Annotated in this window: 122 protein-coding genes, 3 tRNA genes and 1 pseudogene (1 of these 126 running past the window's edge); 105 read left to right on the top strand and 21 right to left on the bottom strand. The window is 37.5% G+C overall.

The genetic code is table 11. The annotated features are described in order from the left end of the window. Positions 1-135: 135 nt before the first annotated feature. Positions 136-480 (bottom strand): helix-turn-helix domain-containing protein, encoded by a 345-nt coding sequence (locus KE503_RS01210; protein WP_212384318.1) that lies wholly within the window; start codon positions 478-480, stop codon positions 136-138. A 168-nt stretch (positions 481-648) separates the two neighbouring features. Between KE503_RS01210 and KE503_RS01215 the strand changes: the two genes are divergently transcribed. From KE503_RS01215 to KE503_RS01275, 13 genes and pseudogenes are all read left to right on the top strand, one after another. Continuing rightward, the gene (locus KE503_RS01215) at positions 649-1,215 is read left to right on the top strand and encodes a DUF5688 family protein (protein WP_212384319.1); all 567 of its coding nucleotides are present in this window, start codon (positions 649-651) and stop codon (positions 1,213-1,215) included. 62 nt (positions 1,216-1,277) lie between these two features. Further along, on the top strand, positions 1,278-1,874 hold the full coding sequence (locus tag KE503_RS01220; RefSeq protein WP_117944141.1) for a LemA family protein: 597 nt from the start codon (positions 1,278-1,280) through the stop codon (positions 1,872-1,874). 24 nt (positions 1,875-1,898) lie between these two features. Further along, the gene (locus KE503_RS01225; protein WP_249182925.1) at positions 1,899-3,827 is read left to right on the top strand and encodes a DUF2207 domain-containing protein; all 1,929 of its coding nucleotides are present in this window, start codon (positions 1,899-1,901) and stop codon (positions 3,825-3,827) included. Between the two features lie 307 nt (positions 3,828-4,134). Beyond that, positions 4,135-6,795, top strand: a complete 2,661-nt coding sequence (locus KE503_RS01230; protein WP_212384320.1) for a calcium-translocating P-type ATPase, PMCA-type — start codon at positions 4,135-4,137, stop codon at positions 6,793-6,795. Positions 6,796-6,830: 35 nt separating this feature from the next. Beyond that, positions 6,831-6,947, top strand: a complete 117-nt coding sequence (locus KE503_RS14800; RefSeq protein WP_022374899.1) for a glycerate kinase — start codon at positions 6,831-6,833, stop codon at positions 6,945-6,947. Next, positions 6,902-7,735 (top strand): annotated as a pseudogene (locus KE503_RS01240) (glycerate kinase family protein); the annotation flags it as partial. The gene KE503_RS14800 and the pseudogene KE503_RS01240, both read left to right, overlap by 46 nt. A 246-nt stretch (positions 7,736-7,981) precedes the next feature. Further along, positions 7,982-9,199 carry an ATP-binding protein gene (locus KE503_RS01245; RefSeq protein WP_055196316.1) on the top strand — a complete coding sequence of 406 codons (1,218 nt, stop codon included), beginning with the start codon at positions 7,982-7,984 and terminating at the stop codon, positions 9,197-9,199. A 213-nt stretch (positions 9,200-9,412) separates the two neighbouring features. Beyond that, a complete protein-coding gene (locus KE503_RS01250) occupies positions 9,413-10,720 on the top strand; it encodes an ATP-binding protein (RefSeq protein ID WP_055196315.1) in 1,308 nt (435 codons plus the stop codon). A 192-nt stretch (positions 10,721-10,912) separates the two neighbouring features. Beyond that, positions 10,913-11,773 carry a class I SAM-dependent methyltransferase gene (locus KE503_RS01255; protein WP_055196314.1) on the top strand — a complete coding sequence of 287 codons (861 nt, stop codon included), beginning with the start codon at positions 10,913-10,915 and terminating at the stop codon, positions 11,771-11,773. Between the two features lie 161 nt (positions 11,774-11,934). After that, positions 11,935-12,948 carry a rod shape-determining protein gene (locus KE503_RS01260; RefSeq protein WP_055196313.1) on the top strand — a complete coding sequence of 338 codons (1,014 nt, stop codon included), beginning with the start codon at positions 11,935-11,937 and terminating at the stop codon, positions 12,946-12,948. A gap of 79 nt (positions 12,949-13,027) precedes the next feature. Next, the gene (recD2, locus tag KE503_RS01265) at positions 13,028-15,289 is read left to right on the top strand and encodes an SF1B family DNA helicase RecD2 (protein WP_117945218.1); all 2,262 of its coding nucleotides are present in this window, start codon (positions 13,028-13,030) and stop codon (positions 15,287-15,289) included. Between the two features lie 114 nt (positions 15,290-15,403). Beyond that, positions 15,404-15,937, top strand: coding sequence for a helix-turn-helix domain-containing protein (locus tag KE503_RS01270; protein ID WP_212384321.1), 534 nt, complete (start codon positions 15,404-15,406; stop codon positions 15,935-15,937). A gap of 97 nt (positions 15,938-16,034) precedes the next feature. Beyond that, entirely contained in the window at positions 16,035-17,015 is a 981-nt protein-coding gene (locus tag KE503_RS01275; RefSeq protein WP_117945216.1) for a ribokinase, read from the top strand. 47 nt (positions 17,016-17,062) lie between these two features. Here KE503_RS01275 and KE503_RS01280 read toward each other — a convergent pair whose 3' ends face one another. Further along, complete coding sequence (locus KE503_RS01280; protein ID WP_008393929.1) at positions 17,063-17,233, bottom strand: DUF362 domain-containing protein; 171 nt, start codon at positions 17,231-17,233, stop codon at positions 17,063-17,065. A gap of 267 nt (positions 17,234-17,500) precedes the next feature. Here KE503_RS01280 and KE503_RS01285 point away from each other — a divergent pair, with 267 nt between their 5' ends. The 10 genes from KE503_RS01285 to KE503_RS01330 all read left to right on the top strand — a co-directional run bounded on the left by KE503_RS01285 (position 17,501) and on the right by KE503_RS01330 (position 27,195). Continuing rightward, positions 17,501-17,707, top strand: a complete 207-nt coding sequence (locus KE503_RS01285; protein ID WP_055196309.1) for a DUF1858 domain-containing protein — start codon at positions 17,501-17,503, stop codon at positions 17,705-17,707. A gap of 423 nt (positions 17,708-18,130) precedes the next feature. Next, positions 18,131-18,619, top strand: a complete 489-nt coding sequence (locus KE503_RS01290; protein WP_081019868.1) for a PTS sugar transporter subunit IIA — start codon at positions 18,131-18,133, stop codon at positions 18,617-18,619. A 48-nt stretch (positions 18,620-18,667) separates the two neighbouring features. Further along, positions 18,668-18,946 (top strand): PTS sugar transporter subunit IIB, encoded by a 279-nt coding sequence (locus tag KE503_RS01295; RefSeq protein WP_009264585.1) that lies wholly within the window; start codon positions 18,668-18,670, stop codon positions 18,944-18,946. Positions 18,947-18,996: 50 nt separating this feature from the next. Then, positions 18,997-20,373, top strand: coding sequence for a PTS galactitol transporter subunit IIC (locus KE503_RS01300; protein ID WP_117945215.1), 1,377 nt, complete (start codon positions 18,997-18,999; stop codon positions 20,371-20,373). A gap of 57 nt (positions 20,374-20,430) precedes the next feature. Next, positions 20,431-21,429 carry a dihydroxyacetone kinase subunit DhaK gene (locus KE503_RS01305; protein WP_055073130.1) on the top strand — a complete coding sequence of 333 codons (999 nt, stop codon included), beginning with the start codon at positions 20,431-20,433 and terminating at the stop codon, positions 21,427-21,429. Between the two features lie 39 nt (positions 21,430-21,468). Next, positions 21,469-23,544, top strand: coding sequence for a BglG family transcription antiterminator (locus KE503_RS01310; RefSeq protein WP_055196307.1), 2,076 nt, complete (start codon positions 21,469-21,471; stop codon positions 23,542-23,544). 2 nt (positions 23,545-23,546) lie between these two features. Beyond that, entirely contained in the window at positions 23,547-24,215 is a 669-nt protein-coding gene (locus KE503_RS01315) for a class II aldolase/adducin family protein (RefSeq protein WP_055196306.1), read from the top strand. 29 nt (positions 24,216-24,244) lie between these two features. Continuing rightward, on the top strand, positions 24,245-25,255 hold the full coding sequence (locus tag KE503_RS01320; protein ID WP_055196305.1) for a dihydroxyacetone kinase subunit DhaK: 1,011 nt from the start codon (positions 24,245-24,247) through the stop codon (positions 25,253-25,255). Positions 25,256-25,268: 13 nt separating this feature from the next. Beyond that, entirely contained in the window at positions 25,269-25,889 is a 621-nt protein-coding gene (locus tag KE503_RS01325; protein ID WP_055196304.1) for a DAK2 domain-containing protein, read from the top strand. 124 nt (positions 25,890-26,013) lie between these two features. Then, positions 26,014-27,195 carry an iron-containing alcohol dehydrogenase gene (locus KE503_RS01330; RefSeq protein ID WP_212384322.1) on the top strand — a complete coding sequence of 394 codons (1,182 nt, stop codon included), beginning with the start codon at positions 26,014-26,016 and terminating at the stop codon, positions 27,193-27,195. Positions 27,196-27,326: 131 nt separating this feature from the next. Here KE503_RS01330 and KE503_RS01335 read toward each other — a convergent pair whose 3' ends face one another. Continuing rightward, on the bottom strand, positions 27,327-28,043 hold the full coding sequence (locus tag KE503_RS01335) for an adaptor protein MecA (RefSeq protein ID WP_242852077.1): 717 nt from the start codon (positions 28,041-28,043) through the stop codon (positions 27,327-27,329). 287 nt (positions 28,044-28,330) lie between these two features. Between KE503_RS01335 and KE503_RS01340 the strand changes: the two genes are divergently transcribed. After that, positions 28,331-28,525 (top strand): hypothetical protein, encoded by a 195-nt coding sequence (locus KE503_RS01340; protein ID WP_212384323.1) that lies wholly within the window; start codon positions 28,331-28,333, stop codon positions 28,523-28,525. 95 nt (positions 28,526-28,620) lie between these two features. On the opposite strand, the gene KE503_RS01345 is transcribed toward KE503_RS01340, so the two are convergent. Continuing rightward, positions 28,621-29,304, bottom strand: a complete 684-nt coding sequence (locus KE503_RS01345) for an N-acetylmuramoyl-L-alanine amidase (RefSeq protein ID WP_212384324.1) — start codon at positions 29,302-29,304, stop codon at positions 28,621-28,623. A gap of 144 nt (positions 29,305-29,448) precedes the next feature. Between KE503_RS01345 and KE503_RS01350 the strand changes: the two genes are divergently transcribed. The 10 genes from KE503_RS01350 (at position 29,449) to atpC (KE503_RS01395) (ending at position 38,005) form a co-directional block, all read left to right on the top strand. Continuing rightward, a complete protein-coding gene (locus tag KE503_RS01350) occupies positions 29,449-30,501 on the top strand; it encodes an L-threonylcarbamoyladenylate synthase (protein WP_212384325.1) in 1,053 nt (350 codons plus the stop codon). A gap of 14 nt (positions 30,502-30,515) precedes the next feature. Then, positions 30,516-31,400 (top strand): ribose 5-phosphate isomerase B, encoded by an 885-nt coding sequence (gene rpiB / locus KE503_RS14670; RefSeq protein ID WP_276571700.1) that lies wholly within the window; start codon positions 30,516-30,518, stop codon positions 31,398-31,400. Positions 31,401-31,822: 422 nt separating this feature from the next. Continuing rightward, positions 31,823-32,506 (top strand): F0F1 ATP synthase subunit A, encoded by a 684-nt coding sequence (locus tag KE503_RS01360; protein ID WP_212384326.1) that lies wholly within the window; start codon positions 31,823-31,825, stop codon positions 32,504-32,506. Between the two features lie 62 nt (positions 32,507-32,568). Then, positions 32,569-32,787, top strand: a complete 219-nt coding sequence (gene atpE / locus KE503_RS01365) for an ATP synthase F0 subunit C (protein WP_008393988.1) — start codon at positions 32,569-32,571, stop codon at positions 32,785-32,787. Positions 32,788-32,805: 18 nt separating this feature from the next. Then, positions 32,806-33,288, top strand: coding sequence for a F0F1 ATP synthase subunit B (gene atpF / locus KE503_RS01370; RefSeq protein WP_117945208.1), 483 nt, complete (start codon positions 32,806-32,808; stop codon positions 33,286-33,288). 3 nt (positions 33,289-33,291) lie between these two features. After that, entirely contained in the window at positions 33,292-33,795 is a 504-nt protein-coding gene (gene atpH / locus KE503_RS01375; RefSeq protein WP_249182926.1) for an ATP synthase F1 subunit delta, read from the top strand. A 7-nt stretch (positions 33,796-33,802) separates the two neighbouring features. After that, positions 33,803-35,302 (top strand): F0F1 ATP synthase subunit alpha, encoded by a 1,500-nt coding sequence (atpA, locus tag KE503_RS01380; RefSeq protein ID WP_008393991.1) that lies wholly within the window; start codon positions 33,803-33,805, stop codon positions 35,300-35,302. 9 nt (positions 35,303-35,311) lie between these two features. Beyond that, positions 35,312-36,181 (top strand): ATP synthase F1 subunit gamma, encoded by an 870-nt coding sequence (gene atpG, locus KE503_RS01385; RefSeq protein ID WP_212384327.1) that lies wholly within the window; start codon positions 35,312-35,314, stop codon positions 36,179-36,181. Positions 36,182-36,202: 21 nt separating this feature from the next. Beyond that, the gene (atpD, locus tag KE503_RS01390; protein ID WP_055196294.1) at positions 36,203-37,591 is read left to right on the top strand and encodes a F0F1 ATP synthase subunit beta; all 1,389 of its coding nucleotides are present in this window, start codon (positions 36,203-36,205) and stop codon (positions 37,589-37,591) included. Beyond that, positions 37,592-38,005: an ATP synthase F1 subunit epsilon gene (gene atpC / locus KE503_RS01395; RefSeq protein ID WP_022374466.1), complete on the top strand. Its 414-nt coding sequence runs from the start codon at positions 37,592-37,594 to the stop codon at positions 38,003-38,005. A gap of 341 nt (positions 38,006-38,346) precedes the next feature. Here the strand turns inward: atpC (KE503_RS01395) and KE503_RS01400 are convergent, their stop codons facing one another. Continuing rightward, the gene (locus KE503_RS01400) at positions 38,347-39,150 is read right to left on the bottom strand and encodes an MBL fold metallo-hydrolase (protein WP_022374467.1); all 804 of its coding nucleotides are present in this window, start codon (positions 39,148-39,150) and stop codon (positions 38,347-38,349) included. A gap of 108 nt (positions 39,151-39,258) precedes the next feature. Here KE503_RS01400 and KE503_RS01405 point away from each other — a divergent pair, with 108 nt between their 5' ends. After that, the gene (locus tag KE503_RS01405) at positions 39,259-39,753 is read left to right on the top strand and encodes an iron-containing alcohol dehydrogenase (RefSeq protein WP_212384328.1); all 495 of its coding nucleotides are present in this window, start codon (positions 39,259-39,261) and stop codon (positions 39,751-39,753) included. A gap of 339 nt (positions 39,754-40,092) precedes the next feature. On the opposite strand, the gene KE503_RS01410 is transcribed toward KE503_RS01405, so the two are convergent. Continuing rightward, a complete protein-coding gene (locus tag KE503_RS01410; protein ID WP_055196292.1) occupies positions 40,093-41,271 on the bottom strand; it encodes a PucR family transcriptional regulator ligand-binding domain-containing protein in 1,179 nt (392 codons plus the stop codon). Between the two features lie 294 nt (positions 41,272-41,565). On the opposite strand from KE503_RS01410, the gene KE503_RS01415 reads away from it, so the two are divergent. The 11 genes from KE503_RS01415 to atpC (KE503_RS01465) all read left to right on the top strand — a co-directional run bounded on the left by KE503_RS01415 (position 41,566) and on the right by atpC (KE503_RS01465) (position 50,186). Continuing rightward, on the top strand, positions 41,566-42,924 hold the full coding sequence (locus KE503_RS01415) for an aspartate aminotransferase family protein (RefSeq protein ID WP_212384329.1): 1,359 nt from the start codon (positions 41,566-41,568) through the stop codon (positions 42,922-42,924). Between the two features lie 212 nt (positions 42,925-43,136). Further along, on the top strand, positions 43,137-43,373 hold the full coding sequence (locus KE503_RS01420) for an AtpZ/AtpI family protein (protein WP_022374471.1): 237 nt from the start codon (positions 43,137-43,139) through the stop codon (positions 43,371-43,373). Then, positions 43,363-43,767, top strand: coding sequence for an ATP synthase subunit I (locus KE503_RS01425; protein WP_022374472.1), 405 nt, complete (start codon positions 43,363-43,365; stop codon positions 43,765-43,767). The genes KE503_RS01420 and KE503_RS01425 overlap by 11 nt, the downstream gene beginning before the upstream one ends. A 34-nt stretch (positions 43,768-43,801) precedes the next feature. Next, entirely contained in the window at positions 43,802-44,533 is a 732-nt protein-coding gene (atpB, locus tag KE503_RS01430; protein ID WP_055196289.1) for a F0F1 ATP synthase subunit A, read from the top strand. 59 nt (positions 44,534-44,592) lie between these two features. Next, entirely contained in the window at positions 44,593-44,856 is a 264-nt protein-coding gene (atpE, locus tag KE503_RS01435) for an ATP synthase F0 subunit C (protein WP_055196288.1), read from the top strand. 27 nt (positions 44,857-44,883) lie between these two features. After that, the gene (gene atpF / locus KE503_RS01440; RefSeq protein WP_081019862.1) at positions 44,884-45,405 is read left to right on the top strand and encodes a F0F1 ATP synthase subunit B; all 522 of its coding nucleotides are present in this window, start codon (positions 44,884-44,886) and stop codon (positions 45,403-45,405) included. Then, positions 45,390-45,935: an ATP synthase F1 subunit delta gene (atpH, locus tag KE503_RS01445; protein ID WP_055196287.1), complete on the top strand. Its 546-nt coding sequence runs from the start codon at positions 45,390-45,392 to the stop codon at positions 45,933-45,935. The genes atpF (KE503_RS01440) and atpH (KE503_RS01445) overlap by 16 nt, the downstream gene beginning before the upstream one ends. A gap of 21 nt (positions 45,936-45,956) precedes the next feature. Continuing rightward, entirely contained in the window at positions 45,957-47,465 is a 1,509-nt protein-coding gene (gene atpA, locus KE503_RS01450) for a F0F1 ATP synthase subunit alpha (RefSeq protein WP_055196286.1), read from the top strand. Between the two features lie 11 nt (positions 47,466-47,476). Next, positions 47,477-48,337, top strand: a complete 861-nt coding sequence (atpG, locus tag KE503_RS01455) for an ATP synthase F1 subunit gamma (RefSeq protein WP_055196285.1) — start codon at positions 47,477-47,479, stop codon at positions 48,335-48,337. 32 nt (positions 48,338-48,369) lie between these two features. Continuing rightward, positions 48,370-49,773, top strand: coding sequence for a F0F1 ATP synthase subunit beta (gene atpD / locus KE503_RS01460; protein WP_055196284.1), 1,404 nt, complete (start codon positions 48,370-48,372; stop codon positions 49,771-49,773). Between the two features lie 8 nt (positions 49,774-49,781). Continuing rightward, positions 49,782-50,186, top strand: a complete 405-nt coding sequence (atpC, locus tag KE503_RS01465; protein ID WP_212384330.1) for an ATP synthase F1 subunit epsilon — start codon at positions 49,782-49,784, stop codon at positions 50,184-50,186. Between the two features lie 498 nt (positions 50,187-50,684). On the opposite strand, the gene KE503_RS15035 is transcribed toward atpC (KE503_RS01465), so the two are convergent. After that, positions 50,685-50,852, bottom strand: coding sequence for an IS66 family transposase (locus KE503_RS15035; protein WP_212384331.1), 168 nt, complete (start codon positions 50,850-50,852; stop codon positions 50,685-50,687). 254 nt (positions 50,853-51,106) lie between these two features. Between KE503_RS15035 and KE503_RS01475 the strand changes: the two genes are divergently transcribed. Continuing rightward, positions 51,107-52,780, top strand: coding sequence for an AAA family ATPase (locus KE503_RS01475; protein ID WP_212384332.1), 1,674 nt, complete (start codon positions 51,107-51,109; stop codon positions 52,778-52,780). A 56-nt stretch (positions 52,781-52,836) separates the two neighbouring features. Here the strand turns inward: KE503_RS01475 and KE503_RS01480 are convergent, their stop codons facing one another. After that, positions 52,837-53,337 carry a CarD family transcriptional regulator gene (locus KE503_RS01480; protein ID WP_212384333.1) on the bottom strand — a complete coding sequence of 167 codons (501 nt, stop codon included), beginning with the start codon at positions 53,335-53,337 and terminating at the stop codon, positions 52,837-52,839. A 559-nt stretch (positions 53,338-53,896) separates the two neighbouring features. Continuing rightward, complete coding sequence (locus KE503_RS01485; protein ID WP_081019860.1) at positions 53,897-54,346, bottom strand: CYTH domain-containing protein; 450 nt, start codon at positions 54,344-54,346, stop codon at positions 53,897-53,899. A gap of 120 nt (positions 54,347-54,466) precedes the next feature. On the opposite strand from KE503_RS01485, the gene trmB reads away from it, so the two are divergent. The 3 genes from trmB to KE503_RS01500 all read left to right on the top strand — a co-directional run bounded on the left by trmB (position 54,467) and on the right by KE503_RS01500 (position 57,403). Beyond that, the gene (gene trmB / locus KE503_RS01490; RefSeq protein WP_055196280.1) at positions 54,467-55,111 is read left to right on the top strand and encodes a tRNA (guanosine(46)-N7)-methyltransferase TrmB; all 645 of its coding nucleotides are present in this window, start codon (positions 54,467-54,469) and stop codon (positions 55,109-55,111) included. A 182-nt stretch (positions 55,112-55,293) separates the two neighbouring features. Further along, on the top strand, positions 55,294-55,611 hold the full coding sequence (gene trxA / locus KE503_RS01495) for a thioredoxin (RefSeq protein WP_055196456.1): 318 nt from the start codon (positions 55,294-55,296) through the stop codon (positions 55,609-55,611). Positions 55,612-55,615: 4 nt separating this feature from the next. Next, entirely contained in the window at positions 55,616-57,403 is a 1,788-nt protein-coding gene (locus tag KE503_RS01500) for an ABC-F family ATP-binding cassette domain-containing protein (protein ID WP_212384334.1), read from the top strand. A gap of 52 nt (positions 57,404-57,455) precedes the next feature. On the opposite strand, the gene KE503_RS01505 is transcribed toward KE503_RS01500, so the two are convergent. Together KE503_RS01505 and KE503_RS01510 are read right to left on the bottom strand one after the other, a co-directional pair. Beyond that, on the bottom strand, positions 57,456-58,628 hold the full coding sequence (locus KE503_RS01505; protein WP_212384335.1) for an AI-2E family transporter: 1,173 nt from the start codon (positions 58,626-58,628) through the stop codon (positions 57,456-57,458). Between the two features lie 169 nt (positions 58,629-58,797). Then, positions 58,798-58,870: transfer RNA gene (locus KE503_RS01510), tRNA-Lys, on the bottom strand. 197 nt (positions 58,871-59,067) lie between these two features. On the opposite strand from KE503_RS01510, the gene KE503_RS01515 reads away from it, so the two are divergent. From KE503_RS01515 to KE503_RS01580, 14 genes are all read left to right on the top strand, one after another. Then, a complete protein-coding gene (locus tag KE503_RS01515; protein ID WP_055196278.1) occupies positions 59,068-59,865 on the top strand; it encodes a carbon-nitrogen hydrolase family protein in 798 nt (265 codons plus the stop codon). Beyond that, positions 59,855-61,801, top strand: a complete 1,947-nt coding sequence (locus KE503_RS01520) for a penicillin-binding transpeptidase domain-containing protein (RefSeq protein ID WP_212384336.1) — start codon at positions 59,855-59,857, stop codon at positions 61,799-61,801. Before KE503_RS01515 ends, KE503_RS01520 begins: the two co-directional genes overlap by 11 nt. 152 nt (positions 61,802-61,953) lie before the next feature. Then, positions 61,954-62,379 (top strand): hypothetical protein, encoded by a 426-nt coding sequence (locus tag KE503_RS01525; RefSeq protein ID WP_212384337.1) that lies wholly within the window; start codon positions 61,954-61,956, stop codon positions 62,377-62,379. A gap of 1 nt (position 62,380) precedes the next feature. After that, a complete protein-coding gene (locus KE503_RS01530) occupies positions 62,381-63,226 on the top strand; it encodes a DUF5685 family protein (RefSeq protein ID WP_022374936.1) in 846 nt (281 codons plus the stop codon). Next, positions 63,219-63,986, top strand: coding sequence for a J domain-containing protein (locus KE503_RS01535; RefSeq protein ID WP_212384338.1), 768 nt, complete (start codon positions 63,219-63,221; stop codon positions 63,984-63,986). Before KE503_RS01530 ends, KE503_RS01535 begins: the two co-directional genes overlap by 8 nt. A gap of 49 nt (positions 63,987-64,035) precedes the next feature. Next, a complete protein-coding gene (gene dnaK, locus KE503_RS01540) occupies positions 64,036-65,769 on the top strand; it encodes a molecular chaperone DnaK (RefSeq protein ID WP_022374934.1) in 1,734 nt (577 codons plus the stop codon). A gap of 165 nt (positions 65,770-65,934) precedes the next feature. Further along, positions 65,935-66,546, top strand: coding sequence for a DUF3793 family protein (locus KE503_RS01545; RefSeq protein ID WP_212384339.1), 612 nt, complete (start codon positions 65,935-65,937; stop codon positions 66,544-66,546). Positions 66,547-66,600: 54 nt separating this feature from the next. After that, on the top strand, positions 66,601-67,032 hold the full coding sequence (locus KE503_RS01550) for a flavodoxin (RefSeq protein ID WP_212384340.1): 432 nt from the start codon (positions 66,601-66,603) through the stop codon (positions 67,030-67,032). Positions 67,033-67,133: 101 nt separating this feature from the next. Continuing rightward, entirely contained in the window at positions 67,134-67,421 is a 288-nt protein-coding gene (locus KE503_RS01555; protein WP_015530679.1) for a DUF2325 domain-containing protein, read from the top strand. A 131-nt stretch (positions 67,422-67,552) separates the two neighbouring features. Further along, a complete protein-coding gene (locus KE503_RS01560) occupies positions 67,553-67,762 on the top strand; it encodes a FeoA family protein (RefSeq protein WP_008394054.1) in 210 nt (69 codons plus the stop codon). A gap of 111 nt (positions 67,763-67,873) precedes the next feature. Further along, the gene (locus tag KE503_RS01565; protein WP_212384341.1) at positions 67,874-68,098 is read left to right on the top strand and encodes a FeoA family protein; all 225 of its coding nucleotides are present in this window, start codon (positions 67,874-67,876) and stop codon (positions 68,096-68,098) included. A gap of 101 nt (positions 68,099-68,199) precedes the next feature. Beyond that, on the top strand, positions 68,200-70,386 hold the full coding sequence (gene feoB, locus KE503_RS01570; protein WP_212384342.1) for a ferrous iron transport protein B: 2,187 nt from the start codon (positions 68,200-68,202) through the stop codon (positions 70,384-70,386). Positions 70,387-70,485: 99 nt separating this feature from the next. Further along, positions 70,486-70,659, top strand: coding sequence for a FeoB-associated Cys-rich membrane protein (locus KE503_RS01575; protein ID WP_008394058.1), 174 nt, complete (start codon positions 70,486-70,488; stop codon positions 70,657-70,659). A gap of 143 nt (positions 70,660-70,802) precedes the next feature. Next, a complete protein-coding gene (locus KE503_RS01580; protein ID WP_055196271.1) occupies positions 70,803-71,165 on the top strand; it encodes a heavy-metal-associated domain-containing protein in 363 nt (120 codons plus the stop codon). 57 nt (positions 71,166-71,222) lie between these two features. On the opposite strand, the gene KE503_RS01585 is transcribed toward KE503_RS01580, so the two are convergent. After that, entirely contained in the window at positions 71,223-71,621 is a 399-nt protein-coding gene (locus KE503_RS01585) for a metal-dependent transcriptional regulator (protein WP_212384343.1), read from the bottom strand. Between the two features lie 322 nt (positions 71,622-71,943). On the opposite strand from KE503_RS01585, the gene KE503_RS01590 reads away from it, so the two are divergent. The 3 genes from KE503_RS01590 to KE503_RS01600 all read left to right on the top strand — a co-directional run bounded on the left by KE503_RS01590 (position 71,944) and on the right by KE503_RS01600 (position 73,806). After that, positions 71,944-72,192, top strand: a complete 249-nt coding sequence (locus KE503_RS01590) for a transcriptional repressor (RefSeq protein WP_022374383.1) — start codon at positions 71,944-71,946, stop codon at positions 72,190-72,192. A 114-nt stretch (positions 72,193-72,306) separates the two neighbouring features. Further along, complete coding sequence (srtB, locus tag KE503_RS01595; protein ID WP_212384344.1) at positions 72,307-73,011, top strand: class B sortase; 705 nt, start codon at positions 72,307-72,309, stop codon at positions 73,009-73,011. 30 nt (positions 73,012-73,041) lie between these two features. After that, a complete protein-coding gene (locus KE503_RS01600; protein ID WP_022374381.1) occupies positions 73,042-73,806 on the top strand; it encodes a glycoside hydrolase family 25 protein in 765 nt (254 codons plus the stop codon). A gap of 36 nt (positions 73,807-73,842) precedes the next feature. Here the strand turns inward: KE503_RS01600 and KE503_RS01605 are convergent, their stop codons facing one another. Both KE503_RS01605 and KE503_RS01610 read right to left on the bottom strand, forming a co-directional pair. After that, complete coding sequence (locus KE503_RS01605) at positions 73,843-74,763, bottom strand: CPBP family intramembrane glutamic endopeptidase (RefSeq protein ID WP_070097199.1); 921 nt, start codon at positions 74,761-74,763, stop codon at positions 73,843-73,845. A gap of 12 nt (positions 74,764-74,775) precedes the next feature. Continuing rightward, positions 74,776-75,612, bottom strand: coding sequence for a CvfB family protein (locus tag KE503_RS01610; protein ID WP_212384345.1), 837 nt, complete (start codon positions 75,610-75,612; stop codon positions 74,776-74,778). 238 nt (positions 75,613-75,850) lie between these two features. On the opposite strand from KE503_RS01610, the gene KE503_RS01615 reads away from it, so the two are divergent. The 13 genes from KE503_RS01615 (at position 75,851) to KE503_RS01675 (ending at position 88,230) form a co-directional block, all read left to right on the top strand. After that, positions 75,851-76,126: an HU family DNA-binding protein gene (locus KE503_RS01615; RefSeq protein ID WP_055196268.1), complete on the top strand. Its 276-nt coding sequence runs from the start codon at positions 75,851-75,853 to the stop codon at positions 76,124-76,126. A 91-nt stretch (positions 76,127-76,217) separates the two neighbouring features. Beyond that, positions 76,218-76,457 (top strand): RNA-binding S4 domain-containing protein, encoded by a 240-nt coding sequence (locus KE503_RS01620; protein ID WP_022374590.1) that lies wholly within the window; start codon positions 76,218-76,220, stop codon positions 76,455-76,457. Positions 76,458-76,516: 59 nt separating this feature from the next. Beyond that, positions 76,517-76,804 (top strand): sporulation protein YabP, encoded by a 288-nt coding sequence (gene yabP / locus KE503_RS01625; RefSeq protein WP_022374591.1) that lies wholly within the window; start codon positions 76,517-76,519, stop codon positions 76,802-76,804. Next, positions 76,804-77,280 (top strand): spore cortex biosynthesis protein YabQ, encoded by a 477-nt coding sequence (gene yabQ, locus KE503_RS01630; protein ID WP_022374592.1) that lies wholly within the window; start codon positions 76,804-76,806, stop codon positions 77,278-77,280. Before yabP ends, yabQ begins: the two co-directional genes overlap by 1 nt. 1 nt (position 77,281) lies before the next feature. Next, the gene (locus KE503_RS01635; RefSeq protein ID WP_022374593.1) at positions 77,282-77,551 is read left to right on the top strand and encodes a septum formation initiator family protein; all 270 of its coding nucleotides are present in this window, start codon (positions 77,282-77,284) and stop codon (positions 77,549-77,551) included. Between the two features lie 247 nt (positions 77,552-77,798). Next, positions 77,799-78,758, top strand: a complete 960-nt coding sequence (locus KE503_RS01640) for a leucine-rich repeat protein (RefSeq protein WP_249182927.1) — start codon at positions 77,799-77,801, stop codon at positions 78,756-78,758. Positions 78,759-78,798: 40 nt separating this feature from the next. Further along, a complete protein-coding gene (locus KE503_RS01645; RefSeq protein ID WP_212384346.1) occupies positions 78,799-80,118 on the top strand; it encodes a vWA domain-containing protein in 1,320 nt (439 codons plus the stop codon). Next, positions 80,108-81,595 (top strand): ATP-binding protein, encoded by a 1,488-nt coding sequence (locus tag KE503_RS01650; RefSeq protein WP_022374596.1) that lies wholly within the window; start codon positions 80,108-80,110, stop codon positions 81,593-81,595. The genes KE503_RS01645 and KE503_RS01650 overlap by 11 nt, the downstream gene beginning before the upstream one ends. Before the next feature lie 557 nt (positions 81,596-82,152). Beyond that, positions 82,153-83,706, top strand: a complete 1,554-nt coding sequence (locus tag KE503_RS01655) for an L-lactate permease (protein WP_022374597.1) — start codon at positions 82,153-82,155, stop codon at positions 83,704-83,706. Between the two features lie 60 nt (positions 83,707-83,766). Beyond that, a complete protein-coding gene (locus tag KE503_RS01660) occupies positions 83,767-85,194 on the top strand; it encodes an FAD-binding oxidoreductase (protein WP_022374598.1) in 1,428 nt (475 codons plus the stop codon). Positions 85,195-85,273: 79 nt separating this feature from the next. Then, positions 85,274-86,410, top strand: coding sequence for an acyl-CoA dehydrogenase family protein (locus tag KE503_RS01665; RefSeq protein WP_055196264.1), 1,137 nt, complete (start codon positions 85,274-85,276; stop codon positions 86,408-86,410). 20 nt (positions 86,411-86,430) lie between these two features. Further along, positions 86,431-87,234, top strand: coding sequence for an electron transfer flavoprotein subunit beta/FixA family protein (locus KE503_RS01670; protein ID WP_022375192.1), 804 nt, complete (start codon positions 86,431-86,433; stop codon positions 87,232-87,234). Positions 87,235-87,252: 18 nt separating this feature from the next. Beyond that, on the top strand, positions 87,253-88,230 hold the full coding sequence (locus KE503_RS01675) for an electron transfer flavoprotein subunit alpha/FixB family protein (RefSeq protein ID WP_022375191.1): 978 nt from the start codon (positions 87,253-87,255) through the stop codon (positions 88,228-88,230). Positions 88,231-88,376: 146 nt separating this feature from the next. Here the strand turns inward: KE503_RS01675 and KE503_RS01680 are convergent, their stop codons facing one another. Both KE503_RS01680 and KE503_RS01685 read right to left on the bottom strand, forming a co-directional pair. Further along, entirely contained in the window at positions 88,377-88,943 is a 567-nt protein-coding gene (locus tag KE503_RS01680; RefSeq protein ID WP_022375190.1) for a flavodoxin family protein, read from the bottom strand. A 166-nt stretch (positions 88,944-89,109) separates the two neighbouring features. Then, positions 89,110-89,316, bottom strand: a complete 207-nt coding sequence (locus tag KE503_RS01685) for a DUF378 domain-containing protein (RefSeq protein ID WP_022375189.1) — start codon at positions 89,314-89,316, stop codon at positions 89,110-89,112. Between the two features lie 243 nt (positions 89,317-89,559). Between KE503_RS01685 and KE503_RS01690 the strand changes: the two genes are divergently transcribed. The 22 genes from KE503_RS01690 to KE503_RS01795 all read left to right on the top strand — a co-directional run bounded on the left by KE503_RS01690 (position 89,560) and on the right by KE503_RS01795 (position 109,832). Next, entirely contained in the window at positions 89,560-90,327 is a 768-nt protein-coding gene (locus tag KE503_RS01690) for a DeoR/GlpR family DNA-binding transcription regulator (protein ID WP_022375188.1), read from the top strand. Between the two features lie 22 nt (positions 90,328-90,349). Then, entirely contained in the window at positions 90,350-92,704 is a 2,355-nt protein-coding gene (locus tag KE503_RS01695) for a glycyl radical protein (protein WP_022375187.1), read from the top strand. Beyond that, entirely contained in the window at positions 92,691-93,623 is a 933-nt protein-coding gene (locus KE503_RS01700) for a glycyl-radical enzyme activating protein (protein ID WP_117944242.1), read from the top strand. The genes KE503_RS01695 and KE503_RS01700 overlap by 14 nt, the downstream gene beginning before the upstream one ends. A gap of 88 nt (positions 93,624-93,711) precedes the next feature. Beyond that, a complete protein-coding gene (locus KE503_RS01705; RefSeq protein ID WP_022375185.1) occupies positions 93,712-94,212 on the top strand; it encodes an HAD domain-containing protein in 501 nt (166 codons plus the stop codon). 29 nt (positions 94,213-94,241) lie between these two features. Next, positions 94,242-94,724 (top strand): HD domain-containing protein, encoded by a 483-nt coding sequence (locus tag KE503_RS01710; protein ID WP_022375184.1) that lies wholly within the window; start codon positions 94,242-94,244, stop codon positions 94,722-94,724. A 72-nt stretch (positions 94,725-94,796) separates the two neighbouring features. Next, positions 94,797-94,869, top strand: a tRNA-Phe gene (locus KE503_RS01715). Between the two features lie 6 nt (positions 94,870-94,875). Further along, positions 94,876-94,946, top strand: a tRNA-Gly gene (locus KE503_RS01720). Positions 94,947-95,098: 152 nt separating this feature from the next. Beyond that, complete coding sequence (locus KE503_RS01725) at positions 95,099-96,253, top strand: NAD(P)-dependent malic enzyme (protein ID WP_022375183.1); 1,155 nt, start codon at positions 95,099-95,101, stop codon at positions 96,251-96,253. A gap of 100 nt (positions 96,254-96,353) precedes the next feature. Next, positions 96,354-97,787, top strand: a complete 1,434-nt coding sequence (gene malQ, locus KE503_RS01730) for a 4-alpha-glucanotransferase (protein ID WP_212384347.1) — start codon at positions 96,354-96,356, stop codon at positions 97,785-97,787. A gap of 200 nt (positions 97,788-97,987) precedes the next feature. After that, positions 97,988-98,995: an ABC transporter substrate-binding protein gene (locus KE503_RS01735; protein WP_117944234.1), complete on the top strand. Its 1,008-nt coding sequence runs from the start codon at positions 97,988-97,990 to the stop codon at positions 98,993-98,995. A 97-nt stretch (positions 98,996-99,092) separates the two neighbouring features. After that, positions 99,093-99,986, top strand: a complete 894-nt coding sequence (locus KE503_RS01740; protein WP_117944233.1) for an ABC transporter permease — start codon at positions 99,093-99,095, stop codon at positions 99,984-99,986. 16 nt (positions 99,987-100,002) lie between these two features. Next, a complete protein-coding gene (locus tag KE503_RS01745; RefSeq protein ID WP_008394120.1) occupies positions 100,003-100,797 on the top strand; it encodes an ABC transporter ATP-binding protein in 795 nt (264 codons plus the stop codon). Positions 100,798-101,327: 530 nt separating this feature from the next. Then, on the top strand, positions 101,328-102,176 hold the full coding sequence (locus KE503_RS01750; RefSeq protein ID WP_117944231.1) for a Rossmann-like and DUF2520 domain-containing protein: 849 nt from the start codon (positions 101,328-101,330) through the stop codon (positions 102,174-102,176). Further along, a complete protein-coding gene (panB, locus tag KE503_RS01755) occupies positions 102,173-103,000 on the top strand; it encodes a 3-methyl-2-oxobutanoate hydroxymethyltransferase (RefSeq protein WP_055196254.1) in 828 nt (275 codons plus the stop codon). The genes KE503_RS01750 and panB overlap by 4 nt, the downstream gene beginning before the upstream one ends. Positions 103,001-103,073: 73 nt before the next feature. After that, the gene (gene panC / locus KE503_RS01760; protein ID WP_022374225.1) at positions 103,074-103,916 is read left to right on the top strand and encodes a pantoate--beta-alanine ligase; all 843 of its coding nucleotides are present in this window, start codon (positions 103,074-103,076) and stop codon (positions 103,914-103,916) included. Positions 103,917-103,936: 20 nt separating this feature from the next. After that, positions 103,937-104,326, top strand: a complete 390-nt coding sequence (panD, locus tag KE503_RS01765; protein ID WP_044921912.1) for an aspartate 1-decarboxylase — start codon at positions 103,937-103,939, stop codon at positions 104,324-104,326. A 13-nt stretch (positions 104,327-104,339) separates the two neighbouring features. Then, positions 104,340-105,530 (top strand): bifunctional phosphopantothenoylcysteine decarboxylase/phosphopantothenate--cysteine ligase CoaBC, encoded by a 1,191-nt coding sequence (gene coaBC, locus KE503_RS01770; protein ID WP_055196253.1) that lies wholly within the window; start codon positions 104,340-104,342, stop codon positions 105,528-105,530. Positions 105,531-105,646: 116 nt separating this feature from the next. Further along, complete coding sequence (locus KE503_RS01775; protein ID WP_022374689.1) at positions 105,647-107,134, top strand: sensor histidine kinase; 1,488 nt, start codon at positions 105,647-105,649, stop codon at positions 107,132-107,134. Position 107,135: 1 nt separating this feature from the next. Continuing rightward, a complete protein-coding gene (locus KE503_RS01780; RefSeq protein WP_022374690.1) occupies positions 107,136-107,825 on the top strand; it encodes a response regulator transcription factor in 690 nt (229 codons plus the stop codon). Positions 107,826-107,834: 9 nt separating this feature from the next. Next, entirely contained in the window at positions 107,835-108,545 is a 711-nt protein-coding gene (locus KE503_RS01785; RefSeq protein ID WP_022374691.1) for an RluA family pseudouridine synthase, read from the top strand. An 18-nt stretch (positions 108,546-108,563) separates the two neighbouring features. After that, on the top strand, positions 108,564-109,337 hold the full coding sequence (gene hisA / locus KE503_RS01790; RefSeq protein ID WP_022374692.1) for a phosphoribosylformimino-5-aminoimidazole carboxamide ribotide isomerase: 774 nt from the start codon (positions 108,564-108,566) through the stop codon (positions 109,335-109,337). 18 nt (positions 109,338-109,355) lie between these two features. Continuing rightward, on the top strand, positions 109,356-109,832 hold the full coding sequence (locus tag KE503_RS01795; protein WP_022374693.1) for a hypothetical protein: 477 nt from the start codon (positions 109,356-109,358) through the stop codon (positions 109,830-109,832). A 103-nt stretch (positions 109,833-109,935) separates the two neighbouring features. On the opposite strand, the gene KE503_RS01800 is transcribed toward KE503_RS01795, so the two are convergent. The 4 genes from KE503_RS01800 to KE503_RS01815 all read right to left on the bottom strand — a co-directional run bounded on the left by KE503_RS01800 (position 109,936) and on the right by KE503_RS01815 (position 113,051). Then, entirely contained in the window at positions 109,936-110,397 is a 462-nt protein-coding gene (locus KE503_RS01800) for a hypothetical protein (RefSeq protein WP_022374694.1), read from the bottom strand. Between the two features lie 60 nt (positions 110,398-110,457). After that, positions 110,458-111,192, bottom strand: a complete 735-nt coding sequence (locus KE503_RS01805; protein ID WP_022374695.1) for a lysophospholipid acyltransferase family protein — start codon at positions 111,190-111,192, stop codon at positions 110,458-110,460. A 46-nt stretch (positions 111,193-111,238) separates the two neighbouring features. Further along, complete coding sequence (locus tag KE503_RS01810) at positions 111,239-112,693, bottom strand: nicotinate phosphoribosyltransferase (RefSeq protein ID WP_022374696.1); 1,455 nt, start codon at positions 112,691-112,693, stop codon at positions 111,239-111,241. A 100-nt stretch (positions 112,694-112,793) separates the two neighbouring features. After that, positions 112,794-113,051, bottom strand: coding sequence for an HPr family phosphocarrier protein (locus tag KE503_RS01815; RefSeq protein ID WP_022374697.1), 258 nt, complete (start codon positions 113,049-113,051; stop codon positions 112,794-112,796). 98 nt (positions 113,052-113,149) lie between these two features. Between KE503_RS01815 and KE503_RS01820 the strand changes: the two genes are divergently transcribed. From KE503_RS01820 to KE503_RS01830, 3 genes are all read left to right on the top strand, one after another. Further along, positions 113,150-114,067: a SpoIID/LytB domain-containing protein gene (locus KE503_RS01820; RefSeq protein WP_055196453.1), complete on the top strand. Its 918-nt coding sequence runs from the start codon at positions 113,150-113,152 to the stop codon at positions 114,065-114,067. Positions 114,068-114,107: 40 nt separating this feature from the next. Further along, entirely contained in the window at positions 114,108-114,809 is a 702-nt protein-coding gene (locus tag KE503_RS01825) for a M23 family metallopeptidase (RefSeq protein WP_249182928.1), read from the top strand. A 147-nt stretch (positions 114,810-114,956) separates the two neighbouring features. Continuing rightward, entirely contained in the window at positions 114,957-115,247 is a 291-nt protein-coding gene (locus tag KE503_RS01830) for a GIY-YIG nuclease family protein (RefSeq protein ID WP_022374700.1), read from the top strand. Here KE503_RS01830 and trhA read toward each other — a convergent pair. Continuing rightward, a protein-coding gene (gene trhA / locus KE503_RS01835) for a PAQR family membrane homeostasis protein TrhA (protein ID WP_022374701.1) crosses the window boundary here: on the bottom strand, positions 115,215-115,343 show its 3' end. 516 nt of this gene lie beyond the right edge of the window; only the last 129 of its 645 coding nucleotides appear in the window; the start codon falls outside the window, past its right edge; it ends in the stop codon at positions 115,215-115,217. The genes KE503_RS01830 and trhA overlap by 33 nt on opposite strands.

The following is a 115,343-nucleotide window of genomic DNA, read 5'->3' on the forward strand; positions in this document are numbered from 1 at the left end:
CATAGGGCTTAATAAGTAAATGACGGTACAGTTGGCGAACCAAATTCGATGAGTCTTTAGACTTAGCGTCGGTAATAAGCCCTTATAGGGCTAGTACAAACCACCGGCTAAGCCGGTGGTTTTGATTGTATAAACTTAATTCTTTATATAAGGAACCATCACTTCCAGAATCTCCAATACATGATCTCTCTGTGACGGATTCAATTCAGCAGCAATTTCCATTAATTGATTATGAGATGAAGGAGTATCGACATCCAGCAGTTGCAGCTCATCTCCAAATAAAAGATAATCAGCAGAAACATCTAAGGCACATGTTAAAGATGCAAAACTATGAATAGACATAGCCTTTCGTCCAGCTTCAATTTCATAAATATAATGCTGGCTGACACCTGCTTTTTCGGCTAACATTTCCTGTGTAAGATCCTGCCCTTTGCGTATGAGTTTGATACGTTTTCCTAATTCTTTTAAGTCGATTTTCATAAAATACCTCCATAAAAAAATACTATTACCGAGAGCTATGAAAAACCACTATCCCACAGTGACAGTCCCACTCTAAAATATTGCTGATAGCAATAGTAAGTGTTATGATAGGTAGGAAAACAGAATAATTAAGCAGGAAAACAGGAGAACAACGAGAAAGAGGAAGGAATGCAAACACAGACAGGAAGAATTATTTATTACCTGACAGATTTTAAGTCAAGGCAGGATCAATTAAAAGACAGACCATATATGATATTTGAAGATATGGCGGTAGTATTTGGAATGTTAGATACAGATCGATACACAGTGCATCCAATTGATGCAAGACAGGCAGCAGATCATGGATGGACTACAGATCAGTTATGGAAAATGGCAAAAAAGAATACGCCAAGATTACTTCCAGAAAGAATTGAGCCAGCAGATAAAAAGATCATTGGTCATACAGATGATGAACCGGTATTTCTTCTGTCAAATGATGTACGAAGATATGGTTCGGGTGTGATCTGTTATGAGAACTTATTATACAATTTTGCCTGCAAATATCACGATAACCTTTATTTACTTCCAACAAGCATTCATGAATGTATTATCTTGCTGGATCAGGGAAGTCTAAGCTGTGAAAATCTGCTGGATATTATCGAAGAGTCAAATAAAATGTTGAAAACAGATGAGATATTATCCGATAATATTTATTATTATGATAGGCTGCAAAGAGAATTTTTTGGATTGTTTTAGTTAGAAAAATTAGATTATTTCAGATGGGAATTTCATTGTTGCAGTTTAGCATAGAATAACGTATGATAGAGAAAACAAGCCAAGATAAGAAAGGGGCGAGCTATATGATACCAATGATCGTAATCGGAGTGATCGTGCTTATCATAGTGATATGGCTGATCAGTTCATACAATGGATTTGTAACATTAAGAAATAAGACAGAAGAAGCATTTTCAGCAATGGACGTTTCATTAAAGAAACGTTATGACCTGATCCCAAACTATGTGGAGACAGTCAAAGGTTATGCAAAACACGAATCAGAGACATTAGAGAGAGTCGTTGCAGCGAGAAATCATGCAATGACAGCAACAAGCGTGGATGATAAGATCAAGCAGGAGAATGTGTTATCAGGAGCACTGAGATCCTTATTTGCAGTATCTGAAAGTTATCCGGAATTAAAGGCAAATGAGAACTTTAATAAACTGCAAGATCAGCTTCAGAGACTAGAAGAAGAAATCGCAGGCTCCAGAAGATATTATAACGGGGTTGTAAACCGCTACAATACAAAGACAGAATTATTCCCTGGCAATATCATAGCAGGAATCTTTGGATTTAAGAGAAAACCATTATTTGAGGTTTCTAATGAATCAGAACGTGAGAATGTACAGGTAAAATTCTAATGATCGAACAGGGGGAAAAGCACTATGAAAAAGTGGATTACCTGTATCATAATGGCAGTCATGATGGCTGCCATGATTTTTATGGGGACAGGAAATAATGTGTTTGCAGATGATGAAGTTACATATGATTCGAATATGCAGACAAAGAAATTTGATGTTAATGTCAAGGTTGGGAAAGACGGAAGTTATACAGTAACGGAGAATATCAAAGTAAAATTTGTTAATCCAAGACATGGAATTTACCGCTATATTCCATACAAAGGGAATGTGGTAACGATCGACAAGAATGGAGGTCAGAAAAAACTACTTTATTATGCAGATTTTGATCTGTTAAAAAATGACAGCAATACAGATTTACAAGAAGATTCTGATGGTAACAGTGAGGTATTGCAGTTTGGTTCCGAGGATTATACGGTAAACGAAGGAAATTATAAATTCACGTATCAGCTGACACCACAATATCAGGGAGATACATTTGATTATTTGTATTACAATATTTTTCCAACTCTCTGGAGAAATAACATACCAAAAGGAAGTACATTTACGATTCATTTTCCAAAGAAAACAGATCTTAAAAGTGTGAATTTTTTCTATGGGCGTTATGGTGAATCAAAGAATGCAAAGGATGTGCTGACTTTAAAATATGATGAGAAAAATGCGCAGATCACAGGAACATTGAAGAAGTCTTTACCATTTAAAAATGGATTGACATGTTACAGTGATCTAGGAGATGGGTATTTTACAGAAAGAAATGAAATCGGAGCGGGTGGATTTATTTTTGTGGTCACGATTGGAATTCTTCTGATCATAGCTGTGCTATTTGCCAGGTTTGGACGCGATGAAAAGATCATCCCATCTATCCAATATCAGCCACCAGAAGGAATGGACAGTGCGGTTGTTGGATATGTAATAGATGGATCTGTAGATGACAAAGACGTTATTTCATTGATCCTTTACTGGGCAGATAAGGGATATCTGAAGATGAAAGAAAAAGGCAAAGAAGATATGGAGTTTATCAAACTTAAAGATATTCCTGAATCAGAGCCAAGATACCAGCAAACGATGTTTAAAGAGTTATTTAAGAAGAAAGATCAAGTGAACGCTTCTTCACTGCAATATAAATTTGCAGATACAGTTGCTATTGTAAAAGATGATATTAAGTATGAGTATAGGAAAAAGATTTATACAACATCATCAAAATCTGCAAGAATTATATCATTTGTACTAATGCAGCTTCCAATCTGTTTATTTGCATTTGTTATGATGCTGTACAGTCCAGATGGAATCTTAAATCTTATCCTTCCATTGATGGCATGGATTTTATACTTTATCGGAATGTTCCTTGTATGTCACAGTGTAGATAAATGGTATGCTATTTCAAAAGGAGCAAGAACTGGCCTGCCGATTGCGTCTGCATTACTTTCTATTTTAGGATTTATTTTCTATGGATTGTATTATTATGTGAAGATACAGAGAGGTGAATTATTTGATTTCTTTGGTGTGTATCTTGTCATTGTTGTGGTATCATTTATCGGAGTGATTTTAACGGCATTTATGAAGAAGAGAACCCATCAGTGTGTGGAATGGATGGGGTATTTAGCAGGACTTCGTGATTTCATTGAGACAGCAGAGTTAGATCGAATGAAAGTACTGGCAAAAGACCAACCAGGTATGTTTTATCATATTCTACCTTATTCTATGGTATTTGGATTATTTGATCTATATGCAAAGAAACTGGATGCATTAAAACTCCCTGCACCAGATTGGTATGTCTATGGTGGCAGTGATCCTTACTTCCATTATTACATGATGGGACATTATATGGATCATGTGGTGTCCGAGAATCTGACGATCGTGGAACCATCCAAAGACAGCGGAGGCTCTGGTGGATTTTCTGGTGGCGGAGGATTCTCCGGAGGCGGATTCGGAGGCGGCGGAGGCGGCAGCTGGTGACTGATTGTTGATAGTTATTTTGTAACATAAATATAATTGTGGATAATTTTCTCTTTATACAAGTTTATAATTTCTTTAGAATTGTTTAGATTTAGAATATTGAATGAAGTGGAGATTTTGGTATACTTAAGACATAGTTTTTCATATATATTTTAATCCTCTCTTTTCATTATAGTGGGCTGCATGGTTGCAGCCCACTTTTTTATGCTAAAATATTACAAAGGTGTTTTGTTTTAACTGTTTTCTGTTATACTAAAGAAAATCAGAAATAAATTTTACTAGTTATTTGGTTAGGAGGTAGTTATTTATGAACATAAAAGGTCTTACAGATAAAGAAGTAAAGGAATCTAGAGCCAAATATGGCTCCAATGAGATTCCGGACTCTGAGCCGACAACATTTTGGCAGGAGTTTAAGGAGACGTTTCAGGATCCGATGATCCGGGTGCTGCTTGTGATCGCGGGTCTGATGATCGTAATGTTTTTCTTCGGGTATGCAGAGATTTATGAGCCAACAGGTACGATCGTAGCGGTTTTGATCGTGGCGTTTGTTACGGCGAAGACTGGGGTTGCCAGTGATACGAAGTATCGAGAATTGAAGGAAAGTGCGAAGAAAGATCAGTGTAAGGTCCACAGAAATGGTGTCGTGGCAGTCATTGATGTCGATGATGTGGTTGTCGGTGATCAGGTGCTATTGCAGTCGGGGGATAAGATTCCTGCGGATGGTATTTTGCATGAAGGAAGTTTAAGAGTGAATAATTCTGCTTTAAATGGAGAAGCAGAGGAGTGTGAGAAGAAGGCAGCCGGAGAGAATATTTATCTAGCGGAGGAGATTACGGGAGATACATTTGTAGATTCGTATTCTTTGTTCCGTGGGGCTGTGATCTTTGATGGGGAAGGTGTGATGGATGTCCAGAGAGTTGGACTCCATACAATGATGGGAAAGATGGCTGAGGAGATGCAGGAAGAAGAACCAGATTCTCCATTGAAGGTCAAACTTTCTAAGCTTGCTGATCAGATTTCTAAGTTTGGATATATTGGTGCGATCGTGATCGCAGCGTTATATTTTGGATATTTTATTTTAATGGCTGGTGGTATTCAGGCATATTTTGCTATGGGTGTTGCGAAGGTTGTTGAGGATTTGATCAATGCAGTTTCACTGGCGGTTGTAATTATCGTCTGTGCGGTTCCAGAGGGGCTTCCTTTGATGATCTCGCTTGTTTTGATGCAGAATACGAGTAAGATGTTAGATCATAATGTATTGGTCCGTAAAGCGGAAGGAATTGAGACTGCAGGTTCCCTGAATATCTTATTTAGTGATAAGACAGGAACGATCACAAAAGGGGAGTTGGAAGTTGTTGACTTTTTTACAGCAGATGGAACTTCCATTCCTCCAAAAGAATTAAAACAGCATGGAAAAGTAAAGGGATTATTAGATCTTGCGATCGGGAAAAACACGCAGGCGATGTTTGATGTATACCATAAAGTTATTGGTGGGAATGCGACGGATCAGGCGTTATTAAAATTTATTGGAGAAGAGACATTTTATATGTTAGATGAGAACAAAGAATGTAAAGTTACAACACATCAGGGATTTAACTCATCCAATAAATTCAGTCAGGCAAGAATTGAAGTGTTAGGAAAAACATTTTATAAAGGTGCGCCAGAACGTTTACTTACAAAGGCAGTAAAATATATAAACGCAGATGGGGAGATCAAAGAGATCGATCATAAGGCATTAAATGCGAAAATCGATGCATTGGCAGCAAAAGCAATGCGTGTTCTTGCATTTGGCTATTCAGAGAAAGAACTTGTAAAGAATCAGATCAATGATGATCTTGTACTCATAGGGTTAGTTGCGATCAGGGATGATGTCCGACCATCCGCAAAAGATGCGATCAGAGAAGTTCAGGAAGCTGGAATTCAAGTTGTAATGATCACAGGTGACCGCTTGGAGACGGCAGTAGCGATCGCAAAGGATGCAGGATTATTAAAGAATGAATCAGACAGAGCATTATCTTCTGCACAGTTAAATCAGATGAGTGATGATGAAGTCAAAGCGATCCTTCCAGAGATCCGTGTTATTGCAAGGGCATTGCCGACAGATAAGTCAAGAATGGTACGTCTGTGCCAGGAAATGAATCTTGTCGTAGGTATGACAGGTGATGGTGTCAATGACTCTCCAGCATTGAAACGAGCAGATGTCGGATTTGCGATGGGAAGTGGAACGGAAGCTGCGAAAGAAGCTGGTAAGATCGTCATTTTGGATGATAATTTCTCATCGATCAAAGATGCCATCTGGTATGGAAGAACGATCTATCATAATATCTTGAAGTTCTGTAGATTTCAGCTAGTGATCAACGTGGCAGCCGTTGTTGTCAGCGCGGTTGCACCATTTTTTGGTGTGGAAGAACCATTGAAGGTTACACATTTACTATTTGTAAATCTAGTCATGGATGGTCTTGGAGCTATGATGCTTGGAAATGAACCAGCACTTCATAAATATATGAAAGAGGCACCAAGAAAACGTGATGAGAGTATTATCAGTAAAGATATGGCAATACAGATCGGATGGTCAGGAGTATGGTTGGTTATTTTAAGTTTTCTATTCTTAAAACTTCCAGTGATCAGTCATATATTTGACAATGAAGCCGAACATTTGACAGCGTATTTTGTATTATTTATCTTTAGTGCATTATTTAATGGATTCAATGTTAGAGATGACAGGTTTGGAATCTTTAAACGATTAAATGAAAATCCAGATTTCTTAAAGGTATTCTTTATCATCATGTTAGTACAGATCATTATCGTAAATGCAGCACTGATTCCGTTTCCACTATTTACATGGATCGGAAATATGTTTAGCTGCATTCCATTTGGGGCAAAAGGCTGGATTGTCACAGTCTTGTTGTCAATGACGATGATTCCTGTGGATTGTCTGAGAAAATTAGTATTCAAATGTGGAAAATAAGTTGATAAGATACAAAAGAAAGCGGAGGTTTTCGGATGAAAGTAGTAATTGCGATTGATTCATTGAAGGGAAGTCTGACATCAATCCAAGCAGCACATGCAATTGAAAAAGGAATCCATTATACACAACAACTTATGGAGTTGGACAGATGATCACTGATGCGATTCATAAAGGCTGCAGACGTTTCATCATGGGAATTGGTGGAAGTGCAACGAATGATGGTGGGGCTGGAATGTTACAGGCGTTGGGATACGATTTTCTCGACAAAGATGGAAATCAGATCAAACACGGAGCAATCGGATTAAAAGATTTAGCAAAGATCAAAGATGACCATGTAATCTCAGAATTAAAAGACTGTGAATTTCATATTGCCTGCGATGTGACAAATCCATTATGTGGAGAAGAAGGCTGCAGTGCGATCTTTGGTCCACAAAAAGGTGCCACGAAGCAGATGGTAAAAGACATGGATCAGTGGTTAGCAGATTATGCAAAGATTGCAAAACAAAGCTTTACAAAAGCAGATGCTAATAAACCAGGAACAGGAGCAGCAGGTGGTTTAGGATTTGCATTTTTAACGTTTACAAATGCAACCCTAAAGTCAGGTGTTGACTTGATCTTACATGAAACAAAACTAGAAGAAGAGATCAAAGATGCGGACATCGTGATCACAGGAGAAGGATGCTTAGATGCTCAGACAGCGATGGGAAAAGCACCGATCGGAGTAGCAAAACTTGCGAAGAAATATGGAAAATTAGTATTAGGATTCTCAGGAGCAGTGACCAAAGGTGCAGCTGCATGCAACGAAGCAGGAATTGATGCATATTTTCCAATTGTAAGATCAGCTGTATCATTGGAAGATGCAATGAAGAAGAAAAATGCCAATGAGAATCTGATGGATACAGTAGAGCAGGTGTTTCGAATGGTAAAAGTATTAAAATAAGAATATTGTAAGTAAAAATAGTGAGACAAGAACAAATAGAAATTCCGGTCTCACTATTTTTGTATGAATTTATTGTCTTTTACAAAAAATATATTATAAAAAGTTTGTTGATTATAAAAAAATAGTATAAAAATTACAAAAAATATACAAAATGCAATAGTTTTATACATCAATTGTATAAAACTATTGAAAATAATGAAATAAAAAGCTAAAATATAATAAAATTTATAAAAGGAGGATAATAAAATGGTAAGTAAGATAATAAGTCGTGACGACTATTTAAATAAGTTAATCGCATTTAAAGATAAACAGTTAATTAAAGTTATTACAGGAATCCGAAGATGCGGAAAATCTACGATCATGGAAATTTATCAAGATTATTTGCAGAAAGAAATGAAAGTAACAAATGAGCAGATCATAGCAATAAATCTTGAAGATTATGATTTTTATGATATGAGAGATCCTAAAAAACTTTATGCATATATCAAAGAACGACTATTGCCAGACCAGATGAATTATATATTCTTGGATGAAATTCAGCAATGTGAAGATTTTCCAAGAGTTGTAGACAGTTTATATATAAAAAATAATGTTGACCTATATGTGACAGGTTCAAATGCCAACATGCTATCATCTGAAATTGCAACATTATTATCTGGAAGATATGTAGAAATTAAAATGCTGCCATTGTCCTTTAAAGAATATGTAGAAAGTACTGGAGATGAGGATAATCTTCAAAGAAAATATACAACATATCTGGAAAACAGCTCTTTTCCATATGCATTGGAATTAGCTGGACATCCGAAAGAAATCCGAGATTATCTGGATGGAATTTATAATACAATTATAGTAAAAGATATTGCTCAAAGACATAAGATTACAGATACGATGATGTTAGAAAGTATTACAAGATTTATTTTTGATAATATTGGGAATCAATTATCTACAAAGAAGATTGCAGACACCATGACATCAGCTGGAAGGAAAATAGATGTAAGAGCAGTTGAAAAATATTTGACAGCATTTATGGAAAGCTATGTTATATATCAGGCGAAAAGATATAATATCAAGGGAAAACAATATCTGAAAACATTAGAAAAATATTATGTTGCTGATATTGGATTAAGATATATGTTATTAGGAAGCAGATCAACAGATGTTGGACATATATTGGAAAATGTCATATATTTAGAGTTGATCCGAAGAGGATATGAAGTATATGTAGGAAAGCTTGATGATTTGGAAGTCGATTTTGTTTGTATGGATCAAAAAAGGATCATCTATTATCAGGTAGCTGCAACAGTTCGAGACGAAAAAACATTAAAGAGAGAATTGTTGCCACTTCAAAAGATTCATGATCATTATCAAAAGATTTTGCTAACATTGGATGAAGATCCAGAAGCGGATTATGAAGGAATTAGAAGAATTAATGCACTTGACTGGCTGATTGGAAAAACAGAATAAGAAATCGGCCAGAATCTTAAGGTGCCATGTGATATTGTAAAACGATGTACGAAAGATTTCTAAAAACATAAACTTTTACATGAAAATATTTCAAAACTATTGAAAAATACAAATCAAAAGGTATAAAATCGTACCTAAGACCAAAATAAACGTAACGATTGCTAACAGTTACAAAAGAATGATTTTAAGAGAAAGTTTGGGGGAAGACAAGAGATGTATAATATCGTATCAAAATTATTGATCTATGGTGACATGGACGAAGAATCCATCTTAATGCAGTTAAGTGATATTTTCCGCTGCATGGACGAAGGATCACAAACAAAAGATGTTTTAAGAACAAGAGTATTTAAACAGGTAAAAAGAATCTTAGAAGTTGCAACAGATTACGCATTTGATAAGAATCTGTGGCACAATTATTTAACATACTTACTGATCACAAATGAAAATCCATTCAGTATCACATGTGAAAAAGTTGGTGCCAGCGAAGGAAGTGTTAACCACTTTGCAAAGAGTGATTTCAAAGCATTCAAAGAATTATTTGATTTTGATTTTAGCAGAATCGAAGATGAATTAGGAGTTGACTGCTTTAGCAGAATCTCTGATTATAAAGCGATCGGTAAACCCGAATTAATGTACAATAAGAATGTCAGTGAAAAAGTTCAGGCATTAAGTGAGAGATTAGAGACAGCCAAAGACGAGAACGAGTTTTTTGATATGGTTACAGATTTCTACAAAGCATATGGAGTTGGTATGTTTGGCCTTAATAAAGCATTCCGTATCGAAGAATGTGGAGATAATAACATCCGCTTCCGCGCGATCAATAACATGGACAAAGTTGTATTGTCTGATCTTGTCGGATATGAGATTCAGAAACAGAAACTTGTTGAGAATACAGAAGCATTTGTTGAAGGAAGAAAAGCAAACAACGTTCTGCTATTTGGTGATAGCGGTACAGGTAAGTCTACAAGTATCAAAGCTATTGTAAATGAATACTATGATCAGGGATTGCGTATGATCGAGATTTATAAACATCAGTTTAAAGATCTTTCTAATGTAATTGCTCAGATCAAGAACAGAAACTACAGATTCATCATTTACATGGATGACCTTTCTTTCGAAGAATTTGAGATTGAATACAAATTCTTAAAAGCAGTTATCGAAGGTGGTGTTGAGACAAAACCTGAGAATATCTTAATTTATGCAACATCCAACCGTCGTCATCTGATCAAAGAGACATGGAACGATAGAAATGATGTTGAAAATAGCAATGGAATGCACAGATCCGATACAATGGAAGAAAAATTATCTCTGGTAAATCGTTTTGGTGTTACGATCAACTACTCAAAACCAAGCCAGAAAGAATACTTCGAGATCGTATTCGAACTTGCTCGTAAAGCAGGAATTAAAATGGGAGAAGACGAACTGAAACTCGAAGCAAACAAATGGGAATTAAGCCATGGAGGAATTTCTGGACGTACAGCACAGCAGTTTATTAATCATTTAATGGGACTTCAGGCGTAAAATCATAGCTATTACTTAATTTAAGAACTTGCTGTATGGTAAAGATGCAGAAAGTTCTTTTTTTCTATATAGAACCCTTGCGAAAGAAATTGTCTTTAGGCTATAATAAACATAAGTATGTAGATACATACGAAAGAAGATATTTCAATGATGATATTTTTATAGAAGAAACAGAAAGTGAGAATATACAATATGTGGTTAGCAGACCAATGGAAAGACTATGAAGTCTTAGATACATCAAACGGTGAGAAATTAGAACGCTGGGGAGACTATTTTCTGGTAAGACCAGACCCACAGGTACTATGGAATACACCAAAGAAATTAAGACAGTGGAAGAAGCCAAACGGCCATTATCACAGAAGTCATAAAGGCGGTGGACAGTGGGAATTTTTTGATCTCCCTAAGACATGGGATATTCACTACAAGGAATTGAAGTTTCACTTGCAGCCATTCAGTTTCAAACACACAGGATTATTCCCAGAACAGGCAGTGAACTGGGACTGGTTCTCTGAAAAGATCAGAAAAGCAGGACGACCTGTTAAAGTATTAAACTTATTTGCTTACACAGGAGGAGCAACACTTGCAGCTGCAGCAGCAGGAGCATCAGTCACACACGTTGACGCATCCAAAGGTATGGTAAACTGGGCAAAAGAAAACGCACAGCTTTCCGGATTAAGAGAAAAACCAATCCGATGGTTAGTTGATGACTGTGTGAAGTTTGTAGAACGTGAGATCCGAAGAGGCAATCACTACGATGGAATCATCATGGATCCCCCATCTTATGGAAGAGGACCAAAAGGTGAGATCTGGAAGATCGAAGAGAAGATTTATCCATTCATTGAACTATGTACAAAGATTCTATCAGATGATCCATTATTTTTCCTTGTAAACTCTTATACAACAGGTTTACAACCTGCAGTTTTAACTTATATGTTAGAAACTCAGGTAGCAGCAAAATTCGGTGGAAAAGTCATTTCAGATGAGATCGGATTACCGGTTTCATCAAACGGATTGGTACTTCCGTGCGGGGCTTCTGGACGCTGGGAAAAGTAAGTTCTTAAGATTTACTGAATTTTAGCGGAATATGTAAAAAAACGTTGAATTTTCCGCAGAAATGTATATAATAAGAGAAGTATGTGTACATGTGTATACTGATGAAGAAGATATAACATAATAATGATAGATAAGAGAAAGCGAAAGGGGAATTTTTTGCCATGGCAGCAGGAACAGATATTGGAATTGATTTAGGAACCGCCAGCGTTTTAGTTTACGTTAAAGGTAAGGGCGTCGTATTAAAAGAGCCATCCGTAGTGGCATTTGACAGAAATACAAATAAGATCAAAGCAATTGGAGAAGAAGCACGTTTAATGTTAGGAAGAACACCAGGAAATATCGTGGCAGTTCGTCCATTACGTCAGGGAGTTATCTCTGATTATACAGTAACAGAGAAGATGTTAAGCTATTTTATCGACAGAACAGTTGGTAAATCTTTATTTGGAAGAAAGCCTCGCATCAGTGTCTGTGTACCAAGTGGTGCTACAGAAGTTGAGAAGAAAGCAGTAGAAGATGCAACATATCAGGCAGGAGCAAGAGACGTTTCTATCATTGAAGAACCAGTTGCAGCAGCAATCGGGGCAGGAATCGACATTGCAAAACCATGTGGAAATATGATCGTTGATATCGGTGGAGGTACAGCAGATATCGCTGTTATTTCTTTAGGTGGAGTTGTAGTAAGCAATTCTATCAAAGTAGCTGGAGACGATTTTGATGAAGCTATCGTTCGTTTTATGCGTAAGAAACATAACTTATTGATCGGAGAACGTACAGCAGAAGATATCAAGATTAATGTAGGTACAGTATACAAACGTCCAGAAAATCTTACAATGGATGTTCGTGGACGTAACCTTGTAACAGGACTTCCTAAGACAGTAACTGTTACATCTGAAGAAACAGAAGAAGCCTTAAGAGAACCTGCGTACCAGATCGTAGACGCAGTACACAATGTACTGGAGAGAACTCCACCAGAATTAGCAGCAGATATTTCTGATCGTGGAATCGTCTTAACAGGTGGAGGATCTTTAATTCAGGGATTAGAAGAACTGATCGAAGAAAAGACTGGAATCAACACAATGACAGCAGAGGATCCTTTAACAGCTGTAGCGATCGGTACAGGAAAATATATCGAATATCTTGCAGAAGATGACAAGAAAAAAACAAAGAAAAAATAATCACGAAAGATTCAAAAGGCCAGGATGGCAATACATCCTGGCCTTAATTCACGTTATTTAAGAAAGGAGAGAAAAAACAATGACATATTTGAAAGGATATGTGGATCATATACGTTTTCGAAATGAAGATAATGGATACACAGTATTGAGTCTCGACGTGGATGGCGATGAAGAAACTGTTGTTGGGTTGTTTCCATTCTTAAATGAAGGTGAATACATTTCCATGGAGGGAGATTATGTGGATCATCCGGTTCATGGACCGCAGTTTCAGATGAGGACATATGAGATCGTAGCACCAGATGATATTGACAGCATGGAACGTTATTTAGGTTCCGGTGCGATCAAGGGGATTGGACCAGCTCTTGCAAAACGTATTACTAAGAAGTTTAAAATGGATACATTCCGTGTCATTGAAGAAGAACCAGAACGGCTTGCCGAAGTTAAAGGGATCAGTGAGAAGAAGGCGAGAGCGATCGCCGTAGAATTCAGTGAGAAGCAGGAGATGCGTCAGGCAATGATGTTCTTGTCCGGCTATGGGATCAATAATAATCTGGCAGTTAAGATCTATAAAGAATATGGAGATCATTTATATACGATCATACAGGAAAATCCTTATAAGATGACCGATGATATCGCAGGAGTTGGATTTAAGATCGCAGATGAGATCGCAAAGAAAGTTGGAATCGGAAGTAACTCAGATTATCGTATTATTTCTGGAATTTTCTATACGTTAATGAGAGCTTTGAATGAAGGTCATGTATTTCTTCCAAAGCATATTTTATGCAGAAATGCAGCACATATTTTAGGAGTAACGCCAGAGGATATCGAAGAACATTTATTGGAAATGATGATCGACCGTAAGATTGTCATTGAGGAAGATAAAGAAACGAGAGTTTATGCAGCAAGCCAGTATCACATGGAAGTCAATACGGCAAGGATGCTTCTTGATCTGAATATTCATTATGATATTTCTGTTTCGGAAGTGGAGACGATGATCGCGATGATCGAAGAAAACGAACAGATTACATTTGCGGAGAAACAAAAAGAAGCGATTCATGCGGTCGCAGAGGATAGTATTGTTATTTTAACAGGAGGACCTGGAACTGGTAAAACAACAACGATCAATGGAATGATCCAGTATTTTGAACATGAAGGACTGGATATCAGGCTTGCTGCGCCAACAGGACGAGCAGCGAAGCGTATGACAGAAGCAACAGGATATCAGGCTATGACGATTCATCGTCTGCTTGAGATCAATGGAGAGGCTGACAAAGAACGTGACTTGCGAAAAGGAGCCACGATGTTTGAACGTAACGCAGGTAATCCACTAGAAACAGATGTTATCATCATTGATGAAATGTCTATGGTAGATCTGTATCTAATGAATGCATTGTTACAGGCAATGGTACCTGGAACAAGGCTTGTGATCGTGGGAGATTCTAACCAGCTTCCATCAATTGGTGCAGGAAATGTTTTAAAAGATATGATTGCATCCGAACAATTTAAAGTTGTAGAATTAAATCAGATCTTCCGTCAGGAAGAAGGAAGCCACATTGTAAGAAATGCCCATCTGATCCATCAGGGAAGACCTGTGGAATTAGATAATAAGAGCAGAGATTTCTTTTTTCTTCAGAGAAATAATATTCAGGATGTCCTTGGAGTATTAGTCTATTTAGTCAGGGATAAACTGCCGGGATATGTCCATGCGAAACCTTACGATATTCAGGTATTAACACCAATGCGTAAGGGTGAACTTGGAGTAGAAAGATTAAATCAGGTAATGCAGCAGTATTTAAATCCCCCATCTGACGAGAAGAAAGAAAAAGAGGTTGCTTTTGGATTGTTTAGAGAAGGCGACAAGGTCATGCAGATCAAGAATAACTACCAATTGGAATGGGAGATGCGAAACAGCAAAGGATTTACTGTAGATAAAGGTGTTGGAGTCTTTAATGGTGATATGGGAATCATCACAGAAATTAATGATTATACAGAAAAAATCACAGTATTATTTGATGAGACAAAAGAAGTACAGTATGCATATGCAAATCTGGATGAATTAGAACTTGCATATGCTGTAACGATTCATAAATCACAGGGAAGTGAGTATCCGGCCGTTGTTATGCCAATCTTAAGCGGTCCAAGGGTATTGTTTCACAGGAATCTCTTGTATACAGGAGTTACAAGGGCAAGGAACTGCTTAACGATCGTTGGGGACAGGAATATGTTGTTTTCAATGATACAGAATGTAAATGAGCAGCGAAGATACACAACACTTGCATATAGGCTAAATCAGATTGCAAACGAATCAAATGAAGATGGGATGGATGAATTTGGTCTGTAAATGTACGAAAAATAAAGAAAATAATGTAAGAAACCGTCATCTTTTAGAGGACGGTTTCTCTTGTTTCCGAATCTTTTGAAACCTTATAATGAAGGGGAGGAAAGGAAGGGAAATATGAAAGAAAAAAGACGTATGATATCAGAAGCGGCCAGACAGTTAGGTCTTGAAACATATAACCTTAGAACATGGGAGGAAGAATTTTCACTAACAATACCGAGAAATGAAAAAGGATACCGTTATTATGGCGAAAAAGAAATCCGCACATTTGAGCAGATCAGGGATTTAAAAAATGCAGGATTAGACAGTGAGGAGATCAAGCGGAAACTTTCTGGAAATATCATTCCATTTCCAGCGGGCAAACAGATCAATACGTCAGAGAAAATGAAAGAGTTTCAGAAAGTACTTGTAAAGATCATGGGACAGGCAATCCTTGAGCAGAAAGATTACATTGCAGATCAGATCAGCTCCAAAGTATCAGACAGGGTGGCAAAAGAAGTTGATTATCAGTTTCGGCTGCGGGAATCAGAAGAAGAACAACGCTTTAAGAAACTTGATGAAATGATCAGAAACCAGCAAAAAGCAAGGGAAGAAATTGCAGCATCCAGAGAAAGAAGACATTTCTTTAAAAGAAAACGAAAAGAAAAATAAGTTGCGATTGTATTTGGATTCAGACAATATTATAATAAATTTGTGAGCTCCGATTTCAACAGATTGAGAGTTAATATATAGAGTGAGGAATTCAAATATGAACAAACGACCAAAGATTCTGGTAGTCGGAAGTCTTATGATGAACCATGGGATTGAAACAAGCGTGATACCAGAAGAAGGACAGACTGTCATGGGAGAAGACATCCAGAAATCACCTGGTGGCAAGGGCGCAAACCAGGCGGTTCAGATGGCAAGATTAGGGGCAGATGTCACACTGATCGGGAAGATCGGAAGAGATCAGGATGGAAAAGAACTGATCAAGGTATGCAAAGAAGCAGGTGTACACACAGAACAGATCTTATATGATGATACATTGCCGACAGGTTCTTCTATCGTATTATTAGAGAAGATTCCTGGACGGAAAGTAAAGAAAAGATCCATCATCGTACCAGGAGCATGTATGGCAATTACAGTAGATGAGATCTGTTATCTGGAAGACGAGATTGAGAAATATGATCTGGTAGTTTTACAGAATGCAGTACCGATGGAAGTTAATGAAGAAGTTGCGAGATATGCTTATGAACATCAGGTAGATGTTGTGCTTAATCCAACACCGGTAAAGAAACTATCAAAGGAATTTATGCAGCATATTACATATCTGATCGTCAATGAACAGGCGGCTAAATCGATGACAGGAGTTAAGATTCACAGTGATTGGAAGAGGGACTGGACACGATTTAATCTGGATGAAGCAAGGGTTGCATCTGCAGTGATCCGAGGACGAGGAGTTCCAACCGTTCTTGTGACACTGGGGGAGAAAGGTGTGATCATGAACACACCAGAGAGATTTTATTATAAGAAAGCAGTCGAAGATGTAGAACTGATTGATCCAAGAGCAGCAGGGGATGCATTTATCGGAGCATTTTGTACAAGAATCTGTACGGATGATTCAGTAGGTAAAGTATTGTCCATAGCCAATTATACAGCAGCTTTGTCGATCGCTACACCAGGGGCTATAGAATCACTTCCGACATCGAAGAAAGTAAGAGAATATATGGAACAAAAAAGAGATGCATAAAAATGCATCTCTTTTTTGTTGTTTGAACAATATACGTTACCTGGAAATTATTCCTGGCTGATAGCTCCTGCTGGACATCCGTCTGCACAAGCTCCACATTCCATGCATGTATCTGCATCGATTACGTACTGTCCATCTCCTTCGCTGATAGCTCCTGCTGGGCAAGTTCCTTCGCAAGCTCCACAAGAAATACAAGCGTCTGAAATTACATATGCCATAGTTATATCCTCCTTATATAAATAGTATAATCATTAGTAGCGGGCATCACCCGCTTGACCATGTTTATTTTAATATACTTGGGAAAGAATATCAAGTGATTTTGTTGTATTTTTAACAATAATGTAATAAAAATATGGAAAGTTATTTTGACACTTTGAACATAATGTATTATACTATGAATGTTAGTCTAAACTATTTTAGAGAACATTGTTAGAAGACTATCGTTTTCTAAAAATACTATTAATATTTATGGAGGAATAAACGAAATGGCAATTTCAAAAGATATGATCATCGCAGATTTAATCGCATTAGATCCTAATTATGCAGCAATCCTTATGGCATCTGGAATGGGATGTGTTGGATGCCCATCATCTCAGGGTGAAAGCTTAGAGCAGGCAGCTTATGTTCACGGAATGGATTTAGATGAACTGCTTGGAAGATTAAACGAATATGCTCAGACAAAAGAAGCATAATCTATAGATCAAAGCTAGATCAGAAATCAAGAGAGCGTTATACTTTTCAGTATATTACAAGTACTAAAAAGTATAACGCTCTCTTTTTTTTATAGAATGTACAAAGTAGCAAAAGTAACAAATGAAACTTAAAAAAATAGAAAAGAATTGTTAGACAATTGTAAAAACACCTAAAAAATACCCATGAAAAACCTTGATTTTATGCCATATTTATCATTAGTTTATAAAATTTTTATAATTGTGCAACGTTGAGCAAAAAGGTTGCTCATCACAGGAATGAGCAACCAATGCTCCATTTTTTGAACCCAATGAGAATTGTATTGATAGAAATACTGTCCTATAATGAAATCAACAGGTAAGGAACGAAGCTTACAAGAGACGGCAAACAACCTGACCAGAATAATAAAAGGAGAGTGATAAGTCGTGGCAAATCGTGACACAATTTACAGAGAACTGATTCAGCTTGACTGGGAAGTCAAAGATCAGGATGAATTTTTTGACAAGATGGCAGATAAGCTTTTAGAGCTTGGATATGTAAAAGATACATTTAAAGATGCAATCAAAACAAGAGAAGCAAATTATCCAACAGCTCTTCCGGTTGAACCATATCCGGTAGCGATCCCTCATGCAGATCCAGAAAATATCATCAAACCATTTATCGCATGTACAAGATTAAAGAATCCAATCAAATGGTGCGAGATGGCAAACAACGATGTTCAGCATGATGTGAAATTCATCTTTATGCTTGGATTCCTTGGTGGACATGATGATCCAAATGCTGGAAATGAACATGTTGAATTACTTCAGGTACTGGTAACAAACTTCCAGAAACCAGAAGTTATGGACAAATTAGTAAACGCCAAAACTGAAGATGAGTACATGGAAGCAGTACTTTCCATGGAAGGTCTTTAAAATTAATAAACAAAACTAATAAAGTTTTTTAGAAAGGAAGGTCTTAAAATGAAACAGATCGTAGTAGCATGTGGAAGTGGAGTAGCAACTTCTCAGACAGTAGCAAGTAAAGTTAATCGTCTTTTAAAAGAGAACAATATCCCTGCTGAAGTATTAGCAGTAGATATCAAATCTGTAGACCGTTACATTGCAGGAAGCTGTGCTTACATCGCAATCACAAAGGTAACAAAAGAATATCCTATTCCAGTTATCAATGGTATCGCATTTTTAACAGGTGTTGGACAGGATGCTGAATTCAAAAAATTAGTTGACGCTGTAAACGCATAAGAGGCAAAACAGTTTTAACTGATTTTTGAAAGAGAGAAAAGGAGAATTATATGAGTGTTTTAGGAAATGTAATTAACTGGATCCTGGGATTAGGTGCTGCAATCTTCGTACCTATCATCATTATCATCGCAGGGTTAATCGTAGGAATGAAACTTAAAGATGCCATTTCAGCTGGTATCACATTAGGTGTAGCCTTCACTGGTATGTCAATGCTGATCGGATTTATGTCTGATGCTATCGGACCTGCTGCAAAGGCAATGTTAACACACACAGGAATCAACTTACCAATCGTTGATGGTGGTTGGACAACATTATCAGCAATCGCATGGTCTTGGCCATATGCATTTTTAATGTTCCCACTGATGATCGGATTAAACATTCTTATGTTGATCATTAACAAGACAAAAACATTCAACGCTGACTTATGGAATGTTTGGGGAAAAATCTTTACTGGTGTAGCAGTAGCAGCCGTATCTAAACCATACTTTGGAACAGCAGCTTCTATCGCATTAGCATTTATCGTAGCTGGTATTCAGATCATCTTCGAGTTAAAGATGGCAGATATGTATCAGTATCGTATTGAAAAACTTTCTGGAATTCCAGGAGTAACATGTACACATAAAATGGGATTCACATCAATCTTCATGTTCCCAATTGACTGTATTTTAAAGAAAATCCCTGCATTAAACAAACGTTTCGATGCAGCAGCATTAAAAGATAAGATCGGTATCTTCGCTGAATCTCACGTATTAGGATTCATCCTTGGTATTATCTTCGGTATCTTAGCTCGTTACAGTGTAGCAGCTACATTAACATTAGGTATTCAGGCTTCATGTGCATTAACACTGTTCCCTGTAATCTCTAAATACTTCATGATGGCATTAGAGCCAATTTCATCAGCAATCAGTGCTTTCATGAACAAGAAATTCGATGACAGAACATTAGTTGTAGGTCTTGACTGGCCATTCATGGGTGGTGCAAACGAAATCTGGTTAGCAGTATTCTGGGCTATCCCTGTAACATTAGTATTCTCAATGTTCTTACCAGGAAATGAAATCCTTCCATTCGCTGGTATCGTAAACAATGCGATCGCAGTAGCAGCATTCCTTGTAACAGGTGGTAACATCATCCGTATGTTAATCTTAGTTACATTATTTGCACCAGCTTACCTTTGGGTAGGAACAATCATGGCACCATTCATCTCTGATCTTGCTCGTTCAACAGGAGCAGTTGCATTAAAAGCTGGAGAATTAATTTCTTGCTCATCTATCGATGGACCTATCCAGACATATGCATTCTCTCATGTATTTAAGATCATGGATGGAAACTTCTTCCCATTAGTATTATGTGTAATCTTTGTTGTATGCTTTATTGCACTTTACAAATACCTTGGAAAAGAAGAAGCAGAAGGAAGAGAAATCAACTAAGATTGATTCACAATTATACATAATAATCAGACAGCAAAAAAGAAATGAGGTTTCAATATGCAGAGATTTGTTAATGATCCAGATTATATCGTAGAAGATATGGTAAAAGGATATGTAAAAGCACACAAAGATCTGATCAAACGTTCAGAAGCAAATGATCGCGTTGTCCAGTATGTAAACGCTCCTGTAGAAGGCAAAGTTGGTCTTGTAACAGGTGGTGGATCAGGACATGAACCTGCGTTTCTTGGCTATGTCGGAAAGAATATGATGGATGCAGTAGCAGTAGGTGAGATTTTCTCCTCACCTTCTGCTCAAGCATTTTATGACGCTTTTATGTCAGTAGATTCCGGGCAGGGAGTTGCATGTTTATTTGGTAACTATGCCGGGGATAATATGAATGTAAAGATGGCGATCCGCAAAGCAAAGAAACAGGGTGTAACTGTAAAATATGTAGTAGCAACTGATGACGTTGCGTCTTCTCCAAAAGAGACAAAAGAGAAACGTCATGGTATTGCAGGTGGTGTGTTCATGTGGAAGATCGGAGGAGCGAAAGCTGCTTTAGGTGGAACACTGGATGAAGTCATTGACGTAGCACAGAAAACTGTAGATAATACGAGAAGTATTTGTGTCGGATTAAGTCCATGTGCAATTCCAGCAGTTGGACATCCAAATTTCCAGATTGAAGATGGAAAGATGGAATTTGGAATCGGACATCATGGAGAACCTGGTATCAATGTACAGGATTTAAAACCAGCCAAAGATATTGCAAGACAGATGGCTAAGGCAGTCATTGATGATATGGAACCAGAAGAAGGTTCCGAAGTTGCAGTCTTAATGTCTGGATTAGGAGCTACTCCAGTTATGGAACTTTACGTTCTATATGATGAAGTAGAAGAATACCTGAAAGAACAGGGATTATCAGTTTACAAAGTATTTATTGGAGATTATGTAACATCTCTTGATATGAACGGAGCAGCATTGACTGTCCTTAAATTAGATGATGAATTAAAAGAATTGCTTGATTACGAGGCAAAATCTCCAGGAATTGAAGTGTAAACTTATTAAAGTAATAGACTTGATGAAAGAGGTGCACCATTGTATTTAGATGAAAGAGGTTATACAGTTCTTAAAACGATTGTGAATAATCCCGCGATCACGGGTAAGGAAGTGGAAGCGTCTTTACAGCTATCCAGAAAGCAGCTAAGCTATACGATCGAGAAGATTAATGATTATCTGCAGGACAATGGAATGCCAAAGATCGAGCGGTTAAGGACTGGAAAATTTATCATACCAGTTGCTGTCATTGAACAATATCAGACAGAAGAGATCACTGGAGATGGAACAACGTATATTTATACGGATAAAGAACGTGGACTTTTAATTTTTCTGATGCTTCTTTGTGTACGCGAAGAACTATCAATTTATCATTTCACATCAAAATTAGAAATCAGTAAAAATACATTTCTAACAGATCTTAAGAAACTGGAACAAAGATTAGAAGAATATCATTTGGAAGTATTATACAGCCGGCAGGAAGGATATCACTTAGTCGGCAGTGAATATGCAAAACGTGAGATGATGGTCACATCAATTCGTGGAATCTTAAAGATTCCAAGAGGAAAAGAGACGATCATGGATATCTGTCAGATCAGTGAAGAGATGATGGAGCAGGTGGAAAAACAGATTTCAATGATTGAGGAACGTCTGCAAGTTCGTTTTACAGATGAGAGACTGAAAGAACTTCCTTTGATCATGTGTTTGATCATTATCAGAACACAGAAGGGAAGGATTCTTCGGGAGCTTCCAGAGACATTTCAACATATTGCCGGTACAAAAGAGTATTCTGTGATGCTTGAGTTTGCAAAAGAATACGGAATTACCTGGCAGACAGAAAAATTATTTTTGACAGCTCAGATTCAGATTTCTAATTTCCATACACTGCAGACAAGAGATTCTGCACAGGAAGAAGAATTGATGAGAGCTTCAGAAGAAGTGATCGTTAATTTTGAGAATCTGATCTGTGTAACGATCAATGAAAGAGAAACCTTGCTAGAAGCATTGTTTCAGCACATCAAGCCAGCATTTTATCGCATGAAGTATCATTATCATATCGAACAAAGTATTTTGGATATGGTCCTCCCACAATATGCATCACTTCATGCAGTCGTGCGGAAATCCATCGGACCGGTAGAAAGATTATTAGGAGTTGAAGTTCCAGACGAAGAGCTTGTATATATTACGGCATTATTTGGAGCATGGCTTCGAAGAGAAGGTATTCTTGAAATTACACCGGACCAAAGGAAACGAGCAGTTGTAGTATGTGCGAATGGGATCTCAGTATCTAATTTCTTATATTTTACATTGAAGGAATTATTTCCAGAGATTGAGTTCATTGCATGTCTGTCAATGAGAGATTTTGCATCCTATGATGAAACAAAGTTTGACCTCGTATTTACGATGGTAAGACTTGAGACGACAAAGACACAGTTTGTTGTGAAGCCATTTCTGGATGAAGTATCTAAGACTAAATTCAGAGAAAAAGTCATGGGAGAATTAGTCGGAATCGTACCTCACAAATTAGATGTTTCTACCTTGTTAAATATTGTTCGCAAATATGCAGATATTATAGATGAGGAAGCATTAAAGAGAGAATTTGCAGCAGCATTGAATCCGGAGATTGAAGATGAGAAATTAAACAATGTAAGGACAAGATTTCAAATTGGATTAAAAGATGTTTTAGTAGAAGAAACGATTCAGGTATTAGATCATACACTTCTTTGGGAAGATGCGATCCGTACAGTGGGCAGACCACTTGTAACACGCGGTGATGTCACAGAAGGGTATGTACAGAAAGCAATTGATAATATCAAGGCAGATAAACCATTTATTATGATCGCAGACGGAGTGATCATTGCACACGCTGGAGTCGATGATGGAGCAAACAGAGTATGTTTATCATTACTTACCATGCCAGAGAGAACAGACGTGTGTGGATATATGCAGGCAGATGTTGTCATTATGATCGGGACACCAGATCCTACAAAACATCTGGAGATGTTAGAGCAGTTAAATCACATAATAGAAGATAAAAAAAGCTTGCAGCTTTTAAAGAAGGCAAAAGAGCCAAAAGATATCATTAAATTAATTCAAAAACAGGAAAAGGAGAAGTAGAGATGTTAGAATCATTAAAAAAAGACGTTGTAGCTATGGCAAAACGTGCTCAGAAAGAAGGATTATGTAAACATTTATCTGGAAACTTAAGTGCAAGAGATCCAGAAACAGGATATGTAGTAATCACACCAACACAGGTAGATAGAGAATTATTAACAGCAAGAGATATGGTTGTTCTTGATCTTGATGCAAACGTTATCGAAAACGAATCAGGACTTCGCCCAACAAGTGAATCTTTAATGCATCTTCAGATCTATAAAACAAGACCAGACGTAAATGCTGTATGTCATACACATTCTATGTATGCAACAACATTCGCTGTATTAAATAAACCAATTCCAGCTGTTGTATATGAAATCGCTAACTTAGGTGTAACAAAATCAAGAATTCCAGTTGCTCCTTATGGACGTCCAGGAACAACAGATCTGTCTGACAGTGTTATCGAACCAGTTCAGGAAGCAGACGTATTCTTATTACAGGGACATGGAGCAGTAGCTGTATCTCAGGGTAACATCTATGATGCATACTTAAGAGCTGCTTATATCGAAGAATTAGCTCAGTTATACTACAATGCACTTTGTGCAGGACAGGGTGAAGAACCATACTTCTTCCCACCAGAAGAATTACAGAAATGGGAATATCCATCTCAGATCAAATTCCCTAACAAATAATCGCTTACATAGAAGAAGGAGAGTATGCAATGAAGAAAATTATCAACCAGCCAGATAATTATATCAAAGAAATGTTAGAAGGAATCTACATCGCACATAAAGATGATCTTACATGTGTAGATGGTGACTTACAGGTTCTTGTATCTAAACATAAAAAAGAAGGAAAAGTAGGTATCGTCACAGGTGGTGGATCAGGACATCTTCCATTATTCTTGGGATATGTAGGAAAAGGTATGATCGATGGATGTGCAGTTGGTGATGTATTCCAGTCTCCAAGTGTAGATCAGGCAATCGCTTTAACAAGAGATGCAGACCAGGGTGCCGGAGTATTATATATCTACGGTAATTATAATGGAGATATCTTCACATTCCGTCCAGCAGCTGATGAAGTTGAGATGGAAGACGATATCGAAACAGCAGAAGTTTTAGGAGCAGACGATGTTGCTTCAGCAGGACCATCTGCACCAGGAGAAAAGAGCACACGTCGTGGTGTTGCAGGAATCTTCTTCGTATACAAATGTGCAGGAGCTGCAGCAGACAAGATGCTTTCTTTAGAAGAAGTAAAACGTGTTGCAGATAAAGCAAACAACAACGTTCGTACAATGGGTGTAGCTTTAACACCATGTACAGTGCCAAGAGTTGGTAAACCAAGTTTCGAAATCGAAGATGACGAAATGGAAATTGGAATGGGAATCCATGGAGAACCAGGAATCCGCCGTGGTAAATTAGAGCCAGCTGATCAGATCGTTGATGAAATGTTAGAGAAGATCGTAGCAGACCTTCCATATGAAAAAGGTGATGAAGTTGCAGTACTTGTAAATGGTCTTGGAGCTACTCCATTAGATGAACAGTATATTGTAACACGTCGCATCAATCAGGTTCTTGAAGAAAAAGGAATCAGCGTATACAAATACTATGTGGGAGAATATGCAACAGCGATTGAAATGGCTGGATTCTCAATCTCATTATTAAAACTTGATGATGAATTAAAAGAATATATCGACCATCCAGTTGATACACCATTCTTCAAACAGGTTTAGGAGGCATTTTAGTATGGAAACATCTTACTTAATCAAATTATTAAAAGAGATCAGCAACATTATGGCTGAGAATAAAGATAAGCTGATCGAGATGGACGGAATCGTTGGTGATGGAGACTTAGGTCTTACAATGTCCGATGGATTCAAAGCAGCATACGATGCAGTATCTGACGGAGCAATCGCTGATGCAGGAAAACTGTTATTTGCAGCAGGAAAAGCAATGGCGAATAAAGTTCCTTCAACAATGGGATCTTTAATGGCAACTGGTTTAAAACAGGCAGGAAAAGATCTGAAAGGAAAAGAAACATTAGAAGATGCTGATGTAGTACAGATCTTTGCTTCTTACGAAGCGGGAGTTGCGAAATTAGGTGGAGCAAAGGTTGGAGATAAGACATTCCTTGATGGCCTTCATCCAGCAGTAGAAAGCTTACAGGCTTCTTTAGCAGCAGGAGAATCTTTGGCAGATATGGCAGGGAAAGCCGCTGATGCAGCAGAAGAAGGATTCAAAGCTACTACAACTATGTTAGCAGTTCACGGACGTGCTGCAACAAGAGGAGAAGCATCCAGAAGTCTGGAAGATCCAGGAGCTAAAGTAGCATCTCTGATCATGCAGGCATTTGCAAAAAGTTTATAATCACTTATAAAATATATAAGTAAGAAAAACAGCACATTGTAATAGAAATATTATGATGTGCTGAATTTTTACAATGTTTTATTGTATAAATACAAAAACAAAAGCTGATACAGGAGGATATAGCATGTTAAATTTTCAGTATTACACACCAACAAAAGTAGTCTTTGGGAAAGATGCAGAACTTAAAGTTGGATCATTAGTGAAGGCAGAGGAATGTAAGAAAGTCCTTGTCCATTACGGAGGACAGAGCGCAAAAAGATCTGGGCTTTTAGACAGAGTCTGTGAAGCATTAAAGGATTTTGATATTGATTATGTAACACTTGGTGGTGTTGTGCCGAATCCACATTTATCAAAAGTATATGAAGGAATCGAATTGTGTAAAAAAGAAGGCGTAGACTTCATTCTCGCGGTAGGTGGAGGAAGTGTTATTGACTCTTGTAAAGCAATTGCCTATGGACTTGGAAATCCAGATGTTGATGTATGGGATCTGTTTACGGGAAAGGCAACACCTAAGACATGTTATCCATTAGGAAGTGTCTTAACGATCGCAGCAGCAGGAAGCGAGATGAGTAATTCTTGCGTTATCACAAATGAAGAAGGCTGGTACAAGAAGGCACTGGATACAGATCTTGCAAGACCTAAATTTGCGATCATGAATCCAGAGATCACATATACATTACCAGATTACCAGACACAATGTGGATGTGCTGATATTATGATGCATACAATGGAACGTTATTTTGTACTAGAAGATACAATGGAGATCACAGACAAGATTGCACAGGACGTTATGAAAAATGTTATGAAATATGCAAAGATCCTTAAAAAAGATCCGAAGAATTATGAAGCGAGAGCTGAGATCATGTGGTGTGGTTCTCTGTCACATAATGGACTGACAGGATGTGGAACCTGTGGAGGAGACTGGGCAACACATCTGATCGAACATGAATTAGGTGGAATGTTTGATGTAGCTCATGGAGCAGGACTTGCAGCAGTCTGGGGAAGCTGGGCAAGATATGTCATTGATGAGAAACCAGAACGATTTGCACAGTTTGCAGTCAATGTTATGGGCGTTGAAGAATGTGAAGATATCAAGGCTACAGCAATCAAAGGAATCGAAGCTGTGGAAGATTTCTATAGAGAGATTGAGATGCCAACAAATTTAAAAGAACTAGGAATTGATCCAACCGACGAGCAGATCAAAGATATGGCAATGAAAGCAACTAACAATGATACACAGCAGCTGGGAGCATTTAAGAAATTATCAGCAAAAGATTTGGTAGAAATTTATACAGCAGCAAAATAAAATCATGTACCAAACAAAAGAAAACCATGTATCTATAGAAACGCATATATAATTTACAAAAATTATATATGTATTACGAAAAAGGAATTCCTGATTACTTTCTCTTGTAATCGGGAATTCCTTTTGTTGTTTTAATATGCAGCCATCTCTTCGATAGCTTGTTTTTCGATAATCGTTATCAGATGTTCATTAAATAAAGCCTTCGTTGCATAAGTATTTGGCAGACGTTTGCAATATTCAGAAAGAACGAGATGAATCTCATCCATACTGTCATTGTTTGGTGAATCATCAAGTGCCGTTAATGAAAGATAATAACATTGATTGTCAGGATCTTTATATAAAGTACTTGCAACATTATAATCACTTAACAGTTTTGCTGCAAAAGCAACGTCATCAAGAGAGGTAAAGGCAAAAATACCAACTCCTGTATCAGCAAGAGCATGTTTCATATCATTATTGATATTGGATGACATTGCAGTTTTGCCGAGTCCAGAAAGAAAATCTGGAAGATCAGCTAAGACATCATCATCAGAATCTGTTATTGATCCGCCAAGCAGACCTTTTGGTAACTTTTTATAATGTTCACGGAAATCTTCTGGGTTATCCACTCTTGTGATCACAAGGATCAGACATTCTTTGGATACAGGAATTGCTTCTACCATCAAAGGATTATCTTCATTCGTCTCAAAACCAAGTTCAGTAGCAGCTTTGTTCATTAATTCCCGGAACAATCCTTTCGCCTTTTCAGAGCCAAAGGCAAGTTCACTTAACAGAGTTTCCTTTCCTTCTAAGTCTTCTTTATTTAAAGTACATCGGATTTGATTATCACTGATACGTTCTATTTTCATAATCATCACTCCTTTACTACTTTGATGTTATTATAGTATTACTTTTGCGACGTGTAAAGCTTTTTCAAGAAATTTACAATTTTATCCATAAATGCCTTGAAATAATTTCCAATTATGTATATAATTACATTATGTCGCGACAAGACTTACATTTGGAAACAGTGCGGAATTTTTATATACCACAAGCAACACTGAACGATGTAAGAGATCACTTTTTTAGAATTCAGGAAGATGATCTAATATGCAAGTAACAATTAACATCTGTTTATGATGATTGGAGGGCAGGAATGACAAGTCATGATGAATTATCTTATTACCTGTCACAGGGACTGGCAATCCGTGTAGACGGCATTACAATAAGTGATGTAAATCTGGAACATCTAAATCTAATACTCAATGAAGATGATTCTTACATGAAAGAGTATGTCAACGATCAGGAAGGAGAGATCTACGCCATAGAATATCAGAAAATCAAAGAATAATATGCAAAGAGTATAGCGAGCTGGGAGATTAATTTCCCAGCTCATTCTTATTATATTCTGATAATAGTATATGATTACTAATTATAAAAATATATTTATTTGTTATTTATATAAGTTATAATTCCATCAACGATACATTTCACAGCCTTTTGTTGATATTTATTATTTTGAAGTGCTTTTAATTCCTCTGGATTTGATAAAAAGCCACATTCTACAATAACAATCGGATAAGGATTATCCTGAAACAGATAATACTGGTCATTTGCTTTTGCTTCCCGGTGATTGGTAGGATCAAGTCCCTTGATCAAAGCTGACTGGATGGAATCTGCTAACTGTTTTGATTTCTCAGACCCTTGCGGATAGAAAACCTGAGCTCCATGGACATCACTGCTTGGATAACTATTCTGATGAATGCTGATCACAGCCAAAGGATCATTTTCAAAAATAATTCGTTTTCGATTTGCAAGATCACTTCTTTTTTGATTTCCTTTTGAATCTGAAAGATTATAATCCCCATTTCTAGTCATATATACTTTAAAATTTTTCTTTTCCAGAAGTTTTTGCAGTTTAAGTGAAATGGAAAGATTGATGTCCTTTTCTAAAATATTGGGATTTCCGATTTTCCCAGGATCCGAACCACCATGACCTGCATCAATGCATATGATATTTTGATTTTTGATAGTTTGAGCAACAAAAATAGGAAATGTAATAGAAGAAACAGATAATAAAACAACGATCAGCAAAACACCCCAAAAAATAAAACGATGTTCTTTGCTCATGAGAAATCATTCCTTTTCTTCTTATTATATTCTGATAGTGAGCCATATAATACAGCACTTTCTTTTTTTACCATTTAATGATATAATAAATCCAAATGGCTATGTTTCATCCATAACATTGAATCAAAGTCAGGAGATAAAAAAATGGAAACAAAACTTGTAAAAATTAACAATATGGAAGATTGCAAAAAGGACATGGAAGAAGCCGGAAGACTGATTAAAGAAGGCGAACTTGTAGCATTTCCAACAGAGACTGTCTATGGCCTTGGAGGTAATGGATTGTTTCCTGATGCGGCAAGAAAGATTTATGCAGCAAAAGGAAGACCTTCCGATAATCCATTGATCCTTCATGTATGTGATATGCAGATGGTAGAATCTCTGGTTAAGGAGATTCCAGATAATGCAAGACGTGCGATGGAACATTTCTGGCCGGGACCTATGACGGTAATTTTACCGAAAGCAGATCAGGTACCAGATTGTGTCACAGGTGGACTTGATACCGTAGCGATCCGTATGCCGGATCATCCCATAGCTCTTGAACTGATCAAGAAATCAGGAGTGCCAATTGCAGCACCAAGTGCGAATACATCCGGTCGTCCAAGTCCGACAAAAGCAGAACATGTGATGGAAGATCTTCATGGAAAGATCCCGATGATCTTAGATGGGGGAGCTGTTTTAGTAGGAGTAGAATCAACGATCATTGATTTTACAGATACAGAGCCAGTAATCTTAAGACCAGGATGGATCACGAAGGAGACCATGGAAGATTTTCTTGGATGTGAAGTACTGATGAATACATCCCTAAAAGCAAGTGACCACGGAGTGCCAAGAGCTCCAGGAATGAAGTACAAACATTATGCGCCAAAGGCAGAAATGGTGCTTGTACTAGGTGAGGACCAGGAGAAGGTTGTAAATTATATCAACAAACTAGCCAGAGAACAAAAGGAAAAGGGAAAAAAGATAGGAATCATTGCATCGGATGAGACAAAAGATCTCTATGAGGCAGATGAAGTTGTTTCTGTAGGACAGAGAGCACATCTTGAGACAGTGACAGCACATTTATATGATGTATTAAGAGAATTTGACCATAAGGATGTAGATATGATCTATTCCGAAGGTTTTGAGGGAGAACCTTTAAGTGAAGCGATCATGAATCGTATGGTGAAAGCAGCAGGACATGAAATCCTCCGTATTTAAAGAAGGAGAATATTTTGAAGAAAATAATAATGGTAAGTACGAATAATACGTGCCGAAGTTTCATTGCTGAGTCGCTTCTTCGACAGCTTCTTCTGGATGCACACCAGAAGAATATTGAAGTAATCTCAAGAGGCTTAGTCGTATTATTTCCAGAACCGGTCCATGTTAAGGCAGCGGACATGGTAATACAGAAGTGTGGAATTGAAAGTCTTGATTTTCAATCGGCACAGCTTACACAGGAAGAAGTAGAACAAAGCGATCTGATCTTAACCATGACGGAAGAACAGAAAGAGAAGATCTTAGAAGAATATCATGGTTATAAAGAGATTGCGACATTGAATGAATATGCCAGTGTGGAAGGTGCGATCATTGATCCATATGGTATGGAAGATGACGACTACGAGCGCTGTTTTGAACAGATTGCTCGTTTAGTTAAGAAAATATGGGAAGAAAGATTAGGAGGAAACGAAATGATAGGTATTGGTAGTGATCACGGTGGATATGCATTAAAACAGGCAGTCATCAAGCATCTGGAAGACAAAGGATATGCAGTAAAGGATTATGGATGCTATTCTGAAGAATCTTGTGATTATCCTGTGTATGCAAAAGCAGTTGCAAATGCAGTTAAAGACGGAAAAGTAGAAAAAGGAATTTTAATCTGTGGAACAGGAATCGGAATTTCTATCACAGCAAATAAGATCAAAGGAATCCGTGCAGCACTTTGCAGTGACACATTCAGCGCTCATGCAACAAGAGAACACAATGATGCAAATATCCTTGCAATGGGAGCACGTGTTGTTGGAGAAGGATTAGCACTTGATATTGTTGATACATTCCTTGAGACAGAATTCTCAAATGATGAAAGACATATTCGTCGAATCAACCAGATTGAAGATTAAGAGTCATACAAAGATCATATAGACGATATATAAATATAGAAGACATTCAGGAAAGCAAATGATAAAATTTGTTACCTGAATGTCTTTTTTTGCATACAATTTTAATTAAGAGTAAGCAAAAATAACAGGAAAAATTAATCATATCTTAACACAACTAAAAATGACTAACTGTCATTTATAAATACCGCAAACCCTTGTGTTTTGGTGTTTTTTACTAAAATTTAACGCACTTATTTGTAAGTATTAAACAAAAAACAAACACAATCTTAACGCAAAAAGAATTGACAAATAAAAATTAGAGGCATAAAATAGCATGCATAACAAGGGTGTTTACGATGTATTGTGTAGGCACTCTTTTACTTTTGAAGAAATTACCCCTTGGATTTCTTCAAAAGAATAAAATTAAAGAAGGTGAGGAGAAAATGGGTTCATTGGGAGATTATCTGATGGAAGAGCTCTCACTTAAGACAAGCTTTACGATCCCCATTGGCGGAGGTATTCCAGTACCACAGTCAGCCGTAACGACGTGGGTGATCATAGCGATCGTAGTGTTGCTCTGCATCATATTCGTACGGAACCTGAAAGTCATACCAGAAGGACCGCAAGTTTATGTGGAAGCCTTAGTCGGTTTCATCTATAACTTCATCGGTGGTCTGGTCGGCAAAAAAGGGAAACGTTACATACCGTTTCTTGGAACAATTCTGATTTATCTTGCGTGTGCAAATATTTCGGGATTTTTCAGAGCGAAACCGCCAACGAAAGATCTGAACGTTACCGCAGGATTAGCGATCATCAGTTTGTTTTTGATCATATATTCTGGAATCCACGAGAAAGGATTGAAAGGATATATCCACAGTTATGTGGAACCTATGCCAATGATGGCGGCCATTAACATCCTTGAATTATTTACAAGACCGTTATCACTGTGTATGCGACTTTTCGGAAATGTCTTAGGAGCATTCGTTTTAATGGAACTGATCACACATATCGCACCAGCGATCGTGCCATTGCCATTTAGTTGTTACTTTGACTTTTTCGATGGATTATTACAGGCATATGTATTTGTATTATTAACATCACTGTTTATCAGTGAATCAATTGAGTAAAAGGTATCTGGACAGATACACAAATTACAAATTTAATTTTTATTTAAAAGGAGATTAGAATCATGGGATTAGCAGCTATTGGAGCAGGAATTGCAGTATTAACAGGTTTAGGAGCAGGTATTGGTATCGGTGTTGCAACAAACGGAGCACTTGGAGCAATCGCAAGACAGCCAGAAGAAGCTGGAAATATCAATAAGACATTATTACTTGGTTGTGCATTAGCCGAAGCTACATCAATTTATGGATTAGTTGTTGCGATTCTGTTAATTGTAATGAAATAGAAGTAGGAGGCGGAAGATATGTTTCTGAAATTAGACTGGGGCATTATCTGGCCGATCGTCAACATTGTCGTATTTTATCTGTTGCTTCGTAAGTTCTTATTTGGACCAGTCAGCGAGATCATGGAGAAGAGAAAAGAAATGATCTCAAGTGACTTAAATGAAGCAGCACAGACGAAAGCTGAAGCAGAGGGAATCAAACAGGAATATGAGAAGAACCTTGCACAGGCAAAAGATGAGGCAGGACAGATCGTTTCCGATGCAAGAGCAAGAGCGAAGAATGAATACCAGAATAAGATGGATCAGACAAAAGAAGAGATTGCTCTTATGAAAGAAAATGCCCGTAAAGATATTGAAGCTGAGAAACAAAAGACGATCGCAGGTCTTCAGACAGAAATCGCAGGGATCGCACTTATGGCAGCTTCCAAAGTTGTGGAAAAAGAAGCAGATGACAAAGGCAATGAAAAGCTTTTAGATGATTTCCTGAAAGAGGCAGGTGTCTAGCATATGAAGAGAATTTCCATGACGTATGGACAGGTATTGTTTGAACTTGGAATGAAAAAGGAAAGCTTACAAAAAGCACAGGACATGCTTCATGAAAATAAGGAACTTTTAAGGGCGCTGGAAAATCCAATGATCACAAAAAAAGAAAAAGAAAATGTGGTTGATAAGTTATTTTCCGATGATCTTAAGAGTTTCTTGAAAATAGTATGTGACAATGATGATATTGATTGTTTTGACGAGGCAGTTGAGTATTACGATGAATTAAAACGTAAGACAGACAAGATCATCAAGGCAGAGTTTGACTATGTGACAATGCCAAAAGACGAACAGTTAGAGAGAATCAAACAGTATCTTATGAAACAGTATCAGGCAGATGAAGTAGATCTTACTTTAAAAGAAGACAAAGATTTAATCGGTGGTTTCATGCTGAAAGTTGGAGACCATGTTTATGATAACAGCCTGAGTGGTAAAATGAGAAAATTACAGCAGAAACTTACATGGAGGTGAGAATCAGGTGAGCAGTATCAATCCAGAAACAGTCGTTTCTGTATTAAAAGATCAAATTGAAAATTATGACCAGAAAACTGAGGTCAAAGAAGAAGGAAGAATCATTCAGATCGCAGATGGTATTGCAACAGTCTATGGAATGGACCAGGCAATGTATGGAGAACTTGTTATTTTTGAAACAGGTGTCCACGGACTTGTACTGAATGTTGAAAGAAACTGTATCGGTTGTGTTTTACTTGGTTCCGATCATGGATTAATGGAAGGATCTAAAGTAGCAAGAACCGGTGTACAGGCAGATATCCCGGTTGGAGATGCTATGATCGGACGTGTCGTTAATGCGATCGGAGAACCAATCGATGGAAAAGGTGAAATTAAAACTGACGAGAGAAGACCAATCGAACATGAGGCAGCAGGAGTTATCGACAGAAAATCTGTTGATCAGCCATTACAGACAGGTATCTTAGCGATCGACTCTATGTTCCCGATCGGACGTGGACAGCGTGAGCTGATCATCGGTGACCGTCAGACAGGTAAAACATCGATCGCAGTTGATACGATCTTAAATCAAAAAGGACAGGATGTTATCTGTATTTATGTAGCGATCGGACAGAAAGCATCAACAGTATCACAGATCGTAACAACATTAAGTAAACATGGTGCTATGGATTACTCTATTGTAGTATCCGCATCTGCAAGTGACCTTGCATCTTTACAGTACATTGCACCATATGCAGGAACAGCAATTGCAGAGCACTTTATGCATCAGGGAAAAGACGTTTTGATCGTATATGATGATCTGTCTAAGCATGCCGTTGCTTATCGTGCAATTTCCTTACTGCTGGATCGTCCACCTGGACGTGAAGCTTACCCTGGAGATGTATTCTACTTACATTCAAGATTACTAGAACGTTCTTGCCGATTAAGCGATGAACTTGGTGGTGGATCTATCACAGCATTACCGATCATCGAGACACAGGCAGGAGACGTATCCGCGTACATTCCTACAAACGTAATCTCTATCACAGACGGACAGATCTTCCTTGAAAGTGAGTTATTCTTCTCCGGTGTAAGACCAGCGGTCAATGTTGGACTTTCTGTATCTCGTGTAGGTGGAGCAGCACAGACAAAGATCATGAAGAAAGTAGCCGGAAACCTTCGTATTGACTTAGCTCAGTATCGAGAACTTGAGGTATTTACACAGTTTAGTTCAGACCTTGACGATGGAACAAAAGCAACATTAAATTATGGATCTCATCTGATCGAACTGTTAAAACAGCCATTGTACCATCCAATGGCATTACATAAACAGATTTTACTTCTGTTTGCAGCAGGTCATAAGATGTTAAATGATGTTCCAGTCAAAGAATTAAAGGCAGAGACAGAAGAAATGACAGCATTCTTTGAACAGAAATATCCAGAGACAGTGAAGAAGATCGACGAAGGCAAAGTCTTAACAGATGACATTGCAAAAGAGATCCAAGAGGCGATAGAAGCCTATTTAAAGTAGGTGATCACTATGGCAAATATCAGAGAAATTAAAACAAGGATGAACAGTATCGAAGATACATTAAAGATCACAAATGCGATGTATCTGATCTCATCTTCCAAATTAAAGAAAGCAAGAAAGCAGTTAGATGCCACAACTCCATACTTTGAAATGCTTCAGGCATCTCTGCTTGATATCATGGCACATACGCCAGATCTTCAGCACATTTTCTTAAACAAAAGAAAGAAAGAACATCCCAAAAAAGGATATCTTGTGATGACTGCAGACCGTGGACTTGCCGGGGCCTATAATCATAACATTACAAAAATGGCAGAAGAGAATATTAATGAAGATGATAAACTGTTCGTGATTGGATATATGGGACGTAACTATTTCAGACGAAGAAATGCAGCCCAGATGGACGAAGATTTCTTCTATACAACACAGGATCCTACGATTTATAGAGCAAGAAGAATTGCCGAGAAACTGATCGAGGAATATGTATCAGGAGAACTTGATGAAGTCTATATTATTTACACAAAGATGATCACATCCATTACCTCAGAACCAACGATGATCCGTGTGTTACCGTTAAACCCAGATCAGTATGAGTTTGCAGGCAAAGGAAAGAGATCACATATGACAGAATTTCAGCCATCTGTAAAGGCGGTACTTGACCGCTTGGCACCAAACTATATCAAAGGACTTGTCTATGGTGCGATGGTAGAATCATTTTCCAGTGAATTAAACGCCAGAATGATGGCGATGGAAGGTGCAAGCAAGAGTGCGAGAGAAATGATAAGATCACTGGGACTTATGTATAACCGAGCTCGTCAGGCAGCGATCACTCAGGAGATCACAGAGGTATGTGCCGGAGCCAAATCATTAAAGAAAGAGTAACAGTGAAGGAAGGGAAATAAAATGGAAAAAGGAAAAATCGTACAGATTCTTGGTCCAGTAATCGACGTAGAATTTGAAACTGAACAGCTCCCTTTGATTCATGACGCCTTGACCGTTGTTAATAAAGGAAAAGAAGTTGTTATGGAAGTAGAACAGCATATGGGTAATCGTACTGTACGCTGTATCTTATTAGCAGCCAGTGAAGGACTTCACAAAGGAATGGAAGTCACAGCAACTGGTGGACCAATCAAAGTTCCAGTCGGAAAACAGACATTAGGACGTATGTTTAACGTACTTGGAGAAGCTATCGATAAAGGAGAGCCTGTTGAGACAGAAGAAAAATGGGCGATCCATCGTGAACCACCAAAATTTGAAGACCAGAGTCCTGTTGTAGAAATGTTTGAAACAGGTATCAAAGTCATCGACCTTTTAGCACCATATGCGAAAGGTGGTAAGATCGGTCTGTTCGGAGGTGCCGGAGTCGGTAAGACAGTCTTAATTCAGGAACTGATTCATAATATTGCAACAGAACATGGAGGATACTCCATCTTCACAGGTGTAGGAGAACGTTCAAGAGAAGGAAATGACCTCTGGAATGAAATGACAGAATCCGGAGTTATCAAAAATACAGCCTTAGTGTTTGGACAGATGAACGAGCCACCTGGATCTCGTATGAGAGTTGCCCAGACAGGACTTACCATGGCAGAATATTTCCGTGATCAGGAAAAACAGAACGTGTTATTATTCATCGATAACATTTTCCGTTATGTACAGGCAGGATCAGAGGTATCTGCTCTGTTAGGACGTATGCCATCTGCTGTAGGTTATCAGCCAACACTGGCAAATGAAGTCGGTGCTTTACAGGAACGTATCACATCCACAAAGAACGGATCTATTACATCCGTACAGGCAGTTTATGTGCCAGCCGATGACTTAACAGACCCAGCACCAGCAACAACATTTGCCCATCTGGATGCAACAACTGTATTATCAAGATCCATTTCTGAACAGGGTATCTATCCAGCTGTAGATCCGCTGGAATCAAGCTCACGTATTCTAGAGCCAGATGTTGTTGGAGAAGAACATTACGAAGTAGCAAGACGTGTAGAAGAAGCACTTCAGAGATACAAAGAATTACAGGATATCATCGCAATCCTTGGTATGGAAGAATTAGACGAAGAAGACAAGATTACAGTATATCGTGCAAGAAAGATTCAGAAATTCTTATCACAGCCATTTAGTGTAGCAGAAACATTTACAGGAATTCCTGGTAAATACGTTCCTGTCAAAGAAACGATCCGAGGATTTAAGGCAATCCTTGATGGAGAAATGGATGAATATCCAGAACAGGCCTTCTTAATGGTCGGAACAATTGATGATGTAAAGGAAAAGGCAAAAGAGGTGATGTAAATGGCAGAAACCTTTTATTTTGAGATCATTGCCAGTGACAAAAAGTTCTACAGTGGAGCCTGTGAACATGTCATTTTCCCAGCAGTCGATGGACTTTACGGAGTATTAGCAAACCATGAAGACACAGTAACAGCTGTAGTCGCAGGAGAACTTCGTTTTAAAGTTGATGGAGAATGGAGAGTCTGTGTTGTCGGAGAAGGATTCGCAGATGTTACCAGAGATTTCGTGGTTATCGTGGTTGATACCGTGGAACGTCCAGAAGATATCGACATCATCCGTGCAAGAGAAGCCAAAACAAGAGCCGAAGAACGAATGAAACAGAAACAGAGTCGTTTGCAGTATTATCATACGCAGGCTGCATTGTCTCGTGCGATGGCACGACTGAGAGTTACATCAAAGTATGTAAAGAAATAATCTACAAATATAGCTAATAAAACTCAAGTCAGTCATTTGGACAAAGTTTGTAAAACTCGAGTCCAAATGACTGACTTTTTTTAATGTTATGTTATAATGAAAACAAAATCATACACAATGCCACAACATTATTCTTTGGAATCTTAAGTTCTAAGATCAGCCATACAATGGAGATGAATTGATTCATGAACATCAAAAGACACGTATGGATTTGATCATTTTAGATATTATTATGCCGCTTTTTAATGGAATCGATACTGCAAAATTCCACCGCATCGCTTTCGGTTGCTTATTTATTTTTTATCATATATTCGAATTCTACAGTTGGCCAACCCAAAAAATTAAAATTTTAAAACATCGAAATCCTCAGGAATATAAAGTTTCCCATCATAATATTGTTTACCCTCTGCCAGATATTTTCCCTGACGGTGTTTCATATCTTTATCTTCTGTATGCCACAAAACAAGATTCGGGATATGAAGCGTTTGCGCTAATTCACAGGCATCTTTGACAGTACTGTGATGTTTTTCATAAGGTTTAAAAATATCCCTTTCATCATATACACAAAATGCTTCATGAAGTAACCAGTCAGATCCTTTTACAAACTCATATAATGATTCACGATATGGCTCATCTCCAGGAAAAGATACCTTTGTTCCATGGTCCATAAGGCAAGTAAAACCAAACTGTTTTTCCTTTGTAGAACCAATATCAAAGAAGGTAAAAGAATCTTCAAGAATCGTGACAGTATCGCTATGTGCAACAACATGGAATAGAATACGCTCATCAAAGTGTTTGTAAAATTTCTTCCCAACCGTAAGTTTTGTAAGCGTTTTGATCGTATCAACCAGTTCTTCATGACAATAGATAGTTAATGTTCCATCGTAAGTACCTTTGTTCATAGAAGTAGCGATCATACGGATCATCCATACCATTCCTAAGATATGATCATTGTGGGCATGTGTCACAAAAATATGATGAATCTTTTCAAGTGGAATTGAAGCTTTATCAAGTTGAGATAAAATACCATTTCCACCTCCAGCATCAACAAGAAAATATTCTTCGCCTTTTTTCATAGCATAGCAAGTGTTATAACAATGAATTGCTTGTGCATTTCCAGTTCCTAAAACAATTAGCTGTTCCATAAAAATCTCCTTTTCTGTTTTGCTTATATAATTATAACCGAAGAAAGAAATGATTTCTACCAATGAAAATAAAATATTATTGCAACAAAAACGAGAAGAATCACAAAAATGGGATTAGCAGTCGACGAACTATATACAGACGAAGCAGTTCTGATTCCAGAGCTGGTAGAAAGTCTGCCATTCAGATTCTTCGCAACAAGCTCTATCGATGCCCTGATTCATTCCATAGAATCCTACACATCACCAAAAGCAAATCCATTTACCCAGATGTTTTCAAAGAAAGCAATGAAAATGATCTTAGAAACATACAAAGCAATCGCAAAAGACGGAGAAGAAGCGAGAAAACCACGGATCGGACAAGTTCTCTTAGCAAGCACCTACGCAGGAATTCTTGAATGTAAACCTGAGGAAGTTTATGAAGAGATAGAAGTGCTGTTAAATCATCTGATTCCTAAGAAAGCGTTACATGAGTATGGTGTGAAAGAAGAAGAGTTGGAAGAATTCACAGAAGTTGTTATGACGAAACAGGGAAGATTAATGGCGAATAATTATGTGAAATTGGATCGGGATACGATTTATGGGATTTATAAAACCTTATTTTAATTGCATTATTCAAGAAACAGTATTTAAATCAGAAACTGTGCCATGAATCTTTAAATTTGATCTATGCAGCTTAAACCAATTAAATATATTATACGCAAGAGCGTGTACCTGAAGCCTGTTGGCATTTACCATTCTGGTATGACTGCTTACGGAAGCAAAATCAAAACCAGATTTAAAAGATTCGAAAACAGTTTTAGTAGCATATAATACAAATGACCCAGATGGAGGTATGTCAAATACAAAAGATGTAAGTAAAGATCAGGATATTTTTTGTGCACCAGTGTATATGGTTCCTTTTTTATAATATTTCACCAATAATTTCCGCCTTCAAACTACAAATCAGAATTTACTTACCTCCAGATAATCCCGAATAAAAAACGCCACCATCAAATGAAACTTCTCCACCGTATCATCCAACTTCAACTCCCAATGATCCTCGATCACTCGCATCCGATAAGTAATGGTATTTCGATGACAGAACATATTCGAAGCCACATGCTGAATACTCCCGTTACAAAGCAGGTACTGATGCAAAGTTTCCAGATAATTCGTATCATGAATCTGATCATACTCCTCAATATCTTTCAAATACTCATCATGATAAGCAACCAAAAGATTCCGATCATTTACAGAATGAAGAATTTTAAAAAATCCCATTTCCTCAAATCGGGCAATTTCCTGACCTTTATTCACAGCATAAACAAGAGCAGCCAGAGAACGTTGATAACTTGCACCAATCTCACGAAGCATGTGGACAGAACTTCCGATCCCTACATAAATATGAAGCTTTTTAAAAGAATTTTTAAGCGAAGAAACCAAAGAAGACATTTCATCATAAATCTGTATTTCATCCATATCATGAAAAACAAATAAAAAATGATTTTTATAAAAAGCAATATGGATATCCAGATCATTTAACTTCACAAAACTTTCCATCAAAAAAAGCAGACGCAATTTCAGGTCATCAGAAATCACTTTCTTATTACACTTCATTAAAGCAATCTCATAGCAATTGTCCTTCTCAAAATGATTATCTTCCAGAATCCGCAAAGCATCATAATGATGCAGAGAATCATTTTCAATAAAAGACAAAAATGCATCTGTGATCGAAGTATCTTTCTGTGTATCCATAAAGATCCGATTATAATAATCTCTTGTAATATCATAAATATGAACTTCCCAAGGCATGTTGATCAATGGATAGTTGTGTTTGTCGCACAATTCTTTGATCGAATCTGTGATATGATCTGAAAGAATATATTTCCCTGTATTTAAGATCATTCCGCAAGTATGGCTTTGGATCATTGTTTCAATAAACTCATAAAGAGAAGTCTCATCCTGATAGTTGATCCCGGTTGTGATAATAAGTTCTCCGCCCTTCAAAAAATCATGAGTTGAGCTGTCTTCGGAGACATAAACCCAGTTCATGATATGATCGATCCCAGTTTTACCTGCAATCATGGAAAGGTGATATTGATGTTTTGTTTGTGTATATAATTCATTTAATGTAAGAGGCATAAGATTTGCCCTCCTTTATTTGTGTCCTATTCATTTGAAGTCATGTAAAAATAGTCTAACACATTTGATACCATTTGTGCAACGAACACAAAGAATCAAAGGAAAATTGTGATAAAAGAATATAGGAAACTTCAGAAAAATATGTAAAAATACAATCAAAAGGTACAACAAAGGTGTTGAACAAAGCATCCTTGTTGTACTTTTTTTATTTGCAAATGAATGTACAAATAATCATCACTACAAAAACAAAGACAAATCAGAAGATAAGTTTTTAAAATAGAGGAGGATATGAATATGCTAAGAACAGATTTACCAGAGATCATCACTGAAACATTACCAGGACCAAAAGCACAGGCAATCATCGACCGAAGAGAAGCAGTCAATCCATCCGCGATCAAATGCGTTTATCCCGTTGTGATCGAAAAGGGTGAAGGAGCTATGATTCAGGATGTTGATGGAAATAAATTTTTAGACTGGATCGGTGGAGTTGGAGTTTTAAATATCGGTTTTTCACAGCCGGAAGTTGTAGAAGCAGTCAAAGTACAGGCAGAGAAATATTTTCACGGAATGTACAATGTAGTGACTCATGAAGGCTATGTTGCATTATCTGAAAAATTAACACAGATCGCACCGGTCAAAGGTAATAAGAAAAAAGTATTCTTCGCAAATAGTGGTGCTGAAGCAGATGAAAATGCAGTCAAGATCGCGAAAGCATTTACAAAACGACCAAATATCATCGTATTTTCCGGAGCGTTCCATGGAAGAACTTTAATGACAATGTCCATGACATCTAAGAAAGCATATGCCGTTGGAATGGGACCTTTCCCGGATGGTGTTTATCGTGCACAGTTCCCATACTACTATAGAAATCCAGCAGGAATGCCTCAGGAAGCAGCCCTAGATTACTATTTAGATTCTATCAAAGCAGTCTTTGAACAGTGCGGACCAGCAGATACGATCGCAGCGATCGTTGTAGAACCATTACAGGGTGAAGGTGGATTTATCCCAGCACCAATTGAATGGGTCAAAGCGGTCAGAAAGATCTGTGATGAAAATGGAATTTTATTAGTAGCGGACGAAGTTCAGACAGGATTCTGCCGTACAGGTAGAATGTTTGCTACAAACTATTGGGAAGAATCAGGGGTACAGCCTGATATCTTAGCAACAGCCAAATCTATTGCAGCCGGTGTTCCATTATCAGCGATCGTTGCAAGAGAAGAGATCATGGAAGCTTCAGCACCAGGAACGATCGGTGGTACATTCTGTGGTAACGCATTAGCATGTGCAGCAGCCTTAAAGACGATCGAGATCATGGAACGAGATGACATTGCAGGACGTTCTTGCGAGATCGGTGAAAAGGTATCTAAGAGATTCAATGAGTGGAAAGAAAAATATCCAGTGATCGGAGATGTTCGTGGACTTGGAGGAATGATCGGTCTTGAGTTTGTCAAAGATCAGAAAACAAAAGAACCATATCCAGAATTTTCTGCAGCAGTCATCAAAGGATGCGCTCAGAAAGGATTGATGATCGAGGGAGCAGGTACATATGGAAATGTTATCCGATTCCTTGCACCACTCGTTATGACAGATGAACAGTTAGAAGCTGGACTTGATATTTATGAATCTGTGATCAAAGAATTATTAGAGAAATAAAAGCAAAAATAATCAGAGAAAATTGAAAAAATTTATCTAAAAAATTAAACATCTTTTTAATAAGAAGAAACCAGGGTAAAAATGACGAAAAATCTCATTTTTCTGGTTTCTTTTGGTAAAAATAGATAAATAATAAAAAATAAGGTGGCTTGTGTTTGGGAAAAATGTTATAATAAACTTTATAAAGATTTCGCTAAAAGGAGGAAATGTCTATGCATAAGTATGGACCAGTGATCAAGATGTTGTCGCTGGTAACACAGATTGGGATCACGATGTTGACTTCTGTTTTTTTATGCATGGCGATCGGACTGTGGATTGATAAACATTTTTCCACAAATCTGTTTCTTCTTTTTCTGATTCTTGGTATTATGGGAGGAATCAGAGGAGTATATTCTCTGATCCACAATATACTAGAACAGGAAGATATGGAGGAGAAAGATGAGAGATAAATTAAGACAGCTAGACGAGACATACCTGGATCTGATGATCGGAATTCTTCTAGGCGGAGTGTTATCTGCAATTTTGGGTATGATAATAACCAGAGGTGATCTAAGGTATCTGATCGGAGCAGTTGTTGGTCTGATCGCAGCGTGGATCATGATCACGACGATGATGGTAAGTATTCAGAAGTCTGTACAGATGGATACACATCAGGCAAGCAGACATATGATCGTAAGTGCATTGATCCGTTATGTGGTGACACTGGTTGTTTTGTATGTGATGATCAAGCTTAGTATGAGTGCATTTATCGCAGCACTTGTTGGTTTCTTAAGCAGCAAGTTTGCAGCATTTTTACAAAAGCCGGTTCACGAGCATATCACGAAGAAGATCTTGCAGGAATAAAGTGATGATAATAAGCAGAAAAGGAGGTTGTGCGATGGGAATTATGAATGCCCCCATGATGTTGGCAGCATCATCCGGTGATGACGTTGACTTTATGGTGCACGGGCTGATTCCGCTGAAATTTTTCGGGCATAAAGTCTGGATCACGACAACGCATGTGACGACGCTGATCGTTATGGTATTTATCATTGTATTAGCACTGATCGCAAGACATGCAGTTCTTCACGGAGATGAGAAGCCATCAGGACTTCAGAATTTTGTGGAGATGGTCGTAGAGATGCTTGATAATCTGGTCAAGGGAAATATGGGAAGACATTGGCGTCCATTTGTAAATTACATTGGAACGATCATGGTCTTTATCTTTTTCTCCAATACATCGGGATTATTTGGCTTAAGACCACCGACAGCGGACTATGGAACGACGCTTGCATTAGCGTTGATCACATTTGTACTGATCCAGTACAGTGCATTTAAGACGAGTAAATTACATGTATTTACCGATCTTTTCAAACCAATCCCAATCTTATTTCCAATTAACCTGATCGGAGAGTTTGCGACACCGCTTTCTATGTCTCTTCGTTTGTTTGGAAATATTATGGCGGGTACGATCATGATGGCATTGTGGTACGGATTGCTGCCATGGCTTGCGCAGCTAGGTATTCCGGCATTCTTGCATATGTACTTTGATCTGTTCTCCGGAGCGATCCAGACATTTGTATTTGCGATGCTTACGATGACATTTATTACAGATAAGCGGGAAGCTTAAGACAATCTATCAACGATCAAGATAGGAAACTTTAATATGTAGTTCAGGAGGAAAAAACTATGAATATTTCAAGTGAAGCATTTGTATTAGGGTGTTCTGCAATCGGAGCAGGACTGGCACTGATCGCAGGTATCGGACCTGGTATTGGACAGGGATACGCAGCAGGACAGGGTGCAGCAGCAGTAGGACGTAATCCAGGAGCCAAAGGTGATATCACATCTACCATGCTTCTTGGACAGGCGGTAGCAGAGACAACAGGTCTTTATGGTCTGGTTATTGGTTTGATCTTATTATATGCAAATCCACTGTTTGCAAAACTTTAATAAAACAAGCCGAAGGGAGGCCAAGGCGTGGACGGAAGAATATTTGGATTAGATATTCAGCTTGGCTTTGATGTGATTATGCAGGGAATCGCAGTGTTCATCATGTTTGCACTGCTTTCCTATATTTTGTTTGAACCGGTTCGTAAGATCTTAGAAGACCGTAAGAACAGAATTGCAAATGAGATCGATCAGGCAGCAGCCGATCAGGCAGAAGCTGCAAAGTTAAAAGCCGAATACGATCATAAACTAAAAAATGTTGAAAAAGAAGCAGATGCCTTGATGGCACAGGCCAGAAAGAAAGCACTGAAGAGAGAGGAAGAGATTGTTGCAGGAGCCAAAGAAGAGGCCGCAAGGATCATAGAAAGTGCGAATCATGAGGCAGAGCTTGCTAAGATAGGTGCAAGAGATCAGATGAAGCAGGAGATGGTTAAGATGGCAGTTTTAATGGCTGGCAAATTCATCCAGAATCAGATGGACGAAGCAGACCAGAATGCTTTAGTTGATCAGACCTTACAGGAAATGGGTGATAAGACATGGCTTCAAGAGTAGATAAAATTTACGGGGATGCCTATATTTCTGTGAAAACAGATGAGGACGCTCTTATCGAAGCTTTAGAAGAAGCGAAAGCAGTGAAAGAAATCTTAGATTCCAACACAGATTTCGTAAACTTCTTAAATCATCCCCAGATCACAAAGGAAGAGAAGATGGAGGCAGCAAAGAACGTTTTTAACGGCCGGGTTTCTGATGATATGACAGGATTTTTAATGATCATCATCAAGAAAGGGCGTTTTAAAGAATTTGATGGAATTTTTACTTACATCATTTCTAATATCAAACGTCAGTTAGGAATCGGAGCCTTACATGTAACGTCAGCGACGCCACTGTCACAAGAACAAAAAGACAAGATCTTAAAGAAAGTCATCAATTCTTCAGAATACAAGAAGTTAGAGGTGACTTATGAGACAGATAAAGATATCATTGGTGGATTGATCCTTTGTATGGATGATCGGATTGTGGATAATTCTATCCGTACAAAGCTTGATTCGATGGGAAGATATCTGTCACAAATACAACTATAGAACAGGAGGAAGATAAGCCCCATGAATTTAAGACCAGAAGAGATCAGTTCAGTTATCAAAGAACAGATCAAACAATATTCAACAAAGCTTGAAACCTCTGATATTGGAACGGTAATACAGGTTGCTGACGGAATCGCCAGAATCCATGGACTTGAGAAAGCGATGCAGGGAGAACTGCTCGAATTTCCGGGGGAAGTCTATGGAATGGTATTAAACTTAGAAGAGGACAACGTAGGTGCAGTTCTCTTAGGTGACCGTAGAAATATTAACGAAGGCGATATTGTCAAGACAACGGGCCGCGTGGTAGAAGTGCCGGTTGGAGATCAACTGACAGGACGTGTTGTAAACTCCTTAGGACAGCCAATTGACAATAAAGGTCCGATCGAGACAGATAAATATCGTCCAATTGAAAGAGTTGCGTCAGGAGTTATCTCAAGAAAATCCGTAGATACTCCGATTCAGACAGGAATCAAAGCGATTGATGCGATGGTACCGATCGGAAGAGGACAGCGTGAGTTGATCATCGGTGACAGACAGACCGGTAAGACAGCGATCGCGATCGATACGATCATTAATCAGAAAGGACAGGGTGTTCACTGTATTTATGTAGCGATCGGCCAGAAAGCATCCACAGTTGCCAATATTGTAAAGACTTTAGAAGAATTTGGCGCAATGGATTATACAACGGTTGTAGCGTCTACAGCCAGTGAATTAGCACCACTTCAGTATATCGCACCATATGCAGGATGTGCGATCGGTGAAGAATGGATGGAGAGAGGAGAAGATGTATTAGTTGTATATGATGACTTAAGCAAACATGCAACTGCATACCGTACACTTTCCTTACTTCTTCGTAGACCACCTGGACGTGAAGCTTATCCTGGAGATGTCTTCTATTTACATTCCAGATTATTAGAGCGTGCAGCCAGATTATCCGATGAATTAGGTGGAGGATCTCTAACAGCCCTTCCGATCATCGAGACACAGGCAGGTGATGTATCTGCATACATCCCAACGAACGTTATTTCCATCACGGATGGACAGATCTATCTGGAAACAGAGATGTTTAATGCAGGTTTCAGACCAGCGATCAATGCCGGACTTTCAGTATCACGAGTTGGAGGATCTGCACAGATCAAAGCGATGAAGAAGATCGCAGGACCAATCCGTACAGACCTTGCACAGTATCGTGAGCTGGCAGCATTTGCCCAGTTTGGATCAGAACTTGATGATGATACAAAAGAGCGATTAGATCAGGGTGAGAGAATCAGGGAAGTTTTAAAACAGCCACAGTATCAGCCATTAGCGGTTGAGAAGCAGGTTGTGATCATCTACGCAGCAGTCAAGAAATATCTCTTAGACTTGGCAGTAGATCAGATCCTTGATTTCCAGAAAGAATTATTTGACTTGATCGATACGAAATATCCAGAGATCTTTACAAGCATTGCCGAGACGAAAGTCATGGATGATGCGACCGAAGAGAAACTGATCAAAGCGATCAATGAAGCAAAAGAATCATTTAGAAAGTAAGGTGATCTGTCATGGCATCAATAATTGATATTAAAAGACGAAAAGCCAGCGTCGAAAGTACCGGACAGATCACAAAAGCGATGAAACTGGTATCCACGGTAAAACTGCAGAGAGCAAAGCAGAGAGCAGACGAGTCCAAAGCATACTTTAATAAGATGTATGAGACAGTAAGCTCGATCCTTGCCAAGGCAGGTAATATCAATCATCCGTATTTACAGGAAAATGGTTCCACAAAGAAAGGGATCATTACCATTTCATCCAACCGTGGATTAGCAGGAGGATATAATAACAATATCGTGAAACTGATCCGGGACAGCGGTATGAACAAAGAAGATATCATGATCTATGCGGTAGGACACAAAGCGATGGATACGTTAAAACATCGTGGGTATGAGATCGTTTCTGATGATTCAGAGATGATCAACGAGCCAGTCTATGATGATGCCAGAATCTTAGGAGAGAAACTTCTAAAAGCTTTTGAAGATGGAGAGATCGGTGAGATCTATCTGGCATACACAGATTTTAAAAATACCGTGGTTCATGAACCAAAACTTGTAAAATTACTTCCGATTGAGAGCAATATAGAAAGTAAGGAAGAAGAAAAAGAAAGCAAGGCTCCAATGAATTTTGAGCCGGAGCCGGAAGAAGCCTTATCCTTACTGATTCCAAAGTATATCTGCAGCATGATCTATGGAGCCTTAGTCACATCCGTAGCGAGTGAGAATGGAGCCAGAATGCAGGCAATGGATTCAGCAACAAGTAATGCAGAAGAGATGATCTCAAGCTTAGAACTTGCATACAACCGAGCAAGACAGGGAGCGATCACACAAGAATTAACAGAGATCATTTCAGGAGCCGAGGCCCTGAAGTGATGGACTCGATATAAGAAGCAGGAGGAAATAACATGGCAGATAATCGTACAGGAAAGATCACACAGGTCATCGGTGCGGTTCTGGATATCAAGTTTAGCAGTGATAACCTGCCAGAGATCAACGATGCGATCGATATCCAGACAAGAGACGGCGGAAAACTTGTCGTTGAAGTTGCACAGCACCTGGGTGATGACACCGTAAGATGTATCGCAATGGGACCAACCGACGGATTAGTCCGTGGAATGGAAGCACAGGCTACAGGCGGACCGATCTCCGTTCCTGTAGGAGAAGCAACCTTAGGACGAATCTTTAACGTGCTGGGAGATCCTATTGATAATAAACCGGCGCCAGAAGGAGCCGACCGTTTACCAATCCACAGAAAAGCACCGGAATTTTCAGAACAATCTACAGAGACAGAAGTTCTGGAAACAGGGATCAAGGTCGTTGACCTTCTCTGCCCATACCAGAAGGGTGGAAAGATCGGTCTGTTTGGTGGTGCGGGAGTAGGAAAAACTGTACTGATCCAGGAACTGATCCGAAATATCGCCACAGAGCATGGAGGATATTCCGTATTTACTGGAGTAGGAGAACGTACTCGTGAAGGAAATGACCTTTACACAGAGATGAGTGAATCAGGTGTTATCGACAAGACCGCCATGGTCTTCGGACAGATGAACGAACCACCTGGAGCCCGTATGAGAGTAGGGCTTACTGGACTTACGATCGCAGAAGATTTCCGTGACCGTGGAGGAAAAGACGTCTTATTATTTATCGACAACATTTTCCGTTTCACACAGGCAGGATCCGAGGTATCCGCCTTACTTGGACGAGTGCCAAGTGCGGTAGGTTACCAGCCAACACTGCAGACAGAGATGGGTGCCTTACAGGAACGTATCACATCCACAAAGAATGGATCGATCACATCCGTACAGGCAGTCTATGTGCCAGCCGATGACTTAACCGACCCGGCACCAGCAACAACATTTGCCCATCTGGATGCGACAACCGTACTATCCCGTGCAATCTCAGAAATGGGAATCTATCCAGCAGTAGATCCATTGGAATCCACATCAAGAATCCTAGATCCAAAAGTTGTTGGAGAAGAACACTACAAAGTCGCACGAGGCGTACAGGAGATTCTGCAAAAATACAAAGAATTACAGGATATCATCGCAATCTTAGGAATGGATGAACTTTCTGAAGACGAGAAACTGGTCGTAGACCGCGCAAGAAAGGTACAAAGATTCCTGTCTCAGCCATTCTTCGTAGCCGAACAGTTTACAGGAAAACCAGGGCAGTATGTATCCTTAAGCGATACGATCCAGGGATTTAAGGAAATCTTAGAAGGAAAACACGATGAGATTCCAGAAGGAATGTTCTTAAATGCAGGAACCATCGAAGAAGTTGTAGAACGTTTTGCAGCAAGAAATAAGTAGGTGATCCTATGGCTGAAAACACAATGAAATTAGAAGTCATTACACCAGAACGCTCATTTTATACAGGAGATGTCACATTTGTTGAGTTAAATACAACCGAAGGAGAAGTCGGAATCTACGCAAGACACATTCCGATGACGATGATCATCGCACCTGGAGTCTTAACGATCACAGAAGAAGACGGAACCAAGAAGAAAGCGGCATTACTAAAAGGATTCGTGGAAGTCACAGAAACAACCATGAGTATCCTGGCAGAAGTCGCAGAATGGCCGGAAGATATCGATGTTGAACGTGCAAAGAAAGCGGAAGAGAGAGCAAGAAAGAGACTCGAAACTAAGAGCACAGATATTGATATTGCAAGGGCAGAATTGGCACTTAAGAGAGCGTTAGTTCGTAAGGGATTGAAAGCATAAAGTAAATTTGAATATGTGTAAAAAGATTCTAGGCAGATTGATTGCTTAGAATCTTTTTATTATTCTTCATCTTGAGTTCCAATAAACAAACAAATATTCATAAAAATAAACATTATAATTGTGTGTGTAGTGATAAAGTCATATTTGAATACTAAACAATATATTAAATTAAATAATAAGTAACTTCCATCAACAATAAAAAATGCCTTATTCTTTTATTGTGAACTAAATTTTTAATTATTTGTTTCATTAATTCCTACCTCCACTTAAGTATTAGTTATTTACAACTAACCATATCGTATGGAATATTTAATTTCTTGTCAATTGTATTTTGTATTTATTAACAAGAAATTAACAAGTGTATTACATTTTGCGTAGCGGTCTGTGTTGTTAAATTTGATATTCTGGAATACTTGAAGCACCAAAATGCGTATGCTATAATGCCAGTAGGCAGAATGAAATGAATAGTCCGTAAGGGCAAACGAAAAGCACCAGAGATTAGGCCCTCTGGTGCTTTTCTATTCCGTTTTGGCAAAGGTGGTTTAATTCCCGGAGAAGATGCGCACAGCAGATTGCATGTGTCACATCCTGGTACTTCCAATAAGAACCCCAGCAATCATGCACGATGATCCCTTGGGTATGCGGCAGTACATTTGAAGCATCCATGCCTATCTGGCCCGTTTCCGATTTATGGTCAGGTATGTATAATCCTAATCCGATGCAACGTGAACCCAACAGGTTTTTCCATCTACGCGACTTCCGGTCTCATCACAATGAATTAGTCCAAGCGTAATCATTTTCAGACGAATCTGTTCATATTTGATTTCTAAAGATAAGTGTTATTTTGAGTTGCATATAAAATAACCAGATAGTAAAATATGAACAAAAGGTAAGATAAAATATGGAAAGGAGGGAACCTCATGCAAAAGAAACTTCCGATCGGAATTGAAAACTTCGAAGATATGATAAAAGAAAACTATTACTATGTAGATAAAACAGGATTGATAAAACAATTACTAAATGAACATGGTTTAGTCAATCTATTCACAAGACCAAGAAGATTCGGAAAATCCTTAAATATGAGTATGTTAAAATATTTTTTTGAAATAGGAAATGATCAGGCGATTTTTGAAGGCCTTGAAATTTCAAAGGACAAAGAATTATGCGATCAATATCAGGAAAAATTTCCAGTAATCTCAGTTTCATTAAAAGGAGCGAAAGCAGGAAATTATGAAGATGCAAAAAAACTGATGAAATATATCGTGGCAGCAGAATCCAGACGATTATACGATCGAATGTCAGAAGATAAGTTAAACGAAAAACAAAAAGAACAGATGAACCCATTAATGTCAGATAATATGAAAGATACAGAGTTAATGACAGCACTGTGGATTTTATCTTCTATTTTAAAAGAATATTACGGAAAAAAAGTTATCATATTGATCGACGAATATGATGTCCCATTAGACAAGGCATTCGAGAATAACTACTATAATGAAATGATCATATTGCTCCGAAATATGTTAGAACAATCATTAAAAACAAATGATAATCTATACATGGCAGTATTAACAGGCTGCCTAAGAATTGCTAGAGAAAGTATTTTTACAGGACTAAACAACTTCAATATCTTTTCCATCACAGACCAATATTTTGATGAGTACTTTGGATTTACAGACAAAGAAGTAAAAGAAATATTACAATATTACAAAGTACCAGAAGCTTTCGAACAAACAAAGAAATGGTATGACGGTTACCGCTTTGGAAATACAGATATCTACTGCCCATGGGATGTGATCAATCACTGCCGAGCATTAAAAGTAGAACCAGACGCAACACCACAGCCATACTGGATCAATACAAGCGGAAACTATATCGTAAAACGATTTATCGAAAAAGCAAATCAGCAGACAAGAAGAGAAATTGAACAATTAATTGAAGGAAAAGCAATCCAGAAAGAAATCAGATTAGAACTAACATACAACGAATTAGACAGCACGATCGAAAACCTCTGGAGCGTACTTTTCGCAACAGGCTACCTCACACAACAAGGAAAACCACAAGGAAGAACATACTCCTTGATAATTCCAAATGAATCCATCCGACAGATCTTTATCGAACAGATTCAAGAATGGTTCAAAGAAACCACAAGAAAAGACGAAAACCGCTTAAAAGATTTCTGCATAGCATTCGAAGAAGGAAATGCAGAAGCAATTGAACAACAACTGAACGATTATTTAATGAAAACCATCAGTATCCGAGACACCTTCACAACCAAAAAAGAAAACTTCTACCATGGAGTTTTACTAGGCTTACTAAGCTATGATCCAGACTGGTACATTACCTCCAACACAGAAAGTGGAGACGGATACAGCGATATCATGATTGAAGCAGAACAAGCCCGAACAGGAATCATCATAGAAGTAAAATACGCAGAAAACATCAAAATGCTAGATAAAGCATGCGAAAAGGCACTAAAACAGATCAAAGAAAAACACTACGATCAGAAATTAGAAGAAGAAGGATACGAAACAATATTAAACTACGGAATTGCCTGCTATAAGAAACGATGTAAAGTCATGGTAGATAAATGATAAAAAAGGACACTTTTGAAACTTGATCAAAAGTGTCTTTTTTATAATAAAATTATTTATGCCTCAATCATATCCGCAATGTACTGCTCCATATGTTCTCTCGGAACATTCAGCACAAACGAAAGCTCGGAAAAAAGCATATATTCAGCTAATTTAAAATATCTTTCATCGGTAGAAGAAAGCTTTTTACCTTGTTCGGCACGTTCCTGTTTGCGGATATATATTAATTTTAGAATAGCTGCAATCTTTTCATTATCACCGCTTAATATTACGGCCTTATATTCCTGTTCACGCATTTTCTCATTTTGAATATCTTTTTCATCAATATCCGGCATAGATTTTATAAATGCTATGGCATCCTCTTTACTGATAATATTTCGGATTCGACCATGAACGGTATCTACAGGAATATATATCTTAGATCCTTTTTGATTGACCGGAGCTAATGCATAATATTCTTTATCTTTATTCACTCCAGACATATCAAGACATCCAACATCTTCAATTTCACAAATACCTTCAGGAATTTTTACGACATAATCACCTTTTTTGTACATAACGATTGAGTCCTTTATAAGATTTAAACTTGATTCAGATAATCCCCAACAGGAGAATTATTGTACTGCTTTCTGAATTCGTTTCATATCACTTTACCTCCAATTTATAATTCTAAAGAAACTAAAGTAAATCTGACAGAAAAAAGACTGCTTCACTCGGTAACATTCGAATGAAACAGTCTTTTTTTCATGTAAATCGTACTCGGTTTATATGACTATTTTATCATTTTTCGAAAAATTTTGTAAGTAAATTTTATCATGAATTTTACATGACAATAAATATTATAATAACAAATATAGTGAATAATACACAGTTTCCACCAATACCCTTCAGTGTATGTAGATAAACAATAAAATAACACCTTCCGTGAAACGATAGAATTTTATAGGATTTTTTACAAGCTCGCAGCCGTGCTTGGTGCAATGTTTGAGCGAAGCGAGTTTTGCAAGGAAAGCCGGCGAATCAGCGGCTTGTAAAAAATCCGTCATAAAATTCGTGTTTCACGGAAGGTGTTATTTTATTGTTTATCTACATACATCGACAGCCTATGGCCAACAATTATTTATTCGCCAAATTATTATTCTGATACCGAGAATCAAACGTAACCTCATCATCAAACCATTCAGGCCCCTCATATTCCACAGCAACTTCCTCACTAGGGAATTCCACCTCGGCCATTACAAGTCCCTCATACTCTCCATGAAAGACATCCAGTTCAATAATAAATCCATGTTCATCCGGAATCTTATAACGAGTCTTGGAAATTAAAATCCCATCCACCTTTGGAAGCAGGTGTTCATAAGCTGCCTTATCAAGTGGAAATTCATGTTCGGTTCTAGCCATCAATCCCTTACTCTTAAAAGTTAAGAAATACTGCTTATTCATCCTGCGGATACGAATGACAGGTTCCATGCAAAGATAGCCCTGCTCAATCTCAGAGTGTGGATAAGAATCCAGATTATCAGGTAAGTTGTGGACGATAAATTTTCTTTCGATTTCCATGAGCATTTCCTCCTTGAAGTGCAAATCCTAAGCCTCTTAAGGCCTCATACTTTTTCTTTATTATACCCATCGTCTATGATATAATCAACAAAGATTCGAGAAAAAAGACAAAGGAGATGAATATAAATGCGTTTAAGAAATGTACCAGGAGCGAGAGAAACAATTATTGAAAACCAGTTTTCCATCCAAGAGCCAGAACAGAAGAAAGGAAAATGGGCAGAGGTATTTGGAAATGATCATCCAATCCACATCGAAGTAGGAATGGGAAAAGGACAGTTTATCATAGAAATGGCAAAAAGAAATCCAGAGATCAACTATATCGGAATTGAGAAATATTCTAGCGTGCTAGTAAGAGCCGTAGAGAAATTAGAAGACTTTGAACAGAACAATCTTCGCCTGATCCGTATGGATGCAGAGAATATTGAAGAAGTTTTTGATAAAGATGAAGTAGACAGAATCTACTTAAACTTCTCCGATCCATGGCCAAAAGACCGACATGCAAAGAGAAGACTGACATCCACAAGATTTTTAGAACGATACAATAACATTTTGACACCAGAAGGAAGAGTCATGTTTAAGACAGACAATAAAGATTTGTTTGACTTCTCCTTAGAACAGGTAGAAGAAGCAGGATGGATCTTAGAAAATCACACATATGATCTTCATCATAGTGAATATAATGAAGGAAATGTCATGACAGAATATGAAGAGAAATTCTCCGCCAAAGGAAATCCAATCTGCCGTTTAGTAGCATATCGTCATGCAAAGTAAAAGGATTGCATAAAATAAACAAAAAGTGGTAATATAATCATGAAACAAGGAAAGTTTCGATGCAAGATCCAGTTATTTTTATATTTGCATCCATGTATAAACCGATGGATCTGCAGATTTTATGAATCATTAGAAGAAGCAAAACGATGTTTAAATAAATAGCAAAGGATAGGTGAATGATTATGGAATATACATTTACAAGTGAAAATTTTGAAGAAGAAGTATTAAAAAGTGATGTACCAGTCTTAGTTGATATGTTTGCAACATGGTGTGGACCTTGCAAGATGATGGCTCCAGTCGTTGCACAGCTTGCCGAAGAATATAAAGGATCTGTAAAGGTTGGAAAGCTTGATATCGATCAGAATGTGGATATCGTGGCACAGTACAAGATCATGTCAGTTCCAACATTTTTAGTGATCAAAGATGGAGAGGTAGTTAAAAAACTGATCGGTGCAGTATCTAAAGAAGAATTAGTTGAAGCGATCGGTCAGGCAAAGTAGTACGATGAATATATTAAATATTGAACATATCAGCAAAATTTATGGAGAGAAAGTTATTTTTGATGACGTATCTCTTGGAATCCACAGTGGTGATAAGATTGGTGTGATCGGGGTCAATGGTACAGGAAAGACTACATTATTAAAAATTATCGCCAAGATCAATGAGCCAGACAAAGGCCAGATCATCTGTGGAAATGGAATCCGTGTATCCTATCTTCCGCAGAATCCAGAATTCCCGAAGAAACAAAGTATTTTGGAATATGTGATGGATGGAAAAGAACATCAGGACTGGAAGACAGAGAGTGAAGCAAAGACAATTCTTACAAAACTTGGAATCTATGATTTTGACGAAGGATGCGATCATTTATCCGGAGGTCAGAAGAAGAGAGTTGCACTTGCAAGAACTTTAGTAGATCCGACAGAAGTCCTGATCCTTGATGAGCCGACCAACCACTTGGATAACGATATGGTTTTGTGGTTGGAAGAATTCTTAAACAGCTTCCGCGGCGTATTGATCATGGTAACTCATGACCGCTATTTCTTAGACCGCGTCACAAATAAGATCGTAGAGATCGATAAAGGAAAGCTTTACGAATATGACACAAACTATTCAGGATTTGTAGAATTAAAAGTCCAGCGTGAAGAGATGGAATTAGCGACAGAACGCAAACGTCAGAGTTTACTCCGTGTGGAAATGGAATGGATGAAGCAGGGAATCAAGGCAAGAGGAACAAGACAGAGAGCAAGAACCGAACGTTTTGAGGAACTTAAGAATGCCAAAGGTCCCTCCATGCAGCAAAATGTCGAAATGGATTCCATAAGCAGCCGTCTTGGAAAGACAACGATCGAGTTAGAACACATTTCCAAAGGATTCGGTAATAAACATCTGATCAACGATTTCTCTTATATTTTCCTAAGAGATGATCGAATCGGATTTATCGGACCAAATGGATGTGGAAAATCAACGTTAATGAAGATGATCATGGGGATTTTAAAGCCAGATGAAGGAAATATCACGATCGGAGACACTGTAAAGATTGGATATTTTGCACAGGAGAATGAAGATATGACAGGAGATATCCGTGTCATTGATTATATTAAAAATGTTGCAGAATACATCCAGACAACAAAAGGGCAGGCAAGTGCATCCCAGATGTTAGATCGCTTCCTGTTTCCACCAGAACTTCAGTACACACCGCTGGATAAACTTTCAGGTGGAGAACAGAGACGACTCTATTTATTAAAAGTACTGATGGAAGCACCGAATGTTCTGATCCTTGATGAGCCGACCAATGACCTTGATATCCAGACATTAACGATCCTTGAGGATTATCTGGATACCTTCGCAGGAATCGTAATCACGGTATCCCATGATCGCTATTTCCTTGATCGTATTGTAAACCGTATCTTTGCATTTGAAGAAGGCGGACATTTAAAACAATACGAAGGTGGATATACAGATTATCTTGAAAAAGTAAAACCTGCAGCCAAACCAGAAAAAAGCAAACCAGCGAAAAAAGAAAACAACGGAAAGAAATTCCAGAAAGAACATCAAAAGAAGCTTAAATTTACATACAAAGAACAAAAAGAATTTGAAACGATCGATGATGATATCGCCAAACTGGAAGAGAAGTTAGAGCAGTTAGACGAAGAGATCATGGAAAATGCAACGAATTCTGGAAAGTTAGCAGAACTGACGGAGCAGAAAGAATCTGCACAAGCGGAATTAGATGAGAAAATGGATCGTTGGGTATATTTAAATGATCTGGCAGAACAGATAGCAAATCAATGACAAATAAAAGAGGATTGACTTACAAAATATCAGATAAGGCAATCCTCTTCTTTTACTCTTCTTTTTTTATTTTGATCTTCTTTTTATACAATCGATAATCTACCCAGTTCTTGATCAAGAATTGAACCGTCGCAAAGAACGGAACTCCAAGGAACATTCCCAAAGGACCAAAATAAGCACCGCCAACTGTAATAGAAAATAAGATCAACAATGGACGTACGCCCGTGGATTCTCCAAGAATCTTAGGCCCAAGGATCAATCCGTCAAACTGCTGTAAAACAAAGACCATAATGATAAAGATCAGACATTTCATCGGACTTACGATAAATAAAATAAATGCCCCTGGAACAGCACCAATGATCGGACCAAAATAAGGAATCATATTTGTAATTCCGATAATAACACTGATTAGCACTGTATATGGGAGTTTTAATATTGTCATTGCAACAAAAGCAAGCAAACCAATGATCAGAGAATCAATGGATTTTCCAATAATAAATCCAGAAAAAATATTGTGACAATCTTTTAAAGTGCGTAATACACGATAAGAGAAGTTTTCATTAAAGATTGCAAGAACAATTCTTTTACCAGCATATTTTAAAATAAATTTATCAATGGTCATATAAATAGAAACAATAAATGCAATAAATAAATTAAATAATCCCTTTGCAAATGACATGGAAGCTTCATAAAGCATAGGAACAATATTTGTTAAAAGATTATTCGTCAGTTCAAACAGCTTTGGTAAAGTTTTCGTCTCGATCATATCAGCAATCTGGTCAGGAAATATATCGGTACTGTTTTCACGATATTGCTCAAACATCGACATGATGGAGTTATAAATATCAGGGATCATCAAAGATAATTCACGGATACTGTCATATAACTGTGGAATGATAAATCGAAGGCAGACAATGATACAACCGACCATAACAAGATAACTGATCAAAATAGCAAGTCCACGTTGTTTGTCAGGTTTGCTTTTTAAAATTCTTGCAGATACATTTCTCTGAAAGAATGAAACAACTGGGTTTAGAATATAGGCGATCAGAAACCCCATAAAAAATGGAAATAAGATTCCCCATAGTTGGGAAATAAATTTACTAGTTGTAGACCATTGTGTCACAAAACGGAAGATGATACATCCGATCAGAATTACAACAGTCGTATAAATGGAAATTGTAAAATATTTTTTATTTGATTCAAATTTGTGATTATTTGCCATTAGCTGCTCCTTAAGATTGTAAAATACAATATATTCAAAATGTGCGTTGTATTATTTATAGGGTAGTAATATTTATTATAGACGTTTCTTAGAATAGTTACAAGAAAAGATTTACATAAAGAAAAACACCATCCCCGGCTACCTATATCAACCAAAAACAGTGCTTTAGTACGCGATGAGGGGTTCGAACCCTCGACACCCTGATTAAGAGTCAGGTGCTCTACCAACTGAGCTAATCACGCATATCTTATGAAGTTTTTATTGCGCTTCCTTAACGCAAGATTTATTATATACGAATGTTTTAAGAAATGCAAGCATTATTTTCATTTTTTTTAAAAAAATTTTATAAAATCTTTAAAGTAATTTAAACAAAGTGATTAAAAGTACAAAAAAAGCACGAAATATGGTATCCTAAAGATTGGAAAGGGGATCGATCATTATGGAGAAAATTGCAATCGCACAGACAACCTCTTCAGGAAACTGGAGTGAAAATCTTCGAAAAGCAGAACAATTTATAAAGAGAGCCAAAGCAGAAAAAGCAAAAATGATCGTATTTCCAGAATATTTTATGAATTATTATCCGGATGCGGACCATAAATATATAGAAAAGGCACAGACACTCCACGGAGATTTCGTATCACAGATGAAAGTTTTCGCGAAAGAATATAAGATGTGGATCATTTTTGGAATGAATGAAAAAACTGTGGATGAAACAAAGAATTATAATACGATGGCAGTGATCAATGAGAATGGACAATTGATCGCACATTATCATAAGACACATTTGTTTAATGCATATAAGTGGCAAGAATCGAGAGATACAATAGAAGGAGATCGATTCTTTGAACCAGTACAGACACCAATTGGCATGCTCGGACTTGGAATCTGTTATGATCTTAGATTTCCAGAAGCAGCAAGATATGAAGCACTAAAAGGAACACAGGTCATGATCTATCCATCAGCATGGGTAAAGGGAGAGAATAAATTTATACAATGGGAAAGTCTTCTTCGTGCAAGAGCTATTGAAAATGAAATGTATGTACTTGGATGCTGCCATTACAGTGAAAAACATTATATGGGAAGAAGCACCGGATTTGGGCCAGATGGTGATCGGTTGTATCAAGGAGTGGAACGAGAAGAACTTCTTTTTGCTGCAATTGATCTAGAACAGATCAAGATAGTAAGAAAGGCAAATCCTGTATTTGAAAACAGGAGACGGGACCTATATGAATGGTAAAAATATAGTAAAAAATATAGCAATTGGATTTGCACTAGTGCTCGCTGGGGCGGGGGCTGTATTATTTTATAAGAATAATATCGCAATGAATCCAGGAGAAACTTTATTAAAATATATGTCGTATGCAGAAGATGGAGAATATGATAAGATGTATGATCTTCTGGATAAAGACAGTCAAAAAGGAATTTCAAAGAAAGAATTTATAAAAAGGAATAAAAATATATATCAGGGTATTGGAATGAAAACACTTGAAGCAGTGGTAACGTCCAAGAAGAGAGAAACAACCGTTACTTATCGTGTCAAAATGAGGACAAATGCGGGAGTTATATCTTATAATAACAAAACAATCTTTGTAAAAGAAAGAAGAAGATACCGTATGGAATGGGATGATTCTGTCATCTTTCCACAACTTGGTGCGGAAGATAAAGTAAGGGTCAAGACGCTACATGCGAAACGAGGAACGATAAAAGATGCTAGTGGGAATGCACTTGCTATACAGGGAAAGATCTATTCAGTAGGGTTTGTGCCAAAAAAAATGGATTCTGATTCTGTAAAACTTGCTTCGAAGAAACTTGGAATTTCCAAAGAAGAAATTCAAAAAAAGCTGGAACAAAAATGGGTAACAAAAGATTCTTTTGTTCCATTGGTAAAATTAAAAGAATATTCCAGTGATCTGTTAGATGTCAAAGGAATCATTATATCGACAGAGACAGGAAGAATCTATCCATTAGGTGAATCCGCAGCCCATCTGGTAGGATATCTGCAGAATGGGGAAGGAAAAGCAGGACTTGAAAAGCTTTATAATAAGCAGCTCAGTGGAACAGATGGTTTAGAGATATATATAGTAGATGCCAATGGACAGAAAAAGCAGTTACTGGCAGTGAAAGCTCAGATTGATGGACAAAGTTTAAATACAACGATCGACAGTAAGCTTCAGAAATCCATTTATGAACAATATAAAAAGGATAAGAGTGCACATGTAGCAATGAATCCGACAACGGGAGAAGTGAAAGCATTGGTAAGCACGCCTTCTTATGATGCGCAGGCATTTATCCTTGGAATGACACCGGAGAAATGGAATAAGATCAATAATGATCCAAGACATCCTATGCAGAATCGTTTCAAAGGAATCTTTGCCCCAGGGTCATCTTTAAAACCGATCATTGCAGCGATCGGATTAAGCCAGAATAAATTCAGTGCATTCGATGACTTTGGCAATAGTGGAAAACGCTGGCAGAAGAATAAAAGCTGGGGTGGATATTATGTGACGACTTTGCACGACTATAGTGGGCACAATGTAAGGAATGCGTTGATCTATTCAGACAATATTTATTTTGCGAAAGCAGCATTAAAGATTGGAAAAGACACTTTAAAAGACCAGTTTGATAATCTTTTGTTTGAAAAAAACTTGGATTTTACATTCGGACTAACAGCATCATCTTATGGAAATGAAGGATTTACGTCAGAGATCCAGCTGGCAGACAGTGGATATGGGCAGGGAGAGATGATGGTCAATCCAGTACATATGGCAACGATCTATACAGCATTTTCAAATAAAGGAAATATGCTAAAACCATATCTGATCAAACAAAAAGGCAGTAAAAAGCAAGTATTAAAAGAACATGTATTTTCAAATGATGCAGTAAAAACAGTCAATGATGCAATGAAACAAGTGATCAGCAATCCAAATGGAACGGGACATGCTGCACAGATCGATGGTATTGATCTAAAAGGTAAGACCGGAACTGCAGAGATCAAGCAGTCGCAGACAGACACGAAGGGAACAGAACTTGGATGGTTTGTAACGATCATGCCAAAGACAGAATATAAAGAATCCCTGGAACTGGTATCCATGACAGAAGATGTAAAAAAACGAGGCGGAAGTGGATATGTGGTCAATAAAACAAAGAAGATCCTAGAAGAATACCTGCAGTGAGATCACTGCAGGCATTCACTTCAATTATAAATTTTATTTTATAATTTCTTTACAACTATTTCATTGCTATTCTCACGTGGTTTGCGTATAATTACCATTATACTTAAATGTGATATCTATAATAGAACAGATATCAAAGAAGGAGAACGTCTATGAGAGATAAATTAAATCAGTTTATGCAGGGAAGATACGGAAATGACGATCTGAACCGCTTTTTGATGAAGATCATTTTAGCAGCATTCGTACTATCACTATTTACAGGAAGAATCATATTTGGCGGCGTTGTTTCATTAAGCCGTATTTTTTATTGGATCGCATTAGCATTATTGATCTATTGCTATATCAGAATGTTTTCCAGAAATATTTATAAGCGATCTGAAGAAAATCGATGGTTTTTAAACAAGACATCCAATATGCGTGGTTTCTGGAGTAACAGAAAATATAATGCACAGCAGATGAAGAATTATCATATCTACAAGTGCCCAGGATGTGGACAGAAGATCAGGATTCCTAGAGGAAAAGGAAAGATTGAAGTGCGTTGTCCAAAGTGTCGTACAACATTTATAAAGAGGAGTTAAGATGTTTGGCTATATCATTGTCAATAAACCAGAGATGAAATTTCGTGAATTTGATGTTTATCACGGATATTACTGTGGTTTGTGCAAGAAACTAAAACAACATTATGGAAAGTTTGGCCAGATCACATTATCTTATGATATGACTTTTGTTTTGATGGTATTAACAAGTCTTTATGAACCAGAAACGACAAGAAGCAAGGAACGTTGCATCACACATCCATTTCAGAAACATGATACAAGAGTCAATGATATTACTGATTATGTTGCACATATGAATATTCTTCTGACTTATTACAAATGTAAAGATGATTGGAATGATGACCGTAAGTTAAAACAACTTGTACTAGAGAAGATCTTATATCACAAGAGTGGATTTTCCAGAAATTTTTATAGAGAAAAGTGGAAAAAGATTAGTCATTTGTTAGATGAACTTTCAAAAGAGGAACAAAAAGATAATCAGGATATCGATCAGATGTCTGGAATGTTTGGACAGATCATGGCAGAGATTATGCTGTATCAAGATGATGAATGGAAAGAATTATTGTCAAGATTTGGATTTTTCCTTGGCAAATTTATTTATCTGATGGATGCATACGAAGATATTGAAGATGATCTTAAGAATCACAATTACAATCCACTGAAACAATTATATAAGAAACCGGAATTTGAAGATATCATCCATAAGATTCTGACAATGATGATGGCAGAATGTTCTAAGACATTTGAACAACTGCCATTGATCGATGATATTGATATTTTAAGAAATGTCTTATATTCCGGAGTATGGTACCGATACGAACAGGTGCGAGAGAAAAGAGAAAAAGAAAAGGAAGAAAACAATGTCTGATCCATATGAAATTCTAGGAGTGCAAAGAGGTGCTTCGGAAGAAGAAATAAAAAAAGCATATAAAAGGCTGAGTAGGAAATATCATCCAGATGCAAATCTTGATAATCCCAAAGCGGCAGAAGAGAAATTTAAACAGATCCAGCAGGCGTATCAGCAGGTAATGAAAGAAAAAACAAGCGGATACAGCCAGAGTTCTTATGGAGGTTATCAAGGTCAGAGTGGTGGCTATCAAAGTCAGGGAAATCCTTATGGAGGCCAAGGGAATCCATATGGAAACCAACAGGGAAATCCTTATGGAGAATGGAACCCGTTTGAAGATATTTTTGGCAATTTTGGTGGATATTATACAAATGGCGGTGGGCAGCAGCAACAGTCAACAACCGGATATGAAAAAGATACTCATTTAAGAGCAGCAGGTAACTATGTAAGGAATGGATATTATCAAGAGGCAAGAAATGTCTTAGATGGAATGGAACCAGCAAGAAGAAATGCCAGATGGTATTATTACAGTGCAGCAGCAAACCAAGGGCTTGGAAATAACGTGACTGCCATGGAACATGCCAGACAGGCAGTTTCCATGGAACCAAACAACTATGAATATCAGATGTTATTAAATCAGTTAGAAGGAAATGGTTCCTGGTATCAGCAGCGACAAAGCACCTATCAGAATCCATACTCTACAGGTGGAGACTGGTGTATGAAGATCTGTATGCTGAATCTGATGTGTAACTGTTGTTTTGGTGGCAGATACTGGTGCTGATCCTTATAGACCGATAAATAGATCAGCATAAATTAGGAGGAAAGAAACAATGAGTAAGATTATCGGAATAGATTTAGGAACAACAAACTCCTGTGTTGCCGTAATGGAAGGCGGCGTACCAGTTGTTATTCCGAATGCAGAAGGTGGAAGAACAACTCCATCGATCGTTGCATTTTCAAAGAATGGAGAACGTTTAGTCGGAGATCCAGCTAAACGCCAGGCAGTAACCAATGTAAGCCGCACGGTAGCATCTGTAAAACGTCAGATGGGAACTGACCGAAAGGTGAAGATCGATGGAAAGAAATATACGCCAGAAGAGATTTCAGCAATGATATTAACAAAGCTTAAGAAAGATGCAGAAAGCTATTTAGGGGAAGAAGTAACAAAAGCTGTGATCACAGTTCCGGCTTATTTTAGTGATGCACAAAGACAGGCAACTAAGAATGCCGGAAAGATCGCGGGACTTCAGGTAGAACGTATTATCAATGAACCAACATCTGCAGCATTAGCCTATGGCCTTGATAAATCTGTATCCCAAAAGATCATGGTTTATGACCTGGGTGGAGGAACGTTCGACGTATCAGTGATCGAAATCGGAGACGGTGTAGTTGAAGTATTGGCAACCGCAGGAAATAATCATCTGGGTGGAGATGATTTTGACCAGAGAGTGATGAATTATCTGATCGGGGAATTTAAGAAAACAGAAGGAATCGATCTGTCCAAAGATCAGACAGCAATGCAAAGAGTCAAAGAAGAAGCAGAGAAGGCCAAAAAAGAACTTTCATCTTCTATGACAGTACAGGTAAACCTTCCATTTATCGCTGTAGGCAATGATGGCCCAAAACATATGGATATTACGTTAACACGTGCTAAATTTGAAGAGTTGACAGCAGATCTGATCGAACAGACAGCAGGGCCAGTTCATCAGGCATTATCGGATGCAGGAATCAGTACAAATGAGCTGCATATGGTGCTTTTAGTTGGTGGCTCAACAAGAATGCCAGCAGTATCTGAGAAAGTCAGACAGCTAACTGGAAAAGAGCCGAGCAAGAACATGAATCCAGATGAGTGCGTAGCCTTAGGAGCAGCGATCCAGGGTGGAAAGATCGCAGGAGAAGCTGGATTAAATGAAATCTTATTAATGGATGTCACACCACTTTCTTTATCCATAGAGACAGCAGGTGGAGTTGCTACAAGACTGATCGAGCGAAATTCTACGATCCCGACAAGATACAGCCAGATATTTACAACAGCAATGAACTTTCAGACAACTGTAGAAATTAAGGTTTTGCAGGGAGAACGTGCCATGGCAAGAGATAATCAGGTACTTGGAACCTTTAAATTAAAAGGAATCAAGAGAGCCATGCGAGGAGTTCCACAGATTGAAGTAACATTTGATATTGACGTAAACGGAATTCTGAATGTATCAGCGAAAGATCTTGCAACAGGTAAAGAACAATCGATCACGATCACAGCAAGTTCTAATATGTCTGATAAAGATATTGAACGAGCTATGGAAGATGCAAAAGCGTATGAATCAGAAGATCAGGAAAAACGTGACGCGATCGAAAGTTATAATGAAGGGCAAAATATGTTGTACAAAGGAGAAGCATATTTAGCCCAGCATAAAAAAGAATTATCAAGAGAACAGAAATCAGAATTAAAATCAGCGATCAGCGACTTGAAACATTCTATGAAGCGGATCAAACCACAGAATATTACAGAAGAACAAGGAAGAGCGATCAAAGAAGCATATGATCGTTTAGATCAACTGATCGGATAATTCAAAACAGAATAAAAAATAAACAGAATAAAAAATACAAAGATGGGAAGATTAATGACTACAAAGGAATGTAGTGATAAATCTTCTCATTTTTTACTATAGACAAATGCATCATAAGGGTGTATGATGCAGATAGTTAGTTAAGACTAACCTAAGGAGGAACCGATGAGATATCAAGTAGAATTAAGTCAGGTAAAATGGAAAAAATGTATGCAGATGCAGATGGCGATGCACTGTGCACCTGTGCTTGCGGGATTAAAGCCATCCAATGCAGTAACTCTCGACTATATTGATTCAAAAGAATTGATTCAGTCACTTGCGGGAAGTGAGATCAAATGTGGACTGATCTATTCAGGGAATGGAAAATGTCTCTGGCTGCTGTATCGTGAACAGCAGGTCAACCAGTATCTGATGGATCCAGAAAATCAAAGATTTTTAAAACACTGCGGCTATTCATCCTTTCAGATTCAAAATATCCTTTATACACTTAAGAATCGTTACAGGCTTTATAAAGCAGGGCAGGCGGATTTTCCACATGAGCTTGGCTTGATTCTCGGATATCCATTATGTGATGTGATCGGATTTATCAAAAATCACGGACAAAATTGTTTATATTGTAGCTACTGGAAGGTTTACGACAATCTTTCACAGACGAAAAAGGTCTTTGAAGTTTATGATAAAGTTCGTTTCCAGATGGTCAAACTTGTGGAATACGGAAAGAGTTTTAAAGAACTCGTCGACATGTACACAAATTATCAGGTACCTAGGTATGCTTAACTAAAAATAAAACACTTAAACAAAAAAGAAAGACAATCATTAGGAGGATAAGTCATGAGCGAAGTAATCGTTGCATTTTGGACAGGAACAGGAAACACAGCAGAGATGGCAGAATATGTTGCAGAGGGAATCAAAGAAGGCGGAGCTGAGGCAAAAGTTGTTTCTGTAGACGATATCAGCGCAGCAGATTTAAAAGATGCAAAAGCATTTGCACTTGGATGCCCATCTATGGGAGTTGAACAGTTAGAAGAATCAACAATGGAACCATTTGTTGAAGAAGTCTGCGGATTCGCTTCAGGAAAAACAATCGGATTATTCGGATCTTACGGATGGGGAGACGGAGAATGGATGAGAAACTGGGTAGAGCAGATGGAAGGAGCAGGAGCAACTGTTGTTGGCGGAGAAGACGCAATCTGTCAGGAAGCTCCAGATGCTGATGCTCAGGACGAATTAAAAGCCATGGGTAAACAGCTGGCAGCAATTTAATTTATAAATAAAGAATAAGAAAATAAACAGCCGGGCGTATGGATCATATGTCCGGCTGTATTAAAAACAGCAAGAGAATATCTAGAAGGAGGAAATACAAAATGAGTATTGTAATTATTGGAGGACATGACCGCATGGTACGTCAGTATGAAACAATCTGTAAGAAGCATAACTGCAAGGCAAAGATATTTACACAGATGCCATCATGTCTGAATAAGAAAATTGGGAATCCGGATTTAGTCGTATTATTTACGAACACAGTTTCACACAAAATGGTACGTTGTGCTGTCAGTGAAGCAAAGAATAAAAATATTGAAGTAGTAAGAAGTCACTCAAGCAGTCAGGCTGCATTAACAGAAATTTTAGAGCAACGTTGTGAAATTGCATAAGTAGAAAAACATAAAAACCCCTTGACAGTATTTTGAAGTTAGAATATACTAACAAATTGTAAAAGAAAATTAGTTTACACTAACAAAAGATAGTTACAACTAACAATAATAGAGAAAAAGGGGAAGATATTATGCCTTTGATTATGGTTGGAATTGGAGAAACATGTACAATTCAGAGAATCGGTGGAAGTGAAGAAACGAGAAGATTTTTAGCAAATCTTGGTTTTGTACAGGGAGCAGAAGTAACTGTATTATCAGCAATCGGAGGAAATGTCATTGTGAACATTAAAGACTCCAGAGTTGCTATTAATAAGGATATGGCTAGACATATTATGGTTTAATATGTTTGTTATATTGCATTTATGGGAATAAATTGCCATGTAGCGGTTTATTTGATAGATGCTTGATAGATTTGAAGACAATGAAATATTGAGAAGAAAGGAGATATGACCATGACTTTAGGAGACGCAGCAGTTGGAAGCACAGTTGTAGTTGCTAAGATTGAAGGTGACAGTGCTTACAAACGTCGTATTATGGATATGGGAATCACAAAAGGAAGTGAATTATTTATTCGTAAAGTAGCACCTCTAGGAGATCCTGTTGAAATTACGGTCAGAGGATACGAACTTTCTGTAAGAAAGAATGATGCTCAGTGTGTATTAGTTAAAGAAGCTTAATACATAAGAGTTAGTAGTATCTAATAAAAGTTAGTAATATCTAATATCGAGAAAAGCTATTATTTAAGAGGGAAGTAATTCCCCTAGGGAGGTAAAAAGAAATGGCTATTAATATCGCACTTGCGGGTAACCCGAACTGTGGTAAAACTACCATGTTCAACGCCCTGACAGGAGCTAACCAGTATGTTGGTAACTGGCCAGGTGTTACCGTAGAAAAAAAAGAAGGTAAATTAAAAGGAAAGAGAAAAGGGGAAGACATCACGATCACTGACCTTCCTGGTATCTATTCTCTTTCACCATACACATTAGAAGAAGTAGTCAGCCGAGACTTCTTATTAAATGAAGATCCAGATGTTATCATCGACTTAGTTGATGCAACAAATATCGAAAGAAACTTATATCTGACAACACAGCTGATCGAAACTGGTGTACCAGTTGTCATCGCTTTGAATATGGCAGACTTATTAGAAAAACGTGGAATCAAAATTGATGTGGAACGTCTTTCTATGTTATTAAACTGTCCAATCGTTGAGACATCCGCATTAAAAGGAAAAGGTCTTGACGAAGTAGTAGAAGAAGCGATCAAAGTTGCGAAGAAGAATACCGTAGATCTTCCAAAAGAGATCTTTCCTAAAGATTTAGAAGCAGCGATCGCAGAAGTTAAAAATGTACTTCCATCATCTATTTCTGAAGATAAGAGAAGATGGTATGCAGTAAAATTCCTGGAAAATGACAGCAAAGTAGCAGAAAGCGTAGCACTTTCAGGAAATGGTGCAAAAGTTATAGAAGATAACAGAACAAAGATTGAAAAAGCCGAAGACGATGATATGGAAAGTATCGTAACAGATGGACGTTATCAGTTCATTCAGAAGATCGTTTCTACTACAGTGAAGAAGAGCGGAGAAAAGTTAACGATCTCTGATAAGATTGACCGTATCGTGACAAACCGTATCTTAGGTATTCCAATCTTTATTGCGATCATGTTTGTTGTATATTATATTTCTGTAACAACGATCGGTACATTAGTAACAGATTGGACAAATGATACATTTGTAGCTGAGATGATCCAGCCAGCAGCACAGAATTTCTTAGCAGGAATCGGTGCAAGTGCAACAATTCAGGATCTGATCGTTAATGGTATCATTGGTGGTTTAGGAGCTGTCCTTGGATTCGTTCCTCAGATGGCGATCTTATTCTTATTCCTGTCTATCTTAGAAGACTGTGGATATATGGTACGTATTGCGTTCGTAATGGACCGTGTATTCCGCCACTTCGGATTATCAGGTAAATCCTTCATTCCATTACTGATTTCTTCAGGATGTGGAATCCCTGGTATCATGGCATCTAAGACGATCGAACAAGACAACGATAGACGACTGACAATTATGACAGCAACATTCATTCCATGTGGAGCGAAACTTCCAGTTATCGCTATGATGGGTGGTGTTATGACAAGTTATGCAACAGGAAGTTATAAAGCAGGTGGATTAATGGCACCATGTATGTACTTCATTGGTATCGTAGCCGTATTAGTTGCAGCAATCATCTTAAAGAAGACAAAACCATTCTCTGGAAAACCAGCTCCATTCGTAATGGAACTTCCACAGTATCATATCCCATCTGCTAAGACAGTATTACTTCATGTATGGGAAAGATTAAAAGGATTCATCATCAAAGCCGGAACAATCCTGTTCTTAGCTTGTGTTGTTATGTGGTTCTTAGGTGGATATGGATTCGTCAATGGTTCATTCGGAGCTGTTGAAGATCCAGGAAACAGTTTATTAGCAGTTATCGGTGGAGCGATCGCACCAATCTTTGCACCACTTGGATTTGACAACTGGAAAGCTGTTGCAGCTTCTTTATCAGGATTCTCAGCAAAAGAGTCTATCGTAACAACAATGGGTGTACTTGCAAACGTAACTGGAGATGCATCAGAAGATGCTGTCACAGTAGCAGAAGCAGTAAGAACTTGGTTCCCAAGTGCTGTAGCAGCATTTTCATTCTTACTGTTTAACCTGTTAGACTCTCCATGTTTAGCAGCAATCTCTACAATGGCAAAAGAAATGCAGTCTAGAAAATGGTTCTGGTTTGCGATTCTTTTCCAGAATATTTTTGCTTATGTTGTAACGCTGATCGTATATCAGATCGGTACATTTGCAACAGGTGGAGCATTTACAGTAGGAACAGCAGTAGGTATCGTATTATTGCTTGTAATGTTATTCCTGCTATTCAGACCAGATCCATATAAAGATCAGAAGGTATATTCAAAGAGATCTGTTCAGGCGTAGTCAAAATGGTATATAATAGAGGGGCTGGATGTGTAAACATCCGGCTTCTTGCTTATAGAATTTCATATAAAAAAGATATGATATAAAGGAGGGACGATTATGAATCCAGTAAGTATTATCATATTGTTATTGATCATTGCATATTGTGCATTTGTTATTTATAAACAGGTGCAGAAGAAGAAACAAGGCGGATGTGGAGGCAACTGTGCAGGCTGCTCAGGATGCAGCAGTTTTCAGGTGAAGGATTCATCAGTCAAGAAAAAAGGAAGGTAATCAGCAATGGGAAATTCAACAGGTTCTATGTTTTATGCATTTGCAATCTTTATTGGATTATATCTTATCGGGGTGATCGGATACCAGCTTTATAAACTGATCCGTAAATTACTAAATAAATAATAAAAAGGGGATAACATAAAATGGCAGATATTATTATTGTACTGATCCTTATTGTCATTGCAGTTTTTGCACTCAAACAGACAAAGAAACATATGCAGGGAGAAAGTCCTTGCTGTGGCGGTGGATCAGGAAGTATAAAGAAAGCAAAAGAGAAACATTTAGATGGTCCTGTGATGGGAACAAAGATCATGAAGATCAAAGGCATGACTTGTGAGCATTGTGTTAACAATGTGACAAATGCGATCAATAAAGTTCCTGGAGCTTCTGCAAAAGTATCTTTAAAAGATAACGAAGCAATCATTTCATACGATCGTGAATTAAGTAATATTGAGCTTAGAAATGCAGTAGAAGAAGCAGGATATAAAGTCGTATCACTTTCATAGACAGTAAAAAAGCACTTTTGAAATCTGTAAAGAAATAAAAAGTGCTTTCATTTTAAATTATTTATCCTGACTGCTTAGTGCATCAATGTGGGTCTGAGAATTTAGATGATCTTTAATTGCACGAAAACTTTCAGGACTGATCACATGTTCCATACGACAGGCATCTTCTGCTGCAATATCAGCAGGAACCCCAAGGTTTATAAGCATGTTAGATAAAACGGTATGACGCTCAAAAATAGTTTCAGCGATCTCATGTCCGGCATCAGTCAAAGAAATAAATCCATCAGAATCAACAGTGATCAGTTCAGAATTACGAAGATTCTTCATGGCAATGCTGACACTCGGTTTAGAGAAGTTTAAATAATGAGCAATATCAATGGATCTTACAGACCCTTTGTTTTGTTTCAAAATTAAAATTGCTTCCAAATAATTTTCAGCGGATTCTTGTATTTTCAAAAAGATTCCTCCTTACTAATATTATATCTCTGATTAAGAAGATATGTTTATTTTAGTTATTATTCTAACATAAACAAGATGGCTTTTCAATGGAAGCACATGAGAAAAAAATACCGCAAAAAAACAAGAAAAGTTGATAAAAAGTATTGACAAAACAGTTAGACAATGCTAACCTTATATATGTAATTAGATGAGACTAACTCATCAAGACGACCTTTATATAGTATAATCATTTATGTAGTATGAATGCGAGATAAAGTGTCATGCCATAGACTTTATCCCGCATTTATGCATACAATAGTAAGACAAGGTGGAAAACAGGATGTGTCAAGAGCAAGTAGAAAGAGCACTACAACAGAGTGGTAAGAGAATCACACAACAGCGAAAGATTCTTTTAGATGTCATCCTGAATGGAGACTGGGAGTGCTGTAAAGAGATTTATTACGAAGCAGTCAAACGAGATCCCTCCATTGGAATGGCAACTGTATACCGCATGATGACAACATTAGAAGAGATTGGAGTCATCGAGAGAAGATGTGTATTTCGTGTTAAAGATGAAATAGAGCTTTAATTAAAATTTAATAATTTATAGAAAAATTAAGAAAGTATTTGGTTTCATTCAATGAAATCAAATACTTTTTCTGTTATAGTAAGAGTATGAAAAAACAAAGAGGAGAAAAGTATTATGAAAAGAATGATAAATAATATACTTCTTATCATATGTATTTTTATATTTTGCATCAGTACATGGAAACTGTATGGATATTACAGATCGTATAAGAAAGCAAAAGATACATACAGCAAGATTGCAAAGGAAAATGTTAAGATATCAAAGAATAAGCGAAAGATTGATTTTAAGAAGCTGAAATCACAAAATCAGGATATTGCAGGCTGGATTTATATCAGGGGCACGACGATTGATTATCCGATCGTTCAGGGAAAGGATAATGAGGAATATCTACATCAGGATTTTAATAAGAAGAAAAGCAGTTCAGGAACTGTTTTTTTAGATAACAACTGCAAGAAAGATTTTACTTCAGACAATAATATTATCTATGGACATCATATGAAGAATGGGACGATGTTTGCACAGCTTCTCAAATTCAGAGAGAAATCTTTTTTGAAAAAACATAATGAGATCATGATATTTACGCCAGACAGGACAATACATTTGAAGGTGATCAGTGCGTATGCACAGAAAGCCCAGAATAAGATTCCGGTTACATTTGCAAATGACAAACAAAAGAAAGCATATATAAAGAAGATTGAAAGTATGAGCGAACAAACGATCAAGACATCCAGGATCAATGACAGCCATATTTATACATTTGTGACATGCAGCTATGAGGGGGAAGACAACAGGACTTATGTACATGCTGCAGAAGAATAGTAAATATATTTAGAAAGTGTCAGGCATAAGATGAAGAAAATGAAACTAACCAAGAAGAATAAAAGAGAATTAAAAGCTATTTCAGCGGTTCTGATATTATTTGCAATTGTGTTCCTATGGATTGTTCAGACGATCGGATTACCAATAGAAACATATATAGATCGTGGAAAGATCAAGGTGATCGATGTCTCATCTTATAACGGAACAGTAAATTGGAAGAAAGTAAAGGATCAGAAGATCAATCATGCAATGTTAAAGATTGGCTCTGGAATCGATCAGAATAAAAAAGGAAGCAAGGACAGTAGATTCAGTACTAATTTTCGCAATGCAGGGTATGCATCAATCCACAGAGGTATTTATTATTATTCTTATGCGAAGACAACACAGGATGCGAAGAAAGAAGCAAAGCATTGTCTAAGCCTTTTAAAAGAGCAGGGAATTACTCCAGAAGATCTGGATCTTCCAGTTGCATTCGATATTGAAGAAGAGGCAACATTTCAGACAGGTAGAAGTAATGTCACGGCAATCACAACAACATTTTGTGATGCACTGAAAGATGCAGGATATGAACCAATGGTATATTCAGGAGCCTCAGCGTTAAAAAGATTTTTTGAATATCATAAGATCAAGTCGTATAAAATATGGGTAGCACATTATACAAAGGCAAACAGACCGTCTGTACCTTTCCGCTATGATATGTGGCAGTATACAAGTAAAGCCTCTGTTTCAGGAGCAAATACGAGTGCTGGATATTGTGATCTTAATTATTATCTGGTTAAGAATGTAAAAAAATAAAGAACCCCTTTTAGCTAAAGGAGTTCTTTTTTGATGTCATATAATATGAGCAGAAATTTCCATTAAAATAGAAAATAGAAAACAAACACCAACTGCGGCAAAAAAAGAAAAACCAGCGGATTTCTCTTTTGGCCATGAAGCACGGTATTGTTTATAAAACCATGTTTTCATATATCCAAGGCGGCCATTTAAATAAGCGATTGCAATGATCAGCAGAATACTTAATACAAGTCCGATCAGAGCCATTGGAATGGAGGCAATGATCGTTGTAAGATCTGTGCTTGAGACATTGCCAGAAGCCGTGTTGGCAGCTGTATTAAAGATATCGGTTTTTGATAGCAGATAAGTCAATAATAGTGATGATCCATTAAAAACCATATGAGCAGTCATAGAAGATAGGATGGAATCAGAGGCTTCGATCAGGAAGCCAAAGACGATTCCAAGAAAAAAAGCATAACAAAACTGTTGAAAGTTCATATGGGCAATTCCAAAGAACAAAGCACTTAGCAAAATTCCTTTGATCGGATTAGCCTTGCGGACTCTGGAATAAACAACGCCACGAAAGATCGTCTCTTCTACAAGTCCTGGAAGAAATGCTGTCGTAAGGATAGATAATGAAAGATTTTGCATTACCTTTTGAGTCATCGTTGTTGTTGTCATATCTTTAAAAAATAAATTTGCGATCAGTGTAATGAATCCGGCAACCGGACGGATCGTAAATGCTAGAAGTATGATAAGAAAAAACGATCCAATATGAATCGGATGAATCCGTAAGGTTGTTTTAATATCATCGCCACAGATCTTAAGATAGATCAAGGTAGCAGCCAGTAAAACAACATAAAATAATCCAGTAAACAGATCACTGTCTGTAATAAAAAATCTCAATCCTATGGAAAGACCGAAATACAGGATTACATAAAAAATGCTGAAAAAACCAGCTGATTTTATATAGTTCATAGAGTTACCTCATTATTTTTTTAAAATGCCATTATCAGTGATCGTGATCATACCATCTTTTAACAGGCGGCCAACAGCACGCTTGAAGGCGGCTTTGCTAAGACCAAGTTCACGTTCGATCGTAGCAGGTCTTGCTTTATCATTAAATGGAAGACGTCCATCATAGCTTTCAATCGTTTCCATGACTAATTTTGCATCACGGTCAATCTGCAGATAAGCTTTCTCATGAGGGCTTAAAGATAATTTACCGTCATCAGCAACTTTTGTGACACGAAGGCGTAGCTGCTCACCAATAGAAATCTTATTGTGAATCTCACGTTTTGGAATACGACCAAGGAACTGATCTTCAACAGCAACAAAAGCGCCATGGTCAGGATTGATATTATACACTGTAGCGTGTACCCAGTCATTCACTTTAAAATTATGCTCAGTAGATAGTAATTTACCAATCTTCATTGTTGCACAAAGACGATTACTTTTATCGATATAAAGAGATACAAGATATTCTTTGTTTGGACGGATATGACCTAACTGTTCTTTAAAAGGAAGAAACAGATCTTTTTCTAAACCCCAGTCCAGAAAGGCACCGATCTTGCTGACTTCTTTGACGCGGAGTGGACGGATCGCACCTAAAGTGATCTTTGGAATATGAACGGTTGCAATCGGACGGTCTTCAGAATCTTTGTATACAAAACAAGAAATTTTATCTCCGATTTTTGCATGTTCTGGAACCTGTTTGGCAGGAAGAAGAATACTTCCTTCTGTCACATCTTTTTGGTCATTAACGTATACGCCAAAATCCTTTCTTTTTACAATGTATAAATCTTGAAATTTACCTAATTGAATCATAGTTATCCTCTTTCTTAATTTTTAGATTTGTCAGACACTTAATCATTGATTTTTGTCGTTTTCACACATTATAACACAGTTCTATAAAAAAGCGAAAGAAAAAGCCAGAAGACAGCATAAAATCGTGCTTTATTTGAAGTTTTTACTTGACTTAGATGAGGAAAGACTATAGAATTATCTTATGCAAATTCACAGACATAAACGAATATGTTTGATTTGAGATTAGGAGGAAAATTTAATGAACAAGACAGAATTAGTTGCAGCAATTGCAAAGAAAACAGAATTGTCTAAAAAAGATGCAGAAAAGGCATTAAAAGCTTTCACAGATGTAGTAGCTGAAGAATTAAAGAAAGGTGAGAAAATCCAGTTAGTAGGATTTGGAACTTTTGAAGTAACAGAAAGAGCTGCACGAGAAGGAAGAAACCCTCGTACAGGAGAGATGATGAGTATTGCTGCTTCTAAAGCACCTAAATTCAAAGCAGGAAAAGCTTTAAAAGATATTGTAAACGAATAGAATGTTCATTTAATATTATAAACTGCCGGTTCTCATAGATCCGGCAGTTTTTTCTATATGATTTTCTATGATGAGTTGGGAGGAGAATATTATGCGTTTGGACAAATTTTTAAAAGTATCAAGATTGATCAAGAGAAGAACTGTCGCGAATGAAGCCTGCAGTGCAGGGAGAGTGTTAGTAAATGGCAAAGCGGCCAAAGCCGGAACGAATGTAAAACCTGGAGATCGTATTGATATCCAGTTTGGAAATCGAGAGACAGCCGTAGAAGTTGTTTCTGTTGCAGAAACTGTAAAGAAGGATGAAGCGGCAGATCTGTACAAATTTTTATAGGTATGTTTTTTTGGCTCCTTTCATAAGATGTATAAAACATTTTGGAAAGGAGCTAATTTATGATAGAGGAAAGACAACCTGTAAGAGCACATAAGATCAGTTTGTTAAACCGAAATCTTGGAGTGATCACAGGAGTAAAGGATGTTGTCTCATTTGACCTTAACGAGATCATTCTTGATACGGATCAGGGATTATTGATGATCAAAGGGATCAATCTTCATGTAAAGAAATTGTTGGTGGAGAAAGGCGAAGTGGAGATTACAGGTAAGATCGACAGCTTTTTATATTCTAATATGGATGAAGAACATGGAAAGAAAGAAGGATTTTTAGGAAGGTTGTTAAAATAATGCAAGAGGTTGTGACGGCACCGCTTATGTTCTTTTTATCTTCCATTTTGCTTGGGATAGGACTTCTTGGTATCTATGATATTTTGCGGGCATTTCGAGCAGTAATTCAACATGGATTATTTTTTACAGCAGTTGAGGACATTTTGTATTTTATGTTTGTGGCAGTCATAAGTTTCTGGTTCCTTTGTACATATAATCATGGGGAATTAAGAGGATTTTTTTTTATAGGGATATTTATAGGAATGTTTCTATATTATATAAAAATAAGTTCATATGTCATATCATGGCTTATATATTTTTTTTCAAGGATAACCAACATTTTTAAAATTATATATGAGATAATTACAAAACCTATGATTTCTATTCAAAGAAATATAAAATGGAGATTGAAAAAAGAGAAAAAAAACGTTACAATGGCACTAAAGAAACAAACTAAAAGAGGTGGTCAAAGTGGCACGAAGGAGAAAACAAAATAATATGGACCAGAGAACGAAGGTCATTCTGGTTATTGTGGTTGTATTTGTGGTCATCTTGGCATTTGCTTATATGAATCTTCATCAGAAGTCAAAGAAACTTGAGAAAGAGCAGCAACAGGTAGAAGCTCAGATCAAGAAAGAGAAAGAAAAGAAAGATGAACTAAAGAAGAAGAAAGAATATATTAAGACAAAAGAATTTATTGAGAAGACTGCAACAGAGAAGTTTGGACTATTATATCCAGGAGAATATCTTCTGAAGGGTTCTGACTAGGAGATGATCAAAATCAAACATTCTTGGCATTTTCCGTCTGGTGAAGATTGACAGGGGAAGATGCCAATCTAAAACATTTACACTCATATAATTTTCCGGAGAAGGGATGAAGGCGAAAGTTTTCATCCCTTCTCCACTGTTTTATTTATATTATGAAAATTACTTTTTGCTATTCTTGCTATTTCTTGTCAGTCGGCTATAATAAGGATAGTGTATACAGAGGCAAAGAAAGGCAGAGGAAAAGACGATGCTCAAGATACAATACAGAAATGCAAAAGATGGTGGAATTGAAGTACTTCGATGTTTCAGCCAGGAGCAACAGGTAACGATTCCAGCACAGATTGAAGGAAAGGCAGTTACAAAGATTGGTGATTATGCATTTTCTTCGCACAAAAGAAAAGAAGACGAAGCAAAGGAAATTAAAATCGGAGAAGATTTTTTTGAAAATGAAGAAGAACCGATGTTTTGTGGAGAAAACGTCAAAGAAGTTTATCTTCCGCATACAGCAGTTGAGATTGGGAAATATGCGTTTTACGGATGTGTAAATTTAACAACTCTTGGATTTTCAGATTCTCTTTTAAGAACCGGGGCGGGAATTTTTACAGGATGCAAATTACAAAAGATATGTTATGATGTCTATGAAAATAAAAAAAGTGCATTGCGTGATGTTGTAAGGGATACCCGTTTCCCTTTGCAAGTGCATATAAATTATAAGAATGAAGGTACAAAAAGCTGTTTGTTTTACCCAGAATATTATGAGGAAGCGGTAGAGAATACACCAGCAAGAATTATAGAAACACATTTTCATGGAACAGGATATCAGTATCGTCAGAGCTTTTTGAGAGGAGAAATTGATTATCGAAAATATGATGACGTATTTCCAGTGGCCGCAGTACAGGAAGATCCAGATATTATCTGGAAAATCTTATCTGGCCGTATGTTGATGCCATATGGAATGTCTGATTTTGCATGGATGCAATATGAAGGCTATATAAAGCAGCATCAGTGTGAAATGATGAATTATCTGACGGAAGAGAACCAGATGCCATTTGTACAGTTTATGGCAGAAAAAAATTATTTTACAAAAGATGGGATTGAAGCAGCGATTGATTGGGCATCAAAAAAACATAAAACGGAACCTTTAAGTTTTTTGATGAATGAACAACATAAAAGATTTCCAAAGAAAAAGAAAACTTTTGAATTGTAACAGGTAGGAAAAGAATAAAAAATAAAAGGATATGACGAGAATGGAAGAAAATATCAATGAACGTCTCAGTGAACTTGGGACAAAGATTCTTGCGACAACAAGAAATGAATTATATATCCATATGCGTTTTTTAGATGTTGCATTGAGCAGTTTTGCCTATGTGATCGATCCTTCTGTAAATGGCGTGGGAACGGATGGAATGTGTATGTTTTATCATCCAGGAGCTCTTGGAGGAATGTATAAAAGCAGCAGAGTGAGAATGAACAGAGCTTATCTGCATATGGTCTTGCACTGTATTCTTCATCATATAACAAGAAGAAAAGGAAGGGACAAAACATTGTGGAATATTTCCTGCGATATTGCAGTGGAATCCATTATTGATCACTGGCATTTAAAATGTATCCATATGGTACAGACAAGGCTTAGAAAAGATACATACAGGCAGATTGAAAAGAAGTTAAAAGTATTTACGGCAGAGGGAATTTACAAATACCTCGTCTCTTTAGGGCTGGATGAAAAGAAGCAGAAAGAACTGCAGATGGAATTTCATGTAGATGATCATCAATACTGGCCGGAAGATCCAAAACAGGATCTGCATCAGGAAGTAGAAAATAAATGGAAAAATATCAGTGAAAAAACAGAAACAGATATGGAAACATTTTCAAGTGAGGAGTCACAGCAGGCGGGAGATTTGATCGGACAAGTACAGGTTGAAAACAGAGATCGCTATGATTACCGAGAATTTTTAAGGAAATTTTCTGTTTTAAGAGAAGAAGTCAGTGTTGATCCAGATTCTTTTGATTATATATTTTACAGTTATGGACTTTCGATGTACGGAAACATGCCGCTGATCGAACCACAAGAATGGAAAGAAGTAAAAAAGGTAGAAGATTTTGCGATTGTTATTGATACGTCAATGTCGTGTTCTGGAGACCTTGTAAAGAAATTTCTGGAGGAAACTTATGATGTATTAACAGAAGCAGAAAGCTTTTTCCATAAAGTAAATATTCATATTATTCAGTGTGATGAGATGGTGCAAAATGATCAGAAGATCACAGATGAAAAAGAATTAAAAGAATACATGGAACATTTGGAATTGATCGGAGAAGGTGGAACAGATTTCCGCCCAGCATTTGAGTATGTCAATCAGCTGATCGAGCAAGGTGAATTTTATCATTTGAAAGGACTTATCTATTTTACAGATGGAAAAGGAACCTATCCAAAGAAGAAACCATCATATGAGACTGCATTTATCTTTATGCAGAAAGAATACGAAGATATAGATGTACCGCCATGGGCGGTCAAACTGATCGTTGATGCGGAAGATCTTGATGAAGGAGAAGAAGAACATGAACATTAAAAGAGCAAAACAGGAAATTAAAGATTCCATTGAAGCATATTTAACAAAAGATAACTACGGGGAATACAAAATCCCATCCATAAGACAGCGTCCAATTCTTCTGATGGGACCTCCGGGAATTGGAAAAACACAGATCATGGAACAGATTGCAAGAGAATGCGAGATTGGTCTGGTAGCTTACACGATCACACATCATACAAGACAAAGTGCGATCGGACTGCCATTTATCAGAGAAAAAGAATATGGAGGACAGACATATTCTGTTACAGAATATACGATGAGTGAGATCATAGCATCTGTTTATGAAAAAATTGAACAGACAGGAAATAAAGAGGGAATTTTGTTCATCGATGAGATCAACTGCGTATCCGAAACATTAGCACCAACGATGCTTCAGTTTCTACAGTGCAAGATGTTTGGTAACCAGAAAGTACCAGATGGATGGATCATCGTGGCAGCAGGAAACCCACCAGAGTACAACAAATCTGTTCGTGATTTTGACGTTGTAACACTGGACCGTATGAAGAAGATCGATGTGGAAGCTGACTATGAAGTATGGAAAGAATACGCATATCAGGCAGGAATCCATCCAGCAATCCTTGCGTATCTTGAAATCCGCAAAGAATATTTCTATCGTATGGAAACAACCGTAGACGGGAAAGCGTTTGTTACAGCCAGGGGATGGGAAGATCTTTCTCAGCTGTTAAAAGTCTACGAAGAATTAGGAAAAGACATCGACAGAGAAGTTGTTTTCCAGTATTTGCAGCATTTAAAGATTGCCAAAGATTTTGCTAACTACTACGAACTTTACAAGAAATACAAAGAAGATTATGGTATTGAACGCATCTTGCAAGGACAATGGAATCAGGAAACGATCGGAAGACTGAAATTTGCAGCATTCGATGAAAAACTAAGTGTTGTAGGTTTATTAAACGGAAAATTATCCGAAATGTTTGCCCAATCTTATCGTCAGGATGCCTATGTCACAGAATTATTTGGCTGGTTAAAACAGTTAAAAACAGGAAAAACATTAAGTCAGGTGGTAAAAGAGATTCACGAAGATTTTAATGAAAAGAAAAAGACAGAGAAACTCGGAAAAGCTCAGGAACATATGCTGCTTGATGTGATCAAGACTCTAGAAGGGTACGAACAGATCAGCAAGGCAGAACACTTAGAAGCTGATGCAGAATTTGAACGTGTCCGCGAAGAATTCAAGAAAGAACCAGAAAGGTTAGAACAGCAGATTGAAGATACATCTAAGGCATTAGACAATGCATTTGATTTTATGGAAGAAGCCTTTGGACAGAGCCAGGAGATGGTTGTGTTTGTAACTGAACTGAATGTGAATTATTACAGCGTTTGGTTTATTAAGGAAAATGGATGCGATAAATATTATCAGTATAATAAGGGGCTTTTGTTTGATGAACAGCAGGAGCAGATATTAGCTGAGATGAATGAATTAGAGAAGAAATTTTAATTTTATAATTGGCAAATTGTAAGATTGGAAAATTTGAGAACTTTTCCCGTTAACTTCAAGGAATGTTGCATTAAAGCAACATTCCTTTTATTATTTATGCGCGTCGGTTGTTATACAAAAAAATTACCTTTCGGTTTACAATCAATACAAAGCGGATATAAGGGATATTATTTCCATTCTGTTATCGATTGTTTTATGGATCAAGTGCAGAAAAAGGATATAAGTTTAAGAAAGATCAAAAAATAAGAATAAAATCGAATTTTGTAAAAAATGATGAAAATTTAATACAGAAGTAAAAAACAGTATTCTTACAAATGGCTTAAATTGGTCGGACCACCAAAGAGAAGAATGCTGTTTTTTGTGCAATTTAACTAAAAATAATACCAATTTTCAAAGAAAATAAATATGTTTGTAAAATAAATAACTTGACTTTTTATCAAATTGGTCCTACCATATAAGTACAGTAACTGGTAGGACCAATCTTACTATGTCGCGTATACGCTAAAAATAGGATATCGGGAACCGTTCATATTTGAAAAGAAAGGAGAGAACCTAGAATGTTCATTCACTTTTTATTAGCGATGCTTCCAATCATCTGGCTGATCATTGCATTAAGCGGATTAAAGATGGCAGGTCATGTAGCATGTCCGATCGCTTTGATTATCACAGCCGTTGAAGCACTTTTTTTGTGGAAGCAGAAGATTATTGATGTCCTGACAGGAGGGTTAGAAGGATTTGCAATGGCAATCTGGCCAATCTGTCTGGTTATCGTGGCAGCAGTGTTTACTTACAACTTGGTCGTACATACGAAAAACATGGAACTTATCAAAAAGATGTTAACTTCCGTATCAAAGGATAAAAGAATCCTTGTTCTTATCATCTCATGGGGATTTGGAGGATTTATGGAAGGTATGGCAGGATTCGGAACAGCCGTAGCAATTCCAGCAGGAATCCTTTGCGGACTCGGATTTGATCCAATTTTTGCAGCAATGATCTGTCTGGTAGCGAATACCACACCAGTTGCATTTGGATCCATCGGAATTCCAACTGTTACTGCAGCAAATGTTACAGGATTCAGTCCTCATATGACAGCATCTTACGTTGTACTTCAATTAGCAATTATGGTAATTTTAGTTCCTTTCTTCCTTGTTTTCATCACAGGAAAACACGAGGGAGCCAAAGGACTTGGCGATTATAAAGAAATTTTATTTATTACATTGATGTCTGGAGTTTCATTTTTGATTCCACAGTATCTGACAGCAAAATTTATCGGAGCAGAACTTCCAGCAGTCATTGGATCTGTATGTAGTATGGCAGTCACGATCATCTTAGCGAAAGTCATGCTTAAGGGTAAATCAAGTAAATTTGATGTTGAGATCGAAGAAAAAGAAGACGAAAGATCATTGACAGTCAAAGATGCATTGGTTGCATGGAGTCCATTTATTTTAGTATTGGTATTCCTATTACTGACATCCACATTGGTACCAGCGATTCATGATCCATTATCAGCGATCAAATCAAATGTACCGATCTACACAGGAGAAGGCGCAGCACCATATACATTTACATGGGTTGCAACACCAGGAGTCTTGATCCTTATAGCAGCATTTATCGGAGGAATCATTCAGAAATGTCCGATCGGAGAAATCTTTGGTGTATTAGGAAAAACTATCGTACAGATGTTAAAAACAATTATTACGATTATGGCAGTACTTGCAACTGCAAAGATCATGGGATACAGCGGAATGACACAGTCTATTGCAGATTTTATCGTTCGAGTAACAGGAAGTTTCTATCCACTTGTTGCACCACTGATCGGATCTATTGGAACATTTGTTACAGGAAGTTCTACATCAAGCAGTGTTCTGTTCTCTAAATTACAGGCAAGTACAGGAGCAGAATTAAATATCAACCAGATCTGGCTGGTAGCAGCAAATACAGTTGGTAGTACCGCAGGAAAGATCATTTCCCCACAGAGTATCGCAGTAGCGACAGCGGCAACAGCAACGGTTGGAAAAGAAAGTGAGATCTTAACAAAGGTTATTAAATATTTCGTACTATTTGCAGTGATCTATGGTCTTGTCTGCTATTTCGGATTAAGACTGATCTAGGAAAATGGAACACCATTTCCAAGAGATAAAAAAGGTATTAACTTTTAAGGAGGAAGATAGATGAGTGAGTATCAGTATAACAAGGTGACACCAGAGATGATCGAGAAATTCAAAGAGATCGCTCCGAAACGTGTCTTAGTGGGTGATGAGATCAATGAAGATTTTACCCATGATGAAATGGCAATCTACGGAAAAGCAAAACCAGAAGTTTTGGTAGAAGCAACATCGACAGAAGAAGTTGCAGCCGTTGTAAAACTTTGTAATGAAAACAAGGTTCCTGTAACCCCAAGTGGTGCAAGAACAGGATTAGTAGGAGGAGCCGTAAGTATCGGTGGCGGTGTTATGATCTCTCTTACAAAGATGAACAAGATTCTTGGATATGACAAAGAAAACTTTGTAGTTAAGATTCAGTCAGGAGTCCTTTTAAATGATCTTGCTCAGGATGCAGAAAAACAAGGATTATTATATCCACCAGATCCAGGTGAGAAATTTGCAACCGTTGGTGGAAATGTAGCAACAAATGCTGGTGGTATGAGAGCTGTTAAATATGGTTGTACAAGAGATTATGTACGAGCTATGACAGTTGTACTTCCAACAGGTGAGATTGTGAAACTTGGAGCTACTGTATCAAAGACAAGTTCAGGATACAGCTTATTAAACTTAATGATCGGTTCTGAAGGTACATTAGGTATTATCACAGAACTTACATTAAAAGTGATCCCAGCACCAAAATCAGTGATCAGTCTGATCATTCCTTATGAGAATCTGGAAGATTGTATCGCAACAGTACCAAAATTCTTTATGAATCATTTAGCACCACAGGCACTGGAATTCATGGAAAAAGAAGTTGTAATGGATACAGAAAAATTCCTTGGAAAACAGGTTTATCCAAAGGAAATGGAAGGTACGGAAGTTGGAGCTTATTTACTGGCAACATTTGATGGAAATTCTGAAGAACAGTTAGAAGATATCGTAGAACAGGCAGCAGAAGTTGTAGTGGAAGCAGGAGCGATCGATGTATTAGTTGCTGATACACCAGCCTTAAAGAAAGATGCATGGGCTGTCCGTGGAGCATTACTTGAGGCGATTGAAGCAGATACTGTACTGTTAGATGAATGCGACGTTGTAGTTCCAACAAATAAGATCGCAGAATTCTTAACATATACAAAATCATTGGAAGCAGAAGCTGATTTCAGAGTTAAGAGCTTTGGTCATGCTGGAGATGGTAACTTACATATCTATGCATGCAGCAATGACATGGAAGAAGCAGAATTTAAGAAACAGGTTGCAGTCTTTATGGATAAAGTATATGCAAAAGCAACAGAATTTGGTGGAATGATTTCTGGAGAACATGGAATCGGACATGGAAAGATGGATTATCTAGCAGAATCTCTCGGACCAGTTCAGATGAGGATCATGGAAGGTGTCAAAGAAGTATTTGATCCAAATATGATCTTAAATCCAGGTAAGATCTGTTACAAATTATAAGTTATATAAAAACAATAAGACAAACATAAACAAAAAACATAGACAAAGCTTTTTAAGGTAATTTTAGGAGGATATCAAGATGGCATATTTAATTTCAGAGGAAGCAAAAGATTTATTACAGGATGTACACGAATTTTGCGAAAACGAAGTAAAAGAACAGTGTAAAGCATATGACGTTAGTGGAGAATGGCCAAAAGAAATTTATGACAAAGCCATTGAAATGCAGTTACATTCATTAGAAGTACCAGAAGAATATGGTGGACCAGGATTATCAAGAGTTGACGTTGCAGCACTGATCGAAGAAATGGCTATCGCAGATGCAGGATTTGCAACAACAATCTCAGCCAGTGGATTAGGAACAAAACCAGTACTGATCGCAGGAAATGAAGAACAGAAAAAACATGTATGCCAGAAGATCATTGATGGTGGATTTGGAGCTTTCTGTTTAACAGAACCAGGAGCAGGATCTGATGCAAGTGCAGGTACAACAACAGCTGTCAAAGATGGTGATGAATGGGTATTAAATGGAAGAAAATGCTTCATCACAAATGGTGGTATCGCATCTTTCTATTGCATCACAGCAATGACAGATAAAACAAAAGGTACAAAAGGAATTTCTATGTTCTTAGTTGATGCTGGAACTCCAGGATTAAGCACAGGAAATGAAGAAAATAAAATGGGTATCCGTACATCTAACACATGTGATGTTGTATTAGAAGACTGCCGTATTCCAGCAGAAAATCTGATCGGAGAAGAAGGAAGAGGATTCCCAATCGCTATGAAGACATTAGACCAGGCAAGAGCATGGATGGGATGCGTTGCAACAGGTATCGCACAGCGTGGTATCAACGAAGGTATCGCATATGCCAAGGAAAGAGTACAGTTTGGTAAACCAGTTATCAAAAATCAGGCAATGCAGTTTAAAGTAGCTGATATGGAAATCAAGACAGAGACTGCTCGTCAGATGGTTGCACATGCCTTAACAAAGATGGATATGGGATTACCACATTCCAAAGAAGCAGCGATCGCAAAATGCTATGCATCAGATATCGCAATGGAAGTAGCTTCTGAAGCAATCCAGATGTTTGGTGGATATGGATACAGCAGAGAATATCCAGTAGAAAAATTATTAAGAGATGCTAAGATCTTCCAGATCTTCGAAGGAAGTAACGAAATCCAGAGAATCGTAATCGCTAACAATACAATTGGAAGATAAAAATAAGAAGGAGTAAGACAATGAACATTTTAGTTTGTATGAAACAGGTTCCGGATGATTCTGTAGAAATCCATTTAAATGCAGATGGAGCACCGGATTTAGCCAATGTTACACCTGTTGTAAATGCATTTGACACCTATGCTCTTGAAATGGCAGCACGATTAAAAGAATCCTCAGAAGGAGAAATAACCATCGTATGTGTTGGAGAAGAAGGAGCGAAAAACTCCTTAAAGAACTGCCTTGCAGTTGGAGCAGATCACGCATTTTTAGTAAGTGATGATGCTTTCAAAGATTCTGACACAACAGGAATCGCAAATATCTTAAAAAATGTAGTAGCAAAATTAGAAGCAGATAATGGTCAGAAATTCGACTTGATATTCACAGGAAAAGAAGCAACAGATGCCGCACTTGGACAAGGTGGAATCATGTTAGCCGATGAACTTGGAGTCGGAGTGATCACAAATATCACAGAAATTGCCTTAGACGGTGACAAAGTAACAGCTAAACAGGAAACAGAAGAAGGATATCGTACAGTAGAAGCTTCTGCACCATGTGTTGTTACTGTTACAAAACCAGAATATGATCCACGTTACCCAACGATCAAGAATAAAATGGCAGCCAGAAAGAAACCAATCGGTGACATCAAAGAAGCTGATCTTGCGGATCTTGAAAAAGAAAAAGTCGGTGCAGACAATGCAAAAGTTCAGGTGATCAAATTATATGAGCCAGCAAAGAAAGAAGCCGGAATCAAGATTCAGGAAGAAACAGAAGAAGATTCAGCATTAAAAGCAGTCGCTATGATGGCAGATGCCAAAGTATTCTAGGAAGGGAGAACAAAGGACATGGCAGAATATAAGAATATCATGGTATATGTAGAAACTGCAGAAGAAAATCCAGTGAAAGTTGGATTAGAAATGCTCTCACCAGCCAAAGAACATGCTGAGAAAGTCACAGCGGTTGTTATCGGAAGCGGTGTAGCAGATGCAGCGAAAAAAGTAGCAGAGGCAGGTGCCGATCAGGTCATCTGTGTCGATAGCGAAGATTATAAAGAATATAATCTGGATGCATATGCAGCAGTTTTAACACAGTTAGTAAAAGACGAAAATCCAGAAGCAGTATTTATCGGTGGAACACAAGATGGAAAAGACATCGCACCAGCAGTCGCAGCGAAATTAGGTGTAGGATGTGCATCTGATGTCTTAGCTGTCAAAGCAGAAGATGGAGAAATTGTATACACATGCCCACTATATGGCGGAACTGTGTTAGAAGATGTAAAGATTACAAGTACTCCACAGGTAGCGACTCTTCGTTCTGGAGCATTCCAGAAAGTTGAGAACCCATCAGAAGGGGAAGTCGTTGCAAAAGAAGTCAAAGTACCAGAAGATGTGGTCAAAGCTAAGATCACAGAAAGCGTCAAAGAAATCGCAGAAACGATCAACCTAGAAGAAGCAGAAGTCATCGTTTCTGGTGGACGTGGAATGGGAAGCAAGGAAAACTTCGCATTAGTTGAAGAACTTGCAAACATTTTAGGCGGTGTTGTCGGAGCAACAAGACCAGCCATTGAAGATGGATGGGTATCAAAGATCCATCAGGTAGGACAGTCTGGAAAGATCGTTGCACCAAAACTATACATTGCCTGCGGAATTTCCGGAGCAACACAGCATGTATCAGGAATCATGAATTCAGGATACATCGTAGCGATCAACAAAGATGAAGACGCACCAATCTTTGATGTAGCAAATGTCGGAATCGTTGGAGATGTTATGAAAGTGCTTCCTGTTATGATCGAGGAGATCAAAAAGATCAAGGATGCACAGTAAATAAAAATCTATTTTTATAAAATAGCTTGTTTCTATACTTAATGTATATTCACCATTTATAAAAGGTCAGATTGCCTTAAAGGCAGCCTGACCTTTCTTTCCGTTTTTATATTTAGATATTATATAATAAGAAGAAACTCAAAATTTTATCGAATAAAGTTTGTTTTAATTTTCTCTTCAGTAGCAGGAACTTCAACTCCGGCAGCAGCCCCAGCCTCAATACAGCGAAGCAGCCAAGCCATGTTATTTCCTAATGTACGCATGATCTGGAGTCCTTCTTCATCCTGTTTTACTTCTTCAGGAGTATTTCCATGAACCATATTCCAGTAGTTTGAGGAAACAACAGGCATCTGATGATATTCAAGATATTTTAAGAGAACATCCAAAGTTGCAGTTGTACCAGCACGACGTGCGGAAGTTACAGCAGCTGCAGGTTTATGTAGCATAAAGTTACCAGCCTGAGAACAGAATTTATCCATAAATTCAATGATCTGACCACTAGGAGAAGCCCAGTAAACAGGGGACCCAATAACTAAAGCGTCAGATTTTTCCATGATCTTAGCTGCAACCTTCACATTTTCAATCGAAGGATCTCCAGCCTGAAAAATCTCAGTCTCAATTCCCTGTGCATTTAAAGTATTTGCAACCTCAGTCAAAGCAGTAAAAGTGCAACCAGCTTTGCGAGGACTTCCATTTAATAATAAAACTTTCATTTACCTCGTCCTTTCTAAAAGTAAAGAATCCAGTTACAAACAATATTCTATGTCAAAAGATGTTTCTTGACAAGGAGATAAATTTTCAATTCAAGATGCCAATAAACTAAAGTTATGAAGATTATCCATATGAATCATATGGATAATCTTCTATCATAACCTTTATTTATGCATCATCCCCACAATGTCGGTAAAACGCCAGCATATACAATCCACACAATCCCACAAGTGCATAAACTACACGTGACAACCAACTCATATCACCAAACAAAAATGCCACCAGATCAAACCGAAAGAATCCGATCAGTCCCCAGTTAATAGCACCAATGATCGTAAGAGTTAAAGCTGTGCAATCAAGAACTTTATTTCCCATAATAAAATCAAACCTCCTTAGAACAATGAATAAAATTCTAATTTAGTATTTGTAAAATTCCGTATTTTATGTATAAAAAATTTGTCATTTAAAATAGTCGAGAAAGTAGTGACTTGACAATTGATGAAAATAATATAAAATAATAAATAGCAATAAAAACCAATAAAGAAACGGAAATTTATATATGTTGTCAAAATATGCTTCAAAAATGACATGATCTTATAACAGGAGGAACAAAAAAGAATGTTTGTAGAAGAACGACATCAGGAAATATTACGTTTGCTAGAAGAAAATGAAAAAGTGAAAGTAAAGGATCTAAGCAAACGCTTTGAAGTAACAGAGGATTGTATTCGTAAAGATCTGGCAAGTATGGAGGTAAAGAACCTTTTAAAAAGAACATATGGTGGAGCGGTTCGCCCTGATACATTGCATCCAGGACATAATAATATTGTATCGACAAGAAAAGATAAGAATATAAAAGAAAAACAACAGATTGCAAAAAAAGCAGTTGAGTTGATTCGTAATGGAGATATGATATTTCTTGATACATCAACGACGAATATTGAATTGGCAAAAGAAATTATAAAAAGAGAACTTCAGATTACAGTGGTAAGCTGCATGCTTGATATAGCAGAATTATTTACAACAACAAAAAATGTAAATTTTATTTTGCTTGGTGGGCAGTTTAATCGCAGTCAGAATGGATTTTTAGGTGAATTAACGAGACAGATGATGGAAAATTTCCGATTTGATATTTGTTTTATGGGCGTTGTAGGTGCGGATCTTTTCAATAATGTGATCACGACGTATGTTCCGGAAGACGGCATTATGAAACGTGATGCAGTACAAAAAAGCAGTCAGTGCTATCTTGTTATGGAAAGTAATAAGTTTGATTTTAAAGCGAACTATGTATATGCTACCTTTAATGACATAGAAGGAGTTATCTGTGAGAGGGAACTTTCAGAGGAAATTAAGAAGAAATTAGAAGAATATCAGACAAAGATCATATAGAAAAATAGAAAGGACAAAGACTATGGATGGATTATATCAGACACAACGAATCAAAGATTTAAAAGATAAAATGTTGTCAGAGCCAAGATATGCATCAATTGAGCAGGCACTGATCATCACAAAAACATATCAGGAAAATGAAGATGATCCAAGAATCATCCAGAGAGCCAAATCTTTAAAGTCAGCATTAGAACAGATGGAGATTCGTGTAGAACCGGATGAGCTGATCGTTGGAAATCGTACAGCCGGAGTCCGTTATGGAGTTGTATTTCCAGAGAGTGGAAGTACATGGGTCGATAAAGAATTTGAAACACTTCCAACAAGACCGCAGGATCGTTTCAATGTGCATCAAGAAGATATTGAAACATTCCGCAAAGTCATCAAACCATATTGGGAAGGAAAATCCTTAGAAGATGTCCTAAACCAGAGATATGGAAAAGAGATCAACGAGATCGCTAAAGTTGTAAAGATCAATCAGAAAGACCATGCACAAGGACATATCTGTCCAAACTGTGTAAAATGGTTAAAGATGGGACCACAGGGACTACTTGATCAGGCAGAAGAAAAATTAAAGACATGTAAAGAAGGGCAGAAAGACTTCTATGAGAGTGTTAAGATCGTTATGGAAGGTGCCAAACATTTTATGGTCCGTTATCACGATCTGATCATGGATATGGCAGAAAATGAATCAGATGAAACAAGAAAACAAACAATGATCAAAGTAGCCAGAAACTGTAAGAATATTTCTGAAAGACCAGTACAGACATTCCACGAAGCAGTGCAGTCTACATGGTTTTTATTTGTTATCTTACAGATGGAATCCAATGCATCTTCATTTTCACCAGGAAGATTAGACAGACATTTAGCACCTTATTATGAAAAAGATATCAAAGATGGAATCTTAGATAAACAGCAGGCATTAGAGATCATTGAATGCTTATGGCTGAAATTTAACGAGATCGTATACATGAGAAATTCTCACGGAGCTAAATATTTCGCTGGATTCCCAATCGGATTTAATATTGCGATCGGTGGGCAGGACGAAAATGGAAATGATACATATAATGATCTTTCTTTCTTATTCTTAGAATCACAGAAGCACTTAGGACTTCCACAACCAAATCTCTCTGTCAGACTTCACGAAGGAACATCGGATGAGTTATTAAAAGAAGCAGTCAGAGTCGTAGCCAAAGGAAGCGGAATGCCACAATTCTTTAATGATAAGGCAGTGATCCCATCTATTCAAGAATTAGGAATCGAAGAAAAAGATGCCAGAGACTACGCGATCGTAGGATGTGTAGAATTAACAACACAGGGAAATAACCTTGGATGGAGTGACTCTGCAATGTTTAACTTGAACAAAGCATTGGAAGTCACATTAACTGGTGGAACATGTCTCTTAACCGGAGAAAAGATCGCACCAGATTATGGAAATCTTGAAACATACGAGACATTTGAAGACTTGGAAGCAGCATTCAAGAAACAGATTAATTATTTTATGGATAAGATGATCCTTGCATGTGAAGAAGTAGAGAAGGCACATATTGATCTTCTTCCATCTCCATTCTTGTCAGCTTCTATTGAGAACTGCATGGAAAATGGAATGGATGTCACAGCAGGGGGAGCAAAGTATAATTTATCTGGAATTCAGATGATCCAGGTTGCCAATCTGGCAGACAGCCTTGCTGCGATTAAGCAGCTGGTGTATGATGAAAAAAGATGCACACAAAAAGAAATGCTTGATGCATTAAAGAACAATTTTGAAGGATATGAAATCTTAAGAGCCATGTGCGTTAATAAAGTTCCAAAATACGGAAATGATATTGATGAAGTTGATAAACAGGGAACAAAATGGGCAGATTATTTCAAGAATCGATTAAGAACATTTAAGAATTATCGAAATGGTCCATATCACACAGGTATGTATACCGTATCAGCTCATGTACCAATGGGTGAAAATGTCGGGGCAACTCCAGATGGAAGATACGCAGGGGAGCCACTGGCAGATGGAGGAATGTCTCCAGTATATGGAAGAGATATCAAAGGACCAACAGCCGTATTAAAATCTGTATCCAAATTAGATAAGACATTGACAACGAATGGTGGATTGTTGAATATGAAATTCCTTCCAGAATTTTTTAAGACAGAGACAGGAATTGATAAGTTTGCGAATTTCTTAAGAACTTTTGTTGATCTTGAGATTCCACATATTCAGTTTAACGTAGTAAGAAAAGAAGACCTGCTTGCAGCAAAGAAGAATCCAGAACAATATCGTGGATTGACTGTCAGAGTTGCAGGTTACACAGCCTACTTTACAGAACTTGCCGATGAACTGCAAAATGAGATCATCGCAAGAACAAGTTATGGAGATATTTAAGATGACAGGAAAAGTATTTGATATTCGTAGATTTTCAACGCACGACGGAGATGGGATCCGTACTACAGTCTTTTTAAAGGGATGTCCTTTAAAATGTGTGTGGTGTCAGAATCCAGAAGGAATTTCCATTCGCAAAAGACCAATCTATTTTGAAAATCGATGCATACATTGTAAAACTTGTATTGCTAAATCAAAAGAACACGGAGTTACACTGGAAGAAGACCAGATTCATCTTCATCCTGACAAAAATGAAGACTGGAATACGATCATTGAGTGGTGTCCAACGGGAGCGATCGCTATGGATTCCAGAGAGATGACTGTGGAGATGGTGATGGAAGAAATCCGCAAAGATAATCCATTTTACCGCCACGGAAACGGCGGGGTTACGATCTCAGGTGGGGAACCACTTTTACAGTGGAAGTTTACAAAAGAGCTGTTAAAAGCATGTAAAAAAGAAGGAATCCACACTGCGATTGAGACATCTCTTTATGCAGAGCAGGAAGTGATCAAAGAAATTCTTCCATATTTAGATCGTATCTTTGCAGACCTTAAGTTAGCAACAGAGAAAGATCATATGCATTATACAGGGGTTTCAAATCACAAGATCAAAGAGAATATCAGATACTTACTAGAGACATCAAATAGAAACAAAGTGATCATAAGAACACCGATGATTCCAGGCATGACTGCAACCAGAGAGAACATCAAAGGGATTGCAAAATATTTAAATGGAATCTATCAGTATGTTTCTTATGAAATCTTAAACTATAATCCACTGGCAGAAGCCAAATATCATTTGGTAGATAAAGAATACTGTTTTGAAGAAAATCCTAAATTGTACACGAAAGAACAGATGCAGGAATTTAAGAATTGGGCAATTGAGGGTGGATTAGAAAATATTATAAATGAGCAAATTTGAAAAGGATTTACGTTTTCGAGAAAAGAGAGTATAATACTCAACAAGGACCATGTCTTATAGCCGTAAAGGTAAAAGGGGGAATAAAGACATGAAAGTTATATTTCTGGACGTAGATGGAGTATTAAATTCGCAGCAGTTATTTGAAAAATCTGAAGATGCCCAATTGATCTCCGTAGACGAGGAGAATATTAAGAATTTGAAGAAAATCGTAGATGCAACAGGAGCCAAGATCGTTTTATCATCTTCCTGGAGATATGGATGGGCAGAACACAGTGATGCAGTACAGGACTGGTGTCAGATCCTGGTTGATATTTTAGCAAAATACGATCTAAAGATCATAGATAAGACAGAATATCTAAGCAGTGGAAGAAGAGAAGACGAGATCAAAGACTGGTTAGATAAGTGCGAAGAGAAGATTGAAGGATTTGTCATATTAGATGATGGAGACTACGAATGGTATAGACATGGATTTGATAAGCATCTGGTAAAGACAGATTTTTGTACAGGTGGATTACGAGCAGAAGATGCAGACAGAGCGATCAGGATATTAAATAAAAAAAGACTATTTAGCTTTTTCAGAAAATATTAAATAAGAAAGTATCAAAGGGGATTGGACAGATGGACAAAAATCAAGTGACAACAGCAATGATCGATTATTACAAAGGAGACCCAAAGAGAATCCAGCATTTCCTGAAAGTACACGCATATGCGAAACTGATCGGAGAACAGGAAGGATTAGATAAGAAAACTTTAGATATTCTTGAAGTGGCTGCATTAACACACGATATTGGGATCAAAATAAGCGAAGAAAAATATAACAGCAGTGCAGGAAAATATCAGGAGATTGAAGGGCCAGCAATCGCGCAGAAGATGTTGAAAGACTTACAGTACGATAAAACAAAAATAGAGAGAGTCTGCTATCTGATCGGACATCATCACACATATGATCAAATCGATGGAATCGACTATCAGATTCTTGTAGAAGCAGATTTCCTTGTAAATCTTGCGGAAGAACAAAGTTCCAAAGAGACAATTGAGTCCGTAAAAAACAAGATTTTTAAGACAAAAACAGGAATCTGGCTGATAAATAAAATTTTTTGAAAAAAAAGCTTGCCAAGACACGAGGAATATGATAAAGTATAGAAGTCGCAGAAATGAGACAACAACTTAACTGCCCAGATAGCTCAGTCGGTAGAGCAGAGGACTGAAAATCCTCGTGTCGCTGGTTCGATTCCGGCTCTGGGCATTGTATGCGGGTGTAGTTCAATGGTAGAACTCCAGCCTTCCAAGCTGATCACGTGGGTTCGATTCCCATCACCCGCTCTTTTATTAAGAAGAATGTTATGCATTCTTCTTTTTTTATTGTAATTTTCTATTATACCATATTTTTAAAAACATGGTCAATCAAATTATGTTATGATACAATAATAAAAGAACAAAAATCTGAAACATCATACCATAAAGGAGATACAAAAATGGATTACAACAAACTGGCATTAGAAATGCACGAAAAAAATAAAGGAAAGATCGCAGTACGTTCTAAAGTAACAGTAAAGACAAGAGATGACCTAAGCACAGCTTACACACCAGGAGTTGCAGAACCTTGTCGTAAGATCCGTGATAATAAAGAAGATGTATACCGCTATACAGCAAAAGGAAATTTAGTCGCTGTCGTATCTGACGGAACAGCTGTATTAGGACTTGGAGATATTGGGCCAGAAGCAGCGATGCCTGTTATGGAAGGAAAAGCCCTTTTATTTAAAGAATTTGCAGATATCGATGCATTTCCAATCTGTCTTGATACAAAAGACACAGAAGAGATCATCAAGACAGTCAAAAATATCGCACCATGTTTCGGTGGTATTAATTTAGAAGATATTTCCGCACCAAGATGTTTTGAAATTGAACGCCGCTTAAAAGAAGAATTAGACATCCCGGTTTTCCATGATGACCAGCATGGAACAGCCATTGTTGTAGCAGCCGGATTATTAAATGCCTTAAAATTTGTCGGAAAGAAAATGGAAGATGCCAACATCGTGATCAACGGAGCAGGATCTGCAGGAATCTCTATCTGTAAATTATTATTACAGTTCGGAGCTGGAAATGTAGTATTAGTTGATCAGAAAGGTGCATTATGCCCAGGAGAAGACTGGATGAACCCAGCCCAGAAAGAGATGGCAGAGATCACAAACAAAGATAAACAGACAGGTCCATTAACGGAGATCATCAAAGATAAAGATGTATTTATCGGAGTTTCCGCACCAAATATCGTAACAGCTGAGATGGTATCTACAATGGCAGACGATGCGATCATCTTCGCAATGGCAAACCCAACACCAGAGATCATGCCAGATGAAGCGAAAAAAGGTGGAGCAAGGGTGATTGCAACAGGAAGATCTGACTTTCCGAACCAGATCAACAACGTATTAGTATTCCCAGGAATCTTCAGAGGAGCCTTAGATGCAAGAGCCGGACAGATCACAGAAGAGATGAAGATGGCAGCAGCAAGAGCAATCGCAAGTATTATCAGTGATGATGAATTAAATGAAGAATATATCATTCCAGGAGCTTTCGATGAGAGAGTATGCAAAGCCGTAGCAAAAGCTGTTGCAGAAGAAAGCCAGAAATAAGCCATAGAACTAAATTAAGTACAAGGGCACTTCTGTTCAAGGAGTATGTTTTGTGATATACTATATTGCATCATGAGAAAAAATTAGGAGAATTTATTCAATGAAAACAAGTGGAATATTATTACCAATATTTAGTTTACCATCAGATTACGGAATCGGATGCTTTTCAAAAGAAGCATATAAATTTGTAGACTTTTTAGAAGAAGCAGGCCAGAACTACTGGCAGATCCTTCCATTAGGAACGATCGGAGCAGGAAATTCTCCTTATCTTTCGTTTTCAAGTTTTGCAGGAAGTGCATACTATATTGACTTAGAACAACTACTTGAAGAAGGACTGCTTAAGAAAAAGGAACTCGAATCGATCAAGGAAGAAAATCAGGGGAAAGTTGACTATGATACAGTAAGACAGAATCATAGAAAACTATTAAGAAAGGCTTATTTCAGATTCCATCCAGACGAAGAGTATAAGAAATTTGTCAAAGACAATGAGTACTGGCTTGGAGAATATACAGAGTATATGAGCAAGAAAAAGAGTAAATTGCCAGAGAGTTATTTCGCTTTTTGTCAATATTATTTCCATAAACAATGGCTCAAGTTAAAGAAATACGCCAATGATAAAGGAATTCAGATCGTAGGAGATCTTCCATTCTATGTAGCCTTGGACGGAACAGCCTTTACATATCACAAAGAATTATTTAAAGTTGATGAAGAAGGAAAGCCAACCGTTGTTGGAGGATGCCCTCCAGATGCATTTGCAGAAGATGGACAGGTATGGTCCAATCCTGTATATGACTGGGAATATCATAAGAAAACAGATTACGAATGGTGGATGAAACGTTTACGTCATAATTTTATGTTATATGATATTTTAAGATTAGACCATTTCAGAGGATTCGATGAATACTTTGAGATTCCAGCAGAAGACGAGACAGCTGTTAATGGAGAATGGGTCAAAGGTCCAGGAATGGATTTCTTTGAAGTAATGAAGAAAGAACTTGGTGAGAAGAAAGTTATCGCAGAGAACTTAGGATTCTTAACAGACAGTGTGCATAAACTTCTAGATGATACAGGATTCCCAGGAATGAATGTTCTGGAATTTGCATTTGGAGCATATGATGACAGCATCTATCTTCCACATAAATACAAAGAAAATAGTGTTGTATACACAGGAACACATGACAATGATACGGTTGTTGGATGGCACGAAACATTATCAGAAGATGATAAGAAATTCTTAGAGCATTATTTAAAATACAGTACGATCGAGAGAACAGGAACTGTACATTTAGACTTGATTTCTCTTGCATTAGAGAGTCGAAGCGATATGGTGATCATCCCACTTCAGGATTATCTTGGATTAGGAAATGAAGCAAGGATCAACACACCATCTACGGTAGGTGGTAACTGGGAGTGGAGAGTGAAAGAAGAGCAGTTAACAGATGAGTTAAAAGAACTGATCAGAACACTGACAATAAAATATCGTACAGTTGCAGAAGAGAATGCGAAGAAAGCAGCCGAAGAAGCACAGCAATAGAAGAAATTGATAGAAGAAAAAGGATGAAAGAATTTGGGAAATCTTTCATCCTTTTTTGCATAGAAATAAAGCAATAAAATTAGCTTGACGACACAAAATCATAGTGCTACAATTTAGTACATAAAAGCATTGAAGTTTTAAAGTTCAGAAGTTTAAAGTCAAGGAATGCAATCGGGAACGATATTAAGGAGGAGAAAAATATGAGATTAAAGAAAGTCATGGCAACAGGATTAGTTGCTGCATTAGCATTATCCACAATGGTTGGTTGCTCAAGCAAGAAAGACAGTTCAGACCAGAAGAAGATCGGAGTCGTTCAGTTAGTAGAACATGATGCTTTAGATGCATCTTACAAAGGGTTTAAGGATGGTCTTGAGAAAGCTGGATATAAAGACGGAGACAAGATCAAGATTGAATATAAGAACGCACAGAATGAACAGTCAAATTGTCAGACAATTGCCAAACAATTTGTCACAGATAAGTGCGATCTTGTATTAGCGATCGCAACACCAGCAGCACAGGCAATGGCCAATGAATCAAAAGATATTCCGATTTTAGTAACAGCTGTTACAGATCCAGCCGATGCCAAACTGGTGAAATCAAATAAAAAACCAGGAACAAACGTATCTGGAACATCAGATTTAACACCAGTAGCAAAACAGATGAATCTATTAAAAGAATTAATTCCAAATGCAAAGAAAGTTGCAATGTTATATTGTTCTGCAGAAGCAAACTCCAAATTCCAGGTAGGACTTGCGAAGAAAGAAGCAAAGAAATTAGGATTAACAACAATCGATGCAACAGTATCAGAATCCAGTGAGATCCGTCAGGTTGTAGAATCCTTAAAAGGTAAAGTTGATGCAATCTATTCACCAACAGACAACATGATCGCAGCAGGAATCAATACAGTATCCATGGTAGCAAATGAAGCTAAGATTCCATTTATCGTAGCTGAAGAAGGAATGTGTACAGGTGGAGGACTTGCAACATACGGAGTTAACTACTACAAGTTAGGACAGCAGACAGCAAAGCAGGCAGTAAAGATCTTAGAAGGAAAAGCTGAACCAAAAGATATGCCAATTGAATATCAGGAAAATGCGGATCTGATCATCAATAAAGACACAGTAAAGACATTAGGAATTAAGATTCCAGAGAAGTTAAAAAAAGAAGCTAAGATGGTAACAACACAGAAAAAGACAGATAAAGAATAATAAATAAGATTTTCTTGCATGTAAGATTACAAGAAGATCAGGAAGTGTCTTCCGATTTGCGGGAGGCACTTCTGTGCATTTAGAAATGAGGTAGAAAATGGCATTAATTACAAATCTTTATAGTGCATTAGCCCAAGGAACATTATGGGGAATCATGGCACTGGGAGTTTATATTACATTTAGGATCTTAGATATCGCAGACTTATCCTGCGATGGAACATTTGCACTCGGTGGATGTATCAGTGCAATCCTTATTACAAGGGGAGTCAATCCATTTGTAACATTATTATTTGCACTTGTAGGAGGAATGTTAGCAGGACTTGTTACAGGCTGGCTGCACACGAAACTTATGATCCCTGCGATCTTAGCAGGTATTTTAACAATGATCGCATTATGGTCCGTTAATATCAGAGTTATGGGAGGGCCAAATGTTTCATTACTTGGAGAAGACACTGCATTTACAAAGGTAATGGATCTGTTAGGAGTAGATCAGACACTGGCAACATTGGTAGTTGGAGTCATTATTGGAGCCATTGTGATCGCAGTTCTGTACTGGTTTTTTGGAACAGAGATTGGATGTGCACTTAGGGCAACAGGAAACAATGAATTTATGGTACGTGCTTTAGGGGGCAATACAGATACATCCAAAGTGTTAGGATTGGTGATTTCTAATGGACTGATCTCAGTATCTGGAGCTTTAGTAGCCCAGAACCAAGGATACGGAGATATCAAAATGGGAACAGGATCTATTGTAATTGGTCTTGCATCCATTGTAATCGGAGAAGTTATCTTTGGAAAACGTTTTAACTTTGCTTATATCCTTGCATCACTGATCGGAGGAGCAATGGTATATCGTATGATCATCTCACTTGTTTTACATTTCGGATTAAGTACCGATGATATGAAATTATTCACAGCGATCATCGTAGCATTAGCACTCGGTATTCCTGCTCTCAAATCAAAATATTCACACCGCAGGACACCAGCATAGAAAGAGGGGCAAAGTTATGTTAGAAATTAAAAATGTACATAAAACATTTAATAAAGGAACGATTAATGAGAAAAAAGCATTAAATGGAGTCAATCTTCACTTAGATCCTGGGGACTTCGTAACGATCATCGGAGGAAATGGGGCCGGAAAATCTACAACACTCAACATGGTAGCAGGAGTCTATCCGATCGATCAAGGAACGATCATTCTAGATGGCAAGGATATTTCAGATCTTCCAGAATACAAACGTGCCTACATGTTAGGAAGAGTATTCCAGGACCCAATGATGGGAACGGCAGCAGGTATGCAGATTGAAGAAAACATGGCAATGGCAAACCGTAGAGGAAAGAAAAGAGGCCTAAGCTGGGGAATCACAAAAAAAGAAAAAGAAATGTTTAAAGAAAAATTACAAATGCTCGACTTAGGACTAGAAGATCGAATGACATCTAAAGTAGGACTATTATCCGGAGGTCAGAGACAGGCATTGACACTGCTTATGGCAACACTAAAGAAACCAAGCCTGCTATTATTAGACGAACACACAGCAGCCCTTGATCCAAAGACTGCGAAGAAAGTACTAGACATCACAGAGAAGATCGTAGCCAGAGATAATCTTACAACAATGATGGTAACACATAATATGAAAGATGCGATCAATATCGGAAACCGCCTGATCATGATGAGCGATGGAAAGATCATTTATGATGTGAAAGGGGAAGAAAAGAAGAAGCTTAAGGTAGCAGATTTATTGCAGAAATTCGAAGAAGCCAGCGGCGGAGAATTTGCAAACGATAGAATGTTGTTGTCTTAAAATTTTAATTTGTAGTTGGCCAACTGTAGATTTCGAGTATATGATAAAAAATAAATAAGCAACCGAAAGCGATGCGGTGAAATTTTGCTCATATTTTGAACAAATCGCTGATTCGCCCAATTTCCTACGAAAACTCGCTCTGGAGTTTTGTCTAAGACCAAAGTCTTTGAAGCTCAGACATTCGTCCAATTGGGCTGCGAATTTATTCAAAATATGGCAAAATTCCAATGCATCACTTTCGGTTGCTTATTTATTTTTTATCATATACCTGAAGTCTAAAGTGTGGATAATTACAAGATTGGAAAACTTAAGTGGTGTGTATGTTGAGTGTCACCCTTTATTCTTATAAATATTTCTTCTCTTGTTCTTTCTGACTCATACATGCAACACTATCAACAAATCAAAATTATACTTGCTATTTCCCCACACGGGTGTTATAGTTAACATCTGGATGGTATTCTTGAAAGAAATCATACCGGCAAATCAATTTAACTTAGAACATCACCCGCAGGAAAGCAGGTGATACATGTATGAAAGTAGGATTCATCGGAGCAGGGAAAGTAGGCTGCTCTCTTTATGATTACTTTGTACACAATAACATACTCGTCACAGGGTGCTACACCCGTACACAAGCGAATGTAAGTGGAACGGAAAAACAAACACAGAAGATATTTACAACATCGATTGATAAAATATTAACAAAAAGTGATGTTCTATTTTTAACAGTACCAGATGATGCGATCAGCACAGTCTGGGAACAAGTCAAAACTTATCCGATACAAGGAAAGTTTATTTGTCATTGCAGCGGATCACTAGGATCAGCTGTTCTTTCTGGAATTGAAGCAACCGGAGCATACGGTTACTCTATTCATCCAATGTTTCCATTTAAAAGTAAAAAAACTGCATACGAAGATCTAGCACAGGCATTATTCAGTGTGGAAGGAAATGAAGAACACATGGAAGAGATCATGGATTTATTGTCAGCTTGTCCAAATCGCATCGTGAGATTAAAAAGCGAAGATAAGCCTAAATACCATGCAGCAGCCGTCTTTGCATCTAATCTTGCAGTCGGATTGATCAATCAGGCGAAGGAACTGCTTAATGAATGTGGATTTGATGATGAAGCAGCATTGAATGCATTGAAACCACTGGCAGTTACAAACATGAACAATATATTTGATGTTGGAACATGTGATGCACTGACAGGGCCAGTAGAACGCCATGATATCAAAACCGTGCAAAAACATTTAGATGCCATAGATCAGGAGAAAAAGGAAACTTACAGTGCTCTGACAAAAGAAATCATAAAACTTGCAGAGACACGTCATTCTGATATTTCTTATGCAGACATGAAACATGTATTGGAGGAAGTAAAATGAAAACAACAGTAAGTACAGTACAGAAAATGAAAGATAACGGAGAAAAGATCACAATGCTGACAGCATATGATTATTCTACCGCAAAATTATTCGATGAAGCTGGAATCGATACAATGTTAGTTGGAGATTCTCTTGGAATGGTAATGCTTGGATATGACTCAACGATTCCTGTAACAGTTGATGACATGATCCATCACGGAGCAGCCGTTGTAAGAGGAGCAAAAGATGCTCTGATCGTAGTTGATATGCCATTTTTATCTTATCACACATCTGTATATGATGCGGTAGCAAATGCTGGACGAATTATGAAAGAAACAGGTTGTACAGCGGTTAAATTAGAAGGTGGAAAAAACGTATGTCCACAGATCGAAGCAATCGTAAATGCACAGATCCCAGTATGTGCCCACATTGGACTGACACCACAGTCATCTAATATGTTTGGTGGTTTCCGAGTACAGGGAAAAAGCGAAGAAGCAGCAAAAGAGCTGATCGAAGCAGCACAGGCAGTTGAGAAAGCTGGAGCATTTATGTTAGTTCTGGAAGGAATTCCAGAGAAATTAGCAGCGATTATCACAAAGAAAGTACATATTCCAACGATTGGAATCGGAGCAAGTCCAGAATGTGATGGACAAGTACTGGTATACCAGGATATGTTAGCAATGTATGGAAACTTTGTGCCTAAATTTGTAAGACAGTTTGCACAGGTTGGAGAAGTGATGCAGGGAGCAGTCAAAGACTATATCAATGCAGTCAAAGAAGGAACTTTCCCAGGACCAGAAAATACATATGCGATCAGTGATGATGTGATTGAAAAATTATATTAAAAACAGACAACATAAAGGACATATTTTATATAGATAGATTCTCATACATAAATGGGAAAAAGGAGTTTTAACAATGAAAATCGTAGAAACAGTCAAAGAAGTCAGAGAACAGGTAAAAGAGTGGAAGAAACAGGGATTAACAGTTGGTTTCGTACCAACTATGGGATACCTTCATGAAGGACATAAAAGTCTGATGGATGCAGCAAGAAAAGATAACGACAAAGTCGTTGTAAGTATTTTCGTAAATCCAATGCAGTTTGGACCAACAGAAGACCTTGCAACATACCCAAGAGATTTAGATCATGATGCAGCATTATGTGAAAGTGCAGGAGTAGATTTAATCTTCCATCCAGAACCAGAAGAAATGTATGAGAAAGATTTCTGCTCATTTGTGGATATGACAGGACTTACAGAAGGATTATGTGGGAAAACACGTCCAATTCATTTTAGAGGAGTATGTACTGTTGTAAATAAATTCTTTAACATTGTAACACCAGACAGAGCATATTTTGGACAGAAAGACGGACAGCAGTTAGCAGTTATCAAACGTATGGTGCGTGATCTGAATATGGATATCGAGATCATCGGATGTCCAATCGTTCGTGAAGAAGACGGACTTGCTAAGAGCTCAAGAAATACATATCTTTCTCCAGAAGAAAGAAAAGCAGCATTGATCTTATCAAAAACAGTTGCTTTAGGAAAAGAACTTGCGAAAACAGAAAAAGATGCAAATAAAGTCGTAGAAGCAATGAAGAAAAATATCGAGACAGAACCAATGGCTAAGATTGACTATGTAGAAGCAGTTGACGCATTGTCTATGGAACCAGTTGAGAAACTAGAAGGAACATGTATGCTGGCTATGGCAGTTTACATCGGAAAGACAAGACTTATTGACAATACACTCATTAACGAATAGACTAAAGGAGAAGAAAAATAATGAATATCAGCATGTTAAAAGGAAAAATTCATAGAGCAACAGTAAAACAGGCAGAATTAGATTATGTAGGAAGTATTACAGTTGATCCTGTATTATTAGAAGCAGCAGGAATCTTAGAATACGAACATGTACATATCGTAGATGTTAACAACGGAAGTCGTTTTGAGACATACACAATTCCTGGAGAACCAGGAAGTGGAATGATCTGCTTAAACGGACCTGCAGCACGCTGCGTTGCAACAGGAGACAAGATCATCATTATCGCATATGCAGATATGACACCAGAAGAAGCAAAGACATTTGAGCCAAAAGTCGTATTTGTAGATGACGATAACCAGATTTCCCGCTGCACAAACTATGAAAGACATGGACGATTAGAAGATATGTAGGAGAAAGAAGATCATGTTAAAAGGAAAAACGATTGTATTGGGTGTGACAGGAAGTATTGCAGCTTATAAGATGGCAAATGTGGCAAGTATGCTTGTGAAACGTGGGTGTGAAGTCCATGTGGTCATGACAAAGAATGCCACACATTTTATCAACCCGATTGCATTTGAAAGTTTGACCAACACAAAATGTCTTGTAGAAACATTTGACCGTAATTTTCAGTTTCATGTAGCACATGTATCACTGACAGATAAAGCCGATGCAATGTTGATCGCACCAGCTTCAGCGAACATCATCGGTAAGATTGCAAATGGAATTGCAGACGATATGTTATCAACCACAGTGATGGCATGTAACAAACCAGTGATCATCTCACCAGCGATGAATACGAAGATGTTCAATAATCCAATCTTACAGGATAATCTTGATAAATTAAGAAGATTTGGATATGAGATCGTACAGCCAGCAACAGGACATCTTGCTTGTGGAACAAGTGGAGCAGGAAAGATGCCATCAGAAGAAGTATTGGTTGCACATCTTGAGAGAGCGATTGCGAAAGAAAAAGATTTAAAAGGCAAGAAAGTTCTTGTAACAGCAGGACCAACGATTGAAGCGATCGATCCGGTACGTTATATTTCCAATCATTCTTCAGGAAAGATGGGGTATGCAATCGCAAAGATGGCAATGCTTCGCGGAGCGGATGTAACTTTGGTTACAGGACAAACAGCGATCGAACCACCAATGTTTGTAGATGTAGTACCTGTTACCAGTGCACAGGATATGTATGATGCTGTGACAAGCCGAAGTGATGAACAGGATATCATTATCAAGGCAGCAGCTGTTGCAGATTACACACCAGCGAATGTCAGCGATCATAAAGTCAAGAAAAAAGACGGAGATATGTCAATTGAACTGGTAAGGACCAAAGACATTTTAAAGACTCTTGGAGAGAATAAAAAAGAAGGTCAGTTCCTATGCGGCTTTTCCATGGAGACACAGAACATGTTAGAAAACTCCAGAGCAAAGCTTGAAAAGAAGAAGATTGACATGATCGCAGCAAATAACCTCAAAGAACAGGGAGCTGGATTTAACACAGATACAAACGTGATCACATTGATCACAAAGGATGAAGAAAAACAGCTTCCAAAGATGACAAAAGAAGAAGTTGCAGATGCAATCCTTGATTTTATCATTTCAAGAAATTAGATGTTTATAATGATAAAAATCTTTCTAAAAATTAAATAAAATAATTGTTCAACTTCTGGTTTCTCTCTGTGACTATGGTATAATAAAAGATATTAATACCAAAGGAGAGTCAAGGGATGAAAGCAGTAAATAAAGTTCGATTAATCTATTTGCCAGCGATCGTGCTACCAATCTTTGTGATGATAGTGTCGATCGCTGGTTTAAGTATAGGGTATTCAAGGATCAACAAAGCAGACCTGTCAGTAGGATCTTTTGAAAGATTCGCAAATCCTTTAAAGACGATGAATACAGAGACACAGGGCATTTTCTTTGAATTAGAAGAGCATGTAAATAAGGATCCTGAAATCTTTAATAATCAGCAATATTTAAATGACGTCAATAAACGATTAGGGGGTAAAGATTCCTATCTGCTCGTTCGAAAAAATAACAAGATCACTTATGCAGGAAAGGAAAATGTTTCTGACAAATTGATCAATAAACTGCCATCCTATGGGAATAAAGACAGTGATGCTGACCGTGGTTTTTTTGTAAGCCATCCAGGGAATTACCTTGTAAAGCAGCAGGATTTTAAATACAAGGATGGAGGAAAAGGATCTGTATTTATTATGACAGATCTTGGAACAGTCCTGCCACATTACCGCAATATCTTTATTCAGGTATCTTGTGCAGTCATTGGTGTACTGATCTTAACGAGTACATTTTTATCATGGTTTATGTACCGTGAATTCGTAAGTCCGATCAGGGAACTGAAGGCAGGAGCAGAACGAATCAAGGAAGGAAACCTTGATAATGATGTAGTGATCAACAGTGGTGGCGAAGAGATCAGAGAACTTTGCAATGCATTTAATGAGATGAGGGCGGAGTTAAAAGACTCGATCGATGCAAGAATTGTTTATGAAAAGCAGAATAGGGATCTGATCAGTAATATTTCTCATGATCTTAAGACACCGATCACAGCGATCAAGGGATATGTCGAAGGAATCATGGACGGAGTTGCAGATACTCCAGAGAAGATAGATCGCTATATTAAGACGATTTATAATAAAGCAAATGATATGAACGTCCTGATCAACGAATTATCTTTATATTCAAAGATTGATTCCAATATTATTCCGTATAACTTTGAGAAGATTAATATTAATTCATATTTCAAAGATTGTGTAGATGAGATCGGAGCAGACCTTGAACAGAAGGGAATGCTGTTCTCATATCGTAATTATTGTGGAGCGAATGTATTGGTAACAGCTGATCCGGAACAGCTTAAGAGAGTTATTAATAATATTATTAATAATGCATGCAAATATAACAATAAGGCCAAAGGAAAGGTAGGAATTACCTTAACAGAATTTGATCGCAAGGTACAGGTAGCGATCAAGGATAATGGAATGGGAATTTCCAAAGAAGATCTTCCACATATTTTCAGAAGAACCTATCGTGCAGATATGTCAAGAAATTCCGCCGGAGGAAGTGGTCTTGGACTATCCATTTGCAAGAAGATCATAGAAGAACATGGTGGAGAAATTTGGGCAGAGAGTAAACTGCGTGCAGGAACGACAATATTCTTTACATTAAATAAAGTAATTGATCAGTCAAAGGAGAAATAACATGAGCAAAGTATTAATCGTAGAAGACGAACTTTCAATCGCAGAATTAGAGAAAGATTATTTAGAACTTAGTTCATTTGAAGTAGAAATAGAAACAGATGGACAGCAAGGACTTGAGAAAGCATTAAAAGAAGATTTTGATATGATCATTCTTGATATCATGCTTCCAGGAGTTGATGGGTTTGAAATCTGCAAACAGATCAGAGAAGCCAAAGAAATTCCAATTCTTATGGTATCTGCAAGAAAAGAAGACATCGATAAGATCAGAGGATTAGGACTCGGAGCAGATGATTATATCACAAAACCATTCAGCCCAAGTGAGCTTGTAGCCAGAGTAAAGGCACATCTAAATCGTTACCAGAGACTTGTAAATAATCAGATGGAAGCCAACGACATCATTGAGATTCGAGGATTAAAGATTGATAAGACAGCAAGACGTGTATATTTAAATGGCGAAGAAAAAGTATTTACAACAAAAGAATTTGACCTTTTAACATTTCTTGCAGGACATCCAAACAGAGTGTTTACAAAAGAGGAATTATTCAATAAAATCTGGGATATGGAATCTTTGGGAGATATTGCAACTGTTACAGTTCATATCAAGAAGATCAGAGAGAAGATTGAAGTGAATACAGCCAAACCACAGTATATCGAGACAATCTGGGGTGTTGGATACCGTTTCAAGATGTAGGAGATTTTTATGAGAAAAAATAAAAAGATAAATATCATATACAAAGACGAACAGATTGTTGTGTGCGAGAAGCCAAAAGGAATTCCAGTTTCCAGCGATAAGACAGGAGATATGGATCTTTTGCATCAGCTTAAGAATCAACTGTTTTTTGAGGAAAATACAGATGGAGAGCCAGAACTATATCTGGTACACCGCTTAGACAGACCAGTTGGTGGTGTTATGGTATTTGCAAGAACAAAGCAGGCAGCAGCATCACTGACAGAACAGATCAAAGATCATACTTTTGAGAAGGATTATCAGGCGGTACTAACTGGATGGCTTCCTGGTGATGAGGGAACATTCAGAGACTTCTTATTAAAAGACCCCAAAAATAATGTATCCAAAGTCGTCAAAGAAGGAACGAAAGGTGCAAAAGAAGCTATTCTTGATTACGAAGTTATTGATATGATGGAAGATTCTAAGATGAAATACACATATTGTCTGATCCATTTAGAAACAGGCCGTCATCATCAGATCCGTGTCCAGACTTCAAGCAGAGGATTTGGAATCTGGGGAGATACAAAGTATAATCCAATTTATCAGAAGACAAAGAAGAAATACAAAGAGATCGGACTGTTCGCAGCAAGGATTGCATTTGACCATCCAACGACACATGAGAGAATGGTATTTAAGGCAGATCCAAGTGGGGAAGCATTTGACTTATTAGAGATGACAGAATAACAGGAGATGATAAGAAAAATGAGATTCAGACCATGCATTGACATTCACAATGGTAAGATCAAACAGATCGTAGGTGGAAGTCTCCTTGATCAGGGAGATTTTGCAACAGAGAATTTTGTATCAGAAAAAGATGGTACATTTTATGGAAAACTTTATAAAGATAATCATTTAAACGGTGGACATATCATCATGCTTAATGCCAGAGATTCACAGTATTATGAAGAAGATAAAGTACAGGCGTTAAAGGCATTGAAAGCATTTGAAGGAGGACTTCAGATCGGTGGAGGAATCACAGATGAGAATGCCAAGGAATTTATTGAAGCTGGAGCATCTCATGTGATCGTAACATCGTTTGTATTTGCGGGTGGCAAGATTCATTATGACAGACTGGATTCTTTAAAAGAACAGGTAGGAAAAGATCATCTTGTGCTTGACTTAAGCTGTCGAAAGAAAGACGATAAATATTATATCACAACCGATCGCTGGCAGAAGTTTACTGATGAAGAATTAACGGTAGAACTGCTGCACAAACTAGAGTCATGGTGCGATGAATATCTGATTCATGGAGTCGATGTAGAAGGAAAGGCTCAGGGAATCGATCAGGAATTAGTGAAACTTCTGGCTCAGTATGATGGCAATAAAGTCACATATGCTGGTGGAGTTAAGAACTTTGATGATCTTGAATTATTGAAAGATTATGGAAACGATAAGATCGATGTAACGATCGGAAGTGCCTTAGACTTATTTGGTGGTGATATGGAATTCGCAAAAGTTTTAGAATACTGTAATTGAAGGGAGGCTTAGATATATATGAAATTATTATACGAAGCCAGTAATTTTACGATACAGGCAAGATGGGTTATTCCATTTGCAATATTAGGAATAATAGGAGTACTACTCCTTGTATTTTCAAAGAAACCATTTTTCAAATTGTTATCTGCAGTTTGTCTTGCTATCTGTGCGATTGCAGCACTTAGATTTTGCTTTGGATATATGCAGGTGATTCATGCATATAAACAAGGGGATTATAAGAGTGTCGAAGGATATGTAGAGAACTTCACACCAGCATCAAGCGGAGGTGAAGATCAGGAAGACATGGAAGAAGAAAGTTTTGATATTAATGGCGTTCATTTTTCCTATGGTGACAAATTTATTAAGAAGTTTGGTTATCATCTACCATCTACACAGGGTGGATATATCAAGAGAGATGGACAATATCTAAAGCTTGGTTATATAACAACCGAGAAAGGATATGTGATCGTAAAGATTCAGGAAAGAAAACAATAATCAACAAAAATGAATTTTAAATAAGAAAAATACCGGAAACTTGAATTCAACCACAAGTTTCCGGTATTTTGATTTGTATCTGAATCTTAATATAACAACAAGATTAGTTCTTGCGCATATATTCAGCGCTTTTCTTAGTAAGTTTTGCACGTAAACCACGTTTCTCTGGTTCTGGTGGTGCTACATTACGAAGATTCTTGATAGATGTAATATAAATTCCACTTACAACGGCTTTGATCTCAGCCTTTACAGGAACATCATCAAAGATTGCTTCATCACATAATAATGGTGTGATCTTAGGTCCAATCTTTGCTTTTACAACTGGTACTTTAGATAATCTGGCACGTTTTGGAATGTTGTCTGTTACCATCTTAGGAAATCCAGCATCCATGATCTTCATTCGTTTCTTGTCAATGACAAGCATATTAACTGTCTGTGCCATCTGATCTAATTGTGCACGCTGGTCTTCCTGTTTGGCCTGCATCTTTCTACCAACAAAGTACAGAACACCAAGAATGATCGCAGCGATAACTGCAATAATAAGTATGACTGTCCAAATACTCATATTTCTCTTCTCCTCCTAGTATATACATTTGAATATCTTAACTATTATAACATCTTTTTTCTAACTTGTCTTATGTTTTTTTCTCATTTCGATAATTTCTTCACGAATTGTAGCTCCGAGATGCTTTTTCTCAGCTCGTTCAAGCTGATCTGGATAGATTGGTTGTCCAAAAGTAATATGAACAGTTGCAGGTTTTACCTGAAAACGTTTGTTATTCTCAAGAATATCAGCGGTACCTGAAATTGCCATAGGAATGACAGGAACTTTGGCTTTCAGAGCTGGTCTTAAGCTTCCTTCTTTAAATTCATGAGGATCTTCATCCTGGCTTCTTGTACCTTCAGGGAAGATCGCGATAGAAAATCCATCTTTTAAAAGCTGTGTACCTTCATTCATTGTAGCAAGTCCTGCTTTGATATTCTTACGATCTAAAAACAGACAGTTGATAAAACGCATCCAGTGTGCCAGACAAGGAATCTTCTCCATCTCTTTCTTGGCAAAGAATCCCATTCCACGTCCAGTCGCAACATAGCTACATAAAATGTCATAATAACTGCTGTGATTTCCAACATATAAAACAGCAGTATCATCTGGTATATTTTCCTCACCATCAACAACCAGTTTCGTGCCAGCCATAGCAAGGCAGAGCTTAAAAGATTTTAAAATCATACGCTGTGCTATAGAGGAACGTTTGTGAGATTTTCCACTTTTGTTCCAATGCTCAAATAATGGATAAAGTGGTGCAGTTAGTGTCAGGAAAAAGAACAGATAAATAATATCCGCAAAAAAACGAATCATGATCGTTCTCCCTTCTATAAGTTATAGTTTGTGTTTGATATTTAAATTATTTTTTGTGGTTTGCATCGAGCAATTCATGCTTTAACTTGTAAAGAGGCATGGAAAGATCGACGTATACTTCTTGTGGATTTACAAGACGACGGCTTTCATCCCATAATGTATTTAATTCATCCTTACAATAAGAACGGATATCCATGACAGAAGGACTCTCATAGAAACACTGTCCTTTGATAAATATAGGGACAAGCAGTTCGCGTAATGTATAAGTTCCTCCAGCAAGTGTAGATTTCTTCCATGTAGCCTGAGGATCAAAGATCGTAAGATCATCAGCTTCATTATATTCTTCCCCAACGAGACAGATCAGATCACCACGGATCTTACCGTCTTCTTTTCCGTAAATACGATAGATCGTTTTGTTTCCTGGATTTGTGATCTTCGCAGGATTTTCAGAAATCTTGATCTTCGCTGTAAATTCTTCAGATCCTTTATGCTTAGAGGCAGCAAGTTTATATACACCGCCAAATGCAGGGCAGTCTTCAGAAGTGATCAATTTCGTACCAACACCCCATGAAGTGATCGGAGCCCCTTGCGCTTTTAAACTGGAGATCAGATTCTCATCAAGGTCACCAGAAGCAGCAATGACAGCATCAGGGAAACCAGCATCATTAAGCATCATACGGGCTTTCTTAGTAAGGTAAGCAAGGTCACCACTGTCTAAACGGATTCCATAATGCTTTGGCATATGTCCTTCTTCTCTTAATTCTTCAAAGATACGGATCGCATTTGGAACACCAGAACGAAGGGTATCGTAAGTATCCACAAGCAATGTACAAGAATCAGGGTAAAGATCTGCATAAGCACGAAAAGCACTATATTCATCATCAAAACTCATGATCCAGCTGTGGGCATGAGTTCCAAGGATCGGAACATCAAAACATTTACCAGCAAGTACATTAGAAGTACCATCACAGCCACCGATCACAGCGGCACGGGCACCATAGGTTCCAGCATCAGGTCCTTGTGCACGGCGAAGTCCGAATTCCATAACACCACTTCCTCCAGCAGCATAAACAACACGAGAAGCCTTCGTAGCGATCAGACTCTGATGATTGATGATATTTAAGATTGCAGTTTCTACAAGCTGGGCTTCCATGATCGGAGCTTTCACTTTAAGAAGTGGCTCTCTTGGGAAAACGACAGTCCCTTCAGGAATCGCATAGATATCTCCTGTAAAATGATATCCGGCAAGATATTCCAGAAAGTCCTCATCAAAGATTCCCTGATTACGAAGATAATCGATATCATCGTAAGAAAAAGACAAGTTCTTGATGTAATCAATGACTTGATCTAAACCGCAAGTGATCGCATAACCACTTCCGGATGGATTGTCACGATAAAAAACATCAAAAACAACAGTTTCGTCGTTACCTGTTTTAAAATATCCCTGCATCATGGTTAATTCATAAAGATCAGTCAGCAAGGTAAGATGATTTATATCCATAAATACTCCTTCTCTACATACAAAAATATCAGGCCTGCATTGATCAGGCCTATACAGCACATATTATAACATAATTTGACAATAACAAACAATATTCTTCTCAAAGTTGCGAGTCAATAATTTCCTTTAGTTTTAACAAGATATCTTCTTCATCATTCCCGGAAACTTTTATGATTATGTGTTCACCGAGGCTGGCAGAAGATGTCATCATCTGGATCGGATCAGCAACATCAATGATCTGTCCATTGTGTTCCATGATAACTTTGGAAGAAGATTTACGTGCAATAGCCGCAAGAGCAGCACAAGGTTGTGCATGAAGTCCTCTTGGTGATTTGATCGTAAAATCATATATTTTCATAAAATCAATCCTCTTTCTGTTCAGATAGTTCTAAGTAACCTTATTGTAACATAAAATAGTAAGACGGACAAAAAGAGGAGGAGAAAATGAGGTATAAAATGATATATATACTTTTTTTAATATTTTTATTGATCACAATTCCATACGTGATCACAGTATTTTTAAGCCAGCAAGATAAAAATATTCAGTTTGAAAACTATGACAGCGGCTATCAGGTTATTTCAGGAAATGATAAAGATGATCTTGAAACATACCTGCTTAAGATACTGCCGGGACAGATTTCTATGGATCAGGAAAATGAAGCAGTTAAAGCACAGGCAGTAATATTACGGACGGATATCATAAGAAGAATGGAAAATAAAAAGCAGATAGCAAGACAGAAACTTCCCTATACAACTTATGAAAACAGTGAATATAGAAAAAAGCTTGGAAATCGCAGCTATCAGAGCATGGATCAGAAACGAAAAAAATCAGTCAGTGAGACACGAGGAAAGGTTATCACATACAAAAACAAACTCATAGAACCATATTTTCATGCACTAAGTGTTGGGATGACCCTTGATTCAAGGGAATGGTTTGGAAAAGATCTTCCATATATCAGGGAAAAAGAAAGCCTAAGTGATATTGAAGCAAAAGATTATATGAGCGTGAAAGTCATGAGCTATGAAAAAATCGCTGGAATGATCAAGACAAAGACAAAAAAAGATATCAAAATAAATCGCTTAGAAAAAAATTTAAGAATAGGGAGAACAACAAAAAATGGATATGTAAGACAAGTCTATGCTGATTCATTGATGATTAAAGGGGAAGATTTTGCAGATTGGTTTCATTTAGCATCAAATAATTTTTATTTTGAACAGTATAAAGGAAAATTAAGGATCATCTGTCTTGGAAAAGGAAATGGACTTGGAATGAGTCAGTATGGAGCAGGAACGATGGCAAAAACAGGAAAAAGTTATAAAAAAATATTAAAATATTACTATCCAAAGACAAGGATCACAAATCTATATGAATAAACAATATGAAATGGGTAAAACTATGTTTGAGGTGATGAAAATGAGAAAAAACAACAAAGAAACCCCATTTCAGCTGAGAAAATATTATGGGATCATGATCGTGGTATTTACATTATTTCTTGGAATTATGGCATATTACAGTGCAACATTCAGACAGAAAAGAGATCAGGCGAAGCAGGAAATAAAATTAGAAGAACGATCCATTGGAGCAAATAACAGTGCTACAAACAAGACCACACAAACAACCAAGACGACAACAGCGCAAGCAAAAGAAAAAACAAAGACAGCAAATGCACAAGCGAAACGTACTATGAATAAAAGTGTGACGTATAATGGTACATCAAAACTAACCTGGCCGGTCAAAGGAAATATCATCCTTCCATACAGCGTAAATTCAACAATTTATTTTGAATCACTCGATCAGTACAGGATCAATAAAGGAATTTTGATCGAAGCGAAAGAAGGAACCGAAGTAAAAGCAGTCAAGCAGTCAAAAGTAAGAGAAATCAGAAAATCAGCAGAATATGGACAAACGGTATTGATGGATCTTGGAAATGATTACACCGTGTTATATGGGCAGTTAAAAGACATAAAAGTAAAAGAAGGAACCTTAGTAAATGCAGGAGACGTGATCGCAAAAGTAGCAGAGCCGACAAGCTATTATTCATTAGAAGGAACCAATCTCTATTTTCAGATGGAAAAAAATAAAAAGAGTGTAGATCCTTTAAAATATCTGGAATAAAATTGTGACAAAAATAAAAAAACACTATAATATATAGTAAGAAAATAACAGCCAAGATATATCTGGCTGATGTAGAAGAGAGGCGGTCAGAGTTGATCTGGCAGCCTTTCTTCAAAGAAAAAGACAGAAACAAAGAGGAAGATACAGATGAAAAATGTAACATACATATTAAAATGTAACGATAACAGCTTGTACACAGGATGGACAAATGATATCACACATCGTCTAAAGATGCACAATGAAGGAAAAGGAGCAAAATACACCAGAGGCAGAGGCCCGGTAGAATTAGTCTACCTCGAAGAATTCGAAACAAAGCAAGAGGCTATGAGCAGGGAAGCTAAGATCAAACGTCTTACGAGAAAAGAAAAGCTCCTGTTGATAGAAACCTACCAGCAGGAGCAAAAATTAAATCTGAAACATCAAGATCATATGGCATAAGCTTCCACCCATCACGAACAGATGAAAGATCTCATGTAGTCCAAAATTCTTCCAATGGTTTTCAAACCAAGGAATCTTAAGTGCATAGATTACACC

The sequence above is a fragment of the Anaerostipes sp. Marseille-Q3525 genome, from assembly GCF_018223505.1.
Lineage (GTDB): Bacteria > Bacillota > Clostridia > Lachnospirales > Lachnospiraceae > Anaerostipes > Anaerostipes amylophilus.

Coding starts and splice junctions, on each gene's coding strand:
- KE503_RS01535 (WP_212384338.1), top strand. CDS start 63,219: ATGTCTGATCCATATGAAATTCTAGGAGTGCAAAGAGGTGCTTCGGAA.
- KE503_RS01260 (WP_055196313.1), top strand. CDS start 11,935: ATGGCAGCAGGAACAGATATTGGAATTGATTTAGGAACCGCCAGCGTT.
- KE503_RS01500 (WP_212384334.1), top strand. CDS start 55,616: ATGAATATATTAAATATTGAACATATCAGCAAAATTTATGGAGAGAAA.
- KE503_RS01820 (WP_055196453.1), top strand. CDS start 113,150: ATGATATATATACTTTTTTTAATATTTTTATTGATCACAATTCCATAC.
- yabP (WP_022374591.1), top strand. CDS start 76,517: ATGATAGAGGAAAGACAACCTGTAAGAGCACATAAGATCAGTTTGTTA.
- KE503_RS01650 (WP_022374596.1), top strand. CDS start 80,108: ATGAACATTAAAAGAGCAAAACAGGAAATTAAAGATTCCATTGAAGCA.
- KE503_RS01565 (WP_212384341.1), top strand. CDS start 67,874: ATGACTTTAGGAGACGCAGCAGTTGGAAGCACAGTTGTAGTTGCTAAG.
- KE503_RS01775 (WP_022374689.1), top strand. CDS start 105,647: ATGAAAGCAGTAAATAAAGTTCGATTAATCTATTTGCCAGCGATCGTG.
- KE503_RS01225 (WP_249182925.1), top strand. CDS start 1,899: ATGAAAAAGTGGATTACCTGTATCATAATGGCAGTCATGATGGCTGCC.
- KE503_RS01295 (WP_009264585.1), top strand. CDS start 18,668: ATGAAACAGATCGTAGTAGCATGTGGAAGTGGAGTAGCAACTTCTCAG.
- KE503_RS01800 (WP_022374694.1), bottom strand. CDS start 110,397: ATGAGTATTTGGACAGTCATACTTATTATTGCAGTTATCGCTGCGATC.
- atpA (WP_055196286.1), top strand. CDS start 45,957: ATGAATTTAAGACCAGAAGAGATCAGTTCAGTTATCAAAGAACAGATC.
- KE503_RS01245 (WP_055196316.1), top strand. CDS start 7,982: ATGGTAAGTAAGATAATAAGTCGTGACGACTATTTAAATAAGTTAATC.
- KE503_RS01515 (WP_055196278.1), top strand. CDS start 59,068: ATGGAGAAAATTGCAATCGCACAGACAACCTCTTCAGGAAACTGGAGT.
- KE503_RS01675 (WP_022375191.1), top strand. CDS start 87,253: ATGGCAGAATATAAGAATATCATGGTATATGTAGAAACTGCAGAAGAA.
- KE503_RS01600 (WP_022374381.1), top strand. CDS start 73,042: ATGAAGAAAATGAAACTAACCAAGAAGAATAAAAGAGAATTAAAAGCT.
- KE503_RS01700 (WP_117944242.1), top strand. CDS start 92,691: ATGGAGATATTTAAGATGACAGGAAAAGTATTTGATATTCGTAGATTT.
- KE503_RS01805 (WP_022374695.1), bottom strand. CDS start 111,192: ATGATTCGTTTTTTTGCGGATATTATTTATCTGTTCTTTTTCCTGACA.
- KE503_RS01275 (WP_117945216.1), top strand. CDS start 16,035: ATGAACAAACGACCAAAGATTCTGGTAGTCGGAAGTCTTATGATGAAC.
- KE503_RS15035 (WP_212384331.1), bottom strand. CDS start 50,852: ATGGATGCTTCAAATGTACTGCCGCATACCCAAGGGATCATCGTGCAT.
- coaBC (WP_055196253.1), top strand. CDS start 104,340: ATGTTAAAAGGAAAAACGATTGTATTGGGTGTGACAGGAAGTATTGCA.
- recD2 (WP_117945218.1), top strand. CDS start 13,028: ATGACATATTTGAAAGGATATGTGGATCATATACGTTTTCGAAATGAA.
- KE503_RS01335 (WP_242852077.1), bottom strand. CDS start 28,043: ATGAAAATAGAACGTATCAGTGATAATCAAATCCGATGTACTTTAAAT.
- atpC (WP_022374466.1), top strand. CDS start 37,592: ATGGCAGAAACCTTTTATTTTGAGATCATTGCCAGTGACAAAAAGTTC.
- KE503_RS01665 (WP_055196264.1), top strand. CDS start 85,274: ATGGCATATTTAATTTCAGAGGAAGCAAAAGATTTATTACAGGATGTA.
- KE503_RS01210 (WP_212384318.1), bottom strand. CDS start 480: ATGAAAATCGACTTAAAAGAATTAGGAAAACGTATCAAACTCATACGC.
- KE503_RS01815 (WP_022374697.1), bottom strand. CDS start 113,051: ATGAAAATATATGATTTTACGATCAAATCACCAAGAGGACTTCATGCA.
- KE503_RS01825 (WP_249182928.1), top strand. CDS start 114,108: ATGAGAAAAAACAACAAAGAAACCCCATTTCAGCTGAGAAAATATTAT.
- KE503_RS01610 (WP_212384345.1), bottom strand. CDS start 75,612: ATGATTCAATTAGGTAAATTTCAAGATTTATACATTGTAAAAAGAAAG.
- feoB (WP_212384342.1), top strand. CDS start 68,200: ATGGCTATTAATATCGCACTTGCGGGTAACCCGAACTGTGGTAAAACT.
- panC (WP_022374225.1), top strand. CDS start 103,074: ATGAAAATCGTAGAAACAGTCAAAGAAGTCAGAGAACAGGTAAAAGAG.
- KE503_RS01575 (WP_008394058.1), top strand. CDS start 70,486: ATGAATCCAGTAAGTATTATCATATTGTTATTGATCATTGCATATTGT.
- KE503_RS01350 (WP_212384325.1), top strand. CDS start 29,449: ATGGAAACAAAACTTGTAAAAATTAACAATATGGAAGATTGCAAAAAG.
- KE503_RS01830 (WP_022374700.1), top strand. CDS start 114,957: ATGAAAAATGTAACATACATATTAAAATGTAACGATAACAGCTTGTAC.
- KE503_RS01525 (WP_212384337.1), top strand. CDS start 61,954: ATGAGAGATAAATTAAATCAGTTTATGCAGGGAAGATACGGAAATGAC.
- srtB (WP_212384344.1), top strand. CDS start 72,307: ATGAAAAGAATGATAAATAATATACTTCTTATCATATGTATTTTTATA.
- panB (WP_055196254.1), top strand. CDS start 102,173: ATGAAAACAACAGTAAGTACAGTACAGAAAATGAAAGATAACGGAGAA.
- KE503_RS01530 (WP_022374936.1), top strand. CDS start 62,381: ATGTTTGGCTATATCATTGTCAATAAACCAGAGATGAAATTTCGTGAA.
- KE503_RS01620 (WP_022374590.1), top strand. CDS start 76,218: ATGCGTTTGGACAAATTTTTAAAAGTATCAAGATTGATCAAGAGAAGA.
- hisA (WP_022374692.1), top strand. CDS start 108,564: ATGAGATTCAGACCATGCATTGACATTCACAATGGTAAGATCAAACAG.
- KE503_RS01640 (WP_249182927.1), top strand. CDS start 77,799: ATGCTCAAGATACAATACAGAAATGCAAAAGATGGTGGAATTGAAGTA.
- KE503_RS01220 (WP_117944141.1), top strand. CDS start 1,278: ATGATAGAGAAAACAAGCCAAGATAAGAAAGGGGCGAGCTATATGATA.
- KE503_RS01660 (WP_022374598.1), top strand. CDS start 83,767: ATGAGTGAGTATCAGTATAACAAGGTGACACCAGAGATGATCGAGAAA.
- atpB (WP_055196289.1), top strand. CDS start 43,802: ATGGGAATTATGAATGCCCCCATGATGTTGGCAGCATCATCCGGTGAT.
- KE503_RS01405 (WP_212384328.1), top strand. CDS start 39,259: ATGGGATTAGCAGTCGACGAACTATATACAGACGAAGCAGTTCTGATT.
- KE503_RS01545 (WP_212384339.1), top strand. CDS start 65,935: ATGAGATATCAAGTAGAATTAAGTCAGGTAAAATGGAAAAAATGTATG.
- KE503_RS01680 (WP_022375190.1), bottom strand. CDS start 88,943: ATGAAAGTTTTATTATTAAATGGAAGTCCTCGCAAAGCTGGTTGCACT.
- KE503_RS01580 (WP_055196271.1), top strand. CDS start 70,803: ATGGCAGATATTATTATTGTACTGATCCTTATTGTCATTGCAGTTTTT.
- KE503_RS01780 (WP_022374690.1), top strand. CDS start 107,136: ATGAGCAAAGTATTAATCGTAGAAGACGAACTTTCAATCGCAGAATTA.
- KE503_RS01645 (WP_212384346.1), top strand. CDS start 78,799: ATGGAAGAAAATATCAATGAACGTCTCAGTGAACTTGGGACAAAGATT.
- KE503_RS01735 (WP_117944234.1), top strand. CDS start 97,988: ATGAGATTAAAGAAAGTCATGGCAACAGGATTAGTTGCTGCATTAGCA.
- KE503_RS01300 (WP_117945215.1), top strand. CDS start 18,997: ATGAGTGTTTTAGGAAATGTAATTAACTGGATCCTGGGATTAGGTGCT.
- KE503_RS01305 (WP_055073130.1), top strand. CDS start 20,431: ATGCAGAGATTTGTTAATGATCCAGATTATATCGTAGAAGATATGGTA.
- KE503_RS01550 (WP_212384340.1), top strand. CDS start 66,601: ATGAGCGAAGTAATCGTTGCATTTTGGACAGGAACAGGAAACACAGCA.
- KE503_RS01255 (WP_055196314.1), top strand. CDS start 10,913: ATGTGGTTAGCAGACCAATGGAAAGACTATGAAGTCTTAGATACATCA.
- KE503_RS01400 (WP_022374467.1), bottom strand. CDS start 39,150: ATGGAACAGCTAATTGTTTTAGGAACTGGAAATGCACAAGCAATTCAT.
- KE503_RS01345 (WP_212384324.1), bottom strand. CDS start 29,304: ATGAGCAAAGAACATCGTTTTATTTTTTGGGGTGTTTTGCTGATCGTT.
- KE503_RS01505 (WP_212384335.1), bottom strand. CDS start 58,628: ATGGCAAATAATCACAAATTTGAATCAAATAAAAAATATTTTACAATT.
- panD (WP_044921912.1), top strand. CDS start 103,937: ATGAATATCAGCATGTTAAAAGGAAAAATTCATAGAGCAACAGTAAAA.
- KE503_RS01520 (WP_212384336.1), top strand. CDS start 59,855: ATGAATGGTAAAAATATAGTAAAAAATATAGCAATTGGATTTGCACTA.
- KE503_RS01270 (WP_212384321.1), top strand. CDS start 15,404: ATGAAAGAAAAAAGACGTATGATATCAGAAGCGGCCAGACAGTTAGGT.
- KE503_RS01590 (WP_022374383.1), top strand. CDS start 71,944: ATGTGTCAAGAGCAAGTAGAAAGAGCACTACAACAGAGTGGTAAGAGA.
- atpH (WP_249182926.1), top strand. CDS start 33,292: ATGAAGAGAATTTCCATGACGTATGGACAGGTATTGTTTGAACTTGGA.
- KE503_RS01685 (WP_022375189.1), bottom strand. CDS start 89,316: ATGGGAAATAAAGTTCTTGATTGCACAGCTTTAACTCTTACGATCATT.
- atpC (WP_212384330.1), top strand. CDS start 49,782: ATGGCTGAAAACACAATGAAATTAGAAGTCATTACACCAGAACGCTCA.
- dnaK (WP_022374934.1), top strand. CDS start 64,036: ATGAGTAAGATTATCGGAATAGATTTAGGAACAACAAACTCCTGTGTT.
- atpG (WP_055196285.1), top strand. CDS start 47,477: ATGGCATCAATAATTGATATTAAAAGACGAAAAGCCAGCGTCGAAAGT.
- KE503_RS01670 (WP_022375192.1), top strand. CDS start 86,431: ATGAACATTTTAGTTTGTATGAAACAGGTTCCGGATGATTCTGTAGAA.
- KE503_RS01410 (WP_055196292.1), bottom strand. CDS start 41,271: ATGCCTCTTACATTAAATGAATTATATACACAAACAAAACATCAATAT.
- KE503_RS01415 (WP_212384329.1), top strand. CDS start 41,566: ATGCTAAGAACAGATTTACCAGAGATCATCACTGAAACATTACCAGGA.
- KE503_RS01320 (WP_055196305.1), top strand. CDS start 24,245: ATGAAGAAAATTATCAACCAGCCAGATAATTATATCAAAGAAATGTTA.
- KE503_RS01325 (WP_055196304.1), top strand. CDS start 25,269: ATGGAAACATCTTACTTAATCAAATTATTAAAAGAGATCAGCAACATT.
- KE503_RS01795 (WP_022374693.1), top strand. CDS start 109,356: ATGAAATTATTATACGAAGCCAGTAATTTTACGATACAGGCAAGATGG.
- KE503_RS01250 (WP_055196315.1), top strand. CDS start 9,413: ATGTATAATATCGTATCAAAATTATTGATCTATGGTGACATGGACGAA.
- atpD (WP_055196284.1), top strand. CDS start 48,370: ATGGCAGATAATCGTACAGGAAAGATCACACAGGTCATCGGTGCGGTT.
- KE503_RS01315 (WP_055196306.1), top strand. CDS start 23,547: ATGTTAGAATCATTAAAAAAAGACGTTGTAGCTATGGCAAAACGTGCT.
- KE503_RS01485 (WP_081019860.1), bottom strand. CDS start 54,346: ATGCTCATGGAAATCGAAAGAAAATTTATCGTCCACAACTTACCTGAT.
- KE503_RS01615 (WP_055196268.1), top strand. CDS start 75,851: ATGAACAAGACAGAATTAGTTGCAGCAATTGCAAAGAAAACAGAATTG.
- atpD (WP_055196294.1), top strand. CDS start 36,203: ATGGAAAAAGGAAAAATCGTACAGATTCTTGGTCCAGTAATCGACGTA.
- KE503_RS01285 (WP_055196309.1), top strand. CDS start 17,501: ATGGCAATTTCAAAAGATATGATCATCGCAGATTTAATCGCATTAGAT.
- KE503_RS01740 (WP_117944233.1), top strand. CDS start 99,093: ATGGCATTAATTACAAATCTTTATAGTGCATTAGCCCAAGGAACATTA.
- KE503_RS01215 (WP_212384319.1), top strand. CDS start 649: ATGCAAACACAGACAGGAAGAATTATTTATTACCTGACAGATTTTAAG.
- KE503_RS01605 (WP_070097199.1), bottom strand. CDS start 74,763: ATGAACTATATAAAATCAGCTGGTTTTTTCAGCATTTTTTATGTAATC.
- KE503_RS01555 (WP_015530679.1), top strand. CDS start 67,134: ATGAGTATTGTAATTATTGGAGGACATGACCGCATGGTACGTCAGTAT.
- KE503_RS01420 (WP_022374471.1), top strand. CDS start 43,137: ATGCATAAGTATGGACCAGTGATCAAGATGTTGTCGCTGGTAACACAG.
- KE503_RS01480 (WP_212384333.1), bottom strand. CDS start 53,337: ATGTACAAAAAAGGTGATTATGTCGTAAAAATTCCTGAAGGTATTTGT.
- atpH (WP_055196287.1), top strand. CDS start 45,390: ATGGCTTCAAGAGTAGATAAAATTTACGGGGATGCCTATATTTCTGTG.
- KE503_RS01330 (WP_212384322.1), top strand. CDS start 26,014: ATGTTAAATTTTCAGTATTACACACCAACAAAAGTAGTCTTTGGGAAA.
- atpE (WP_055196288.1), top strand. CDS start 44,593: ATGAATATTTCAAGTGAAGCATTTGTATTAGGGTGTTCTGCAATCGGA.
- atpF (WP_117945208.1), top strand. CDS start 32,806: ATGTTTCTGAAATTAGACTGGGGCATTATCTGGCCGATCGTCAACATT.
- KE503_RS01710 (WP_022375184.1), top strand. CDS start 94,242: ATGGACAAAAATCAAGTGACAACAGCAATGATCGATTATTACAAAGGA.
- KE503_RS01280 (WP_008393929.1), bottom strand. CDS start 17,233: ATGGCATATGTAATTTCAGACGCTTGTATTTCTTGTGGAGCTTGCGAA.
- KE503_RS01695 (WP_022375187.1), top strand. CDS start 90,350: ATGGATGGATTATATCAGACACAACGAATCAAAGATTTAAAAGATAAA.
- KE503_RS01340 (WP_212384323.1), top strand. CDS start 28,331: ATGACAAGTCATGATGAATTATCTTATTACCTGTCACAGGGACTGGCA.
- KE503_RS01785 (WP_022374691.1), top strand. CDS start 107,835: ATGAGAAAAAATAAAAAGATAAATATCATATACAAAGACGAACAGATT.
- atpG (WP_212384327.1), top strand. CDS start 35,312: ATGGCAAATATCAGAGAAATTAAAACAAGGATGAACAGTATCGAAGAT.
- atpE (WP_008393988.1), top strand. CDS start 32,569: ATGGGATTAGCAGCTATTGGAGCAGGAATTGCAGTATTAACAGGTTTA.
- KE503_RS01725 (WP_022375183.1), top strand. CDS start 95,099: ATGGATTACAACAAACTGGCATTAGAAATGCACGAAAAAAATAAAGGA.
- KE503_RS01425 (WP_022374472.1), top strand. CDS start 43,363: ATGAGAGATAAATTAAGACAGCTAGACGAGACATACCTGGATCTGATG.
- KE503_RS01690 (WP_022375188.1), top strand. CDS start 89,560: ATGTTTGTAGAAGAACGACATCAGGAAATATTACGTTTGCTAGAAGAA.
- KE503_RS14800 (WP_022374899.1), top strand. CDS start 6,831: ATGAAAGTAGTAATTGCGATTGATTCATTGAAGGGAAGTCTGACATCA.
- KE503_RS01655 (WP_022374597.1), top strand. CDS start 82,153: ATGTTCATTCACTTTTTATTAGCGATGCTTCCAATCATCTGGCTGATC.
- yabQ (WP_022374592.1), top strand. CDS start 76,804: ATGCAAGAGGTTGTGACGGCACCGCTTATGTTCTTTTTATCTTCCATT.
- trxA (WP_055196456.1), top strand. CDS start 55,294: ATGGAATATACATTTACAAGTGAAAATTTTGAAGAAGAAGTATTAAAA.
- KE503_RS01360 (WP_212384326.1), top strand. CDS start 31,823: ATGGGTTCATTGGGAGATTATCTGATGGAAGAGCTCTCACTTAAGACA.
- KE503_RS01750 (WP_117944231.1), top strand. CDS start 101,328: ATGAAAGTAGGATTCATCGGAGCAGGGAAAGTAGGCTGCTCTCTTTAT.
- trmB (WP_055196280.1), top strand. CDS start 54,467: ATGCGTTTAAGAAATGTACCAGGAGCGAGAGAAACAATTATTGAAAAC.
- KE503_RS01230 (WP_212384320.1), top strand. CDS start 4,135: ATGAACATAAAAGGTCTTACAGATAAAGAAGTAAAGGAATCTAGAGCC.
- malQ (WP_212384347.1), top strand. CDS start 96,354: ATGAAAACAAGTGGAATATTATTACCAATATTTAGTTTACCATCAGAT.
- KE503_RS01705 (WP_022375185.1), top strand. CDS start 93,712: ATGAAAGTTATATTTCTGGACGTAGATGGAGTATTAAATTCGCAGCAG.
- KE503_RS01635 (WP_022374593.1), top strand. CDS start 77,282: ATGGACCAGAGAACGAAGGTCATTCTGGTTATTGTGGTTGTATTTGTG.
- KE503_RS01810 (WP_022374696.1), bottom strand. CDS start 112,693: ATGGATATAAATCATCTTACCTTGCTGACTGATCTTTATGAATTAACC.
- KE503_RS01475 (WP_212384332.1), top strand. CDS start 51,107: ATGCAAAAGAAACTTCCGATCGGAATTGAAAACTTCGAAGATATGATA.
- KE503_RS01560 (WP_008394054.1), top strand. CDS start 67,553: ATGCCTTTGATTATGGTTGGAATTGGAGAAACATGTACAATTCAGAGA.
- KE503_RS01745 (WP_008394120.1), top strand. CDS start 100,003: ATGTTAGAAATTAAAAATGTACATAAAACATTTAATAAAGGAACGATT.